A 111817-nucleotide genomic window follows, 5' to 3' on the forward strand; every position below is an offset into this window, starting at 1 on the left:
TGGTGCCGCTCGGGCTGGTGGCCACGCTGCCGCTCGGCGCGGTGATCGGCTCGCTGATCGAGAACCCGCGCAACATGGGCCTGGTGGTCCTGCCGATCTTCGGTCTCATCGCCCTGTCGGGCATCTTCTACCCGATCAACGGCCTGCCCGGTTGGCTCCAGGGCGTCGCCCAGGTCTTCCCGCTCTACTGGCTAGGCTTGGGCATGCGCTCGGCGCTGCTCCCGGCCGACCTGGCGGTGGTCGAGCTGGGCGGCTCCTGGCGCCACCTGGAGACGCTCGGCGTGCTCGGCGCCTGGGCGCTGCTCGGGCTCGTGCTGGCCCCGGTGGTGCTGCGCCGGATGGCCCGCCGGGAGTCCGGCTCGCGGGTCGCGGCCCGGCGGGAGCGGGCCATGCAGCGGGTCGGATGAGAGGGCGTCGATGAGCGAGACCGTGCACAACCGGATCGCGGTGCTGCGCGCCGAACGGGGCATCTCCCGGCGGCAACTGGCCGACGCGCTCGGTGTGCACTACCAGACCGTCGGTTACCTGGAGCGCGGCGAGTTCCGGCCCAGCCTGCACCTGGCGCTGCGCATCGCCGCCCACTTCGAGGTGCCGGTCGAGGTGGTCTTCTCCATCGAGCCGTTCCCGCGCATCGGCGACCCCGCGGCGGCCCGCTCGGCCTGAGCCGGCGGGGGCGGGCGGCGTCCGCCACACGCCCGTCCCCCCGGCCACCGGATCGTCGGTCCGGCAGGGCAGGATGTACGCCGAGGAGGTGGCGGCCATGGCGGGGCGGATCCGGGACGAGGACATCGCGCTGGTCCGCGAGCGCGCCGCCATCGCGGACGTCATCTCCGAGGTGGTGACGCTCAAGTCGGCCGGCGGTGGCAACCTCAAGGGGCTCTGCCCGTTCCACGACGAGAAGAGCCCCTCGTTCAACGTCTCACCCGCCCGCAACGTGTTCTACTGCTTCGGCTGCGGGGTCGGCGGCGACGCGATCAAGTTCCTGATGGACGCCGAGCACCTGAGCTTCGTCGAGTCCGTCGAGCGGCTCGCCGCCCGGGCCGGCATCCAGCTGCGCTACGTCGAGGACGACCGGTCCGCCCCGCGCCCCCGCCCGCAGCAGGGGCAGCGGCAGCGGCTGGTGGCCGCGCACGCCGCCGCCGTCGAGTTCTACCGCGCCCAGCTCACCACCGCCGGCGCCCGTCCGGCCCGGGAGTTCCTCGCCGGGCGCGGCTTCGACCGGGCCGCCGCCGAGCGCTACGGCTGCGGCTTCGCCCCCGACGGGTGGGACCTGCTCACCAAGCACCTGCGCCAGCAGGGCTTCAGCCACGACGAGCTGGTCACCGCCGGTCTGTCCCGCCCGGCCCGCTCCGGCTCGCTGATCGACCGGTTCCGCCGCCGGCTGATGTGGCCGATCCGGGACATCACCGGCGACGTGATCGGCTTCGGCGCCCGCAAGCTCTTCGACGACGACGACGGCCCGAAATACCTCAACACCCCCGAGACGCCGATCTACAAGAAGTCGCACGTCCTCTACGGCATCGACCAGGCCAAGCGGGAGATCGCCAAGCAGGGCAAGGTGGTGGTGGTCGAGGGCTACACCGACGTGATGGCCTGCCACCTCGCCGACGTGCCGACCGCGGTGGCCACCTGCGGCACGGCCTTCGGCGGCGACCACATCTCGGTGCTGCGCCGGGTGCTCTTCGACAGCGACGAGCGGGCCGGGGAGATCATCTTCACGTTCGACGGCGACGCCGCCGGGCAGAAGGCCGCGCTGCGCGCCTTCGAGGACGACCAGCGCTTCGTCGGGCGCACGTTCATCGCGGTCAGCCCCGACAACATGGACCCGTGCGAGCTGCGCCTGGCCAAGGGCGACCTGGCCGTACGCGATCTGGTGGCGCGTCGCGAGCCGCTCGTCGACTTCGCGCTGCGGCACGTCATCAACCGGTTCGACCTCGACACCGTCGACGGCCGGGTGGAGGCGATGCGCCGGGCCGCGCCGCTGGTCGCGAAGATCAAGGACCGGGAGAAGCGCCCGGAGTACGTCCGCAAGCTCGCCGGGGACCTCGGCATGGAGATCGAGCCGGTGCAGCGTGCCGTGCTGGCCGCCGCGCACGGGCAGCCCGCCGCCGGCACACCCGCGTCCGCGCCGACGCGGCGGGGGCCGGCCACCCCGAGCGTGGACAGCCCTCGCTCCATGGTGGAGCGGGAGGCGCTGAAGCTGGCGCTGCAGGAGCCGGTGCTGGCCGGTCCGATGTTCGACGCGGTCGAGGCCGGCGACTACCAGCACCCGGTGCACGTGGCGGTGCGCGCCGCCGTCGCCGCCGCCGGCGGGGCGTCCGGCGCCACCGGCGGGGCGGTCTGGATCGAGCAGGTCCGCGACGCCTGCGACGACCTGGCAGGCCAGGCGCTCGTCGGCGAGCTGGCGGTCGAGCCGCTGCGCATCGACGGCGAGCCCGACCCGCGGTACGTGTCGGTCACCATGGCCCGGCTCCAGTGGAGTTCGGTGACCGGCCGGATCCGGGACCTGAAGTCGAAGATCCAGCGGATCAACCCGGTCAGCAACAAGGACGAATACTTCGCCCTGTTCGGGGAGCTGCTCTCGCTCGAACAGCACGCGCGGGCGCTGCGCGAGCAGGCCGCCGGAGGACTGTGATGGGTCTGTTCAACCGCCGCCCGAAGCTCCCGCCGGCCGACCGGCCGCCGCTGACCGCAGACGAGCGGGTGCTGGCCTGGGCCGCCGCCGGCAACGGCGAGGGCGACGGCGTGCTCGTCGCCAGCAACCGCGGGCTCTGGCTGCCCGGCCGCGCGGAGCGCCTCGGCTGGCACGACATCCTCAAGGTGGTCTGGTCCGGCCGGGAGCTCACCGTCACCCCGGCCGAGACGGTCGGCGAACGCGACGGCGGCTACCTGGTCGTCGCCGACCGTCCGGCCGAGACCTACCTGCTGGTCGACCCGGGTGACCTGCCGCACCAGGTGCGGACCAGGGTCACCGGCTCGGTGGCGTACACCGCGCACCACCCGGTGCCCGGCGGCGCCGGCCGGATCGCCGCCCGCCGGGTGCCGGGCGTCGACGGGCTGACCTGGACGGTCCGTTACGACCCGGGGACGCCGGCCGACGACGAGGCGGTGGTCGCCGAGACCGACCGCCTGGTCGCCGCGGCCCGGGCCACCACCACGCCCGCCGACGTCTGAGGGCGTCCGGCGGGTTCCGCGTCTGCGGCGGCCCACCGCGTGGGAGGTCCCGCCGACTGCGGGCTACCAGTACCTACCGCAGGCCGGCTCGAGCTTCGCGACCGTGTCCTCCAAGTCGCCGGTGTCGCCGGCTGCCAGCTGGAGCGCGTCCACCTGGGTGGGCTTGATCGAGCGGATCTTGGTGTACTTCAGCCCCGCGGTTACCGCGAGGGCTCTGACATTGCTTCGGAGCGTGCGGTCGGCCTGCTCGCCGGCCACTCTGTTTGCCGTCGTCTCCAGGGCGACCAGCCGCGTGATCGCCTCCGCCCGGGCGGAGGCGATCGTGCTCTCCGCGGCGCCGCCCGAGGCGACCTCACGCAGGACGATCAGCCCGGCGACGGCTTTCTCCAGCGGGCCTTCGAGGGCGTCGCAGGCGGCCTTGTTGCTCGTGGTGGCGGCGGGCGTGGCCTTCCTGGTGGTGGATGCCGCCGAGGGGACGGCCGAAGGGCGAAGAGACCTTGAGGGCCGAGGTGTCGGCGAGGACCCGGGTACGCGGCTCGGTGCGGCCGTCGGTGTCCTGGACACCACGGGCGCGGGGGGGAGCGGTTCCGTGGCGGTGCTGGCCGCCACGGCGGCGGGCGTGCTCCGAACCTCGGAGGCGCTTCCACATGCCGAGGCGGTGAGCAGCGTCGCAGCGACCACTACGCAGAGCCCGAGCCGTCGTGCCATTGGTGTCACATCCCATGTCGTGATCTTCAAGAGGCCATGACGGTACTTGTCCGGTCCGGTGGTGGCCATCGGCCCAGGCCGGCGAACTCCGATACTGAACATGGTCTCCTCAGCTTCGGCCCTGACACCGTGTGAGGGTCACGCACGTCGGTCCCCGGTGAACACGCTTGACAGGCCGCGGCGGGCTGCGGCACTGTCGCGGTCGGACCACGCGTTCGGCGTGGGCGCTACGCATGAGGGACTGACGCCTGTGATCCGGGTAGGCCGAGCGGCCGCCTGACGACGACGCGACACGCGACCGGTGCAGGTCGCGCGACGCGGTGCGTGGTCGGGTGGTCCCACGCTGCTTCCGTCCACCGCAGCACCACTCCCTCAGCGAGGCCCACAGTGAACATGGATGCCCGCATCCAACAGTCCGTCGTCGCCAACCTGCGCAACCGACCTGCGCCCGTCGAGGTGGGGCCGTTCGTGATCGGGACGGATCCGACGACGTCAAGCCCGCACATCAACTACGCCACGCCGCGTCCCGGTGCCGCCGTCACCGTCGGCGACGTCGCCGCCCTGGTCACCGCCTTCCGCGCGGCCGGCCGCACACCCCGACTGGAGTACGTCACCAGTTGCGCCCCCGGCCTGGAGGCGCTCCTGACCGGTGCCGGTTTCGTGGTGGAGTCCCGGCACACCTACCTGGTCTGTGCGCCCGGCACCCTACGGACACCACAGGCGCTCGACCACATCCGACTGTACGAGCCGGCCACCGATCCCGAGCGCGCCGGGCTGATCGGCGCGCAGCACGAGGCGTTCGGCGGGAACCCGGTGGCATCCGAGGCCGACGTGGCTCGGCTCCGGCGTCAGCAGGGCGCCGGCGGCGTGGCCGTGATGGCGGTTACCGACGACGGCACCTGCGCGGGAGGTGGCGGGGCGGCGCCGCCCGCCGGCGGGGTGAGCGAGGTCGCCGGCATCGCCGTCCGTACGCGGTACCGCCGCCAGGGGCTGGCGGGCGCGATCACGGCGGACGTCACCCGGCGGCTGTTCGACATCGGCGTCGAGGTCGCCTGGCTGGAGGCGTCCGGAGAGGACTCGTGGCGGGTGTACGAGCGCGCCGGCTACCGGCCTGCCGGCCGACGGCTCTACATCGGCTCGGACTGAGGTGACAGGACCCGGGCCGAGGTCCCGATCCCGGCCCGGGTCGTCGCTCGGTCAGCCGTCGTCGCGGTAGAACCTCGCCGCGCCCGGGTGCAGCGGGATCGGGTCGGTCAACGCCGCGCTGGACCGGGTGAAGTTCGCCGCCTCCGGGTGCACCTGGACCAGCTCGCCCTGCCAGGTGAAGAGCACCCGGGTGAGGTCGTACGCGAGTTGGTCCGGCATGTCCGCGGCCACCAGGATCACGTTCGCCACCGTGATGGTCGGCGTCGGCTCGGGCGTGCCGTAGACCTCCTTCGGCAGTGTGGCGGTGGTGTAGACCGAGCCGTAGCGGGCCCCCAACGGCTCGATCAGTTCGGTCAGCGGCAGCAGCCGGAACGCGCCGGGGGCGGCGGAGAGCAGGTCCTTGACGCCGGGGGTGGGCAGCCCGCCGGAGAAGAACATGGCGTCCAGCGCGTTGGCCCGCATCTGCTTCACGGTCTCCGGCAGCGACAGGTTGACCCGCCGGATGTCCCGGTCCGGGTTGATGCCGCCGGCGGTGAGCAGGCGGCCGGCGATGATGTCGGTGCCGGACCTCGGCGAGCCGGTGGAGATCCGCTTGCCGCGCAGGTCCGCGAAACTGCGGATCTTGCCGTCGGCCCGGACGATCACGTGGGTGTAGTTGCTGTAGACGCGGGCCAGCGCCCGCACCGGCTGCGGTTGCTTGTCGAACGCGCCCCGTCCGTTGACCGCGTCCGCGGCGGTGTCCGCCAGGCTGAACGCGATCTCCATGTCGCCACCGGCCACCCGGGTGATGTTCTCCACCGAGGCCCCGGTCGGCTCCGCCCGTGCCTCGTAGCCGGGCAGGTGGCGGCTGATCAGGTCGGCGTACCCGCCGCCGAGCTGGTAGTAGACGCCGGTGGTGTTGCCGGTGGCCAGGAAGATCCGCCCGCCGTGCCACGCCGGCGTCTCGGCGTCGCCGCCGCAGCCGGCCAGCAACGCGACCGCCGACAGGGCGGCCACCAGCCGCCACGGGCGGCCGGTCACCGGCGGGCCGCCGGTTCCAGCGCCTCCGCCACCCGCTGCACCAGCGTCGCCGTCTCGTAGCCGATCTGGCCCAGGTCGCAGCCGGGCGCGGCGAGCACGCCGAGCAGCGCCCGCTCACCGACGGCCATCACCAGCATCACGCCGCCGTCCATGTCCACGATCTGCTGGCGTACCCGCCCGGCGGACATCAGCCGGGCCGCCCCGACGGTCAGGCTCGCCAGGCCGCTGATCACCGCGGCGAGCTGGTCGACCTGGTCGGCGGAGAGGTCGGGGGAGGCGGCGAGCCGCAGGCCGTCCTCGGAGACCGCGAGCGCGTGCGAGACGTCCGGCACCTGCTCGGCGAAGTTCGCCAGCAGCCAGTCGAGTCCGGCGGTAACGGGTGTGGTCATGGCGTTCTCCCGGTGGGTGTGGTGTTCGGGGCACGGCGCGTCGCGCTGGCCACCCCCTCGGCGAGGGCGGACAGCCGGGCGCGTACCACCTCGGGGTCGAGCAGGTCCGTCGCGGGCGGTGACGCGGGGGTGTCGGGCATCGGCGCGGGCAGGTGCCCGCCCCGGGTCCGGCGCGGCAGGCCGGCGGCGGTGGTGGACACGGGCGCCGGCGGCGCGCTGGCCGGGCGGATCCGCGCCACGCTGGGCGCCAGCAGGGCGCTGCCCGGGGGGCGTACCGCGGCGACGCCCCGCACGACGCCCGCCGACGGCGCGGCCTCGGCCGTCACCGGCGTGGCGGCGACCAGGCCCCGGGTGGTGGCCGGGCGGGTCGCGGCCGCGCCCGCGGTGAACCAGGGCGCGGCGAGCCCGGTCGGTGACCGGCGTTCGGCGGCGGGCCGGCGGCTCACCGACTCGACCCGGGTCAGCACCGACTCGGGCACCTCCACCTGGGCCACCGTGCCACCGGAGGCGTCGTGCAACTGCACCCGGATCCCGTGCCGGGCGGCCAGGTGCGCCACCACGTGCAGGCCCATGCTGCCGGCGGCGGCGCTGGACAGCGTGGCCGGCACGGCGAGCCGCTCGTTGATCTCGGCCAGCCGGCCGTCGCTGATGCCGATGCCCTGGTCGTGCACGCGCAGGACGAGGCCGTCGACGGTGCGCCGCCCGTCGACCAGCACCCGGGCGTCCGGCGGGGAGTAGACGGTGGCGTTCTCCAGCAGCTCGGCCAGCAGGTGCACCAGGTTGCCGGCGGCCGCGCCGTGCACCGCGGCGGTCGGCACGTCGATCTCCACCCGGAGGTAGTCCTCGATCTCGGAGGCCGCCGCGCGCACCACGTCGTCGAGGAGCAACGCGCCCTCGTGCCCCCGCCCGGGCTCACCCCCGGCCAGGACCAGCAGGTTCTCGCCGTTGCGTCGCAGCCGGGCGGCCAGGTGGTCCAGCGCGAAGAGCCGGGCCAGCGCGTCCGGGTCGGTCTCCTCGCGTTCGAAGTCGTCGAGCAGCCGGAGCTGCCGGGTGATCAGCGTGCGGATCCGGCGGGCCAGCGCCTCGGCCATCCGGGTCACGTCCAGCCGCAGCTCCGCCTGCTGGCCGGCGAGGCGCAGCGCGGCCCGGTTGACGGTGTCGAACGCCTCGGCGACCTGGGCCACCTCGTCCTGACCCCGACGGATCCCGTCGGTCATCCGGGTCGCCGGACCCTCCGCCGGCGCGCCCTCGCCCGCCGCGATCGCGGTGATCCGGTCCGGCAGCTCCCGGTTGGCCATGGTGAGCGCGGCGACCCGCAGCCGACGCAGCCGGCGGCTGGTGCGTACCGCCAGCAGCACGGCGGTGACCAGCGACCCGAGCGCGACGGTGCTGGTCGCGCCGGCGGTCAGCACCGCCCGCCACCGGGCGGTGCCGGCCAGGTCGGCGGCGTCGCGGTCCAGCCCGTCGGAGAGTTCCCGGCCGAGCAGGTTGTACCGCCGGATGGCGCCGCTCTGCGCCACGTACCAGGCGTCGCCGTCGGTCTCCAACGTCTCGGGCGCGCCGTCGGTGTCGAGCACGGTGTCGCGCATGCGCCGGGCGGTCGTCACGTCCGTGCCGTCGACCAGCCGGTACCAGGCCGCGTTCGCCGGGGCCGAGGCGATCCGGAGGAACTCGGCCTGCCGTTGCTCCCGGGCGCCCCGGAGCCGGCCGAGCCGGGCCAGCTCGCCCCGCTCCAGCGCACCGCGCACGAACACCGCGCGGAGCAGGTCGCGCTCCAGTGCGGACAGGTGCTCCTGGGCGGCCACCGACGCCACCTCGCGCGCCTCGTTGGCCAGGCCGGCGTCGCGGAGCTGGCTGGGCAGCGCGTCCGCCACCGCGAGCAGCGACTCGACGAGCGTCCCGTACGCCGGGTCGCCGCGCTCCCCGGCCAGCGCCAGTTCCCGGGCCGGGCCGAGCAGGTCGAGGTGACCGTTCGCGTCGTCGAGCACGGCGGCCAGGTCGGGGGCGGCCCGCCGGGCGTCGCCGCCGGCCGAACGGTAACGGTCGACGGCGGCGTCCACCCGACGTCGCTGCGCGTCCACCAGCGGCCGACCGGCGGCGCCGCCCCGCTGGCGCAGCGCCGCCGTCTCACCGAGTTCCCGTTCCAGCTCGTGCACCAGCCGTACCGTCGCCGTGGCGGTGCCGGCGAGCACGCGGGCCCGGTCGGCGTCGGCGGACGCGTCCAGCGCGGCGCCGGTCTGGGCCGCGCCCAGCACCACCAGACCGGCGGTCGCCACCAGGATCGGGGCGAGCAGCTGGACGCGGACCGACCGGAGACGCCCGGCGCGGTCCGCGGAACGGTGGTGGCGGCGTACGCGGGTGGGGTGGGGCAGCGGCACGGGGGTCTCCCGGTCGATGTCGGTGGGCCGGGCCCGGACCCGGTCCGGGCCCGGCCGGTCGGGTCAGCTCGCGCCGAGGTCGGTGAGCGCCCGTTCCGCGCCCCGGTGCAGCGGCACCGGGTCGGTCTTGCGGGCGTTGCCCAGCTCGATGCCCTTGGCGGCCGGGTTGGCCTGGGCGAGGACGTCCTTGCGGTCGAAGACGGTCCGGGTGATCGCGCAGGCCACGTCCGCGTCGAGGTTGTCCCGCACGAGCAGCACGTTGGGCACGACGATGGTGGGCACGTCGGCCGGCGTCTTGTAGATGTCCTTGCCGATGGTGCCGGCCTGGTAGGCCGGGTTCAGCCCGGACATCGTCGGCAGCAGCGGGCTGATGTCGACGAACCGCACCTTGTCGCCGGCGGTGGTGAACAGGTCGGTGACCCCGCCGGTCGGGATGCCGCCGGACCAGAAGAACCCGTCGATGCTGCCGTCCTTCATGCCGTCGACGGTCTTGGTCAGGTCGAGGCGCTGCGCCTGGACGTCCTTGGCCGGGTCCAGCCCGGCGGCGGTGAGCAGACGGTTGGCGATGACCTCGGTGCCGGACTTGGGCGAGCCGGTGGAGATCTTCTTGCCCTTCATGTCCGCGACCGAGGTGATGCCCGCGTCGGCCCGCACGACCACCTGGGTGTAGTTGTCGTAGATCCGGGACAGCGCCTTGACCGGCTGCGGCGAGCTGAAGCTGCCCTTGCCCTGCACCGCGTTGACCGCGGTGTCGAACAGGGAGAACGCCACGTCGTACTGGCCGGCGACGAGCTGCTCGACGTTCTGCACCGAGGCGCCCGTCTCGGCGGCCGTCCCGGTGAGCTTGCCGTCGGTGGTCTTGCTCAGCTCACCGGCGAGCGCGTTGCCGACCACGTAGTAGACCCCGGTGGCGTTGCCGGTGGCGATGCCGACCCGGGTGTCCTTGGTGACCTTGCAGGTGACGTCGCGGGCGGCGTCGTCCGTCGCCGCGCCGTCCTGTCGGCCCCCGCAGCCGGCGGCGCCGGCGGCGACCAGGGCCAACGCCCCGACACCAGCCGCTATTCGCGTGTCGATCCGTCTCATCCTCTGTCCTCCCCATGGTCCACGGACTTCAAGGCCGACGGGCGGCCGGCGCCACGTCGGACGTACACGCCCGCGACGGTCAGCGCGGCGAGCGCCGCGCCGACCGCCATGGGCAGCGGTTCCAGCCAGAGCAGCACCAGCCCGGCGACCGCGCCGAGCAGCCGTTCCGGCGTCCCGGCCGGGCCGACGCCGGGCAGCCACCCGCCGGCCGCCACGGCCAGCACGGCGACGCCGAGCGCGGAGACCGCGCCGGCCAGCACGATCCGCCCCACCCCGCCGATGCCGAGCAGGCCGAGGCCGGTCGGGGTGATCACGAAGGCGAGCGGGATGAGGTACGCCGGCAGCGCGTACCGCAGGGTCTGCCACATGGTCGGCACCAGCCGGCCGCCGGTGACCGCGGCGGCGGCGACCGCGGCCAGCGCGGTCGGCGGCGACACCTCGGACAGCACCGCGAAGTAGAAGACGAACATGGCGGCGGCGGGGGCGGCGACGCCCAGGTGCAGCAGCGCCGGGCCGATGATCACCCAGCCGATCACGAAGGACGCGGTGACCGGCACGGCGAGGCCGAGCAGGCTGAGCGCGACCGCGGCGAGCACGGCGGTGAGCGCCAGCACCACGGCCGGCTCCGAGCTGACCGACTGCGCGCCGGAGACCAGCAGCGCGGCCGCCTGCGGGCCGAGACCGGTCTTGGTGGTGGTGGCGGTGATGATGCCCGCCGCGGCGCACACCGCGCTCACCGCGAGCACCCCGCGGACGCCGTCGCGCAGCGCCGCGACCAGCCGGGCCGGGGTGAGCCGGTGCCGACGGTCCAGGAAGGACAGCACGGCGGCGAGCGCGGTGGCGATCACCACGGCCCGCATCGCCGAGGCGCCCAGCGCCAGCACCACCACGATCACGAGCAGGGAGAGGAAGTGGTAGCCGAAGCGGGCCAGCAGCCGCCAGGCCGAACCGGTGTCGATGACCACCGGCCGAACGCCGGAGCGCCGGGCGTCGATCTCGACCGAGAGCAGGATGCCCAGGTAGTAGAGGACGGTCGGCACGGTGGCCCAGCCGAGCACCTGGAGGTAGGACACGCCCAGGTACTCGGCGATGATGAAGGCCGCCGCGCCGAGCGTCGGCGGCGACAGGATCGCGCCGACCCCGGCCGCGGCGAGCATGCCGCCGGCCCGCTCGGCGGGGTAGCCGGCGCGGCGCAGGATCGGCCAGGTCACCGCTCCGATGCTGACCGTGGTGGCGGCGCCGGAGCCGGAGACGGTGCCGAGCAGGAAGCCGGAGGCGACGGCGGTCCGCCCCGCCGCGGTGCGGGAGCGGCGGAACGCGGCGGCGGAGAGCTCCACGAAGAACCGACCCGCCCCGGAGAGGTCGAGCACCGCGCCGTAGATGGTGAACAGCACGATGTACGACGCGGCCACGTCGAGCGGGGTGCCGTAGAAGCCGCTGTCGGAGTTGTAGAACGCGTCGACCAGCTGCCCGAAGTCCAGCCCCGCGTGGGCCACCGGCCAGGACTGGGGGAGCAGCCCGCCGTAGTAGCCGTAGCCGAGGAACATCACGCACACCGCGGGCAGGATCCATCCGGTGGTGCGGCGGCACGCCTCCAGCAGCAGGAGCAGCAGCCCGGTGCCGAACGCCACGTCGAGCGGGTCGAGCAGGCCCTGCCGGTCGAGGAACGCGTCGTAACCGCCGCCGGCCGCGCCGAGCGTCACCGGCAGCACCGGGTAGAGGCAGACCAGCAGCGCGGCGAGCGAGAGGGCCCAGTCGACCGCCGTCGGCCCGTGCCGCCCGGTCGCCGTCCGCCGGGGCGGAACCCCCGACGGGTACGCCAGGAAAACCATCGGGAGTACGCCGGCGAGAAAGATGATGAGGTAGTACTTGCTCCCCTGGGGCAGCGGGAAGAACACCTGCCAGAGCGTCAGCAGCGCGACCGCGACGGTGACCGCGGTGAAGAGCCGGCCGACCGGCCCGGAGAGCGTCCGCCCCGGTTTCTCCTCCTCGAACCGCGCGGCAAGTTCGCGGGTGTCCGGGTGGCCCGGATCCCGGGTGTGGTGGTGCGTCTCGCCCGGCCCGTCGTCGGCCCACGCCGGGTCGCCCACCCCGCCGTCGTCGGGCGGGAGCGGCACCGCGTCGGAGTCCACTTCGGACCCCGGCCGCCCGCCGGTGGGCGTACGGGGTGACGGGGGAGTGGAGTCGGAGGGGCGAACGGGTGGCACGAGGGGGCACGATACGCGAATGGCGCACATGATGGGAACATTGCCGATCGTGATTGCATTGAGTGACGGAATGAGCCTTCGCTCACTCACCGCACACCCTTTTAGAAGCGATTTCACAATTGTTCCGCCATAAAGACGAACCGGCCTTCTGGGGTCGCTCCACTATGGTGAGTTAGGCCCGCTTCCAACGATGGAATGAGTCCACCACGGAGCGTAGTGACGGTCACGCAACGTGCGGGCGCGCGGGTTGTCGGACCGGGCGGTTAGGGTCGGCCGGTGACCATCGGGCAACCACTCATCCAGGCGCGGGGGCTGGTGAAGCGGTTCGGCGACTTCACCGCCGTCGACGGCATCGACGTCGAGGTCCGTCGCGGCGAGGCGTTCGGCTTCCTCGGTCCCAACGGCGCGGGCAAGTCCTCCACCATGCGCATGATCGGTTGCATCTCCCCGCCGTCCGGGGGCGAGCTGCGCATCCTCGGGCTCGACCCGGTGCGCGACGGCCCGGCCATCCGGGCCCGGCTCGGGGTCTGCCCACAGCTCGACAGCCTCGACCCTGAGCTGACCGTCCGGGAGAACCTCACCACCTACGCCCGCTACTTCGGCATTCCGCGCCGGGTGGCCCGCGAGCGCGCCGCCGAGCTGCTCGACTTCGTCCAGCTCGCCGAGCGGGCCGAGAGTCGGGTCGACCCGCTGTCCGGCGGCATGAAGCGACGGCTGACGATCGCCCGCGCGCTGGTCAACGACCCGGAGATCGTGCTGCTCGACGAGCCCACCACCGGCCTCGACCCGCAGGCCCGGCACCTGGTCTGGGAGCGGCTGTTCCGGCTCAAGCAGCAGGGCGTGACGCTGGTGCTCACCACGCACTACATGGACGAGGCGGAGCAGCTCTGCGACCGCCTCGTGGTGATGGACGGCGGTCGGATCGTCGCCGAGGGGTCGCCCCGCGCCCTGATCGAGCGACACGCCACCCGCGAGGTGGTCGAGCTGCGCTTCGCGGGCGACTCGCAGGAGGCGTTCGCCGGCAAGCTCGACGGGCTGGGTGAGCGCGTCGAGGTGCTGCCCGACCGCATCCTGCTCTATGTCGCCGACGGCGACGCCGCGGTGGCCGAGGTGTCCGCGCGCGGCCTGGACCCGGCCGGCGTGCTGGTGCGGCGCGGCAGCCTGGAGGACGTCTTCCTCCACCTCACCGGCCGCACCCTGATCGACTGACGCCCGGGCCGCTCGTGCGGCGCGGCCGGCTGTCCCAAGGACCGGCATGCCTTCGTGACCCCGCCGAACCTGACGGAAGGTCGGTACCCGTGGTTGGTGGCCTTCTGCTCGTGGGGCCCGGGGCGGGTCACGAGGGCCGGGCTGTCCGGCTTGCTCGCGGGCCGGAGCCCTGCTCGCGGCGGTGAGGCGGTGGCGCGAGCGGAGGGTGCGCCCGCGCGGTCGCGTACCGGGGGTGTACGACGCCGCCCACGCCGCCGGCGATTCCGCGCCCGGACGGTCCCGCCCCGCCACCGCGGAACCGGACACCCACCCACCGGACAGGATCCGGCGCATCCCCCGAGGGGTGACACCCACCGCGTTCCACCCACCGCCCGTCAACTCCGTCGGTGGAACACCGTGGGTGTGTTCTGGCCTTGGGGGCACCCATGGCGTTCCACTCGTCGGCTGTTGACGCCGTGGGTGGAACACCATGGGTGCGTCCCGACTCGGACCATCTGCGCCGCCCCCCGGCGAGGGCGAGGCGCCACATGCCCGCCCGCCGAGATCTTGGAAGGAAACGGCCCTCAGAGGGGCCTCGCACTTCCAAGATCTCCCACACGGAAGCGGACACCCGCACCGCCGACGGGTCACGCTGGCGCCTGTCGTACCCGCCCGGTAGGAAGGTCGGCGGGGGTGGTGCGGGTGACGACGGCGACGGGCCGGGCCGGGGCGGGCTTGCCACGGGTGCCGGCGGTGGCGGTGTTCGCCCACTACCTGGTCAACTACCGGCGCACGTGGCGGGCGGGTGTCTTCTCGTCCTTCCTGCTGCCGGTGCTCACGGTGGTCGGCTTCGGCTTCGGCGTCGGGGCCTACGTCGACCAGGGCGTCGACGGGGTGCCCTACCTGCCGTGGCTGGTGCCCGGCCTGATCGCCTCGACCGCCTTCCAGGTCGCCGTCGCCGAGTCGACCTGGCCGGTGCACAGCAACTTCAAGTGGGTGCGCACCTACCACGCCCAGGTCGCCGCGCCCCTGCGCACCGGTGACATCGTGGCCGGTCACCTGGGTTTCGTGCTGTTCCGGGTGGTTACCAGCGCGCTGGCGTTCCTGCTGGTGGCCGCCGTGTTCGGGGCGTTGCGGTCGCCCTGGGCGGTGGCCGTGGCGCCGCTCGCCCTGCTGCTCGGCCTGGCGGTGGCCGCGCCGGCCTTCGCGTTCAGCGCGTGGGTGCCGAGCGACAGCTACCTCGCGTTGCTTTTCCGGTTCGCGGTGATCCCGATGACGCTCTTCTCCGGGGTGTTCTTCCCGGTCGAGTCGATGCCGGCCGGGCTGCGGCCGGTCGCCTGGGCCATGCCGCTCTGGCACGGCGTGGACCTGTGCCGGGCCGCCACCCTGGGGGTCGCGCCCCGGTGGTCGGTCGCCGGTCACCTGCTCTACCTCGCCGCCTGGGCCGGCGCCGGCTGGTGGCTGGCGCTGCGGGCGTTCCGCCGTCAACTCGTCGTCTAGGAAGGGGTGTCGTGGTCGGTCTCGTCCTGCCCCGGCTGGCCGGCGTCACGGGGGCGCGCCGCTCCGCCGCGATCGCCGAGCGCAATCTCACCGCGCTGCGCAGCGCCTACTGGCTGGTGCTGGTCTCCGGCTTCCTGGAGCCGGTGCTCTACCTGCTGTCGATCGGCATCGGGGTGGGCGCGCTGGTCGGCGACCTGACGCTGCCCGGCGGCGCGGTGGTGTCCTACGCGGCGTTCGTCGCGCCGGCCATGCTGGCCTCCTCGGCGATGAGCGGCGCGCTGTCCGAGACCACGTTCAACTTCTTCGGCAAGATGAAATACATGAAGCTGTACGACGGGGTCATCGCGACCCCGGTGCAGCCGTTCGAGATCGCGCTCGGCGAGCTGGGCTGGGCGATGGCGCGGGGTGGCCTCTACTCGGCCGCGTTCCTGCTGATCATGGTGACGCTCGACCTGACCACCGCGTCGCGCGCGCTCGTCGCGTTCCCGGCGGCGGTGCTGGTGGGGTTCGCGTTCGGCGCGCTCGGCATGACGGTCGCCACGCTGCTGCGCAGTTGGCAGGATTTCGACCTGATGGGGTCGGCCCAGTTCACCCTCTTCCTCTTCTCCGGCACGTTCGTGCCCGCCGAGGCCTACCCGGCGGCGCTGCGCTGGCTGGTCGAGCTGACCCCGCTCTACCGGTCGGTGCACCTGATCCGCGGCGTGTGCGTGGGGGAGCCCGGCTGGTCCTGGGTGCTCGACGTGGCCTACCTGGTGGCGTTGACCGGCGGCATGCTGGCGCTGGCCTCCCGGCGGATGGGCAGGTTGCTCTACCTGTAGCTGGTTACCGGGCCCGGCCGCGGGGCAAGTCGTGCAGGACGACACGACGACGAGGGAGGTGCGATGGCCGCCGACGAGTCTCCCGCCCGCGAGGGGCGCGAGCGCACCGGGCCGGTGGGGCCGGACGACGGCCCGGACAGCCCGACCGACCTGCCGGGCCCCGGTTGGGTGGCGACGCTCAAGCGGACCGTCCGGGAGTTCCAGGACGACAGCCTGACCGACTGGGCCGCCGCGCTGACCTACTACGGGGTGCTCTCGATCTTCCCGGGCGTGCTGGTGCTGATCTCGGTGCTCGGCCTGCTCGGCGAGCGGGCGACCCAGGGCGTGCAGGACACGGTCAACCAGGTGGTGCCGGAGCCCAACATCCGCACGATCATCGAGAGCGCGATCACGCAGGCCGGCGAGTCCGGCGGGCTGGCGAGCGTCGCGGCGGTGATCGGTCTGGTCGCCGCGTTCTGGTCGGCCTCCGGCTACGTGGCCGCGTTCATGCGCGCCTCGAACAGCATCTACGACGTGCCGGAGGGGCGGCCGATCTGGAAGACGCTGCCGATCCGCCTCGGCGTGACCGCGGTGATCGGCGTGATGCTGCTGGTCAGCGCCGTGATCGTGGTGTTCACCGGCGGCCTGGCCGAGCAGGCGGGCAACGCGATCGGGCTGGGCTCGACCGCGGTCACGGTGTGGAACATCGCCAAGTGGCCGGTGCTGCTGGTGCTGGTCAGCCTGATGTTCGCGATCCTCTACTGGGCGTCGCCGAACGCCCGGCACGGCGGCTTCCGCTGGGTCAGCCCCGGCGGCGTGCTCGCGGTGGTGCTCTGGCTGGTGGTGTCCGGCCTCTTCGCGCTCTACGTGAGCAACTTCGGCTCGTACAACAAAACGTACGGCGCCGTGGCCGGCGTGATCATCTTCCTGATCTGGCTCTGGCTGAGCAACATCGCCATCCTGCTCGGCGCGGAGTTCGACGCCGAGTTGGAGCGCAGCCGCGCCATCGCCGCCGGGCACCCGGCCGACGAGGAGCCCTACGTCGAGCTGCGCGACGACCGCAAGCTGCGGAAGAAGCGCAACGCGCCGACCCCCCGCTGACCACCCTCGCGTCGCCCCGCCCGGAGAACCGGGCGGGGCGACGCGTTTTCATGATCCGGAACACGCTTTTGTTCGTATGGACAAAAGTTTCCATCGGTTGTGCCGAAGCTATGGACACGTGACCCGGAAGGCTCCTACTGTGTCGGACACGACACATCGCCGTTGCGTCGATGTGAACGACTCCGATGCGGAGGTGAGCGCCGGTGCGGACGGTCGATCCCCTGCACGTACGGCTCCTGCGGCTGCTCCGGGACGAGGGCGCGGTCTCCCGCGCCGAGCTCGGCGACCGCCTCCAGATGCCCCGCCCGCGCCTGCTCGCCGAGCTGGAACGCCTGGTCGCCCTCGGCTACGTGGCCGAGGCCGGGCTGGCCGCCTCCCGGGGCGGGCGCCGCTCCACCCTGGTCGAGCTGAGCCCGCGCCTGCGCTTCGCCTCGGTCGACCTGGGCGCCAGCTCGATCGACGTCGAGGTGGTCAACGGGCGGCTGGAGCCGGTGACCGCGTACACCGAACCCGCCGACATCCGCTCCGGGCCCAAGGTGACCCTGCACCGGGTCAACGAGCTGCTGCACAAGGCCCGGGTGGACGGCGCGTACGAGCGGCTGGACGCGATCGGCATCGGCGTGCCCGGCCCGGTGAGCTTCCGCGACGGGGTCCCGGTGTCCCCGCCGATCATGCCCGGTTGGGACCGCTTCCCGGTCCGCGAGCTGCTGACCCGTGAGCACGGCTGCCCGGCGGTGGTCGACAACGACGTCAACATCATGGCCATCGGCGAGCGGCACGGCGGTGTCGCCCACTCGGTCGACGACTTCCTCTTCATCAAGATCGGCACCGGCATCGGCTGTGGCATCTATCTGCACGGCGAGGTCTACCGGGGCACCGACGGGTGCGCCGGCGACATCGGCCACATCCAGGTCGACCCGAACGGGCCGATGTGCTCCTGCGGCAACCTCGGCTGCCTCGAAGCGGTGTTCAGCGGCGCGGCGCTGGCCCGGGAGGCGACCGCCGCGGCCCGCGCCGAGGTCTCGCCGGCGCTGGTCGAGCGGCTCGCCGCCCGGGGCGTGGTGACCGCGCTCGACGTGGCACAGGGCGCGGTCGAGGGAGACGTCACCTGCATCCAGCTCATCCGCGACGGGGGTCGGCGGGTCGGCAGCGTGCTGGCCGGCCTGGTCAGCTTCACCAACCCGTCGATGATCGTGATCGGTGGCGGGCTGGCCCAGCTCGGCCACATCCTGCTCGCCGAGATCCGCAGCGTGGTCTACCGCCGCTCGCTGCCGCTGGCCACCGGCAACCTGCCGGTCGTCCTCTCCGAGCTGGGCCCACGCGCCGGCGTCGCCGGCGCGGCCGTGCTGGCCAGCGACGTCGCGTTCGGGGAAGCCGCATGACCGAACGCACCGAGCGCAGCGAGGGCCGTGAGGGCATGCCCGGTCAGCCCCGCATGACCGAACGCACCGAGCGCAGCGAGGGCCGTGAGGGCATGCCCGGTCAGCCCAGCGTGAGTGAGCGAGAGGAGGTCGAGGTGAGCACGAAGGAGCCGCTGGTCGAGGCGCCCGCCGACGCCGTCGCGGGCGAGGTGGTGCTGCGCCTCACCGACGTGGTCAAGACGTTCCCCGGCGTACGCGCGCTGGACGGCGTGCAGTTGGAGGTGCGGGCCGGCGAGGTGCACTGCCTGCTCGGGCAGAACGGCGCCGGCAAGTCCACCCTGATCAAGGTGCTGGCCGGCGTGCACCGGCCGGACTCCGGCGAGGTGGTGTGGCGGGGCGAGGCGGCGACGTTCGCCAACCCGCAGGCCGCGATGCGCGCCGGCATCGCCACGATCTACCAGGAACTCGACCTGGTCGACGACCTGTCGGTGGCGGAGAACGCGTTCCTCGGCCACGAGCCGCGCCGGTTCGGCTTCGTCCGGCGCGGGCTCATGGCCCGCCGTACCCGGCAGATCCTGGCCCGGCTCGGTCATCCGGAGATCCCGCCCGGCCGGCTGGTGCGGCACCTGCCGGCGGCGGGCAAGCAGATCGTCAGCATGGCCCGGGCCCTCTCCCACGAGGCCCGACTGATCATCATGGACGAGCCGAGCGCGGTGCTGGCCCACGACGAGGTGGGCAACCTGTTCCGGATCATCCGGGAACTCACCGCGCAGGGCATCGCGGTCATCTACATCTCCCACCGGATGGAGGAGATCCGCGAGATCGGCGACCGGGTCACCGTACTCAAGGACGGCCGGACCACGGCGGCGAGCCTGGCGGCCCGCGAGACCCCGACCCGCGACCTGGTCGCGCGGATGACCGGGCGGACCATCGAGTACGTCTTCCCGCAGCGCCCGGACGCCGACGGCGCCGGCGCGGAGCTGCTCCGGGTGGACGGGCTGACCCGGCACGGCGAGTTCGCCGACGTGTCGCTCGGGGTGCGCGCCGGGGAGATCGTCGGGATCGCCGGGCTGGTCGGTTCGGGCCGGTCGGAGCTGTTGGAGACCATCTTCGGGGCCCGTCGGGCGCAGGCGGGGACGGTCCGGGTCGACGGCCGGGCGCTGCGTCCGGGCAGCGTCGGCGCGGCGGTGCGGGCCGGCATGGGGATGGCGCCGGAGGAGCGCAAGAGCCAGGCGCTGCTGCTCGGCGAACCGATCTACCGCAACGTCACGCTGGCCACCTTCGGCCGCTACGCCCGTCTCGGCTTCACCGACGCCGCGCGGGAGCGGGCCGAGGCGGACCGGGTCGCCGCATCGCTGGAGCTGCGGCCCCGGGACGTACGCCGACCGGTGCGCACCCTCTCCGGCGGCAACCAGCAGAAGGTCGTGGTCGGCCGGTGGCTGCTCGGGGAGACCCGGCTGCTGCTGCTCGACGAGCCGACCCGGGGTGTGGACGTCGGCGCCCGGGCCGAGCTCTACCAGGTCATCCGGGACCTGGCCGCCCGGGGCGTCGGGGTGCTGCTGGTCTCCAGCGAGGTGCCCGAGGTGCTCGGCCTGGCCGACCGGGTGCTGGTCATGCGGGAGGGCCGGGTGGTCCGCGAGGCCCCGGCCGGCGAACTCGACGAGAACACCGTGCTCGACCTCGTCATGGCGGGGTCCCTCATGGAAGGCGCACCGGCATGAGTGACGTCACTGATACCGCGCTGCCCGCGCAGTCGCCGCCGGTGGACCGGGCGGAGACCGCCAAGGCCGAGGCCGGGGCCCGGCTCTCCTGGTGGCGTGGCGACGGCGGGGAGGGCGCGAAGCGCAACCTCGGCCTGCTCGCCACGCTGGTGGTGCTGGTCGTCATCGGCATCCTGACCCGACCCGACCTCTATGGCGACCCGAACTGGGTGTGGGGCAACACGCTCACCATCCTCAAGCTCGCCTCGGTGGTCGGCGTGGTCACCGTCGGCATGACCTTCGTGATCGTCGGCGGCGGGATCGACCTGTCGGTCGGCGCGATCGTGGCGCTGGCCGGGGTCTGGTGCACCACGGTGGCGACCCAGAGCTACGGCGCCGGCGGCATGATCTTCAGCGCGCTGACCGTGGGGTTGGCCGTCGGCGTGGTCAACGGGCTGCTCATCTCGTACGGGCGGCTGGTGCCGTTCATCGCCACGCTGGCCATGCTGGTGGCCGCGCGGGGGCTGGCCGCGGAGATCTCCGACAAGCAGACCCAGGTCTCCACCAGCTCGTTCATCAACGGCATCGCGACCACCAAGGTGCTCGGCATCCCGCTGCTGGTCTACATCCTGGTCGCGGTGGTCGCGGCCGGCTGGGTGCTGCTGAACCGGACCACGTTCGGCCGCCGCACGGTGGCGGTCGGCGGCAACCCGGAGGCGGCCCGGCTCGCCGGCATCAACGTCCGCCGGCACACCGTGCTCCTCTACGCGCTCTCCGGCCTCTGCTGCGGCATCGCCGCGGTCATGCTGACCGCGCAGGCCACCTCCGCCCAGGCGGCGATGGCGAACCTCTACGAGCTGGACGCGATCGCCGCCGCGATCATCGGCGGCACGCTGCTCAGCGGCGGGCGGGGCACCATCATCGGCTCCCTGCTCGGGGTGATCATCTTCTCCACGATCACGAACCTCTTCGCCATCAACAACCTCTCCGCCGAGGCCCAGAACATGGTCAAGGGCGGCATCATCGTCGCCGCCGTCCTGGTCCAGCAGGTGCAGTTCCGCAGCCTGACCCAGTTCCTCGCCCGTAACCGGGCCACCACCACCTGATCCCACCGCGCACGCCGGCCGCCGTCGACCCGACGGTGGTCCGACCCACCGCACCCGAAAACACCCCACCACCTCATCCAGGAGGTCGTCATGAGAACACCGCGCCACGATCTGTCCCGCCGCCGGTTGCTCTTCGGTGGAGCCGCGGTCTCCGCCGGGGTGCTGCTCGCCGGCTGCACCAGCAACGAGCAGACCCCGACGGAGGCGCAGACGAAGGCCGCCGCGACCGGTGGCAACACCGAGCCGGGCAAGAAGGTGACCATCGGTTTCTCCGCCCCGGCCGCCGACCACGGCTGGATCGCCGCCATCACCAACAACGCCAAGGCGCAGGCCGGGGCGTACTCGGACGTGGAGCTGAAGTCGGTGGAGGCCGGCGCGGACGCGGCGGCCCAGCGGGCCGCGCTGTCCACGCTGATCTCCCAGAAGCCGGACGTGATCGTGCTGCTGCCGCACGACGGCAAGGAGCTCAACGCGTTCGGCCTGGAGGCGATGAAGGCCGGCATCCCGGTGGTCAACCTGGACCGGGCCTTCCCCGACGCGCGGGCCTACCGCCTCCAGATCAAGGGCGACAACTACGGCATGGGGGTGGCCGCCGCCACCTACATCGCCGAGCAGCTCAAGGCCAAGGGCGTGAGTAACCCGGTGATCGGTGAGATCCCCGGCATCGAGTCGCTGGAGCTGACCCAGGAACGCTCCAAGGGCTTCGCCGACACGCTCGCCTCCTACGGGCTGAAGGTCGCCAACCGGCGGCCGGCCGAGTTCACCGTGGACTCCGGCCAGCAGGCCGCCACCGGTCTGTTCCAGGCCCTGCCGAAGATCGACGCGGTCTGGAACCACGACGACGACCAGGGCATCGGCGTGCTCGCCGCGGTCAACCAGGCCAACCGCAAGGAGTTCTTCATGGTCGGCGGCGCCGGCTCGAAGAAGGCCATGGAGGACATCGCCGCCGACAGCACGGTGCTCAAGGCCACCGTCACCTACAGCCCGTCGATGGCCTCCTCGGCCATCTCCCTGGCCCGCCTGATCGGCCAGGGCAAGGGCATGTCCGACCTGGTCGAACTCCAGGTACCGAAGGAGATCGTGCTCTCCTCCGAGACGATCACCAAGGAGAACGCGGGCGACTACCTGAAGCTCGGGTTCTGACACACGGGGGGAGACCCACCTTGTCCACTCACGACAGGATCCTGCGGGTCGGCATGGTCGGCTACGCGTTCATGGGCGCCGCGCACTCACAGGCGTGGCGCACCGTGAACCGGGTGTTCGACCTGCCGGCGCGGGTGCGGATGTCGCTCGTCTGCGGACGGGACGAACCGAAGGTGGCCGAGGCCGCCGACCGGCTCGGCTGGGACGGCTACACCACTGACTGGCGGCGACTCGTCGAGTCCGACGAGATCGACGTGGTCGACATCTGCACACCGGGGGACAGCCACGGCGAGATCGCGCTGGCCGCGTTGGCCGCGGGCAAGCACGTGCTGTGCGAGAAGCCGCTGGCCAACACCGTCGCCGAGGCCCGGGAGATGACGGCCGCCGCCGAACGGGCCCGGGAGTCCGGGGTACGCGCCATGTGCGGCTTCAACTACCGGCGCGTGCCCGCGGTCGCCCTGATGCGGCAGCTGGTCGCCGACGGTCGGCTCGGCGAGATCCGGCACGTCCGGGCGGTCTACCTCCAGGACTGGATCGTCGACCCGCAGTTCCCGCTGGTCTGGCGGTTGCAGAAGGACAGGGCGGGCTCCGGTGCGCTCGGCGACATCGGCGCGCACATCATCGACCTGACCCAGTACGTGACCGGCCAGCTCATCACCGGGGTCAGCGCGATCACCGAGACGTTCGTCCGCCAGCGGCCCCTGGTCGCCGGGTCGAGCGGCCTGGCCGCGCGGGCCGACGGCAACGGCAGCGCGACGGGCGAGGTCACGGTGGACGACGCGGCGGTCTTCGTGGCCCGGCTCGACGGTGGCGCGCTCGCCACCTACGAGGCCACCCGGTTCGCCACCGGCCGCAAGAACGCCCTGCGGGTCGAGATCAACGGCTCGCGCGGCAGCGTCGTGTTCGACCTGGAACGCCTCAACGAGCTGGAGTTCCTTGACGCCACCCGGCCCGCCGCCGAGCAGGGCTTCAGCCGGATCCTGGTGACCGAGGCGGACCACCCGTACCTGTCGGCGTGGTGGCCGCCGGGCCACATCATCGGCTACGAGCACTCCTTCACCCACCAGATGCGGGACTTCGTCGAGGCGGTCGCCACCGGCGCCGACCCGGCTCCGTCGTTCGCCGACGCGTTGCAGGTCCAGCTCGTGCTCGACGCGGTCACCCGCTCGGCCGAGCGGGCCGCGTGGACGGAGGTGACACCCGCCCTGGCCGAGGTGTGACGCCGGGCCCCCGCTCACCCAGCCGGGAGAGGCGGGGGCCCGACCGGACACCTCCCGCGCGGCGCGGCAGCGCCGCCGACAGCCTTCCGGCGCCGGCCGGCGAGGGCCCGCCGCGGTTGCGCCCCGCGGCGGGGACGAGGCCGGCTCCGGGGAGCGTGCCGCCGGAAGCCCTCCGGGCGGCACGACCAGCACGGCCCTCCGGTGCGGCCGGACCGGGATTCCCCGGCCGCACCGGTGGACCGGCACCGACCTGGGGAGGTAGCGCGATGCGTACAGGTGTCTGGCTGGTCGGAGCACGTGGCTCGGTCGCGACCACCAGCGTGGTCGGGGCGCTCGCCCTGCGGGCCGGGCTGACCGCGCCGACCGGCTGCGTCACCGAACTTCCCGCGCTGCGCGGACCCGCGCTGCCGGGCTTCACCGACCTCGTCTTCGGTGGCCACGACGTGGTCGCCACCCCGCTCACCAAACGCGCCGAGGCGCTCGCCGCCGCCGGGGTGCTGCCCGCCCGGCTGGCCGACGCCGTGGCGCCGGAGCTGGCCGCCGTGGAGGCGGCGCTGCGCCCCGCGCCGACCGACGGTGGCCCGGGCGACCGGATCGCCGCCGTGGTCCGCGACCTCACCGACTTCCGCCGCCGCCACGAGTTGGAGCGGGTGGTGGTGGTCAACGTCGCCGCCACCGAGCCGGCGCCCGCCCCGCACCCGGCCCACCGCGACCCGGCCGCGCTGCGCGCCGCGCTGGCCGGTCCGGTCGACGTGCTGCCGGCCAGCTCCCGCTACGCGTACGCGGCGTTCACCGCCGGCTGCCCGTACGTCGACTTCACCCCGTCCACCGGCGCCCGGCTGCCGGCCCTGGTGGCGCTGGCCGACGAGCGCGGACTGCCGTACGCCGGGCACGACGGCAAGACCGGCGAGACGCTGCTCAAGTCGGTGCTGGCGCCGATGTTCGCGATGCGGCACCTGGCCGTACGTTCCTGGTCCGGGACGAACCTGCTCGGCGGCGGTGACGGCGCCACGCTGGCCGAGCCCGCCGCCAACGCGGCCAAGGTGGGCAGCAAGCAACGGGTCCTCGCCGAGACGCTCGGCTACCTGCCGCAGGGCAGCACCCGGATCGACTACGTTGAGGAACTGGGCGACTTCAAGACGGCCTGGGACCTGGTCACGTTCGCCGGCTTCCTCGGCACCGGGATGCGGATGGAGTTCACCTGGCACGGCTGCGACTCCGCGTTGGCCGCTCCGCTGGTGCTCGACCTGGCCCGGCTCACCGCCGCCGCGCACGCCGCCGGCCGCCGGGGCGCGCTGGCCGAGCTGGCGTTCTTCTTCAAGGACCCGCTCGGCGACACCGGGCACGCGCTCGGTGAGCAGTGGGCGGTGCTGTGCGACTTCGTCGGCGGTCTGCACGCCGGGGTGACCCGGTGACCCGGCTGGCCGACCTGGTCGAGCTGGTCCGGGCGCCGGCCGCGCTCTCGGTGCCCGGGGACGTGGTGGCCGGCGGCGCGGCGGCCGGTGCGCTCGACCGGCGTACGCCCGCGCTGGCCGGCGCGTCGGTGCTGCTCTACTGGGCCGGGATGGCCGCCAACGACTGGGCGGACCGGCGGCTGGACGCGGTCGAGCGCCCGGAGCGGCCGATCCCGTCCGGCCGGGTCCGCCCGGCCGTCGCATTGGGCGTCGCGGCCGGCCTCACCGCCGCCGGCCTCGCCGTCGCCACCGCCGCCGGGGGCCGCCGGGCGGCGGCCGTCGCGTTCCCGCTCGCGGCCACCATCTGGGGGTACGACCTGCGGGCCAAGGACACCGCCGCCGGTCCGGCGGTGATGGCCGCCTGTCGGGGCCTGGACGTGCTGCTCGGCGCGACGGGTGGCCGTGCGGCGCGGGCGTTGCCGGCCGCGCTGACCGTCGCCGCGCACACCTGGACCGTCACCGCGCTGTCCCGCCGCGAGGTGACCGGGATGCCGGACCGGCGGTTGCCGGGCCTCACACTGGCCGGCACCGCGCTCATCGCGGTCGCCGCCCCGGGCCGGCCGCCCGTGTCAAGCGGGGCCCCCTCCTCTACCGGAGGCGTTAAAAGGGGGCCCTTCCTTCAGCTTGGTGCGCTGGTGCCGGCCGTGCTCGCCGCCGGCTACGCGGCCCGGTACGGCCGGGCGCAGGCCCGGGTGCTCGCCGACCCGGCGCCGGCCCGGGTGCGGGCCGCCGTCGGCGCCGGCATCACCGGGCTGCCCGCGTTGCAGGGCGCGCTGACCGCCCGGGCCGGCGCGCGGCTGCTCGGCCTCGCCGTCGCCGGGGCCGCCCCACTCGGTCGCCGCCTGGCCCGACTCGTCTCCCCGACATGACCGCCGCGACTCCGTCCGGGCCGGGCCGGCTGCGCTTCGGGTACGGCACCAACGGCTTCGCCAACCACCGCCTCGGTGACGCGCTCGCGGTCCTGGCCGACCTCGGATACGAGGGCGTCGCGCTCACCCTGGACCACGACCACCTGGACCCGTTCGCCCCCGGGCTGGCCCGCCGGGTGGCCGCCGTGCGCCGCCGGCTGAGCGCGCTGGGGTTGGCCGTGGTGGTCGAGACCGGGGCCCGCTACCTGCTCGACCCCCGGCACAAGCACGCCCCGACGCTGCTGCACGACGACCCCGCCCGCCGGCTGGAGTTCCTGCGCCGGGCGGTCCGGGTCGGCGCGGACCTGGGTGCCGAGGCGGTCTCCTTCTGGGCCGGCGTACGCCCGCCGCGGGTGCCGCCGCCCGTCGCCCGGGACCGCCTGGTCGCCGGCTGCGCCGCCGTCTGCGCCGAGGCGGAGGCGGCCGGCGTGCCGCTGGGCTTCGAACCGGAGCCGGGCATGCTGGTCGAGGACATCGCCGGCTGGTGGTGGCTGCGCGACGCGCTCGGCGCGCCGCCCGGCTTCGGTATCACCCTCGACATCGGACACTGTCGCTGCCTGGAGCCGCGGCCGGTGCCCGAGTGCGTGACGGCGGTCGCCGACCACCTGGTCAACGTGCAGATCGACGACATGCGCCGGGGCGTGCACGAGCACCTGGAGTTCGGTGCCGGGGAGATCGACTTCCCGCCGGTGCTGCGCGCCCTGACCGACGCCGGCTACCGCGGCCTGGTGGCCGTGGAGCTGCCCCGGCACTCGCACGCCGCCCCGACCGTCGCCGCCCGCTCGCTGGACTTCCTGCGCGCCGCCGCCCGGCGCGGCGAGGGGCGGTGACCGACCACCTTCCAGCACCCGGCAGAGGGGAGACGGCATGACACCCGACCGACTGCGCGCCGCGCTGCGGGGCGTACCCGATCCGCAGTGGCTGGACGCGGCGCTGCGCCGCGTCGCGACCGAACCCGCCACGATCCCGCGTTTCTTCGCCGCCGCCGCCCGGCGGTGCGGGCGTGGACCGGTGCCCGACCCGCCCGGCTGGACCGTCGACGAGGCGGCCCGGGCGCTGCTGCTCGCCGCGCTGCCGTCCGGCCACGCCGCCGCGGCCGAGGCGCTCTACCGGCACGGCGACGCCGCCGAGCGGCGCGGGGTGCTGCGCGCGCTGCCGCTGCTGCCGATCGGGGCGGAGTGCGTGCCGCTGCTGCACGACGCGATCCGCACCAACGACACCCGGCTGGTCGCCGCCGCGCTCGGCCCCTACGCCCGGCACCTGGAGCAGCCGGCCTGGCGGCAGGCGGTGCTCAAGTGCGTGTTCGCCGGGGTGCCGCTGGCCGTGGTCGACGACCTGACCGGCCGGGCCGACGCCGAGCTGGCCCAGATGCTGGCCGCGTTCGCCGCCGAGCGGCACGCCGCCGGCCGGACCATGCCCGCCGACGCGACCGGGCTGCTGCACCGACTGACCATCACCACCACGGAGGCGTGACATGCGCATCTTCGACCCGCACATCCACATGACGTCGCGGACCACGGACGACTACGAGCGGATGGCCGCCGCCGGCGTGCGCGCGGTGGTCGAGCCGGCGTTCTGGCTGGGTCAGCCGCGCACCAGCGTGGACAGCTTCGTCGACTACTTCGACTCGCTGATCGGCTGGGAGCCGTTCCGGGCCGGGCAGTTCGGCGTCCGGCACCACGCCACCGTGGCGTTGAACCCGAAGGAGGCCAACGACCCGCGCTGCCGCCCGGTGCTCGACGTGCTGCCGCGCTACCTGGACAAGGACGGCGTGGTCGCGGTCGGCGAGATCGGCTACGACGCGATGACCCCGGCCGAGGACGCCGCGCTGGCCGGGCAGCTCGCGCTGGCCGTCGGGCACGACCTGCCCGCGCTGGTGCACACCCCGCACCGGGACAAGGCACGCGGCGTCGAGCGCACCCTCGCCGTGGTCGCCGAGTCGGGCATCGAGCCCGGGCGGGTGCTGATCGACCACCTCAACGAGGTGACCGTGAAGCTGGTCCGGGACACTGGCTGCTGGCTGGGTTTCTCCATCTACCCGGAGACCAAGATGTCGCCGCCCCGGATGGTCGAGTTGCTGCGCGCGTACGGGACCGAGCGGATGCTGGTCAACTCGGCGGCCGACTGGGGGCGCTCCGACCCGCTGCTCACCCGGGCCACCGGGGAGGCGATGCTGGCCGCCGGGTTCGACGACGACGAGGTCGACCGGGTGCTGTGGCGCAACCCGGTGGAGTTCTACGGCCAGTCCGGGCGGCTCGACCTCGCCGACCTGGACGCCCCGGCGCCCACCTTCGCCGGCAACTCGATCCTGCGCGGGGGCGAGTGATGCGGCTGCGGCACCCGGACGGCACCACCGTCCATCTCGGCTACTGCACGAACGTCCACCCCGCCGAGGACCTGCCGGGCGTCCTCGCCCAGCTCGACACGTACGCGGTGGCGGTGCGCCGGGCGCTCGACGCCGACCTGCTCGGGCTGGGGCTCTGGCTGGCCGCGCCGGTGGCCGCCGCGCTTGCCGCCGACCCGGCGGCCCGCCGCCGGCTGCGCCACGACCTGACCGTACGCGGGCTGGAGGTGGTCACGCTCAACGGCTTCCCGTACGCGGCGTTCCAGGCCCCGGTGGTCAAGGGCGCGGTCTACCACCCGGACTGGACCACGCCCCAGCGGCTGGCGTACACCCTGGACCTGGCCTGGGTGCTGGCCGACCTGCTGCCCGACGACGCGGCCCGGGGCTCCGTCTCGACGCTGCCGCTGGCGTGGCGCACCCCCTGGGACGCCGAGCGGGCGGACACCGCCCGCCGCCGGCTGGACGCGCTCGCCGCCGGGTTGGCCGCCGTGCAGCGGGACACCGGCCGGGTGGTCCGGGTCGGCTTCGAACCGGAACCGGGCTGTCTGGTGGAGTCCACGGGACAGGCACGCGCGGTATTGTCAGCCATGGATACCGACCGGCTCGGGATCTGTCTGGACCTGGCGCACCTCGCGTGCGCCTGGGAGGAGCCGGTCGACGCGTTGGCCCGGCTGCGCGACGCCGGGCTGCCGGTGGTCAAGGTGCAGGTCTCCGCCGCCGTCGAGGCGGCCGACCCGGCCGGTTCCACCGACGCGCTGCGCCGTTTCGTCGAGCCGAGGTTCCTGCACCAGACCCGGGCGGCGGGCTGCGCCGGCGCCGCCGATCCGGCCGACCCGGCGTGGGCCGCCGACGACCTCGACGCGGCGCTCGACGCGCGGCTGCCCGGGTCGTGGCGGGTGCACTACCACGTGCCGCTGCACGCCCCGCCCGAGCCGCCGCTGCGCTCCACCGTGCCGGTGCTGCGGTCCGCCCTGTCCGCGCTCCTCGCCGGTCCGGCCGCCGGCTGTGACCACCTCGACGTGGAGACGTACACCTGGGGGGTGCTGCCGGAGGCGCGGCGGCCGAGCGGCGACGCGGAGCTGGCCGCCGGCATCGCCGCCGAGCTGGCCTTCGCCCGCGACGAACTGGTCGCGCTCGGGCTGTCCACGGCGGCCGGGGTTCCCTCATGAGCCGCCGGCTGGTGGTGCTCGACGTGGTCGGGCTGACGCCCCGGTTGCTGGCCCACATGCCTCGGCTGCGCGCGGTGGCCGAGGCCGGGTTCACCGCCGAGCTGGGCACCGTGCTGCCGGCGGTGACCTGCTCGGCGCAGGCCACGTTCCTCACCGGGGAGCTGCCCGCCGGGCACGGCGTGGTGGGCAACGGCTGGTACTTCCGCGACCTCGGCGAGGTGCTGCTCTGGCGGCAGCACCACGCGCTGGTCGGGGGCGAGAAGGTGTGGCAGGCGGCCCGCCGGGTGGAGCCGGGCTACCGGGTCGCGAACATCTGCTGGTGGTACGCGATGGGCGCGGACGTGGACTGGACGGTCACGCCGCGCCCGGTCTACCACGCCGACGGGCGCAAGGAGCCGGACTGCTGGACCGACCCGCCCGAGCTGCGGGACACGCTGACCGACGCGCTCGGTACGTTTCCGCTGTTCAGCTACTGGGGGCCGGGCGCGGGGCTGCCGTCGTCGGCGTGGATCAGCCGGGCGGCGCAGCGCATCATGGCCGACCACGCCCCGGACCTGACCCTGGTCTACCTGCCGCACCTCGACTACGACCTGCAACGGTTCGGGTCCTCCGACCCGCGGGCCGCCGCCGCGGCGGCCGAGCTGGACGCGGTGCTCGGCCCGCTGCTGGACGCGGCCCGGGAGCGGGACGCGACGATCGTCGCGCTCTCCGAGTACGGCATCACCGACGTCTCCCGCCCGGTGGACGTCAACCGGATGCTGCGGGCCGAGGGCCTGCTGCGGGTGTACGCCCAGGCCGGGATGGAATACCTGGACCCGTGGACGTCGCGGGCCTTCGCGGTGGCCGACCACCAGGTGGCGCACGTCTACGTGCGGGATCCGGCGGACGTGCCGGCGGTGGCGAAGCGCTGCGCCGCGCTGCCGGGCGTCGCCGAGGTGCTGGACGCCGCGGGGCAGGCCGGCCACGGGCTGGACCACCAGCGCTCCGGCGAGCTGGTGCTGGTGGCCGAGCCGGATTCCTGGTTCACGTACTACTACTGGTTGGACGACGCCCGGGCGCCCGACTTCGCCCGGCTGGTCGAGATCCACCGCAAGCCCGGCTACGACCCGGCCGAGCTGTTCTTCGACCCGGCCGCGCCGGCCGCCGCGAAACGGCGGGCGGCGGTGGCGCTGGCCCGCAAGAAGCTCGGCCTGCGCTACCTGATGAGCGTGGTGGGGCTGGACGCCGGGGCGCGGGCGGTGCGCGGCTCGCACGGCCGGCTGCCCGCCGACCCGGCGGACGGTCCGGTGCTGCTCTGCTCCGACCCGGCCGCGACCCGGGCCCGGGTCGCGGCGACCGACGTCAAGGCGTTGCTGCTCCAGCTCGCCGGACTGGCCCGGGAGGCGCCATGACCGTCACCGTCGTACCGACCGACCCGGCCCTGCTGCGGGGTCGCTTCGACGCCGCGCTCGGCGCGTTCCTGGACGCGCGGGGGCCGGGTCGGCCGGACGACGGAACGGGGGCCGTCCACGCCGAGGTACGCCGGTTCGTGCTGGCCGGCGGCAAGCGGCTGCGGCCGTTGTTCTGCTACTGGGGCTGGCGGGGCTTCGGCGGCCCGGACGGCCGGCCGATCGTGGTCGCCGCGGCGGCGCTGGAGCTGTTCCACGCGTTCGCGCTGATCCACGACGACATCCTGGACCGCAGCGACCGCCGCCGGGGCGTGCCGACGGTGCACCGGCACTTCGCCGACCTGCACGCCCGCTCCGGGTGGCGGGGTGACCCGGCGGCGTACGGCCGGCAGGCCGCGCTGCTCTGCGGTGACCTCTGCGCGACCTGGTCGGCCCAGATGTTCCACGGCTGCGGGCTGCCGGCCGAGCGGCTGCGTCGGGGTCACGCCCTGCTGTCCCGGATGCGGACCGAGGTGATCGCGGGGGAGTACCTGGACGTGACCGCGGCGGCCGGGGACGGCTCGGTGGCGAGCGCGCTGGCGGTGGTGCGGCTGAAGACGGCCCGCTACACCGTCACCCGGCCGGTGCAGGTCGGCGCCGCGCTGGCCGGGGCGGGCCCGGGGGAGGTGGCCGCGCTGGCCGGCTTCGGCGATCCGCTCGGCGACGCGTTCCAGCTTCGCGACGACCTGCTCGGCGTCTTCGGTGACCCGGCGGTGACCGGCAAGTCCGACCTGGACGACCTGCGGGAGGGCAAGCCCACCGTGCTGATGGCGCTGGCCCGGGCGACGGCCGACCCGGCCGGCGCGGCCCGGCTGCGGAAGCTGGTCGGCGATCCGGGCCTGGGTCGGGCCGGGGCTGCCGAGGTGCGCGCCGTCGTCGAGGCGTGCGGGGCGCGCGACGCGGTGGAGCGGATGATCCGGGTCCGGGCGGACGAGGCGCTGGCCGCGCTGGACGGGTTGCCGCTGGACGAGCCGGCGCGGCGGGCCCTGACCACGCTCGCGTACCGGGCCGTGGACCGTCGCCAGTGACGCCAACTTTTGACGCGTTCCGACAAAAGTGTTTCCGGAACCAGCAGAAGCTATGGACAGGCCAATCGAAAGCCCTTAATGTCGTGCGCAGCACAGAGCTGTTTCGTCGAGGTGAACGCCCGCACCGCCCCGCCTCGTCGAGGTGACCACCGGCCCCGTCGGAGGTCACGGCCCGCCGTAACCGCACCCGACGGGCCGGCGCAGCATCCCCCCACCCGGCATCCGGCGCGACGCGCGCCCGGTCCTGGCTGCGCGCGTCAGGAAGGGACAGCACAGCATGTCCAGCCACCCCCACCACCCCCCAGCCCGACGACGACTCGCCGCCGGATCGGCGCTGCTGCTCGCGGCGGCCGCCGGCGCGGTCACCCTGGCCGCGGCGCCCGTCCCGGCGTCCGCCCACCCCATCTCGGCGAGCGACTTCCAGCAGGTCGAACTCGCCCGCGGCGTCGCCGAGACCGGCGAGCCGATGTCCCTCGCGGTGCTGCCCGACCGGTCGGTGCTGCACACCGCCCGCAACGGCACGCTGCGCCGCACCGACGCGGCCGGCGCCACCACGGTCATCGGCACCCTGCCCGTGTACACCCACGACGAGGAGGGGTTGCAGGGCGTCGGCGTCGACCCCGGCTTCACCACCAACCGGCACATCTACCTCTACTACGCGCCGCCGCTGTCCACCCCGGCCGGGGACGCGCCGGCCACCGGCACCGACTTCTCCGCCTGGCAGGGCGTCAACCGGCTCTCCCGGTTCACGCTCAACGCCGACTTCACGCTCAACCAGGCCAGCAAGGTCGACGTGCTCGACGTGCCGGCCGACCGGGGGCTGTGCTGCCACGTCGGCGGCGACATCGACTTCGACGCCGCCGGCAACCTCTACCTGTCCACCGGCGACGACACCAACCCGTTCGACTCCGCCGGCTACGCCCCGATCGACGAGCGCACCAACCGCAACCCCGGGTACGACGCGCAGCGCAGCGCCGGCAACACCAACGACCTGCGCGGCAAGATCCTGCGGATCAAGGTGAACGCCAACGGCACCTACTCGATCCCGAGCGGCAACCTGTTCGCGCCCGGCACCGCGAAGACCCGCCCGGAGATCTACGCGATGGGCTTCCGCAACCCGTTCCGGATGAGCGTCGACAAGGCCACCGGCATCGTCTACGTCGGCGACTACGGCCCGGACGCCGGCACCACCTCGGCCCGCGGCCCGTCCGGGCAGGTCGAGTTCGACCGGGTCACCGGGCCGGGCAACTACGGCTGGCCCTACTGCACCGGCACCAACACGGCGACCGAGACGTACGCCGAGTGGGACTTCGCCACCGGGACCGCCGGGGCGAAGTTCACCTGCACCGGTGGCCCGACGAACAACTCGTTCCGCAACACCGGCCTGACCACGCTGCCGGCCGCGAAGCCGGCGTGGATCCGCTACGCCGGTGACGCCGGCAGCCCGCCCGAGTTCGGCGGCGGCTCCGAGTCGCCGATGGGCGGCCCGGTCTACCGGTACGACGCGGCCAACCCGTCCACCACCAAGTTCCCGCAGTCCTTCGACGGGCAGTTCTTCGCCACCGAGTTCGGCCGGGGCTGGATCAAGCCGATCCACCTCAACGCCGACGGCTCACCCGGCACCATCGACGCGTTTCCGTGGACCGGCAAGCAGGTGATGGACTCCGCGTTCGGCCCGGACGGCTCCTACTACGTGCTCGACTACGGCACCGGCTACTTCAACGGCGACGCCAACTCGGCGCTGTACCGCTTCGACTACCTGGGCGGGGCCAACCGCGCCCCGGTGGCCCGGGCCGCCGCCGACCGGACCTCCGGCGCCGCCCCGTTGGCCGTCGCGTTCTCCTCGGCCGGCTCGTCCGACCCGGAGGGCGGCGCGCTGACGTACGCCTGGACGTTCGGTGACGGCGGCACCTCGACCGCGGCCAACCCGTCGCACACCTACACCGCGAACGGGCGCTACACCGCCACGCTGACCGTCCGCGACCCGCAGGGCGCCACCGGCACCGCCAGCGTGACGATCACCGTGGGCAACACCGCGCCGACGGTGGTCATCGAGACACCCGGCAACGGCAAGCTCTTCTCCTTCGGCGACACGGTGCCGTTCCGGATCACCGTCACCGACCCGGAGGACGCCACCATCGACTGCACCAAGGTCAAGATGACCTACGTGCTCGGCCACGACCAGCACGGCCACCAGATCACCTCGGCGACCGGCTGCACCGGCTCGATCGCCATCCCGGTCGACGGCGAGCACGACGACGCGGCGAACATCTTCGCCATCTTCGACGCCGAGTACACCGACTCCGGCGGCCTCACCACCCACACCCAGCACACGCTCCAGCCCCGGCACCGGCAGGCCGAGCACTTCAAGACCGCGTCCGGGATCAACACGTTCGACAAGGGCACCGCCGAGGGCGGCAAGACCGTCGGCGACATCCACAACGGCGACTGGATCGCGTTCCAGCCGTACCAGCTCGCGGACGCCACCGGGTTCACCGCCCGGGTCTCCTCGGCCGGTGTCGGCGGCACGCTCCAGGTGCGCGCCGGCTCGGCCACCGGCACCGTGCTCGGCTCGGCCACCGTCCCGGTCACCGGCGCCTGGGACTCGTTCACCACGGTGACCGGCACCATCACCAACCCGCCGGCCGGCACCACCACGCTCTATCTCACGTTCGCCGGCGGCGCCGGGGCGCTCTACGACCTGGACGCGTTCACGTTCGCCACCTCGGCCGTCCGCACCGGCCCGGTGACGGGGCTGGCTGGCAAGTGCCTCGACGTCCGCAACGCCGCCACCGCCGACGGCACCCAGATCCAGCTCTACACCTGCAACGGCACGGCCGCGCAGTCGTGGACGGTGACGCCGAACTCGACGGTCAGGGCGTACGGCAAGTGCCTGGACGTGTCCGGTGGCGGCAGCGCGGACGGCACGAAGATCCAGTTGTGGACGTGCAACGGCACGGGCGCGCAGAACTGGTCGGCGCAGGCCGACGGGACGGTGCGCAACCCGCAGTCGGGCAAGTGTCTGGACGTGTCCGGCAACAACTCGGCCGACAGCACGCCGGTGCACCTGTGGACCTGCACCGCTGCCGCCAACCAGCGCTGGACCCTACCCTGAGGAATGGAAGGAGAACGCCGATGAGACTCCTCCGCACCGCGCTGGGGGCGGTGACCGCCGTGCTCGCCACCATCGCCTGCACGGCCCCCGCCACCCCGGCGAGCGCCGCCGACGCCCCCTACGACGTGCTGGTCTTCTCCAAGACCGCCGGCTTCCGGCACGACTCCATCGCGGTCGGCACGCAGACCGTCCGCGACCTCGGCGCGGCGAACAACTTCACCGTCACCGCGACCGAGGACGCCACCCAGTTCACCACCGCCAACCTGGCCCGCTTCGAGGCGGTGATCTTCCTCAACACCACCGGGGACGTGCTCAACGCGACCCAGCAGGCCGCGTTCGAGGCGTACATCTCCGGCGGCGGCGGATACGTCGGCGTGCACTCCGCCGCCGACACCGAGTACGACTGGCCGTTCTACGGCAACCTGGTCGGCGCCTGGTTCGCGTCCCACCCGGCGATCCAGCCGGCCACCGTCAGGGTGGAGGACCGGGCGCACGCCGCCACCGCGCACCTGCCGCAGCTGTGGAACCGCACCGACGAGTGGTACGACTACCGCACCAACGCGCGGTCCACCGCGCACGTGCTGGCCAGCCTCGACGAGTCCTCGTACTCCGGTGGCTCGATGGGCGGGGACCACCCGCACGCCTGGTGCAAGCCCTACAGCGGCGGCCGGTCCTTCTACACCGGCGGCGGGCACACCCAGGCGTCCTACGCCGAGTCGGCGTTCCGGGCCCACCTGCTCGGCGGCATCCGCTACGCCGCCGGGCGCACGAAGGCCGACTGCCGGCCGGAGACCGGCTACACCGCGCTCTACAACGGCGGCACCACCGGCTGGTCCCAGGCCGGGCCGGGCAGCTTCACCAACACCGACGCCACGCTCACCTCGGTCGGCGGCATGGGGCTCTACTGGTACAGCGCGAAGCAGTTCACCAACTACTCGCTCAAGCTGGACTGGCGGCTGGCCGGCGACGACAACTCCGGGGTCTTCGTCGGCTTCCCGCCGTCGAGCGACCCGAACTCGGCCGTGAACAACGGCTACGAGGTGCAGATCGACCCCACCGACGCGGCCGACCGGACCACCGGCGCGATCTACGGGTTCAAGTCCGCCGACCTGGCGGCCCGGGACGCGGCGCTCAACCCGGCGGGGGAGTGGAACACCTACGAGATCCTGGTCGAGGGCGAGCGCCTCCAGGTCTTCCTCAACGGCGTCCGGATCAACGACTTCACCAACACCGACCCGGTCCGGTCGCTCGCCGGGCACGTCGGCATCCAGAACCACGGCACCGGTGACGACGTGTCGTTCCGCAACATCCGGATCAAGGAGCTGGGCGGTACCCCGCCGCCCACCGGCAGCACCACCGTGCAGGCCGAGTCGTTCAGCGCGGCCAGCGGCGTCAGCGCGTTCACCAAGGCCGGCGCCAACGGCGGGCAGACCCTCGGGTACGTCGACCCGGGCGACTGGGCCGCGTACCAGGGGGTGGACCTGACCGGGGTGACGTCGCTGCGGGCCCGCGTGGTCTCCGGCGGTCCCGGCGGCACCATCGGAGTGCGCACGGGCTCGCCGACCGGCCCGGTGCTCGGCCAGGTGGCGGTGCCGAACACCGGCGGCTGGAGCACCTTCGCCGACGTCTCCACGACGTTGAGCGGGGTGCCGTCGGGCACGCAGACGGTCTACCTGACGTTCACCGGCAGCGGGTCCGGGCTGTTCGACGTCGACGACTTCACGCTGGTCCGCTCGACCGGCACCGGCGGCGTCGGCCCGGTGAAGGGCCTGGCCGGCAAGTGCCTGGACGTGCGGGGCGCGGCCACCGCGGACGGCACGCAGATCCAGCTCTACACGTGCAACTCCTCGGCGGCGCAGTCGTGGACGGTGACGCCGAACGGGCCGGTGAAGGCGCTCGGCAAGTGCCTGGACGTCTCCGGTGGCGGCAGCGCGGACGGCACGAAGATCCAGTTGTGGTCGTGCAACGGCACGGGCGCGCAGAACTGGTCGGCGCAGGCCGACGGGACGGTGCGTAACCCGCAGTCGGGCAAGTGTCTGGACGTGTCCGGCAACAACTCGGCCGACAGCACGCCGGTGCACCTGTGGACCTGCACCGGCGCCGCGAACCAGCGCTGGACCCTGCCCTGAGGTAGGCCATAGAGTGGGGACGGCGACCGTGAGGTGGCCGGTGGCCCGGCGGGAGGCGCAACCCTCCGGGCACAGACGCCCAGCGCGTCCACCGGTGCCGAGTCGTCGCCGTCCCCCGGTCACCCCTCGCCCCGGTCCGCAACGGAATCCCCCATCACGACAGGGGAGAAGGACAATGGCGCGACCCATCACGCTCTTCACCGGCCAGTGGGCCGATCTTCCGTTCGACGAGGTCTGCCGACTCGCCTCCGAGTGGGGCTACGACGGCCTGGAGATCGCCTGCTGGGGCGACCACTTCGAGGTCGACAGGGCGCTCGCCGACGACTCGTACGTCGAGCGCAAGCGGGCCACGCTGGCCAAGCACAACCTCCAGGTCTTCACCATCTCCAACCACCTGGTCGGGCAGGCCGTCTGCGACCACCCGATCGACGAGCGGCACCAGGACATCCTGCCGGCCCGGATCTGGGGCGACGGCGAGCCGGAGGGCGTGCGCCGCCGGGCCGCCGAGGAGATGAAGGACACCGCGCGGGCGGCGGCGAAGCTCGGCGTACGGACCGTCGTGGGCTTCACCGGCTCGTCGATCTGGCACACCCTGGCCATGTTCCCGCCGGTGCCGCCGGCCATGATCGAGCGCGGCTACCAGGACTTCGCCGACCGGTGGAACCCGATCCTGGACGTCTTCGACGAGGTGGGGGTGCGGTTCGCGCACGAGGTGCACCCCAGCGAGATCGCCTACGACTACTGGACCACCAAGCGCACGCTGGAGGCGATCGGTCACCGGCCGGCGTTCGGGCTCAACTGGGACCCGTCGCACTTCGTCTGGCAGGAGCTGGACCCGGTGAACTTCATCTTCGACTTCGCCGACCGGATCTACCACGTGGACTGCAAGGACGCGAAGGTCCGCACCGGGGACGGCCGGCGCGGCCGGCTCTCCTCCCACCTGCCCTGGGCCGACCTGCGGCGCGGTTGGGACTTCGTCTCCACCGGGCACGGCGACGTGCCGTGGGAGGACTGCTTCCGGGCGTTGAACGCGATCGGCTACGACGGCCCGATCTCGGTCGAGTGGGAGGACGCCGGCATGGACCGCCTGGTCGGCGCGCCGGAGGCGCTCCAGTTCGTCCGCCGCCTCGCCTTCGACGCCCCCTCCGCCGCCTTCGACGCCGCCTTCAGCAGCACCCGCGACTAACCTCCTCCCTCCCTCCCTCCCCTCCGGGCTCTCCGCGATCTTGCAGTTGCGGCCCTCCGAAAACGGGTTCATCCGACATCTCGGGGGCCGTAACTGCAAGATCGGCGGCGGAGAGAGGGGGTCAGCGGGCGGCGAAGGCCTGGTCGCTGACCAGGCGGGCCGCGCCGATCAGGGCGGCCCGGTCGTCCAGGTCGGACAGGACGATCGGCATGCTGCCGGTGGCCAGCGGGGTGGAGCGCCGGTAGACCACGCCCCGGATCTCGGCCAGCAGGACCGGTCCGATGCCGGGCGGCGTCCCTCCGATGATCACGATGGCCGGGTTGACGAAGCTCACCAGCCCGACCAGCACCTGCCCGAGGCGACGGGCGGCATCGCGGACCAGCGTCTGCGCCGCCGCGTCGCCCTCGGTCGCCGCCGCGGCCACGTCGGACACCGTCAGCGTGCCGGCCTCCGCGAGCCGGTCCGCCAGCGCCGTCGAGCGCCCCGCCCGCACGGCCGTCACCGCCTCGCGCACCAGGGCGGCGTCCCCGCAGTACGCCTCGACGCAACCGGTGTTGCCGCACCCGCAGAGCGGCCCGTCCTCGGTGAGCTGGAGGTGCCCGATGTCGCCGGCCCCGCTGGCCGCGCCCCGGTAGAGCGTCCCGCCGAGCACCAGCCCGCAGCCGACGGCGTCGCCGAGCTTGACGTAGAGGAAGTCGTCGAACGGTCGGCCGGTGCCGGCGTGCCGCTCGCCCAGAGCCATCGCGTTGGCGTCGTTGTCGACGTGCACCGGGCAGCCCAGTTCGGCGGCGAGCGTGTCGCGTACCGGGAAGCGGTGCCAGCCCGGCAGGGCCGGTGGGGAGACGGGGGTGCCGTCGCGGACGGCGACCGGCGCGGGCAGCGCGACCCCGACCCCGGTCAGCCGGGCCAGCCCGGCCTCGGCCCGCAGCTTGCCGAGCAGCTCGACCGCCCGGCCGACCACCGCCTCGGGACCGACCCGGACGTCGACCGGCTCGTCGTGCCGGGCCAGCAGGTTCAGCTCGCCGTCGGTGAGCGCGACCCGCAGCCGGCCGTCGCCGACGAGCACCGCGCCGAAGCGCACCTGCGCGCCGACCCGCAGCAGCGACGAGCGGCGGCCACCGCGGGACGCGGCCGGTCCGGCCGTCTCCACCAGGCCCAGCTCGGTCAGCCGGTCGACCTCGGCGGCGAACCGTGCCCGGGGCAGCCCCAGGACGTCGACCAGCTCGACCCGTGACCGCGGGCCGTCGTCGCGCAGCAGGCGCAGCAGGCGCGCCTGGTCCGCCGTCTCCGGTCCGACCATCGGCATGTGATCACCTCCCCACGGAGAATGTGCCACACCCGCGTCACGGCGGCGTGACGCGTGGGGAGGTGGCGTCCGGGCACACGGGAGCGGGCCGGTCACCCGAAGGTGGCCGGCCCGCTGTCCGCGTGCGTCAGAGCGTGTTGCCGGTGCTGGACGGCTTGGTGCTCGTGCCGGTCGTGGTCGACCCGGTGGCGCTGGTCGAGCCCGTGCCGTTGGCGCTGCTCCGGCTGCCGACGGCGGCCGGCGTGCCGGCGAACGGCTTGTCGGCCTCGGAGAGCCCCTGCTTGCCACCGTTGCCGGTGGCGAGCTTCTCGGCGATCTTGGTCTGTCCCAGCTTGTCCTTGCCCTCCGAGTAGAGCCGGGTGGCCTGGGCCTGCGCGACGCCGGCCGCCTCCTGGACGGTCGGGTGGTCGAGCACCTTGCGCCCGCGGACCACCAGCTCCTCGTACTTCTCCCGGCCGGCACGGGCGCCCAGGACGAAGCCCGCAGCCAGCCCGCCAAGGAACATGATCTTTCCGCGCATGGCGGCTCCTTTCGTACCTGACGCTCTGCCGATCCCCGCCGGTACCCGGCGGAAGCGACCCACTCGCGCCTACATCCTCTGTCGGTGCCTTAACTACCCATCCTGCTCCGCGCTCATACCTCCCTGTGCCGAGATGGCGATTTGTCCCGTAAACCGCCCTCGGTCCACCGGTCCGGCCGGGTCCGGTAACCCCCTGGCGCACTACCGGCGGATGTCCTGTACTCTTGTCCCCGTCGCACGGCGCGGAGAGATCCGGGCCGGACGGTGTTCGGTCCCCTGTAGCTCAATTGGCAGAGCAGCCGGCTGTTAACCGGCAGGTTATTGGTTCGAGTCCAATCGGGGGAGCTTCGCTCCACGTCACGCCCGTCGGCCCACGCCGGCGGGCGTTCTCCGTTTCCGGGCCCGGGTAGCCGCCCGATTTCCGCCCGCGCGCGACACGTCGGCCGGCAGGATGGTCGATGTCGACCTAGACTCCCGCTGCGTCGATTGTTGCGTCGATTCAAGGGTGGTGGAGATGGCCGCAGGACGCAGCCGCTGGACCGCGACGCTGGTCGCGGTGGCGGTGGTGCTCGGCTGGCTGGTGGTCGGTGGCATCGCCGGCCCCTACTCCGGGAAGCTCGGCGAGGTCGCCACCAACGACAACGCCTCCTTCCTCCCCGCCGACGCCGAGGCCACCCGGGCGCAGGACCTGGCCGCCGGCTTCGTCGACCGGGAGAGCACCCCCGCGCTGGTGGTCTACGAGCGCACCGGCGGCATCACCCCCGCCGACCAGCAGCGGATCCAGGCCGACGCGGCGCGCTTCGCCCAGGTGCCGGGCGTCATCGGTCCGCTGCCGCCGCCGATCGTCAGCCAGGACAAGCAGGCCGCCCAGGTGATCGTCCCGATCGACAGCGCCGAGGGCGAACAGATCCGCACCGTCGTCGACGAGCTGCGGAACATCGCCGGCCCGGACCGGGACGGGCTCACCGTCGACGTGGCCGGCCCGGCCGGCCTGCTCGGCGACCTGATCGAGGTGTTCAGCGCGATCGACGGGCCGCTGCTGCTCGTCACCCTGGTCGTGGTGCTGATCATCCTGCTGATCGTCTACCGCAGCCCGGTGCTCTGGATCTTTCCGTTGCTGGCCGCGGGGATGTCGTACTCGCTGGCCGCCGTCGTCGTCTACGTCCTGGCGGACAACGACGTGGTCAAACTCAACGGGCAGGCGCAGGGCATCCTCACCGTGCTCGTCTTCGGCGCCGGCACCGACTACGCGCTGCTGCTGATCGCCCGCTACCGCGAGGAACTGCACCGGCACGAGCGCCCCTGGGACGCCATGAAGGCCGCCTGGAAGGGCGCCGCCCCGGCCATCATCGCCTCCGGCGCCACCGTCATCGTCAGCCTGCTCTGCCTGCTGCTGTCCAGCCTGAACTCCAACCGGGCGCTCGGCCCGGTCAGCGCCGTCGGCATCGCCGCGACACTGCTCGTCATGCTCACGTTCCTGCCCGCCCTGCTGGTGCTCGGCGGGCGGTGGGCGTTCTGGCCCCGGCGACCCCGGCACGACGACGCGGACCCCCGCACCGAGCACGGCATCTGGGGACGGATCGCCGGCTTCGTGGCGCGCCGCGCGCGTACCGTCTGGGTCGTCACCGCCGTGGTGCTGGCCGCCCTCGCGATCGGGGTGACCCAGCTCGGCGCCACCACGCTCGGCCAGTCCCAGCTGTTCACCCAGCGCACCGACTCGGTGGCCGGCCAGGAGGTGATCGACAGGCACTTCCCGGCCGGCACCGGCAGCCCGGCCACCGTCTTCACCGCGCAGGCCGCCGCCCAGCGGGTCGCCCAGGTGGCGCAGGGCGTCAGGGGCGTCGCCTCGGTCGCGCCGCTCGGGCAGCGCGGCGAGAACGCCCCGCCCGAGGAGAACGCCCCCCCGAAGGTCGTCGACGGTCGGGTGCAGCTCAACGTCACGCTCGCCGACCCGCCGGACAGCAACGGCGCCGAACAGACCATCCGCGACCTGCGCGAGGCGGTCCACGCGGTGCCCGGCGCGGACGCCGTGGTCGGCGGCTTCACCGCGATCAACGTGGACACCGCCGACGCCTCCGTCCGCGACCGCAACGTGATCATCCCGGTGGTGCTGCTCGTCATCGCGGTCATCCTGGCGCTGCTGCTGCGCGCCCTGGTCGCCCCGGTGCTGCTGATCGCCACCGTGGTGCTGTCGTTCCTGGCCACGCTCGGCCTCTGCGCCCTGCTCTTCCGGTACGTCTTCGACTTCCCCGGCGTGGACCAGTCGTTCCCGCTGTTCGCGTTCGTCTTCCTGGTCGCGCTCGGCATCGACTACAACATCTTCCTGATGAGCCGGGTCCGCGAGGAGTCGGTCCGGCGCGGCACCCGGGCCGGCGTGCTGGCCGGCCTCGCGGTCACCGGCGGCGTCATCACCTCCGCCGGCATCGTGCTCGCCGCCACGTTCTCCGCGCTCGCCGTCCTCCCGCTGGTGGTGCTGGTCGAGCTGGGCGTGGCGGTCGCCGTCGGGGTGCTGCTGGACACCATCGTGGTCCGCTCGCTGCTGGTGCCCGCGCTCGCGTACGACATCGGGCCGAAGGTCTGGTGGCCGAGCCGATTGTCCCGCTCGCACCGCGAGGGCGACCGGGCCGGGGCGGGGGTGGACCGTGCCTGACACCGACGTGGTGATCGTCGGCGGCGGCCTGGCCGGTCTCGCCGCCGCCCGCCGGCTGCACCGCGCCGGCGTGCCCTGGCGGCTGCTGGAGAGCGCCGACCGTCTCGGCGGGCGGGTCGCCACCGACGAGGTCGACGGCTTCCTGCTGGACCGGGGATTCCAGGTGCTCAACACCGCCTACCCCCGGCTCGGCGGCCTCGTCGACCTGGACACGCTCAACCTGGGCTGGTTCACCTCCGGGGTGCTGGTACGCCGCGGCGACCGGCTGGAACGACTGGTCAACCCGCTGCGCGAGCCGACCGGCGCGCCCGGCGCGCTCACCGCCGGCGTCGGCTCGCTGCGCGACCGGCTGCGCCTGGCCGCGCTCGCCGCCGGCTGCGCCGGCCTCCCGGTCGGGCGGCTGCTCACCGCGCCCGAGACCAGCACCGAGGCGGCGCTGCGCCGGGCCGGCCTCTCCGACGCGATCATCGAGGAACTGCTCCGGCCGTTCCTCTCCGGCGTCCTGCTCGACCGCGAGCTGGCCACCTCCAGCCACGTCTTCGCGGTCATCCTGCGGTCCTTCGCCCGCGGCCGGCTCGGGCTGCCCGCGCGCGGGATGGGCGCGCTGCCCCACGCCGTCGCCGCCCCGCTGCCCGCCGAGCTGATCGCGCTGCGTACCCCGGTCACCGCTGTCGCGCCCGGCCGGGTCCGCACCGAGGCCGGTCAGATCACCTGCCGCGCCGTCGTGGTCGCCGCCGACCCGCCGGCGGCGGCCACGCTGCTGCCCACGATCAGTCGGGTACGCATGCACGCGTACACCACCTACTACCACCGCGCCGACACGCCGCCGCTGGACGAGCCGATCCTGCTGCTCGACGGCGACCGGCGGGAGATGATCGCCAACACGGTGGTGCTCAGCAACGCCGCACCCACCTACGCACCGGCCAACCAGCACCTGGTCGCCACGTCGGTGGTCGGCCCGCAGCCCCCGTCCGAGCGGGTGATCCGGACCGAGCTGGAACGCCTCTACGGCCGCTCCACCGCGGACTGGACCCACCTCACCACCGTCGCGGTGCCCGACGCGCTGCCGGCCGCCCCGCCGCCGCAGGGCCGACTGCGCAAACCGGTCGCGCTCGGCGACGGGCTCTACGTGGCCGGCGACCACCGGGACAGCCCGTCCATCCAGGGCGCACTGGCCAGCGGTTGGCGTACCGCCGGGGCGGTGCTGGAGGAGTTGCGGCGCTGAGCCGACGTGTCGCTGCGCGCTGTTATTCTCGCGTTGCCCATCGTGGGCGTCGCGATCGCGGCGTCGTCGGGGCGGTGGTGCCCGGAGATCGATCGGCGGGTTACGATCCGGCGCGGTGACGGGGCGGTAGCTCAGCCGGTTAGAGCAGGGGACTCATAATCCCTCGGTCGCGGGTTCGAACCCCGCCCGCCCCACCAGCCGCTTTCCCTTTTCAGTCATGCTGACGGTGACCCCAACCGATGCCTCCGGCGGAGATCTTCGACAGGGCTGTAGCTGAGGCAGAGGAGCGGTGGCGTGGCGGACGAGGCGTTCCCCAGCGATCTTTCCGGCCACTTCTGGGCAACGCTCGAACGTCGGCCCGAACTCGATCGATGGCGCTTCGAGATCCTCGACTATCAGAACAACGTCCTGCTCAGTGGCCTGGCCTGCAACGAGCGGCAGGCCGCGGCCATCGTCAACGCCTGGGACCAGGTGATCGCATCGTCGCCCGACGAGGAGGACCCCAGCATGGATCGGCCCGATGAGTCGGCATGATCGTGTGCCAATGGTCGAATTCCCCGCCCAGCGGGCTGCCCGACACCAGGGCCGTCCAACGACCCTGTGGGCTTCCGCCGCCCATCTTGACCAGGCGACCAGGCTGTGGCCCCCGAGGTGGGCCAGCAACTCCGCCGGGCGCTCACCCACTGCCGCATCCGACGGCTATGTCCAGCACCGACAGGCGTCCCGCCCGGAACGCCGTCACCTGCTCGGCGTTCAGCGGGTAGTACGACAGGGGTGGATCACTCGTCGTCCAGCGGTCGACGTGCACGAAACACCCGTGCCACTGACCGCGACCCACCGCCGCGACATCGATGGAGTCGGGGTTGCTCGGCGCGGCGCTGAGGACGAGCCCCGGCCCGGACACGCGGGCAAGGATGTCGTGGTCGGGAGGCCCGACGAAGATCGCGACCGCGGCGCGTTCGTCGGCGGGGGCCGAGCCGGGGTCGAGGTAGTGGTGGACCCGCTCGTATCCGCGCACGTCGACCTGGGACAGATACCGTTGAGCGGATGTCTGCGCCGGGCCCGTCAGCCTGAGCACGCTGAAGCAGCAAGCGGCAGCCGCGACGATCGACAGCAACCACAGGCGTCGGCGTCTCGACCACGCCGGAGCGCGCCGGTCAACGGCGTCAACGGATCCCGGCACGACGACACAATAGGCCTCACCGGCGATGTGGGCGGGCCGCTGGAGTTGAGTCGTCGGTGGAGCGGACATGCTTCCGCCACCGGCGGTGGCGCCGTGCGGCGACGACGACAGCCACCGCGACGAGAAGCGCGGTGGCGCCCTTCCAACCCCGCTCGAACGACGACCTGTCGTCGCCGAACGCCGCGTCACCGGCGGTCATGAGCCACAGCCCGACCCACGCCCACTGCCAGCCGTGCGGCCGGGAGAACCTGTCGGGTGGCTCGGATGTGGCGACGAACACCGCTGCTACGGCGCCGCCGACGACGATCAGCGGTATTCCGATGCGCCCGACGACGTCCCACAGCGACACGAGCCGATGATGGCATCCCGTCGGGACAGAACCGGCGTCATGGTCAGCGAGTCGACTGCCGCATGACCCAGGTCGGCACGGGTTCCGCGAAGCGGTGCGCCACCTCCCAGCCGGCGCGCCGGTAGACCTCGACGTTGTCGGGGTTGCTCGTCTCCAGGACCGCCGGCAGGCCGTCGGCGGCGGCCCGGTTCAGCCCCACCCGCATGAGGGCGTGGCCCCACCCGTGGCCGGCGTGGTCCGGGTGCGTGCCCAACACCCCGAGATACCAGAAGGGGGCGGCGGGCAGTGCGGCGTGGACCGCCCGGTCGTACGCGCGGACCCGCCGCAGCACGTCGGCGGGAAGTCGGTCGGCGAGGTCGTCGTCCGGCGCGTTGCCCTCGCCGGCGGGTGGTTCCCAGATGGCGACCGACGCGCCGCGCTCGACCGTCCAGATCGTTCCCTTGGGCAGCCGCTTGTCGAAGAGGTGCCCGAAGAAGGCGCCGGCGTAGGGCGCGTAGGTCGCGTCGTCGGGGAACAGGAACCGCAGGACGGGGTCCTTGGTGAACGCGGCGACCAGCGAGGCGACGACCCGGCCCCGGTCCTCCGCCGTGGCGACGGTGATCTCAGGTGCTGTCACAGTGAACATTGTCCCGGGCCCGACGTGCCACACGGCTCTCGGCCTCCTCCAGCCAGCGCCGGTACCACCGGGCGAAGCCGAGGGGGGTTCCGTCCTCGTCGCGCAGCGGTTGGTAACCGCCGTCCGAGGCGGTGTCGTCCGTCCACATCTGGCCCCGCGCCGGTCCGCTGACGACCAGCGCCTCCCGTAGCGCACAGCCGAGATGACACAGGTAGAGCAGGCCGACCGAGTGCTCCGGCCGAAACACCACGGCGTCGTGCTGTTCCCAGTACGCGTCCTCGGCCGCGTTGAACTCCTCCTCCGAGTCGAAGTCGTCCTCGTCGGGCGGGCCGGGCAGCTCGTCGGCCGGGTTGAACGCCTCGACGTGCGGAAAGGGCCGCGCGAGCGTGCCCAGGTCGGTGAGGTCGGCGCCGTCGCCCTCCCACGACCACCGTCCGTCGTGCCGGCGCAGCGGGAAGAGCCCGTACGCCGGTCCCGCGCCGCCCCGGCCCGCGACGAGCAGGAAGGCCCGGTACTCACCGGGCAGCTCCACCCCGAGCTGTGCCTCCACCTCGGCCAGGTCCCCGGTGCTCAGGGGCGGCTCCAGTTCCCACCGGTGGCCGGCGGATCCGAAGACGGCGGAGGCGGCGGGCGCGGCGGCCAGGCGGGCCAGCCGTTCGCGTACGTCGGACCAGTCGGTGTGCGGCACGCGCCGGACGATACCGCCGGTCCCGGACCGCTGACAGCCCTCGACAATCTCGACGGGGCGGGATAGCGGTGGGGCTCCCAGGCGTCTGTGAGGGGTGGACGAGGAAACGAGGGTGGTGCGGTGGAAGAGGACGAACGGGCGGTGCTGGCCGAGTTCGTGGCGAGTCGCGCGCCGGCGCTGATCCGGGTCGCCTACCTGCTCACCGGCGACCGGAGCAGCGCGGAGGACCTGTTCCAGTCGGCGCTGTCGAAGGTGATCCCGAAGTGGCGGAGCATCCGTCACGCCGACCCGGAGGGCTACCTGCGGGCGGTCATGTACCGGGAGCAGGTGAGCTGGTGGCGGCGGCTGCGTCGGCGGCGTGAGACACCGGTCGACCTCGGTACGCCGGTGGTGGCCGACCCGAGCGGGGGAGCGGACCTGCGGCTGGCGTTGCGGGCGGCGCTCCGGCAACTCACGCCGGCGCAGCGGACCGTCGTGGTCCTGCGCTACTACGAGGACCTGCCGGAGGCGCAGGTCGCCGAGCTGCTGGGCTGTTCGGTCGGGACCGTGCGCAGCCGCACCGGCCGTGCGGTCGCCCGCTTGCGTCAGCTCCTGCCGGCCGGCGAGCTTCTGGAGATGCAGCGATGACCGACCCGTTCGAGCACGTCCTCCGCACCACCCTCACCGAGATCGCCGAGGAGGCACCGACCGTGCAGGACTCTCTGACCAGGGCGGAACGACGCGTACGCCACCGCCGGCGGAACACCGTGGTGGTGGGTACGGCGGGCCTGCTGGCCGCGCTCGTCATCGCGGCGCCGTTCGCCTACGCGGACCGGGGCGACGACGGGCCGCCGTCACGTCCGGCGACGATCGTCCCGAAGCCGAGCCCGAGCGGGCCGGACGAGCCGGTTCCGGGTCCGCCGGGTGAGCCGGTCCCGAGTCCCGGCGGCGCACGGGGAACCGTTCCCCCTCCGTCGGGCGCTCCCGGCACGCCGGTCCCGAGCCCGAGCGGGACCGCTCGGGCGGTTCCGCCTCCGCCGGGCGCACCCAGTCCGAGCCCGAGCGGGACCGCTCGGCCGGTTCCGCCCCCGGCGGGCGCGCCGGCCCCGGGCCGACCGGGCATGCCGGCCCCCGATCCGGGGGCGCCGGGCGCAGCGGTGGCGAGCCCCGTCCCCCGCTGAGCCGCTGCCGGCGCGGATCGGAGCGTCGCCCTGCCGCCGCCGCGGTGCCGGGCCCGCCGCGCAACGGCGGGCCCGGGCCGTCGCAGGGGTGCGGAGCCTTGACGCCGGGCGGCGTCGTCAGGGCAGGATCAGGCGGTGCGGTTTCCTCTCTCCACACCCCCTGCCATGCCCGCCGGCTCCCTCGCCCGCGGTCCCCAGCCGGTTCTCGACGCCGGCGGCGGGCTGCTCCTGCGGCCCTGGGAGCCGTCCGACGCGCCGGTCGTCCTCGCCGCCTACGAGGACCCGGAGATCCAGCGCTGGCACACCCGTCGACCCACGTCCGAGGAGCAGGTCCGGGAGTGGTTCGCCCACTACCACCGGGCGTGGCGGCAGGAGACGGGCGTGAGCTGGGCGGTGACCCGCGACGGTGGTGAGGTGCTGGGCCGCATGGTGGTGGGCGGCTTCGATCTCGACGACGGGTCGGCGGTGTGCGCCTACTGGGTCCTGCCGGCCGCGCGGGGAGCGGGCGTGGCCTCCCGGGCGTTGCGGGCGGTGAGCGGGTGGGCGCTCGGCGACGCCGGCTTCCACCGCCTGCACCTGGACCATTCGACCCGTAACCTCGCGTCGTGCCGGGTGGCGGTCAAGGCCGGGTTCCGGCTGGAGGGCACGAAACGCAGTGACGCCGTCCACGCCGACGGACGACACGACATGCACCTGCACGCCCGGATCCGGGGCGACGACTGAGCATCGGGGCGCACCGTCAGGCTGCCGCCGCGTAACACCGGACGGTCACCCGCTGCCCCGGGCTCCACTGCTGGTCGACCGTGCCCAGGAGGTGCCAGCCGAGCCGCTCGTAGAGAGCCACCGCCGCGGTGTCGGACGCCACCACGTCGAGCACCGGGTGCAGGCCGCGATGCCGTGCCTCGCCGACAGCCCGCGCCATCAGCAACGCGGCGATCCCGTGGCCGCGGGCGGACGGAGCGACGAACAGTCGGTTGACCACGGCGGCCCCGTCGACATCCACACCCGCGCGGGCGCCCCACAGTCCCGGCGCCACGTCTCCCGCCCCGCTCCGGGACAGGCCGACATGGCCGACCACCCGGCCGTCCCGTTCCGCCACCCACGCGGCGAGGAGCGACGGCGGCGTGAGCCACGTGTGCGGGACGTCGGGCCAGTTCACCGGATAGCCGTCGCGCTGATGAACCTCCGCCAGCACGCGCACACAGTCGCCGAGGTCGCGGTCGGTCCGCCGTCGGGCGCTCAGGGGCGTGTCCGCGCCGGACACCTCGTCGCTTGTCACCCGCGGCATGAAAGCACAGCTCGCCGCCCTGCGACCAGCGACCTTCACGACCGTCCCCGGGTCCACGGCGGCGCGTACCGGTCGAGGTAGGCGCGTGCCCGGGGGATCGGGTCCCGCCAGTACCGGTGCGGCATGCGGTGGTGGTGCGCCGCGCAGAAGGCGGCGAGGTCGTCCGCGAGCGGCACCCGTTCCACCGGGCGGCGTTCGAAGTCGCGATTGACCGCGAGCAGGTCCGGCTCCGGGTTCCAGCCGGCGTGGTCGAACGCCCAGCCCGCCCAGGTCGCGTACACGTGGAAGACCTGGCGGTCGTCCGCGAAGCGCAACCCGGTCGTGCCGATCGCCCGGTCGGGGTAGGTGTCCCGGCACACCCAGGCCAGGATGTGGCAGGCCCCGGCCGCGAAGAAGGCCTGGTTCGTGCGGCGCCAGGCGACACGCTGGTCGGAGCGCTCGAGCGGCGTCCGACGGAAGACCCCCGCTGCTGTCACTGCCATCAGCGCACGCTACCGGGACGGGTGGACCGTCAGGGGTCCGGACGGGACTGCCCGGCGGCCACGTCCCGGATCCGGCGCAGCGCCTCCGTCCGGTCCATCCCGGTCGACTGCAACACGTCGCTGACGGCCGAGCGGACCTGCCCCACGATCACCGTGCCGGACAGTCCGGTGCCCGCCATCTCGGCGCGCGTCGCCTCGGCCACCGCGCGCAGCGCGTGCCGGCGGGCGTCCTGCGGGCCCCAGCCGGACACCACCTCCTGCTGCAGGGCGTGCACGGCCGCGCCCAGCGCGTCGACGGCGTCGGGCAGGGTCTCCGGCACCGGCTCCCCGTCCTCGATCAGCACGAGGACCCGACGAGCCAGCACACGGGTGTTCCAGACCGCCTGATCCACCTCCGGGGCGCTCATCTGGTAGTGCCGGACGGACCGCCGCCGCGGCCACCGGGCGGGAGCGAGCTGTGCGGTCTCCTTCGCGCCGCCGAAGGCGTCCCAGAATGTGCCCAGCTCGGCCCCGATCTCCTGCGAGCGGGTCAGGGCCCGTTCGGCCAGCGCGTGGTCACGACGCCGCAACGCGGACGCGGTCAGCCGGAGCTGGTCGGCCAGCTCCCGCAGCGTCGGCGCGGCCACCCGCCGCATCACCCGGAGCGGGTTGATCGGCACCAGCAGCAACGTCACCGCCAACCCGACGGCGCCGCCGATGAGCGCGTCGACGAACCGGGGGAACTCCAGCGTGTGTCGGGAGGAGGAGAGCGCGCCCAGCAGCACCGCCGTGCCGCTGGCGTTGCCGACGATCCCGCCGCGGGTGCTCAGCGCCAGGGCCACCAGGATGGCCGCCGTGACGATCACCCCGGTCTGCCACACGCCGACGCCGATCGCCTCGATCAGCAGGTCCGACACGAAGATCCCGAGTGTCACCCCGGCGAGCAGCTCGACGGTGTTGGGCAGCCGCCGCCCGAACGACGACGTGATCACGGCGACGGCCGCGGCCGGGGCGAAGATCGGGCTCGGCATGCCGGTGAGCCAGCGCGCGGCGGCCCAGGCCAGCGCCGCGGCCAGGCCGGCCTGGACGGCGAGTACGGACTTGATCCGCAACTGTTGGAGACGGTCCCGCCCCGCGGTCCGGCCGCGTTCGTTCACGCGCTCCCACGCCTCGTCGAACCGCTCCGCGTCGAGGCCGGCACGCCGCGGCGGCCCGTGCCGCCGGCCGTTGCCGTCCCGCTCTCCGGTCACCGGCGGCGGCTACCCGGAATCACCGTTCCCAATCACCGTGTCCGAGCGGGTGCCGAGGTCGTGCTCAGCCGGCGGCCCCGAGGTACGCGGCGAGGTTGGCCAGCGACGACGCGATGCCCTCCTCGTGCGCCGCCTGGTCGATGCCGGGCGGCACGCCGGTCGCGGTGACGGTCACCTCGGTCCGGTCGCCGGCGGCGGCGAGGTCCCAGGTCATGGTCATGGTGCCCGCGTACGCGGGGTCGTCGGCGTGAAACTCCGCCGTCTGCACCACCCGCTCGGGCGGCGCCAGGTCGGCGAACCCGACGTCGACGACGTCGGTGGCCTCCGACGTCTTGCCCGGGCTGTCGGCGGCGTCGAGGTAGGTGAGCACCATCCGGAAGCCGCCCCCGGGTCGGGGATCCCACCGCTCGATCCGCCCGCGCATGCCCTCCGGCGGCAACCACGCCTCCAGCGCCTCCCGGTCGAGGAGCGCCCGGTAGACCGTCTCCGCCGGCGCCTCGATCACCCTGCTCGCCCGATCCACCCTGCCCACCCCGCGATCCTAGGCCGCAGCACCCGTCGATCATGGAGTTGTGGTCGTCGACATAGGTGGCACGAGAGGGCGATCCGGCCGCCACAGCTCCAAGTTCGGCGGAAGGCTCGACGGGGGCGAGTGGCCGACCGAGGCGCGGGCCGGGTACGCGCGGATCCGGAAGCGGCTCGCCGAGGTTGGTCTTGTCCGCATCACCCGCCGCGTCAAGATTGAAAACCCCACCTCGCGTGGTTCGAAGGGAGGTCACCATGTCTGCCCCGCGGCTCTTCCTGCCGAAGAGATGGGCCCTCGTCGCGGTCGCTGTGCTGCTCGTGATCAGCGCGTACGCCGTGGTGAGCGCCGTCCGCCGAGCGCAGGAGTTCGAGGTGCCGGTGGACTCCTACCAGGTGGGTGGTGACCCCGGATTCCTCGTTGCACGCGTCGAGGTGCACCCCGATTTCGAGGTCGTGCGCACGAACGCTGACGACCAGGGGGATCGGGTGATTCTGCATGTGGTCGCGCGGCAGCCGACCCTGTGGTGGTCGGGCGGCGACCACGCGGAGACGCGCTGGGTGCGCGTGCGGCTCGGCAATCCCCTCCGTGACCGGCAGGTGGTGGATTCCGTTACCGGCAATCTCGTGCCACGAGGTTGACCCTTCAGCGCGCGTGACGGGGGTGCCGGGGAGGCTGGCGGTCGCCGCGCTGATGCCCGGCATGTTACTTCTCGCGCCCAGCGGTCGCGGACGGGTCGTCGAGACCGCCGGGACGTGGTCCGCGTGATCATCGCGAAGCCCGGGTAGCTGTCGCCTACGGCGTCTCGGGCAGCGCCGAGGTCACGTCCAGCTCGACCAGCTGCCCGGTGAAACCGAGCTGGGCCACCCCGAGCAGCGTGCTGGCGGTCGTGAACGCGGCCGCGAGCGGGGAGGCCAGGAACCGTCGCCACACCTGGGCGAGCACGGCCTGGTCGGCGCTGACGACGTAGATGACGGTACGCACGACGTGCTCCGGGCCGGCGCCGACCGAGTGGAGAGCGGCCAACGCGTTCCACACGACGCTGACACCGGCGCGTACATGCAACAAATGGTTGCGCGTCGCGCCCGCGGCGGCTAGCGTCATCTGCAACCAAAGGTTGCAGGAGGTTGCCATGGAGTACGGAACCATCGAGCGGGAGATCTTCGTCGAGGCGTCGCCCGAGATCGTCTTCGAGGTGGTGAGCAGCCCCGAGCACCTGTCGAGATGGTGGCCCGACGAGGCCCGCTACACCCCGACCCCCGGCGCGCCCGGGGAGATCGTCTTCGGCGACACCGTCGTCCCGTTCACCGTCGTCGACGCGCGCCCGCCCCGGGCGTTCTCGTTCCGCTGGACCCACCCCGCCGGCGAGACGCCGGTGGAGGGCAACTCGCTGCTGGTCACGTTCGAGCTGACCCCGTCGGGCGCCGGCACCCTGCTGCGGATGACCGAGACGGGCTTCCGGGAGATGGGCTGGGAGATCGCCGTGCTGGAGCAGCAGTACCGGGACCACGTCAGCGGCTGGGACCACTTCCTGCCGCAACTGCCGCCCTACGCCGCGACGCTGGCCGTCCGGCCGTGACCAGCACCCTGGTCGAGCCGGTCGACGACGACCTGTGGTCCGCGATCGGGGACCCCACCCGCCGCCGGATGCTCGACCTGCTGCTCGCCGAGGGCGGCGGCACCGCCACGTCGCTGAGCCGGCAGATGCCGGTGACCCGCCAGGCGGTGGCCAAGCACCTCGGCGTCCTGGACCGGGTCGGTCTGGTCCGGGGCGACCCGGCCGGCCGGGAACGGCGCTACCGCGTCGACGACGCCCAGCTCGCCCGCGCGGTGGCCCAACTCGCGTCGGTCGGCTCCGCCTGGGACGCCCGCCTGCGGCGGATCAAGCGGATCGCCGAGGAGATCCAGCGCGCCCGACCCGAATGACGAGACGAGGAGATCGAGATGGTGGACATCCTGCACCGGATCGGGGTGCGGACCCCGGACCCCACGACGGCGTACGAGGCGCTGACGACAGTCGACGGACTGGCCGGCTGGTGGACCGACGACACGACGGGCAGTCCCGAGGTCGGTGGCGTCCTCGAGTTCCGCTTCCCGCCCGGCGGGTTCGACATGGAGGTCGTCGAGCTGCGGCCGTCCGAGCGGGTGGTCTGGCGGGTGGTGGACGGCCCGCCGGAGTGGGTCGGCACCACCGTCGAGTGGGACCTGCGCCAGGACGGCGACTGGACGATCGTGCTCTTCGCCCACCGGGGCTGGCGTGAGCCGGTCGAGTTCATGCACCACTGCGGCACGAAGTGGGGGTCCTACCTGCTGAGCCTGAAGTCGCTGGTGGAGACCGGCGAGGGCGCGCCGTCGCCGCGCGACGTGCGGATCAGCGACTGGCACTGAGCGGATCGGGCCCGGGGCCGGCGAGCAGGGCGCGGTGCTCGGTCCAGAGCCACCGCAGATAGGCGCGCAGCCGCTCCGGGGTGGCGATCCAGCCCTCGTCGGGATAGCGGAGCAACCGGCTGACCTCGCCGGCCACCAGGTCGTACCCGCACGCCCCGGTCTCCGGCACCGGGGCGTGCGGGGCGACCGCCACGGGCAGCGGGACCACCGGCACCCGCAGGCCGGCGTCGTCGGCGGCCCGCAACACGGTGAGGTAGACCCGGACCAGGTGGTACGGGGAGACGACCAGCGCGAGACTGCCGATGCCCAGCTCCCGAACCCGGTCGACGATCCACCGGGCCTGCTGTCCGGTGTCGCCGGCCGGCTCGGCCTGGAGCACGACCCCGTCGACCCGGCGCAGCCCGAGCGCCCGCAGGCGGTCCAGCGTGAGCGGGCGGTAGGTCCGCTCTGCCGGGTTGGTGCTCGCCACCAGCAGGTGGCGCGGCGCCGGGTCGACCTCCCAGGCGCGGATCGCGTCGGTGAGGCGCCAGTCCTCGCCCTGGCCGGTGGGGACCACCAGCGCGTCCACTCGTGTCGCGGCACGGCCGGGCAGGGTGAGGATCATCGTGACCGCCTCCAGCAACGCCAGGAACCGGTCGGCCGGGACGTCCGCGAGCGCCCCCGCCGGCACGATCCGCGGCAGCGCGCCCGGCGGGCGGAACACACTCGTCACACCTGGAGATCCTGCCAGCACCCCACCGGAAACGAGTACGGATGCTCATCCGTCCGCCCACCCCGGCCCGGCAGGATCTCCAGGTGTGACGACGAGACGTGCGGTGCTCGGCGGGCTGATCCTCGCGGCGGCCACGGCCGGCGCCTGGTGGGCCTGGCTGAGCTGGGAGTCCGGCTGGACCGTGGACCCGGAGACCGGCGCGGCCGGCGGACCGTACGCGGTCCGGCAGGTGGCCGCCGCGGTGCTGACCCTGGTGGCGCTCGCCGTGGCCGGCGGCTGGTGGCTGAACACCTGGCTGGTCGCCTCGGTGATGACGGTGGCGTTCACCGTGCCGTGGGCGGCGCACGCCGCCGCGGGCGACGACAGCGGCCTGTGGGCGATCGGGGCGGCGCTGGTGGCGATCGGCACCGCCATCGGGGCGACGGTGGTCGCCGGCGGCGCCGGCTGGCTGCGCCGGCGCACTGCGTGACGACCGGTAGGACGGGCAGGGGCCCCGCCGAACCGGCGGGGCCCCTGGGGTCACTGACGTTCGCTCAGGCGAGCGTCTTCAGGTAGTCGGGGTTGGCCTTCAGCCACTCCTCGACCGCCTTCTTCTCGTCGCCCTTGTGCGTGTTGAACATCAGGTCCTCCAGCGACGCGAGCTGGTCACCGTCCATCTTGAACTTCTTCAGCATCGCGGCGACCTCGGGGAAGTCCTCGCTGAAGCCCTGCCGACCGAACGTGTTGATCTGCTCGGCCTTGCCCAGCGTGCCCTTCGGGTCGGTCAGGTCCTTCAGCTCGTACTTGGCGTAGGCCCAGTGCGGGTGCCAGAGCGTGACCACGATCGGCTTCTTGTCCGCGATGGCGCCGTCGAGCGCGGCCAGCATGGCCGGGGTGGAGGACGTCTTCAGCTTCATCGAGCCGTCCAGGCCGTACTGCGGGAGCACCTGCTCCTGGGTGGCCTTGGTGAGGCCGGCGCCGGGCTCGATGCCGATCATCTCGCCGCCGAACGTGCCGGCCTTGCCGGCCAGGTCGGCCAGCGAGTCGACGCCCTCGACGTACTTCGGCACCGCGATGCTGAGGCTGGCGTCGTCGTGCCACACGCCCAGCTTCTCCAGCTTGTCGCCGTACTTCTCCACGTAGGAGGCGTGGGTGAGCGGCAGCCAGCCGTCCAGGAACAGGTCGATGTCGCCGTTCGCGAGGCCGCCGTAGACCAGCCCGGCCTCCAGGTTCTTGAGCTGGACCCGGTAGCCCTTGTCCTCCAGGATGTGCTGCCACAGGTTCGAGGCGGCGATCGCCTCGTCCCAGGCCATGTAGCCGATGGTGATCTTCTTGCCGGCGCCGGACGCGTCGTCCGACTTCTCGCCGCAGGCGGCCGCGCCGCCCAGGGCCAGGGTGGCGGTCACCGCCAGCGCGAGCACGCGCTTCACTGTCGTGAACACAGAATTTCCCTTCCTTTTCGGGGTGCCGGCGGTTCCGCGTACGCGGAACCAGGGGTGCCGGCGGGGAGGGCGACGGTCAGGCGGCCTCGCGCGCGAGGCGCTGGGCCCGCGCGGAGGGGAACCGGTCGCCCACGGAATCGGTGAGCCGGTCGAGCACGACGGCGAGGACCACGACCGCGATCCCGCCCTCGAAGCCGCTGCCCACCTCGACCTGGGAGAGCGCGAACATGATCACGTCGCCGAGTCCGCCGGCGCCGACCATGCCGGCGATGACCACCATGGACAGGGCCAGCATGATCACCTGGTTCACGCCGGTCATGATCGTCGGCAGCGCCAGCGGGAGCTTCGTCCGCAGCAGCACCATCCACGGCGGCGCGCCGAAGGACTCGGCCGCCTGCACGATCTCCTTGTCGACCTGGCGCAGGCCCAGCTCGGTCAGGCGGACGCCGGGCGGCATGCTGAACACCAGCGTGGCGAGCACGCCCGGCACCGTGCCGATGCCGAAGAAGAAGATCGCCGGGATCAGGTAGACGAACGCCGGCATCGTCTGCATCAGGTCCAGCACCGGCCGGGCCAGCGCGGAGGCCCGCCTGTTCTCGGCCACGAAGACGCCCAGCGGGATCGCCAGCAGCAGGGCGAGCACGCTGGCCACGAGCACCTGCGCGAGCGTGCTCATGGTCTCCTCCCAGTACGGCATCCCGGCCACCAGGCCGAGACCGACCGCGGTGCCGAGGCCGAACTTCCAGCCGCGCAGCCACCAGCCCAGGGCGGCGAGCACCGCGACGACCGCCACGGCGGGTACGCCGTTGAGCAGTTGGTCGAGCGGGCTGACCAGGGCCTCGACCACTGACGCGACAGCGTCGAAGACCGGGCCGAGGGTACGGGTGGCCCAGTCCACGGCGGACTCCGTCCACTCACCGAGCGGGACCCGGGGCAGGGCGGCGTCGAGCGGGGATTCGCGCAGGCTCATGCCGACTTCTCCTTGTCGCCGACCAGTTCCGCCTCGGCCGGCCCGGTCGCGGGCTCGGCCGGTCGCGGGACCGGCGGGTGCGGGGCCGACGCGTGCGGCGCTTCGTCCGGGGTGGCGCTGGCGAGCGCGCTGAGCAGGGTGATCCGGGGGATCACCCCGGTCAGCCGGTCCCTGTCGTCCAGGACGGCCACCGGGTGCTGGCTCTCCGCGCAGTCGGCGAACAGGTCGGCCACGGCGGTCTCCTCGGTGACGGTGCGGACCCGCTCGCCCGAGACGTACCCGTCGAGGTTGGGTCGGTTCTCCCGCAGCGCGCGCAGCACCTCGTCCTCGGTGACCGTGCCGAGGAACCGCTTCCCCGGCCCGGTCACGTAGACCACCGAGGTCTGGCTCTCGCGCAGGGCCCGGGCGGTGACCCGGGGGCCGGCGTTGACGTCGAGGACGTGGTGCGGCTTCTCCATCACGGAGGCGGCGGTCAGGATCCGGGTCCGGTCCACGTCGGCCACGAACTGCGCCACGTAGTCGTTCGCCGGATCGGTGAGGATCTCCTCGGCGGTGCCGATCTGGACGATACGGCCGTCGCGCATCACCGCGATCCGATCACCGAGGCGCATCGCCTCGTTGAGGTCGTGGGTGATGAAGACGATCGTCTTGCCCAGCTCGGCCTGCAACTCCAGGAGCTGGTCCTGGATCTCGCGCCGGATGAGCGGGTCGAGCGCCGAGAACGCCTCGTCCATGAGCAGGATGTCGGTGCCGGCGGCCAGTGCCCGGGCCAGGCCGACCCGCTGGCGCATGCCACCGGAGAGGTCGTGCGGGAGCTTGTCCGCCCACTCGGTCAACCCGACCATGCGCAACGCGTCCATCGCGCGCTCCCGCCGCTGCGCCTTGGGCAGGCCGGCGACCTCCAGCGCGTAACCGGCGTTCTCCAGCACGGTGCGGTGCGGCATGAGCGCGAAGTGCTGGAAGACCATGCTGACCTTGTCCCGGCGCAGCTTGCGCAGCGCGGCCGGCTTGAGCGAGGTCACCTCGACCCCGTCGATCCGGACGCTGCCCGCGGTGGGTCGGAGCAGCCCGTTCAGCATCCGGATGAGGGTCGACTTCCCGGAGCCGGAGAGGCCCATGACGACGAAGATCTCGCCGGGGCGTACCTCGAAGGTCGCGTCGATGACGGCGGCCGTGGCCGGCAGGCCGGCGAGGGCCTCGGCGCGCGGTGCGCCGCCCGCCAGGCGTCCCACCGCTTCGTCGGCTCGGTTTCCGAATATTTTGTAGAGCGACTTCACTGCGAGCGCGGACACGATCCCCTCTCCGACGCCGGCCACCGCGGATCGCGCCGGTGGAGGCAGTCTTCGCGTCTCGTCCGTCATATCAACATCGGTCACGTTGTCTGGGCCGTGAGGGCCGGCCGAGAAACCTACCGACGTCATCGCCGCAAATCCAGTCGGGACTGCGGGGAATGTGGAACTGCACACAAAAAGCGGCGGTCGAATTCGGTCGTCCGGGTCTTCGGGTGAGCCCGTCCGCACGCTCGTGATCCGCATTTTCCCTGATCAGGACGCTTCCCGTTCGAACCGGCCGGGCGGTGTGAGCGTCGGTGAGCGGCACTCGCGAATATGAAGGCGCCGATAGCAAATCGTCGCGTGATCGTCATATTCGGATCCCGGTCGAGCGATCGGCGGGTGGTGCGGGAAAGGGGACGCGCCGGACCGCGTGTCGAATTCCGTCGAAACGATTCACGAGAATGTGGCGAGGTGGGGACCACGTCGCGCCACTCCGTCCGACGGGCGCTGGACGGGCCAGGGCATACTCGCCGGATGTCCGATCAGGTCCGGCCCCGGCGGGCGGTGGTGGTGTCGCCGATGCTGACCGCGCTGCGCGAGGGCACCCGCGACCACCACGTCGTGGTGGAGCGCCGGTTGGCCCTGCCCGACCGGATCCGTGGCCGGGCGGACCTCGGCGTCACGCTCGCCGCGCTGCTCGCCGCCTGGGCGCCGCTGGAACGGGACCTCGCCGCCGCCGACTGGACCGGGTTGCCGGTCGGTGCCCGGCTCGGTGAGGCCGCCGCGCTGCTCCGGGCGGATCTGACCGCGCTCGGCGTGGTGGGTGTGGTCGCGTCCGACCGGACGTCCGGCGTCCGCCTGGACACCACGCCTCGGGCGGTCGGCGGCCGGTACGTGCTGCTCGGCAGTGCCCTGGGCGGCAGCGTGATCGCCCCCGTGGTGGAGCGCCGGCTCGGCCTGGCCGAGGGGGAGGGGACACGCTTCTTCCGGCGCAGCGGCCGTGCCCCGGGTGCCGACTGGCGGGACTTCCGTCAGGCGCTGGCCGGGCGCGGCTGGTCGTCCGCGGAGCGGCACGACGCCGTCGAGGCCGCGCGGCAGACGTTCGAGTTCGTCGGTCGTACCGCGGCCGTCCGGCCCTCGGGCTGACGGCGGCCCGTTCGGCGGCGGTCGTGCCGGTGGTGGCCCGGTCGACCCGGCTCGTCAGCCCGGGCCCAGCTCCCGGGCGACGGTCCGCAGGGCCCGGGTCAGCTCCTTCGCCGAGGGTGCGGCGTCCGGGTCGACCAGCCACTGGGCCGCCACGCCGCCGAGCAGCGCCTGGTGGAACGCGCCGAGCCTGAGCGCGGTCGCCTCGTCCGCGTCCGGGTCGAGGCGGTGGAACACCTCGGCCAGCCCGAGTCGCGCCCGGCGGTTGGCGGCGGCGAACGCCGCGCGCAGGTCGGGGGAGCGGTCCATCCGGGCGATCAGCTCGAACTGCACCGCCCACAGGGGACGCAGTCGGGCGAACGACTCGATGATCCGTTCCCAGGCCAGCTCGAACCGCTGCTCGGGATCGGCGTCCGGCCCGGCGTCCCGGGCCAGCGCGCGGTCCAGTTCCTCGCCCCACTCCGCCATCGCGCCGACGAGCGCCTCGTCGAGCAGCGCCCGCGTGGTGCGGAAGTGGTAGCCGATGGCGGCCAGGCTGGTGCCCGCCGCGGTGGCCACGTCCCGGGCGGTCGTGGCCGCGTAGCCCTTCTCGATCAGGCAGCGCTTCGCCCCGGCGAGCAGGTCCTCCCGATTACCCATGCCGGACAGCGTACCGAGGTGTTGGAATTCTGTCTTGCACAAACGTCTGACACGCTTGTACCGTCGGCGGCATGACCGATGTGCTGATCTCCGGCGGCGGTGTCGCCGGCTGCGCCCTCGCCTGGTGGTTGCGACACCGCGGCTTCCGACCCACAGTCGTGGAACGGGCCGCCGCGCCCCGCGACGGCGGCTACAAGGTGGACGTCCGGGGCGCCGCCCTGACCGTGCTGGACCGGATGGGCCTGACCGGTTCGGTCCGGGCGCACGACACCGGCATGCGCCTGGCCCGATTCCTCGACCGGCGCGGCCGGCAACTCGCCACCATGGACGCGGCCCTCTTCGGCGGCCGCACGGGAGGCGACGTCGAGATCATGCGCGGCGACCTGACCCGGATCCTGCGGGCGGCGACCGGAGACGTGGAACACCGCTTCGACGACTCGGTCACCGCGCTGCGCCCCACCGCCGACGGCATGGACGTGACGTTCGCGCGGGGCGCGCACCGCCGCTTCGACCTGGTGATCGGCGCCGACGGACTGCACTCGACGGTACGACGCCTCGCGTTCGGCCCGGAGTCGGCGTACCTGCGCCCGCTCGGGCACCACATCGCCATCTGCACCGTGCCCTCCGGGTTCGGCGAGGAGCGGGTCGAGCTGCTGCACCCCGCCCCCGGGCGGACCGTCGGCGTCTACCGCACCGCCGGCGCGCCCGACGCCCGGGCGCTCTTCCTCTTCCGCTCGCCGGCCGAGGCCCCCGACCAAGGCGACGCCGCCGGGCAGCGGGCGTTGCTGGGGCGGGCGTTCGCCGGCTCCGGATGGCGGGTGCCCGAGCTGCTCGCCGCGCTGCCGGACGCGCCGGACCTCTACCTCGACGCGATGAGCCAGGTCCGGATGGAGCGCTGGTCGTCCGGCCGCGTCGGCCTGGTCGGCGACGCCGCCTACGCCGCCTCGCCGGCCTCCGGTCAGGGCACCAGCCTGGGGCTGGTCGGCGCGTACGTGCTGGCCGCCGCGCTGGCCGAGGCGGGCGGGCAGCCGGCGGCCGGGTTCGCCGCGTACGAGCAGCGGATGCGGCCGTTCGTCGCGGCGAACCAGGCCCTGGCCGAGCGCAACCTGAAGGGGATGGTGCTCGGCTCGGCCACGCAGATCCGGTTCCAGACGTCGATGCTGCGCCTTCTGCCGCGCCTGCCGGGACGGGAGCGGATGGTCAGCCGGGTGGCCGAGCCGATCCGGCGGGCCTCGGACGCGATCACGTTGCCGGACCCGCCGGCCCGCGCGGCCTGAGGTTCAGGGGCGGTCCAGGCGCTCGGCGTACGCGTCGCGCAGCTCCGCCCAGCCGAAGTCCTTCGCCTCCGCGCCACGGATCGGGCCGACCGGATCGCCGTCGAGCAGATGACCGGCGACGTCGAGGCAGAGATGCCAGCCGGCGGCCACCATCGGGGCGAGGTCGGGCCGGTCGATCCGCTGCCGGACGGTGAGCGTGGTGCCGGCGCCGGCCGGGGTCAGTTCCCAGCGGAGCAGGGCGTCGCCCCAGGTGTACTCCAGCAGGCGTGGCCGGTCGGCGCGCAGCACCCGGGCCGGGGCCGGGTGGGCCCGGTCGCCGTCGACGGTGCGCAGCGTGGTCTCGCCGGGGCCGCCGAGGTCGTGGTCGGACCGGAACGGCGCCCACTGCGCCAGCTGTTCCGGGTCGGTGAGGGCGGCCCACACCTTCTCCGGCGGATGCCGGAGGTCCCGGACGAGCACCAGGTCCCACCGGTCGCCCCCGGGGACCAGCTCGACGTCGGCGAGCGGGCCGGGGCGGAAGTTGTCGCGCTGCATGGTCACTCCTGACTGTCGAGGTGGCGCTCCAGGGCGTCGAGGTGCGTGTCCCACATCCGCCGGTAGGGCCCGAGCCAGTCGTCCACCGCCCGCAGCGGCCCGGTGTCGACCCGGTAGATCCGCCGCTGCGCGGCGGTGCGGCAGGTGACCAGGCCGGCCTCGCGCAGCACCCGCAGGTGCTTGGAGACGGCCGGCTGGCTCATCCCCAGCGCGTCCACCAGATCGCCGACGCTGCTCTCCGCCCGGCGCAGCCGGTCGAGGATGCGGCGGCGGGAGGGTTCGGCCAGTACGGCGAAGGCGTCCACGGACACGCTGGCAATATGCCTCACTGGTTATATGACTGTCAAGGAATGCAGGCGGGCGCTGCCGCGTCGTCGTCGGGTCCATATGCTCGGGGCATGGAACTGCGGATCTTCACCGAACCCCAGCAGGGGGCCAGCTACGACCAGTTGCTCGCCGTGGCGCGCCGCGCGGAGGAGACGGGGTTCGCGGCGTTCTTCCGCTCCGACCACTACCTGAAGATGGGCTCGGTGAGCGGGGACCCCGGTCCGACCGACGCCTGGACCACCCTCGCCGGCCTGGCCCGGGACACCACCCGGATCCGGCTCGGCACGCTGATGAGCGCCGCCACCTTCCGCCTGCCCGGCCCGCTGGCCATCACCGTGGCGCAGGTCGACCAGATGAGCGGCGGCCGGGTCGAGCTGGGCATCGGCACCGGCTGGTACGCCGAGGAGCACAGCGCGTACGGCATCCCGTTCCCGGCGCTGGGGGAGCGGTTCGACCGGCTGGAGGAGCAGCTCGCCGTCATCACCGGGCTCTGGTCCACCCCGCCCGGGTCGACGTTCGACTTCCCCGGCACCTACTACCCGGTCAGCGACTCGCCGGCGCTGCCCAAGCCGGTGCAGCGGCCCCGCCCGCCGATCCTGCTCGGCGGCATGGGCCCGAAGCGCACGCCCCGCCTGGCGGCCCGGTACGCCGACGAGTTCAACCTGCCGTTCGCCTCCGTCGACGACACGAAGACGCAGTTCCAGCGGGTACGCGACGCCTGCACCGCGATCGACCGGGACCCGTCCACCATGACCTGGTCCAACGCGGTGGTGCTGTGTTGCGGGCGCGACGACGCCGAGGTGGCCCGGCGCGCCGAGGCGATCGGCCGGGATCCCGACGAGCTGCGCGCGAACGGCGCCGCCGGCACACCCGCCGAGGTGGTCGACACGCTCGGCCGGTATGCCGAGACCGGCAGCGACCGCGTCTACCTCCAGGTACTCGACCTGGCCGACCTGGACCACCTGGAGCTGGTCGCCGCCGAGGTGATGCCGCAGCTCTGAGCGCCGGCTCGCCCCGGCCTGGCTCGGCTCGGCCTGGCCTGGCTCGGCCTGGCCTGGCTCGGCCTGGCCTGGCTCTGGCTCGGCTCGGCCTGGCTCGGTCCGGTCCGGGCTTGGTGCGGTCCGGTCCGGCTCGGTCCGGTCCCGGTCCGGTCCCGGTCCGGCTCGGTCCGGTCCGGTCCGGTCCGGCCCAGCTCGGCTCGGACTCGGCCTCGAGCTTCCTCAGCCGGCCCAGCACGGTCGGGAGGAGACTCGCGCCAAGCGCGATATGACTCAGAGTCATAATTATGACTCTGAGTCATAAAGGGTTCGAGGCGACACTGCTTCTGACGGAGCGTTGCGGAGGGTGACCGTGCGCTCGGAACAGCGGCTTGTGTCGGGCGAACGATTCGCCGAGCCGCCGTGGCCAGGTGAGAGTCGAGCTGGCTGACAGCCGGCGTTGAAACCGGGGCGGCGCGGGACGGCCCTGCGACCGGGGCGGGGTGCCTAATGGGACCGACGGACGCCGGCCCGCCGGACGCGCCTGAGGGCGGGGCGGAACCGGGATGCCGGACGACCCGCGCCGGAACCGATGGCCGGGACCGGGCCCGGGCCGGAACCGAGGGCCGGGACCGAGGGCGGACCGGACCAGACCGGGCAGGGCAGGACCGGGCCGAGGCAGGACCGGGCCGAGGCAGGACCGGGCCGAGGCAGGACCGGGCCGAGGCAGGGCCGGGGCAGGGACCGGGCAGGGCCGGAGCAGGGACCGGGCAGGGCCGGGGCACGCCGGGACGGCCCGGCGTCGCATCTTGGGCGGGCCGGGGTTGGGCGGGCCGGGTCAGCCGGCCGTCGCCCGCCGCACCGTGTCGAGCCGGCCGTCCCGGTCGCTGTCCAGGTACGTGACGTCCGGGACGCCGTCGCCGTCCAGGTCGACCTGCACCACGTCGGCCACGCCGTCGCCGTCGAGGTCGGTCACCACCTCGACGGATCCGTCCAGGTGCCGGGTCACGATCGACCGGCCCTGCCCGGAGCGCGGCGGCGGGCCCGGCCGGGGCACCGGGTCCGGCTCGGGCTCCGGCGTCGGCGCCGGGACCGGCGCGGTCGCGTCGGGCGCCGCGCCGGTGAGGTCGGGGTCCACCCCGGTCGGATCGATCTCCTCCTCCGACGGGTACACGTCGCCGCGGAGGCTCGGGTCGCGGTAGCTGCTCATCCGCCCAGGATTCCCGCTCGGCCCCCGGAGCAACCCTGTCCGCGCCGGATGGCGCATGATGCAGCCCATGACCGACACCAACTGGGCCGGGAACGTCCGCTGGTCGGCGCGGGACCGGCACCGGCCGACCTCGGTGGACGAGGTGCGCCGGCTGGTCGCCGGGGCGGACCGGGCCCGGGCCGTCGGCACCGGCCACTCGTTCAACCGGCTCGGCGACACCGCCGGCACGCAGATCACGCTCGCCGGCCTGCCGCCGAGCGTCGCGCTCGACCCCGACCGGCGCACCGTCACGGTCGCCGCCGGCGTGCGCTACGGCGACCTGGCCACCGCGCTCCACAACCAGGGGTACGCGCTGCGCAACCTCGCCTCGCTCCCGCACATCTCGGTGGCCGGCTCGGTCGCCACCGCCACCCACGGATCCGGCCCGGCGAACGGCAACCTGGCCACCGCCGTGGCGGCGCTGGAGCTGGTCACCGCCGACGGTGACCTGCTCACCGTCGACCGTACCGAACCGAGGTTCGCCGGGCTGGTGGTCAACCTCGGTGCGCTGGGCGTGGTCACCCGGCTCACCCTCGACGTGGTGCCGACGTTCGCGGTGCGGCAGTTCGTGCGGCTCGGCCTGCCCCGCGCGGCGCTGGACGAGGCGCTCGACGCCGCGTACAGCGTCAGTGTCTTCACCGGGTGGCGGTCGGACCGCTTCGACCAGGTGTGGATCAAGCAGGACGCCGATCAGGCGCCGCCGCCGGCCGACTGGCTGGACACGGTGGCCGCGGACACGCCCCGGCACCCGGTGCCCGGCATGTCGCCGGAGCACTGCACCGCCCAGCTCGGCGAGGCCGGGCCGTGGCACGAGCGCCTGCCGCACTTCCGGCTCGGCTTCACCCCGAGCAGCGGCGACGAGTTGCAGTCCGAGTGGCACGTGGCCCGCGCCGACGCGGCGGCGGCGCTCGCCGCGCTCGATCCGGTCGCCGAGCGGATCGCCGCGGTGCTCCAGGTCTGCGAGCTGCGGACGGTGGCCGCCGACGAGCTGTGGCTGAGCCCGAACTTCCGGCGGGACACGCTGGCGGTGCACTTCACCTGGGTCGGTGACCCGGTGGCGGTGGCGCTGGTGCTGGCCGAGGTGGAGCAGCGGCTCGCCCCGTTCGCGCCGCGCCCGCACTGGGGCAAGCTCTTCGAGCGCGATCCGGCGGCCGCGTACCCCCGGCACGGCGACTTCCGGGCCCTGCTGCGCGAGTTCGACCCGGACGGGAAGTTCCGCACCCCGGAGATGGACGTCTACTTCCCCCGCGACTGAGTCTCAGCGCCCGGCGGGCATCTGCTGGCGCAGGCTGCCGCGCTGCACGGCGCGGCTGATGTCGCTGGGCGAGACGATCCCGACCAGCCGGTCGTCGACCACCACCAGCGCCCGGCCGTCGGTGCACTCGTTGAGCCGGGGGAGCAGGTCGTTGAGCTGCTCGTCGGGGCGGGCGAGCACCAGCTCGTCGGCCCGGCAGGACACCTCGGCCAGCGTGGTGGAGGCGCGGCGGTCCGCCGCGATGCCGCGTACCCGGTCGAGCGTGACCAGGCCGACGGGCCGGCCGTCGGCGGCCAGTGGCAACGTCGAGTGCCGGTACGCGAAGAGGTAGTGGTCGACGAAGTCGGCCACGGTCAGGTCGCCGGACGCGGTCTGCGGCTGCGGCGTCATCACGTCGCCGACCCGGATGCCGCGCAGCGCGTCGCCCATCCGGGCGGCGCGCTCCTCCTGGCCGGCGGCGCCGATCAGGAACCAACCGATCAGCGCCAGCCAGAGCCCGCCGAATCCGGCGCCCACCAGGAACCGCCAGAGCCCGAGGCCGATCAGCAGGATGCCCAGCACCCAGCCGGCGCGCGCGGCCACCACCGACGCCCGGGTCCGGTCGCCGGTGGCCTTCCACACCGCCGCGCGCAGCAGCCGCCCGCCGTCGAGCGGCGCGGCCGGCAGCACGTTGAAGACCGCCAGCAGCACGTTGATGCCGGCCAGCCAGGACAGCGCACCGAGCAGCAGCCCGCCCCCGCCGGCCGCCGCGACCGCCACCGCGATCGTGCCGAACACCACGCCGATGATCAGGCTGACCAGGGGTCCGACGCCGGCGATCCGCAGCTCGGCGCCCGGGTCCTTCGCCTCGCCCTTCAACTCGGCGACGCCGCCGAAGAGCCAGAGCGTGATCCCCTCGACCTCGATGCCGTTGCGCTTGGCCACCACCGCGTGCGACACCTCGTGGGCGAGCAGGCCGACGAAGAAGACCACCGCGGCGGCCAGGCCGGCGGCGACGTAGGCGAGCGTCGAATTTCCCGGGTACGAGCGCGGGAACAGACTCGCCGACAGCGACCAGGCGATCAGCACGAAGATGACCAGGACGCTCCAGTTGACGCCGACGGGTACGCCCGCGATCCGGCCGAGCCGGAAACTCGCCCTCATGTCCCTGTCATACCCGGCGCGGGCACCCCCACACCAGGGCCGAACGCCACCGCGCGCCGTGGCCCACCGATCAGTCGGCGGTTCCGGCCGGCGCCACCCAGGTCGTCGGCTGACCGGTGATCGCCGTGATCAGGTCGAAGTCGCCGTCGTAGTGCAGCACCGTCGCACCATGTCGTTCGGCGGTGGCAGCGATCAGCAGATCGGCCATCGAGAGCGCCCGGTGGCTGCCCTTGTGCAGCGCCTTCACCTGCACGTCGATCGCTCGATCCCAGATGTCGTCAGGCATCGGAAGCCAGTCGAATCCGCGCAGCAACCATCGGATCCGTTGCGCCTCCTTGGCCGAGCGGGCACTGTGCAAGACCTCGATCTCGATCGCGCCGCGGACAGCCAGCAGACCCCGATCGGACAACTCGTCGAGCTCGTCGCGGGTCAGCGTCGGGGCGCCTCACTGACCACGGTCGGGGAGAACTCGTTCGCCGCCTCCACCGCCCACTCCAGCGCGAAGTCTGCCTCCTCCTCCCAGCCCGGTTCGCCGCCGACGAAGTGTGACCGGCCGGGGAACTCCCGGTAGCTGGTGATCCCGGTGGAGCTGCGGTAGAGGTTGGCCAGGCTGACGGCCAGCGACGCCGGGATGACGTGGTCCTCGCCGCCGGCGGTGATCAGCAGCGGGGCGCGGTCGGCGCGCGTGCGGTCGATCTCGGTGGCCGAGTGCGGGTCCAGGTTGGCGAACGAGCCCTCGAACAGCACGTGCCCGGCGCCGGGGACGGCGTACCGCTCCCAGGCGGCGTCGGACTGGTCCTGGCTGATCGTGTTGCCGAAGGCGTACCGGAAGTCCTCGGCGGTGAAGGGCACCGCGCGGTGCCGGTTGGCCGGGTTGCGCAGGATGGAGAAGCCGGAGCGCAGCGTGCTCGGCGGGAGCTTGAGCACGCCCTTGACCGGCGCGGGGTGCACGCCGACGACGGCCGCGCCGAGGCGGCGGTCGAGCAGCAGCTGGGCGATCAGGCCGCCGAACGAGTGCCCCATCACGATCGGCGGGCGGGGCAGCTCGCGGATGATCGCCGCGTAGTGCTCGACGATCGTGGCGATGCGCTGCCCGGCGATCGGGGTGGGGTCGGCGCGCAGCTCGGCCGGCTCCCCGTCCATGCCGGGCCAGGCCGGGGTGAGCACCCGAAAGCCGCGCGCCGCGTAGCGCGCGGCCCAGTGCTCCCAGCTGCGTGAGGTCATCCAGAGCCCGTGGATGAGCACGATCGTGTCGACCCGTCCCGTCGGTACACCCATACCGCGGGTTACCCGGCCCGGTGGCCCTCACTCCCGGCCGGCGCCGTCGCGGCCAGCCCGTCGATCAGCAGGTCCAGGCCGAAGCCGAAGCGCTCGTCCCCACCGCCGGCCATCAGCTCGTCCAGGTGGCCCAGGATGCGCGGGTACGTCGGCGCGGGCAGGCCCTGGTAGTACGCCCGGAGCTGTCGGTGCATGTTCGCCCACCACGTGGGCGGGTCCTGCCCGGCGGCGCGGGCCTTCTCCGCGTACAGCGCGCCCTCGTAGGCGTCGCCGGCGATGTAGAGGAAGAGCCGGTCCAGGAACCAGGCCGCCCGCTGGGGCGGCACGCCGCCGGCCAGCAGGATCTCCAGCATCCCCTCGGTGACGCGCAGTGCGTTCGGGCCGGTGGGGATGGTGGCGAGCGAGGCCAGGGCCAGGTTGGTGTGGGTGGCGTACACCCGGTACGCCTGCCACGCGACCTCGCGGATCTGCTCGGCCCACCGCGCCGGGTCCGGCGCCGGGACCACGATGTCGGCGCTGGCCCGGTCGACCAGCAGTTCGAGCAGCTCCTCCTTGCCGGAGACGTGGGCGTAGAGCGACGCCGGCCCGGTGCCCAGCTCCTGGGCGACCCGCCGCATGCTCAGCGCGCCCAGCCCCTCGCGGTTGATCAGGGCGAGCGCGGTGTCCACCACCGCCTGCTGGCTGAGCGGCCGGCGGGGAGCCGGGCGGGTGCGGGCGCGGGTACGCCACGGCGGGGCGGGCTGGTCGCTCACGGACACCTCCGGCGGTCGGGACTCGAACATCGTACTTGCCCCGAACGCCGTTCGTTGCTAGAACGGTGTTCGACAACGAACACCGTTCGACCGATCGGGGGAGCCATGACCACCGAAACCGCGACGCCGGAGCGGGCGGGCGCGCCCGCCACCGGCCACCGCTGGCGCTGGATCGCGCTCGCGGTGATCCTCAGCGCCGAGGTGATGGACCTGCTCGACGTGCTGGTCACCAACCTCGCCGGCCCGGCGATCCGGGCCGACCTCGGCGGCTCGCCCGCCGTCATCCAGTGGCTCGGCGCCGGCTACACCCTGGCCATGGCCGTCGGCCTGGTCACCGGCGGCCGGCTCGGCGACCTCTACGGCCGGCGCCGGATGTTCCTGGTCGGGGTGCTCGGCTTCACCGCCGCCTCGGCCCTGTGCGCGCTGGCCGCCGGCCCCGGCACGCTGATCACCGCCCGAGTGGTGCAGGGCCTCTTCGGCGCCCTGCTCCTCCCGCAGGGGCTCGGCCTGATCAAGGAGATGTTCTCGGCGGACGAGCTGGCCGCCGCCTTCGGCGCCTTCGGCCCGGTGATGGGGCTCTCCGCGGTCGGCGGTCCGATCCTGGCCGGGTGGTTGGTCGACGCCGACCTGGCCGGCACCGGCTGGCGGGCCATCTTCCTGATCAACGTGCCGCTCGGCCTGCTCGCCGCGCTCGGCGCGCTCTGTTTCCTGCCCGAGTCCCGGGCCACCCGGGCCACCCGCCTCGACCTGCCCGGCGTCCTGCTCGTCTCGCTCGGCGCGGTGCTGCTGGTCCATCCACTGGTGCAGGGACGGGAGCTGGGCTGGCCCTGGTGGACGCTGGCCATGCCGGTCGGCGCGGTCCTGGTCCTCGCGCTCTTCGCCCGCTACGAGCTGGCCCGACAGCGCGCCGGCCGCGACCCGCTGGTCGTGCCGACGCTGTTCCGCCGCCGCGCGTTCACCGGTGGGCTGGTCGCGGGCCTGGCGTTCTTCACCGCGCTGACCGGCTTCTCGCTGGTGTTCAGCCTCTATCTCCAGCTCGGCCTGGGCTGGTCACCGCTGCGCACCGGCCTGGCCTCGGTCCCGCAGGCGCTCGGCATGGTGCTCGCGTTCGTGCTGGCCGGCGCCGGCCTGGCGAGGCGGCTCGGCCGGCGACTGATCCACCTCGGCCTGGGGGTGGTGGTGGCCGGCGTCGCCGGGATGCTGCTCACCCTGCGTCTGGTCGGCGACGACGTCACCCCGTGGCGGCTGACGCCCGCGCTGCTCGCGGTCGGCTTCGGGATGGGGCTGGTGATGGCGCCCTTCTTCGACATCGTGCTCTCCGGGGTGGGCGAGGAGGAAACCGGTTCGGCCTCCGGCACGCTCACCGCCGTCCAGCAGCTCGGCGGCGCACTCGGTGTGGCCCTGCTCGGCACCGTCTTCTTCGACGCCGCGACGGCGGGGGTCGGCCACGCCGTGCGGGTCACCCTCGTCGCGGAGCTGGGCCTGCTGCTGGTCACGATCGCCGGCGCGTTCCTGCTGCCCCGCCGCGCCCGCGAGGGCGTCGCCCACTGACCCGGCGCGCCCGGGTGGCGGCCCCGCCGCCCGGGCCGCCCTGACAAATGTCACGGGCGGAAGGTGACGGCTGCTCCCGGGTCCGGTGCGTCGCGGGCCGGAGCATCGTGGACATGACCGACACCGCACCGGCCGTCGACCTGGCCGGACTCACCAAGACCTTCGGCCCGGTGACCGCCGTCGACGGGCTCAGCCTGCGGATCACCCCCGGTGAGGTGGTGGCCTTCCTCGGCCCCAACGGCGCCGGCAAGACCACCACTGTCGACATGCTGCTCGGGCTGGCCCGCCCGGACGCGGGCACCGTCCGGCTCTTCGGCGGCACCCCGGCCGACGCCGTCCGGCTCGGCCGGGTCGCCGCCGTGATGCAGACCGGCGGCCTGCTCAAGGACCTCACCGTCGCCGAGACGGTACGCATGACCGCGCACTTCTACGGCCACACCCGGCCGGTCACCGAGGTGCTGGAGCGGGCCGGCATCGCCGAGATCGCCGACCGGCCGGTGGGCAGGTGCTCGGGCGGCCAGCAGCAGCGGCTGCGGTTCGCGCTGGCGCTGCTGCCGGACCCGGACCTGATGGTGCTGGACGAGCCGACCACCGGAATGGACGTCGAGGGGCGGCGCGACTTCTGGCAGGCGATCCGGGCCGACGCCCGCTCCGGCCGTACCGTGCTGTTCGCCACCCACTACCTGGACGAGGCGGACGCGTACGCGGACCGGATCGTGCTGGTCCGCCAGGGGCGGGTGGTGGCCGACGGCACCACCGCGGAGATCAAGAACCTGGCCGCCGGCCGGGTGGTGCGGGCCACCCTGCCCGGCGCCGACCAGGCCGCGCTCGCCGCGCTGCCCGGCGTGCGCTCGGTCGAGGTACGCGGCGACGCGATCCTGGTGCACAGCGAGGACTCCGACGTGGTCGCCCGGCACCTGCTGACCCGGACCGACGCCCGGGACCTGGAGATCACCTCCCGCAACCTCGAGGACGCGTTCCTCGCCCTCACCGCCGCCGCCTGACACCGACCCTCCCGGGAGCATCGCCATGACCGCCACCTCCTCGCCCACCACCACCACCCAGCCCCGCCGGGCCGACCGCCGGCCCCCCGCGCTCGGCGGCTTCTGCGCCCCGGTGCTCGCCATCGAGATCCGCCGGGTGCTGCGCAACCGCCGCACGCTGATGTTCATCCTGGTCATGCCGGCGGTCTTCTTCCTCCTGTTCGGACTGCCCTCGCGCGGCGAGAAGCTGGACAACGGCCTGCCGGTCACCGGCTGGATCATGATCAGCCTGGCCGTGTACGCGGCCATGGTCGCCACCACCAGCGCCGGCGCCGCCGTGGCCACCGAGCGCGCGCTGGGCTGGAGCCGGCAGCTGCGGTTGACCCCGTTGCGTCCCGCCGCGTACGTGGCGACCAAGGTGGCCACCGCGATGGTGCTCGGGCTGCTCGGCGTGCTGGTGGAGTTCGCCGTCGGTGCCGCCTCCGGGGTCCGGCTGCCGGCGCACGTCTGGCTGGAGTCCGGCGTGACCGCCTGGATCGGCTCGCTGGTCTTCGCCGCGTTCGGACTCTTCGTCGGCTACCTCGCCCCGGCCGAGAACGTCATGCAGTTCATGGGCCCGGCCCTGGCCATCCTGGCCATGCTGGGCGGCCTGTTCGTTCCCCTCGATCTGCTGCCCGACGTGATGCGGCAGATCGCCACGTTCACCCCGGTGTACGGGGTCGGTCAGCTCGCCCGCGCGCCGCTGACCGGCACCGGGGTGGACTGGGCGACGGTCGCCAACGTGGCCGCCTGGACCGCGTTCTTCGGCCTCGGCGCGGCACGGCTGTTCCGCCGGGACACCACCCGGGTCTGAGCGGGGTCTAGCGTGGTCGGCGTGACGTCGCCGCCCGACCGGGTCCGGCCGGTGAACCGCCACTGGCGGTTCACCGGCTGGCTGCTCGCGGCGGTCTGGCTCTTCTTCCTCAACATCCCGTTCGTCACCGCCCTGCACCAGCCGGAGCTGTGGCGGCGGGTGCTCGGGCTCGCCTCGGTCATCGCCTTCGGCGTCGCGTACGTGCTGATCTTCGAGTGGGCTCGGGCCCGCCGGCAACGGCACCTCCCGATCCCGGTCGGTCGGGCCCGGGCGCTGCTCGCGTTGCTGCTCGCGATCGGCCTGGTCGGCATTCCGGGCACCGGCGGCGACTGGCTGACCACGCTGGTCTTCGTGGCCGCCGCCGCGGTGTTCCTGCTGCCGCCGGTGGAGTCGCTGGTCGTGGTGGCGCTGGCCGCCGCGACCCCGCCGGTGACCTCGCGCCTCGTGCCCGGCTGGGAGGCGGAGAGCACCGTCGTCTTCGCGGTGCTGCTCGCCTCGTTCGCCATGTTCGGGGTGAGTCGGCTGGCCCAGCGCAACGCCGAACTCCAGGCCGCGCAGCAGGAGATCCGCCGGCTCGCGGTGGCCGAGGAACGCGCGCGGACGGCCCGCGACCTGCACGACATCCTCGGGCACTCGCTGACCGTGGTGGCGGTCAAGGCCGAACTGGCCGGCCGGCTGCTGGAGCTGGACCCGGCCCGGGCGGCGACCGAGATCGCCGACGTGGAACGGCTGGCCCGGGAGGCGCTGGCCGACGTGCGGGGCACCGTCGGGGCGTACCGCGGGGTGGACCTGGCGTCCGAACTGGCCGGAGCCCGGTCGGCGCTGGCCGCCGCGGGCATCGTCGCGGAGCTGCCGGAGACGGTGCCGGAGCTGCCGACGGACCGGGACGAGCTGTTCGGCTGGACGGTCCGCGAGGGGGTGACGAACGCGGTGCGGCACAGCGGCGCGCGGCGCTGTGTGATCCGGGTGGACCCGGCGGCGGTGGAGGTCCGCGACGACGGTCGGGGACCGGCCGGCGAGTCGGCGGGCGCCGGGCACGGGCTGGTCGGGCTGCGGGAGCGGGCGGCCCGGTTGGACGCGACCGTGACGGTGGCCCGAGCGCCCGGCGGGCGCGGTTTCCTGCTCCGGGTCACGGTGCCGGACACGAACGGGAGGGACCGCGGGTGACCGAGCCGATCCGACTGCTGCTCGCCGACGACCAGGCGCTGGTGCGCGGCGCGCTGGCCGCGCTGCTGTCGCTGGAACCGGACCTGACCGTGGTGGCCGAGGTGAGCCGGGGCGACGAGGTGGTGCCGGAGGCGCTGCGTACCCGCCCCGACGTGGCGTTGCTCGACGTGGAGATGCCCGGCCTGGACGGGGTGGCCGCCGCGGCCGCGCTGCGCGGCGCGCTGCCCGCCTGCCGGGTGCTGGTGGTGACCACGTTCGGTCGGCCCGGCTACCTGCGCCGGGCGATGGAGGCGGGCGCGAACGGCTTCGTGGTCAAGGACACCCCGGCCCGGCAGCTCGCCGACGCGGTGCGCCGGGTGCACGCCGGCCTGCGGGTGGTCGACCCGACGCTGGCCGCCGAGACACTGGCCACCGGGTCGAGTCCGCTCACCGAGCGGGAGACCGAGGTGCTGCGCACGGCCCGGGGCGGTGGCACGGTGGCCGAGCTGGCCGCGACGCTGCACCTGTCCGAGGGGACGGTCCGCAACCACCTCTCGTCCGCCATCGGCAAGACCGGCGCCCGCAACCGCGCCGACGCCGTCCGGGTCGCCGAGGCCAACGGCTGGCTGCTCGGGTAGAAGGAAGGGCCCCCTCTTAACGCCTCCGGTAGAGCAAGGGCCCCTTCTTAACAGGGAGTGTTAAGAAGGGGCCCTTCCTTGCAGGGCCGGGCGGTCAGGGGAGGCGGTCGACGACCACGAGGCCGGTGCCGGGTTCCAGTTCGGCGAGGAGCTGGCGCTGGGCGCTGCGGGTGAGCCGGATGCAGCCGTTGGTGACGTTCTCGCCGAGCGTGTCGTCGTTGTACCAGCTGTGCAGTCCGATGTGGGCGCCGCGCAGTCCGGTCGGCACCGCGTCCGGGTCGTCGGGGATCGCGCCGAGGGCGAAGATGTCGACGCCGCCGTAGACGTCCTGCGGGGGTGGGGTGCGACCCAGCACGAACGTGCGACCGAGCGGGGTGAGCTGGCCGGACATGCCGAGACTGACCGGCCAGGAGCGCACCGCGCGCCCGTCCCGGTTCCAGGTGAGCCGGTGCGTGCGGCGCTCCACCACGATCTGGTCACGTAGCGCCACGGTGGTCCAGCCGCCGGACGGCAGCCAGCCGACGGTGCGGTTGGCCGAGGGGAGCAGCACCGCGGTCCAGCCGGCCCGGCGTTCGACGATCGGCACGGTCAGCCGGACCCCGCTGATGGTCGGGGCGAGGAAGGCCAGCGGTCGTCCGCCGGGCGCGTCGTAGGCGGCCACGTTCCGGTCCGGGCGCAGCCCTTCGCCCAGCGGGGTGGTGTCGGCCGGAGCCGGATCGGCCGGGAAGCCGCGGGGCGCCGGGTCGTAGGTGACCACCGGGAGGTCGGCCGGTGCGGGCGCGGCGGGCGGGACGGACTCCATCGGCGACGGGCGCGGCGAGGCCGTCGGGGACGTCGGGGGCGCGGCGACGGTCGGCGCGGGCGGCGGAGCGGTGGCGGTGAGCGCGCGGCCCACCAGCAGCGCGACGACCAGCAGCAGCGGTACGCCGAGCGCGGCGAGCAGCCAGCCGGGAGGCCGGCGTGCGGTAAACCGGTCGAACAGCACGAAACTGACTGTAACCGAACGGAAGCCCCCGTACCGCGAAGTGCGGCACGGGGGCTTCCGGGTGAGGTCAGCTCAGTTTCGCGCCGACGTGGATGGCGATCGCGTCGTGCGCGTTGACGGTGGCCGCGAACCAGCCCGCCGAGTCCACGGTGATCACCGGTCCGCTGCACGAGCCGTTGCTGAACGTGCCGTGGATGACGTCGCAGTAGCGCCCGGCCGGCAGGCCGGTGTAGTACGACCGGCCGCTGATCGCGGAGTCCTCGTCGTTGACGGTCAGGTAGCCCTTGCCGGCCCGGCTGAACGCGATGTGCTGGTAGCCGTTGTCGTACCAGTTGGTGACTCCGGCACCCTCGGTGGCGTTGCGGAAGCCGACCATGTTGGCGATGACCGGCCAGCGGTGCTCACACTCCCAGCCCGAGTAGCAGGTGGTGTTGGTGACCTTGTTGCTGCCGTCCGACGGGGGACCCTGGTCCCGACCGGAGTACGTGAAGCTCGACATCACCGCCGGGGTGCCGTACGGCCAGGCCAGCATGAACGCGTTGGCCAGGGCGTACTCGCCACGGTCGCGGTAGGTGAGCACGCCGCCCTCGCGCTGGGTGTCGTGGTTGTCGGTGAAGACCACCGCCTTCGCGCTCGACAGGTAGCCCCAGGACTCGCCGAAGTTGCGCAGGTACGCCAGCCGCTCGTTGTTGAACATCCGGGCCAGGTCCTTGCCGTACCGGAACTCGTGCACGTCGCCGTTGCCGGTGTACTCGGTCGGCTGGACCGGCTCACCCGCGCCGTAGATGACCTCCTGCACCAGGTACGCCGACCGGGACAGCTTGGCCTTGATCGCCGCGATGTCGGCGGCCGGCATGTGCTTGCTGCCGTCCAGCCGGAACCCGTCGACGCCGAGCGAGAGCAGGTCGTTGAGGTACGTGGCCAGCCGGGTGCGGACGTAGTCCGACTCGGTCTTGAGGTCGGCGAGGTTGACCAGTTCGCAGTTCTGCACCTCGTACCGGTCGTTGTAGTTGGCGATGTCGTTGTTGCCGTTGCGGCCGCAGTAGTGGAAGTCCTGCGACGAGTAGACGCCCGGGTAGTTGTAGTGGCCGTACGACGTGCCGGCCCAGCCGGTGCCGCCGTTCTCCTGCCCGGACATGTGGTTGACCACGGCGTCGACGATCACCTTGACGCCGGCGTTGTGGCAGGTGTTCACCATGGACTGGAACTGGGCCCGGGTGCCCTTGCGGGACTCGATCCGGTAGCTGACCGGCTGGTAGGACACCCACCACGGGCTGCTGTTGACGTGTTCCTGCGGCGGGGACACCTGGACGTAGCCGTAGCCCTTGGGGCCGAGCGTGCTGGTGCACTCGTTGGCCACCGAGGTCCAGTTCCACTCGAAGAGCTGGACGATGACCTTCTTGCTTCCGGGGGTTGCGGCGGCGGCCGGGGGAGCCGCCACTGTGGTCGGGACGAGCAGGCTCGCGGCCAGGCCCAGGACGAGGGCCGCGGCGCGGCATCGGCGTCGATGCATCAGGACTCCTGCGGGGTGCGGGGGTGCGGGGGAGTGGAGCCTGGGGAGGGCGTCAGTGCCGGCTTCTTGCAACCGGCGCTGAAATTTTCCGCAAGGTTACGAGTGTGTTGCAAGGACTGTCAATGCATGGGCATCCGTCGTTGCGTTGGGTGCTACACGCGCGCCCGGTCGGGACGGTTCGAGGAATCGGCCGAGAAATTCCCCACCGGAGGTGATCCGTCCGGGGCGTCGCTCCGTACCTGAGGTGGGAGCAGGGTCGGCCGGTGGGGGCGCCGCCGCGAGACGATCGAGGAGCAGATGGCCCGGGCACAGCAGAACGAGAAGGCGACGACCGTCCGGACCACCACCACCAGCCGTGGTGTCCGGACCATGTCGAAGTCCGCGATGGTGGCGCTGACCGCCTCCGCGCTCGGCCTCGCGTGGGCGGGTGTCGAGCTCGCCGGCGCCGGCGGCCTCATGTACTCGTACGGATTCTTCTTCACCGAGTTCTTCGCCGGGGTGGTCGCCCTGGTCTCACTGAGCCTCACCGTGATGCTGGGGCTGCTCGCCACCGACCGGCTGGTGCTGCTCATCCGGCACCGGGTGCTGCTCCAGTCGGCGCACCGCGCCACCGGCGTGCTCGGCGTGGCCGGGCTGCTCTTCCACGTCATCACCAAGATCGCGATCGGGCGGGCCGGGCCCACCGACGCGGTGGTGCCGTTCGTCGGCGGCAGCGGCCTCTACGTCGGGCTCGGCACCGTCGCCGCGCTGCTGATGGTCAGCGTGCTCTGGACCGGCCTGATCCGGGTCCGGTTCGCCGGCGTCGGTCCGAAGTGGCTCTGGCGGGCGCTGCACTCGACGGCCTACGTGTCCTGGCCGTTCGCGCTGCTGCACGGGCTCAACGCGGGCCGGACGGCGGCCGGTTGGGTGGTGCTCAGCTACCTCGCCTGCGTGCTGCTCGTGGTGATGGCGCTGCTGGTGCGCGTCTCCGTCCACCTCGGCAAGCGCAGCCGCGAGCAGCACCAGGCCGCCGCGCTGAACAAGGCGATGGCGGGCAAGGGCGAGGACCGCACCGGCGTGTTCGCCGCGCTCGGCCGCAAGAAGGCCGCCGACAAGGAGGAGAGCGGCGCCGGCCGGGGCCGCTGGGCCGAGGCGACCGCCACCTGGACCGCGCCGGCCGGCACCGCCCGCCGGCGGGACCCCGAGCGGTTCGCCGTACCGGTGGTGCCGGAACCTGGATCGCTGCGCGAGCCGGTCCGCGCGGCCGCCGCCCGGCGGCGCGGCGGGGAGACGGACGCGCCGGAACGCCGGACCCGGACGCAGGAGGTCCCGGCCGCGCGGCGCACCTCCCGGCGCGGGGACGACGAGCGCGAGCCGGTACGCCGGAGCCGGGACGCCGAGCGGGTGCCCGCCGTCCGGCGGAACACCGAGGAGTTGGAGCCGGTCGGCCGGCGGGACGGGGAGCGGTCCCGTCGCCGCCGCCGGGACGACGAGGAGCGGGTGAGCCGCCGGTCCCGGGCCGACGAGGACATGGTCGCGCAGTACTCGGCCCCGCCGGAGAGCGGCGGCCGGCACTCCGCCCCGCCGGACACCGGCGGCCGCCACTCGGCCCCGCCGGACAGCGGCCGGTACGCCACCCCCGCCGAGGTGGCCCGCTACTCGGCCCCGCCGCGTCCGACGGACGAGGCGGAGGAGCCGTGGGACAGCCCGCGCCGCTGGGAGAGCCGCCCGGTCTCCGGCGAGCCGATCTCGGCCGGACCGATCTCCGGCACCCCGGTCACCGCGGAGCCGCGCAGCGGTTCCGGCCGGCGCTACCGGGACGAGGAGGACGTGCCGGAGGAGCCGGACTACTGGCGTCCGCCGGCCCGCTACGCCGCCGACGACGAGTTCGTCGACGACACCCCCACGCTCGTCGACCTGGCCTCCCGCCGGGCCCTGCGGGCCACCAAGGAGAGCCGTTCCGGCCGGCGCAAGCGGGCCGACGCGGACGCGGTCGACGGCGCGTACTGGGCCGGGCTGCGGGGTGAGGCCCGATGATGCGGACGACCGTGCCCCCGGTCGCCTGCGTCGGTGAACCCCGCCTGACCGCCGGCTTCGCCGAGTTCGGCCGGCTCGACCTGCTCGCCCACGAGGAGGTGCACGGCCCGATCGGTCCGATGGAGCCGGCGGCGCTGCTGCGGCTCGCCGAGGCGATCGACCTCAAGGGCAAGGGCGGTGCGGGCTTCCCGTTCGCCCGCAAGCTGCGCGCGGTGCTGGAGTCCTGCGAGCGGCAGGACCTGGCCGCCGTGGTGGTGGTCAACGCCAGCGAGGGCGAGCCGGCCAGTTGGAAGGACAAGGTGCTGCTCACCCGGGCGCCGCACCTCGTCCTGGACGGCGCCGCGCTGGCCGCGTTCGCGCTGGACGCCGACGAGATCGTGATCGGGGTGGCCGACGACGACGTGGGCCGGCCCTCACTGACCGAGGCGTTGCAGGAACGGCGGATGCCGGTGCCGACCACCATCGTCACCGTGCCGCACCGGTTCATCTCCGGTGAGGGCGGCGCGCTGGTCAACGGCATCAACGGCCTGCCGCACATCCCGCCCGGCACCAAGAAGCGCTCCAGCGACTCCGGCGTCGGCGGGCTGCCCACCCTGCTCTCCAACGCCGAGACGTACGCCCAACTCGCGGTCGCCGCCCGGATCGGCCCGTACGAGTACGCCGCGCTCGGCACCGACGACGAGCCGGGCACCGTGCTGCTCACCGTCACCGGGTCGGCGAAGCGGCCGGCCGTGGTGGAGTGCGCCGCCGGCACCCCGCTGCGCGAGATCCTCGACCTGTGCGAGGTGCCGCCCGGGCCGGGCATCCTGATGGGCGGCTACCACGGCAAGTGGATCACCGCCGAGGCGGCGGAGCGGGCCGAGGTCTCCCGCAAGGGACTGGCCGCGGTCGGCGGCACGCTCGGCGCCGGCATCATCGTGCCGCTCGGCACCGACACCTGCCCGCTCGGCGAGGCCGCCCAGGTGGTCCGCTACCTGGCCGGTGAGTCCGCCGGGCAGTGCGGCCCGTGCAAGATGGGACTGCCCGACCTGGCCCGCTCCGTCGACCTCGCCGTCTCCGGCAGCGCCCCGATCGAGCTGGTCCGGGCCGCCGCCGGCGACGTGAAGGGGCGCGGCGCGTGCAGCCACCCGGACGGCACCGCCCGGTTCGCGCTGTCCGCCATGGAGGTGTTCGCCGACGACCTGCGGCTGCACGCCACCGGGGAGGGCTGCGGCAAACGGGTCAAGGGCACGATGGGCCTGCCCGGCGCGCCCGACGGCAACCCGCAGAAGCTCACCCTGGACTGGTCCCGCTGCGACGGGCACGGACTCTGCGCGCACGTCGTGCCGGACTTCATCCGGCTCGACGGCAACGGCTTCCCCGCCTTCCCCGCCACCCCGGTGCCGACCTGGCTGCGCGAGGGCGCGCTCAAGGCGGTCAAGGTCTGTCCCGAACTCGCGCTCCGGCTGGTCAAGGCGGAGTGACGACCACGTCAGGAGCGTCGATGGCATCACCCACCGTTCGTCGTCTCGGGGCCGCCGCCGTGCTGGCCGCCACGCTCACCGCCACGGCGGCCTGCGCGGTCGGTCCCGAGCGGACCACGTCGGTCGGTACGGTGGCCGCCCCGTCCGCCGCCGCGCCGACCACCGCCGCGAGCGCGTCGGCCGGCCCGTCGTCGCCCGCCCCGTCGCCGACCGCGCCGGCCCGGGTGCCGAAGACACTGGCGTTCGACGCGAAGACCCTCGACGGTACGGCGTTCTCCGCCGCCGCCCTGGCCGGGCGGCCGGTGGTGCTCTGGTTCTGGGCCCCCTGGTGCGCCACCTGCGCCAGCCAGGCGTGGACCGTCGCCGAGATCGCCCCGACCTACCGGGACACGGTGCCGATCGTCGGCGTCGCCGGGCTCGGCCAGCAGAAGGCGATGAAGGAGTTCGTCACCGAGTTCGACCTGGCCGGCACCCCGCAGCTCGACGACCGCGCCGGCGCGGTGTGGCGCCGCTTCAAGGTGGTCGAGCAGAGCACGTTCGTCATCCTCGACCGGGACGGCAAGGTGGTCCACCAGGGCTTCCTCGACGGCGAGTCGCTCACCCGGCAGGTCGAGACGCTGGCCCGGGGATGACCGGCGCGCTGCTGCTCGCGCTGACCGCCGGCATGCTCGGCGCGGTCAACCCGTGCGGCTTCGCGATGCTGCCCGCGTACCTGTCGTTGCTGGTGGCCGGCCCCGGCGACGGCCGCGGCGCGGTCGGCCGCGCGCTCACCGCGACGGCCGGGCTGACCCTCGGGTACGTGCTGGTCTTCGGCGCGTTCGGGCTGGCCGTGGCGCCGGCGGCGGACTGGCTGCGGCCCCGGTTGCCCTGGCTGACCGTGACCCTCGGCGTGCTCCTGGCGCTGGCCGGCTGCTGGCTGCTCGCCGGCCGGCGGTTGCCCGCGCCCCGCCCGTTCACCACCGCGCCCCGGCTCACCCGCACCTGGCCGTCCATGGCGCTGTTCGGCGCGGCGTACGCGCTCACGTCGCTGACCTGCGCGATCGCGCCGTTCCTGGCGATCGTGGTGACCAGCCTGCGGGCCGGGTCGCCGCTGCGCGGGCTGGCGCTGTTCGGCGCGTACGCCCTCGGGATGGCCCTGGTGGTCGGTGTGGCCGCGCTGGCCGTGGCGTTGCTGCGCGGGCGGGTGGTGGCCGGACTGCGCGGCGCCGGCGCGTGGGTGCCGCGCCTGAGCGGCCTGGTGCTGCTGGTCGCCGGCGGCTACGTCGCCTGGTACGGCTGGTACGAGGTGCGCTTCGCCCTGGGCCGCCGCGACGCCTTCACCGACCCGGTGATCCGCACCGCCGCCCGGGCGCAGCAGGCACTGGTGGGCGCCGTCGACACTCTGGGCCCCGCCGTCCTCACGGCCCTCCTGACCCTGCTGCTCCTCCTCACCACCCTCACCCCCCGCCCCCGCGATCTTGCAGTTGGTGCCCGGGCGGAAGGGGTGAAGCGGACTTCTCACGGGCCGGAAGTGCAAGATCGCGGGGGAGAGGTGGGGGCGGGGGAGCGGGGGCGGGTCAGCGCGGGGTGAGGCGGTCGGTGCCGAGCTTGTCGCGCAGCACCTCGGGGACCACGACCGAGCCGTCGGGCTGCTGGCACTGCTCCAGGATGGCCGGGAACAGCCGGCTGGTGGCCAGCGCCGAGCCGTTGAGCGTGTGCACGAACCGGGTCTGCTTCGCGCCCGGCTCGCGGTAGCGGATGGCCGCCCGGCGGGCCTGGTAGTCGCCGGCCCAGGAGACCGACGACACCTCCTTGTACTTGCCGGTGCTCGGCATCCACACCTCGACGTCGAGCGTCTTCTTCATCGAGGCGCTCGCGTCACCGGCGGCGAGCAGGCTGGTCTGGAAGTGCAGACCGAGCCTGTCGACCAGGCCCTCGACGTGCCCGACCATCGCCTCCAGCGCCTCGCCCGCCTGCTCCGGCAGCGTGAACTGGAAGATCTCCACCTTGTTGAACTGGTGGCCGCGCACCGTGCCGCGCTCGTCCGAGTGCGAGCCGGCCGCCTCGCGGCGGTAGCACGGGGTGTAGGCGAACGCCTTGACCGGCAGCCGGCCCGTCTCCAGGATCTCGTCCTGGTAGGCGCCGAGGATCGCCGTCTCCGACGTGGGCAGCAGGAACTGCCCGCGCGGGGCGGACTGCCGGTCCAGGTGGTAGACGTCGTCGTAGAACTTCGGGAACTGCCCGGCGGCGAAGCCGGCGGTGTCCAGCAGCAGGTGCGGCGGGAGCAGGAACTCGTAGCCGGCCTGGATGTTCTGCTCGATCAGCCAGTTGACCAGCGCCCACTCCAGCCGGGCGCCCATGCCGGTGTACATCCAGAAGCCCGAGCCGCCGAGCTTCACGCCCCGCTCGTGGTCGACCAGGCCGAGCGCGCGGCTCAGCTCCACGTGGTCGCGCACCTTCTCGACGGCCGGCGGCTCACCGAACGTCCGCACCACCCGGTTGGCCTCCTTGCCCCCGGCGACCACGTCGTCGGCGGGCAGGTTGGGCAGCTCGCTCATCGCCGAGCGGAGCCGGGACTGCACCTCGTCGAGCTGGGACTCCAGCTCCGCGAGCTGCTTGCGCTCGGCCTCCGGGGCGCCCGGCTGCGGCGTGGCGCCGGACCGCTTCGCCTCCGCGTACGCGCGCGCCTCGGCCTTGCGGCGCTGCCGCTCGGCGTCGATCTCCGTGATCAGCGCGCGTCGTTCCTGGTCGAGCCGCTGGATGTCGTCCAGCGCCCGGGTGACCTCGGCGGGATCCAGACGCTTCGCCAGCGCGGTCGCCACCGCCTCGCGATCCTTCCGGATCAACTCCATGTCGAGCATGCTGCTCGTACGCCTCCGTCCAGGCAGTCAGGTGGGACCCCCAGATGCTACCGTCGCGGCCCTGCCGGCCCGGGCCCGCCCGGTCTACAGGCGCACGGGCATGAGGACGGAGAACGCGTGCGCGTCGTCGGCCCGGCGCACCGCCAGCGGGGTGATCGGCCCGTCCAGCTCCAGCACGAGCTGCCCGCCGCCGGCGTCCAGCGCGTCGAGCAGGTACTCCCGGTTCACCCCGACCCGCAACCCGTCCGCGGCCGGCGCGGCCTCCGGGTCGACCAGGCGCAGCTCGCCCCGGCCGTCCAGGCCCAGGGCCACCACCTCGTGCGCGACCCCGTCGTGCGCCCGGTGACAGACCGGGACGTCGGCCGCGGTGAGCGCCGCGCGCAGCGCCGCGCCGTCCACCCGGATCCGGTACGCGGGCGCGTCGCCGACCCGCGCGCGCAGCAGCCGGCGGACGTCCGGGAAGTCGTACGGCAGCGGGACGGCGGTCACCGGCCGGTCCCCGACCGAGACGGTCACCCGGTCCGCGGCGACCTCGGCCGCCACGGTCGGCCCGGCGTCGGTGTCCAGCGCGGCGCGCAGCTCGTCGACGGCGGCCACCGGCAGCAGCGCGGTCACCGGCGGGCCGTCGACCGTGGCGTCGACCCGGGCCACGGCCATCCGGAAACGGTCGGTGGCGGACAGGTGCACGCCGTCCGGCTCGACCGCCAGCAGCACGCCGGACAGGGCCGGCAGCTCCGGGTCGGCGCCGACGGCGAAGCGTACGGCGTCCACCGCCTCGGACAGGGCGGCGCGGGACAGCACGAGTCGGGTGGTCACGGTGGTCTCCTCCGGGTCGATCAGTCGACGGATCCGGGAGAGTTCGCGTCGCGCGTCGGTGAGGCCGTCCTCCAGCCGCCGCAGGTGCGCGTCGAGCAGGCGGTGCACCTCGGCCGGCCGGTGCCGGTGCCGCAGCGCCTCGGCGATCCCGGCCAGCGGCATGCCGACCCGCCGCAGCCCGGCCACCAGGCGCGCCGGCGCCACCTGGTCGCCGGTGTACCAGCGGTAGCCGGTCACCGGGTCCACCAGGGCCGGCGTCAGCACCCCGGAACGGTCGTAGAACCGCAGGGCGCTGATCGTCAACCCGCTGGCCCGGGCCAGCTCACCGATGCTGCGAAGCTCGCTCTCCACGGCCGTCATCCTGTGACCTCGACCAGGTCGAGGGTCAACGTCCCTCGGGCAGGGTGCGGAACGTGATCCCGGCCCGGACCAGCCGGTCCAGCAACGCGTCACCCATCGCGGCCACCGGGGTGACCTGGCCGGCGGTCTCCGGCAGGTCGTCGAACGCCAGGCAGAGCGCCGACTCGGCGAGCATCTTGGCCGTCTCGTCGTAGCCGGGGTCGCCGCCGGACACCTCGGTCACCACCCGCCGGCCGCCGCCGGCGCCCACGAACCGCACCCGGAACCAGGACTTCGCCCGCTGCTCGGCGCTCGGCCCCTGGCCGGAGGCGAGCCGACCGAGCAGCCAGCGCCGGGTCGGCGGCACCTTGACCAGCCCGAGCACACCGGCCAGGCCGGCGCCGGCCACCAGCACGGTGGGCAGCCGTTTCACCGCCGCGAAGTGCCGGTAGCGGAAGTCCGGGCCGTACTCCGGGCGGGCCGCCGCGGACCGGCGGACGACCTGCGGGTCGATCGTGGGCAGCGGGACCGCCCACTGGTCGAACTCCCGGACCCGGCCCACCCTGCCGGGCACCGCCCGCACCCGCCGCCCCTCCGGTCGCGGCTCCACCGCGCGGCGGGCCCGGGCCGCCCGGCTCGCCTCGCCGGTGCGGGCGAACGCGGTCAGCGCCGAGTGGTACGTGCCGGCGGAGAAGCGGCCACCGGCCCGCACGTAGCCGTCGACCGTGACCGGGCCGTCGGTGGGAAGCTGCTTGACCGTGTACCAGACGCCCAGGTCGTGCGGGATCGAGTCGAAGCCGCAGGCGTGCACCAGGCGCGCGCCGGTGCGCACCGCCTCGGCGTGGTGCCGCACGTACATGAGGTCGACGAACTCCGGCTCGCCGGTGATGTCGAGGTAGTCGGTGCCGGCGCCGGCGCAGGCGGCCACCAGCGGGGCTCCGTGGTGCACGTACGGGCCGACGGTGCTGGCGACCACCCGGGCGCTCTCCGCCACCGCCCGCAGCGACGCCGGGTCGGTCACGTCCGCGGTGAGCAGGGGCAGGTCGGCCAGGCCGGGGTCGATCGCGGCCAGCCGGTCGCGGACGGCGGCGAGCTTGGCCGGGTTGCGCCCGGCGAGCGCCCAGCGCAGCCGGTCCGGCGCGTGCCGGGCCAGGTACTCCGCGGTCAGGCCGCCGGTGAAGCCGGTGGCACCGAACAGGACGAGGTCGTACGGACGGTCTGCGCGCATCCGCCGAGTGTGCCATCCGCGCCCGCCCGGATCACGGGGTGAAGACCACCCGGACGCAGCCGTCGGCCCGGTCCCGGAACAACGCGTACCCGTCGGCGCCCCGCTCCAGCGGCAGCCGGTGGGTGGCCAGGTGCTCGGTCACCAGCTCGTCCCGGGCCATCCGGTTCAGCAGCTCCGGGATGGCCCCCGGCCCGGCGCGCCGGCCGCCGCGCACCACCAGACCCTTCTCCGCCACCGCGCCGACCGGGAACCGGTCGACGAACCCGGCCCCGCCGTCGAGCACCACCACCGTGCCGCCCTTGCGGCAGGCGTGCACCGCCTCACGCAGCGCCACCCCGCCGTCCGGCTCGCCGGTCGGCCACCGCGTCGGCCCGGCCGGCGGACCCGCCGCGTCCACGCACACGTCCGGTCCCCGGCCGCCGCTGCGTTCCCGCAGCTCGGCGAGGACGTCCACGTACCGGTGGTTGAGCGCCTCGACGCCCGGATTCCGGGTCACCATCCGCAGCCGGTCGTCGTGCTCGTCGACCACGACCACCCGGGCCGCGCCGCGCGCCACGGCCGCCCCGGCGGTGAGCTGGCCCACCGCGCCCGCGCCCCAGACGGCGACCACGTCGCCGGGGCCGATGCCGCCCAGCTCCGCCCCGTGCCAGGCGGCCGGGGCGGCGTCCGCGGCGAACACCGCCCGGTCGTCGTCCACGCCCGCGGGTACGGCGAACGCGCCCACGTCGGCGTACGGCACGCGGACGAACTCGGCGTGACCACCGGCGAAACCGCCGAGCCGGGCCGGCCGGCCGTAGCAGCCGGCGGTGGGCGGACCCCACTCCGGCTCGGCCGCCCCGCCGGACGTCCCGTTGTCGCAGCAGGCCAGCAGACCCTGCCGACAGAACCAGCACGCCCCGCAGGCCACCGACGCGCCGACCACCACCCGGTCCGCGACCCGGTGCCGCCGCACGTCCGGCCCGACCTCGACCACGTCGCCGACGAACTCGTGGCCGAGCACCTCGCCGGCGGCCGCCTCCGGTATCCGCCCGGCCAGCAGCGGCAGGTCGCCGCCGCAGGTCACGCTGCGACGTACCCGGACGATCATGTCGTGGGCGTTGCGCAGCTCGGGGTCGGGGACCCGGCGCACCGAGAGCGCGTCCGCGCCCTCCCAGCAGAGCGCCCTCACCCGGCGGCCCCGGGCCGGTCCAGCGGCGAGCGGTCCGCCCGCAGCACCTCCCCGGTCTCCAGGAGCTGCTTGGTCTCCCGCAGCACCTGGCGCAGGAACCGGCCCGGGTCGTCGCCGACCAGGTGCGCGGCGAACCCGGGCAGCGTCGGCTCCCCGCCCAGCGGGCGTACCGCCAGTTCGGTGCCGCGTCCACCCGGGGCCGGACGCGCGTGGACCTCCACCGCGCCGTCGAGCCGACGCAACGGCTCGGGCCACCGCCCGGGTGGCAGCACCTGGTCGGGCCGGCCGGTCACGGTCACCACCTGCCAGCGCCCGGGCCGAGGGTCCGTGCCGGGGCGGCGGGCGCGTCGACGTGCCAGGACGTTCGCGCCGCCGGCCGCCAGCGCGAGCGCGCCGCCGGCCCACCGTCCGGTCCGCGCCACCTGCCCTCCCGAGGTCGTGGGTCGCCGGGCGGCCGGAGCTGGATGGCCGGCCGCCCGCGTACCCCTAGGGTGGGGGTGGTCCGGGTGAGGCGGGTTCGCCCCGAAGGGGTGAACCGGTCCGGTCCGGGTAACCGCCCACCGCGCCGACGGGGGAGGGGGACGCATGCCGGAGGAGGCCGACCAGGTCCGGTTCGCCACCGCGCCGACCGACGCCACGACGGAGGTCTTCGGTACGCCGGAACCGCTCACCACCGGCGCCGCCGCGCCGCTGCTGGCGTCCCGGCTGACCCCACCGGTGCCGCCCGAGCCGGTGGTGCTCCGCCCACGCCTGCTGGACCGGCTGGAGCGGGGCGCGGGCGGGCCGGTCACGCTGGTCCTGGCCCCGGCCGGCTGGGGCAAGACGACAGTGCTGTCCGGTTGGGCGCGCGGGGAGCGGGACGGCCCGGCGCCGGTCTGGGTGACCGTGGCCGAGGGCGACACCACCGGGCGGCTCTGGGCGTACCTGGCCGCCGCGCTGCGCGCGGCCGTCGCCGAGGAGCCGGACGAGGGGCCGCCGCCGGTGCCGGACGGTCCGCCCCGGCCGGAGCAGCTCGAAGCGCTCGCCGCCGCGCTCGCCACGCGGGAGCGGCCGGTGCTGCTGGTCCTGGACGACCTGCACCGGGTGACCGACCCGGCGGCGCTGGCCGGGCTGGAGTTCCTGCTCCGCCACGGCGACGGGCGGCTGCGGCTGGTGGCCGGCGCCCGGCACGAGCCGCCGCTGACCCTGCACCGCTGGCGGCTGGCCGGTGACCTCACCACGATCGGTCCGGACGAGCTGGCGTTCCGCACCGACGAGGTCGCCGATCTGCTGGTCGCGCACGGGGTGCCGGTGCCGGCCGAGGCGGTGCCCCGGCTCACCGAGCGGACCGCCGGCTGGCCGGCGGGGCTGCGTTTCGCCGCGCTGTCGCTGGGCGCCGGGGCCGACCCCGCCCGCGCGGTGGAGCGCTTCGGCGGCGACCAGCCGGACGTCGCCGCCTACCTGCGCGACGAGGTGCTCACGCCGCTGGACCCGGCCGCCCGCGACGTTCTGCTCCGCTGCGCGGTGACGGTCGCGGTCCGCGCCGACCTCGCCGCCGCGCTGACCGGCCGGGCCGACGCCGGGCACCTGCTCGCCGAGGCGGCCCGGGAGGGCGGTTTCGTCCAGCGCGACGGCGGCGAGCCGCCCTGGTACCGGCCGCACCCGCTGCTGGCCGACCTGCTCCGCGCCGAACTGGACCGGCTCCCCGCCGAGGAGGTGCGTGAGCTGCACCGGCGGGCGGCCGGCTGGTGCGCGGCCCACGGCCGACCGGCCGAGGCGCTGCGCCACGCGCTGGCCGCCGCCGAGTGGGACGACGCCACCACGCTGCTGCTGACGCGCTGGCCCGAGCTGGCCCCGGACGAGCCGGCCCCGGCCCCCGTCCCGGCCCCGCCCGAGCCGCCGGCCGAGGCGGTGCGGCGGGATCCCGAGCTGGCGCTGGCCGCGGCGGCCGAGCGGGCGTACGCCGGGGACCCGGCCGCCGCGGACGGGCAGCTGCGGCGGGCGGTCGCGCACGCGGTCGACCTGCCGGAACCACGTCGGGACCGGTTCCGGCGGCTGGCCGCCGCGGTGGAGCTGGGCCTGGCCCGGCTCGCCGGCGACCACGAGGAGGTACGCCGGGCCGCCGACCGCCTGCTCACCACCGTCGGAACCCCGGTCGGCGGGCCCGGGGCCGGCGCGCCCGGGGTCGGGGTGCCCGCCGCCGACCCGCGCGCCGGGAACGGCGAGGAGGACGACGTACGGGCGGTCGCCGATGCCGCGCTGGGGCTGGTGGCGCTGGCCGAGGGGGCGTTGACGACGGCGGGCGCGCGGCTCGGGACGGCGCTCGCGGCGGCGCGGCGGGCCGGCCGGCCCCGGATCGAGCTGCTCTGCGCCAGCCGCTCGGCGCTGCTGGAGGCGGCCCGGGGCGCGCTGCGGGCCGCCGAGGAGCACGCCCGGGAGGCGCTGGCGATGCCGCCCTGCCAGGGCTGGTCGTCCCGGCGGGACTGCGGCCACGCGTACCTGGCGTTGGCGCTGGTCTGGTGGCAGCGGGACCGGCCGGCGGAGGCCGCCGCGCACCTGGCGCTGGCCGGGCCGGCGGGCGCGGAGCCCGGCGCGGCGGCGCTGGCCGCGCTCTGCCGGGCCGGGTTGCTGGCCGACGGCGGGGAGCCGGCGGCGGCGCTGCGTACCCTCGCCGCCGCCCGGGCCGGTGCGCCCGGGCCGGAGCTGGGCGCGTGGCTCACCGCCGCCGAGGCCCAGCTCCGCGCGGCGGTCGGTGACCCGGAGGGCGCCCGCGCGCTGCTGGACGTGGTCGGCGACGGCGGATCACCCGATCCCGCGCTGGCGCTGGCGTCCGCCCGGCTGCGGCTGCGGGCCGGCGACGCCCGCGGGGCCGAGCGGGCGTTGCCCGACTGGACCGCGCCCGAGGCGGCGGACTGGCCGCTGCCGGTGCGGCTGGGCGCCGGGCTGCTGGAGGCGGCGTCGGCCGGCTCGGCCGGCGACGGGCGGCGGGCCGGACGGCTGCTGGAGGAGGTGCTGGCGCTGGCCGAGCCGGAGGGCTGCCGGCGCGTGTTCACCCGCGCCGAACCGGACGTCCGCGACCTGCTCGCCACGCACCTGGACTCCGGGACGGCCTACTGGGGGACGGTGAGCGACCTGGTCCGCGACGTGGACGCGCACCGGCCCGAGGCGACCCCGGACGCCCCGGCGCGGGCCCTGGACGAGCCGCTCACCGAGCGGGAGCTGACCATCCTGCGCTACCTGCAGAGCATCCTGTCCAACGTGGAGATCGCCGCCGAGCTGTCGCTGTCGGTCAACACGGTCAAGACGCACGTCCGCAACATCTACCGCAAGCTCGACGCGACCCGCCGGCGGGAGGCCGTCCGACGGGCGCGCGAGCTGCGGTTGATCTGACCGGTCAGGCGTTCGCGGCGGCGTCCACCACGGCCAGCAGCTCGGCCAGCTCGTAGCCGCCGTCGTGTCGGACGTCGTTGACGAACAGCGTCGGGGTGCCGTTCACCCCGCTGCGGATGCCGCCCACGAAGTCCTGCCGGACCCGGTCCGCGTGGGCCTGCCGACCCACCTCCGCGCCGACCTCCTCGGGCGGCAGCCCGAGCTGCTCGACGCCGAGCGACAGGTGCACCGGGTCGAGCTGGTCCTGGTGCTCGAAGAGCCAGTCGTGCATCTCCCAGAACCGGCCCCGCTCGCCGGCCGCCTCGGCGGCCTCCGCCGCGCTCTCCGCGTACGGGTGGACGTTGGTGATCGGGAAGTGGCGGTACGCCAACCGCACCATGTCGGCCCGCTGGCGCAGCACCTCGGCCAGGTTCGGGTACGCGGCGCCGCAGAACCGGCACTGGAAGTCGCCGTACTCGACGATGGTGACCGGCGCGTCGGCCGGCCCACGGACGTGGTCGCGCTCGGACACCGGGATCCGCAGTCGGGCGGTGGTGACCTGCAACGGCGTCGTCATCGGGTGCTCACCCGCCGATCCGTGCCCAGCTGTTCCAGGGCGTCGAGGATGCCGTCCACGCCCGGGTTGACCTCGGGCGGGGAGAGGTGGCTCCAGGCCACCCGGCCGTCGGGGTCGATCACCACGAGCGCCCGGTCCGACTGCCCGCGCGGCGCGTACGCGCCGTAGCGGCGGGACACCTCGCCCTTGGGTTCGAAGTCGGCCAGCAGCGGGAAGCGGATGCCCCGGCTCTCCGCGAACGCCCGGTGCGAGTCGACGCTGTCCACCGAGATGCCCAGCAGCACCGCGTCGTACCGCTCCAGCTCGGGCAGGGCGGCCTGGTAGAGGGCCATCTGGTCGCCGCAGACCGGGGTCCAGTCGGCGGGGTAGAAGGCCAGCACCACCGGACGGCCAGGGAACTGTCCGGGGCCCACCTCCCGCCCGTCCGGCGACGCCGGCAGGGTGAACGCGGGCGCTACCTGCCCGGGTGTGATCAGCCCGTTCGGATCACTCATGCCTCCCACCCTGGCCCGTGCCCGGGTGAGCCGGGCTCACCCGGGCCGGGTGGTTCGCCGGCTCACCGCCGGACGGACAGGTGGTTGTGCACCTCCCGGATGCCGGGGGCGTTCCAGACCACCCGCTCGATCTCGTCGCGTTCGGGCCCGGAGTGGACCCGGCCCTCCAGCAGGACGGTGTCGCCGTGGACCCGGACGCCGACCTGTTCGGCCTCGGTCGCGCCGTTGCGGGCCAGCGCGTCCACGATCTGCTCGGCCAGGTCCCGCCCGTCCGCGCGGACCGCCGGCCGGACGGTGATCCCGTTGCTCAGCCCGCGTACGCCGGTGAGCCGGGCGACGGACCGTTCGGCGGCGCGCCGCTGGTACTCCCACTCGACCTCGCCGTGCAGGGTGACCCAGCCGTCGGCCACGGTGACGTGCAGCGCCTCGACCGGCACGAAGGCGTCCCACTCCAGGGCGCGGGCGGCGGCGACGGCGATCTGCGGATCCTCCCGGCCGGCGGCGGTGTCGATCCGGACGGCGAGGTCGTTGGCGACGGCGCGGACCCGGGCCACCCGGTGCGCGGCCCGCTCGGCGGCCCACTTCTTGGCGTAGCTGTCGACCCGCCCGGTCAACGTCACCACGCCGTCGGTGACGGTCACCCCGATCTCGTCGGGGCCCACCCGCGGTTCCCAGGTCAGCTCGTCGAGCACGGCGGACTGGATGTCCCGGTCCGTACGCGTGGTCGTCTCGGTGGCCATCCGGCTCTCCTCCCCGTCGGTCGGCGACGCGGGCACGTACTCCCGCACCACCGATCCTGGGCGCGGACCGGGTGACCCGCCCTCACCCGGTCCGGGTGAGGAACGCCCCGCCGGGTGGCGGAGACGCCGGTGGCCGCCCCCGGGGTCGGGGGGGGCGGCCACCGGCCGGCTCGTACGGTCCCGGTCAGCCGTCCAGGCCGGCGGGGGAGTTGGGCCGGTCGACGTCGACGAACTCGATCTCGTCGGCGACCCGGTCCCGGCTGCCGGCGGCGCGGGCGGCGGTGCCGGCGGCCCAGCCGACGGCGGCGCCGGCCAGGGCCGCGGCGATCAGCAGCGTCCAGGGCAGCGCGGGCCGGCGGCCGGCGAGCGCGTCGAAGGCGAGGCTGGCCCGCCGGCGCGCCTCGTCGGCGGCGGTGCCGACCAGGTCGGTGGCGTCGTCGGCCAGGCCGGAGGAGTTGCGACGGGCCGCCCGGGTGGCGTCCCGCACGCTGTCACCGGCGGAGCCGACGGCGGAGAGCAGGTGCTGCCACGCCTGGTCCGCGACCCGCTCGGGCTTGCTGCGGCGGTCCATCAGGCTGGATCCGAACATCGTTCTACCTCCTCGGGTGCCGAAGCCCGGCGGCCACTTCGGACTCCGGTGTTCATCCGGCGCGTCACGGTTCACTCCCCGTGGGCTGTGCCCCGTCGGCGCCCGCGCCAAACCCGTCCCGACGGCGGCCCGGGCCGTCGCCGGGCGAACCGGACGAACCGTGGAGAACGTGTCGGGGACCGGGTGTCCGCGCGAGGTGCGCGGGCCCGCTACCCTGGGTCGGCGGATCGGCCGGTCCGGCCCGGTCGTTCGGCCGGTCGTGGTCCGCGTCGAAGGGGAAATTGGAACCCGGAGGTCCGGATTGGGCTCGCCCAGGTGTGCCCACTCCGCGAATTGCTCATCCCGGGGGGTGGCGACGGGGGCCGTCGGAGGAATACTCTCGGTCGCGGCCCGCGTACTGATGAGGCGCCCGTACGGGCGAGTGGAGGTGCTCGCGTGAGCCTGTCGATCGTGAAGTCGGTGCGTCCGGGTGGTGTCGTCCAGATCGCGCCCCGTGGGGAGATCGACGTCGACACCGCGTACGAGGTGCGGGAAGCGATCGCCGAGGTGCTCGCGAAGGCCCGTCCCGCCCGGATCGAGCTCAACATGCGGCTCGTGACGTTCATCGACTCCGTCGGCATCAGCGCCATGGTCGCCGGCTTCCAGACATGCGAGGTCAGCGGCGTCAAGCTCGTGGTCACCGAGCCGAGCCGGTTCGTGCACCGGCAGCTCTGGGTGACCGGCCTGCTCGGCCTCTTCGGCGCGCCCGAGCCCTGGTTCGCCGACGACGCCCCCGAGGTGCTGCCCGGCGCCTGAGCGCCGCCCTCGATCCCCCTCCGGCCTGGGGACCTTCGACCCGTTGCCAGCCCGGCTCCGGTACGGGACGATCGTCGCGACCCACGACGGCGAGGGGGATCGGTTGCAGAGCAGCGACAGCTTCAGCTACACCGTGCAGGCCCGGTGCACCCGGGCGGACGCGGTGGCCCTGCTCGGCGACCTGAGCCGGCAGGGCGAGCTGCATCCGCTGATCGTGCGGGTCCGGCAGGTGCCGTCGCGGCCCGGAGCGCTGGCCAGCTATGCGATCACCGACCGGCTGGAGCTGGGCCCCCTGCACTTCCCGGTGACCTACCAGGCGGACGTGCTGGTCGCCACCGAGGACGAGGTGGTCACCGTGGCCCGGCAGCAGCCGGCGACGACGGTTCGCAACCACACCCGGCTGCGCGACGAGCCCGACGGCGTGGTGCGGATCGACGTGGAGATCACCCTCACCGCGCCGGCCCCGCTGTTCGGCTACGCGTTCCGCCAGGCCCGCGCCGCCCACCTGGGCCTCGCGGCCCGTCTGGGCGCGACCCTGGAGGGCCGGCCGGCCTGACTCAGCCGGCCCGCCCCGCCGGGACCGACCGGCGGGCGGGCGGGCGCAGCCGCCCCCACGGCTTCCAGGTGGACAGCACGGTGGCCACGAGCAGCAGTGTGGTGGAGACGGCGGGCGGCACCACCAGGTCGATCCGCAGGTGCGCGTCGGCCGCGCCGGCCAGCGCGCCGAGGTGCCGGACCCGGGGCGTCAGCAGGAGCAGCACCAGCCCGAGCATCACGGTGGTGAGCGCGAACTTCACCAGCACCCACCGCCACCGCAGCAGCCCCCACGGGGTGAGCAGCGCGCTGGCCACCCCGATCAGCCAGACCGCGACGCTCAGCGGCGCGAACAGCCAGGTGACCAGCAACGCCGCCGCGGGGTAGACGACCTCCGGGTCGGCGCCGCGCAGCCCGGCCACGCCCAGCGCGAGCAGCCCCAGGTCGGCGCCGAGCCAGCCGAGCGAGGTGACCAGGTGCGCGGTGAGCAGCGCCTTGCGTCCGGCGGGGGAGAGTCGTCTCATGCCACCGATCGTCGGCCGTCGCGCGGCCCACGTCGTGGGCCGCGCGACGACTCCCGGAGTACGTCGGGGAGCGTAGTGCTCAGTAGACCGACAGGTGTACGTGGTTGGTGTGGTCGCTGGACGGGTCGCCGTTGCCGCCGCTGTACGACTTCCAGCCGCTGCTGGGCAGCCAGATCTGCTTGAACCAGATCACGTAGAGCACGGCGAGCGGGTCGGCGTTGCGCACGAAGTACGCGGCCAGGTTGTTGCCGTACGTCCGGTCGCCGCCGCTGGCCACCCCGCCGAAGCCGTCCTTCTGGGCGGCGAAGTCGCAGGCGCGTCCCTTCGGGTGCTCGCCGGAGCCGCTGGGCCGGTGGCAGGAGACGTACCGGGTGAAGCCGGCCGCCTTGGCCTGGTTGAGCGCGTGCAGGGTGCGCGGGGTGATGCAGCCGTCGGCCGGCGTCGGGTCGTTGACGCTGCACGACTCCGCCGGCCAGGAGCCGTCGGAGTTGCGCTTGGCCGGCGTCGCGTTCGCCGTCGAGGTGCCCCGGACGCCGCCGCTGCCGGCGGACGGCCGGTCGTTCGCCACCTCCAGCGCCCGCTCGGCCTGCTGCTTGCGCTTGGCCATCACCGTGACCTGCTTGCGCTGCTCCCGGATCTCGCCGTCGAGCGCGGCGCGGGTCCGGGTCGCCTCGTCCCGGGTGGTGATCAGGTCGCGCAGCGTCCGGTCCTCGTGCGCGGCGACCTGCTCCAGCGCGGCCGCCCGGTCCATGAAGCCCTCCGGGCTGCTGCTGCCGAGCAGGGCCGCGGCGGTGCCCATCCGGCCGGTGCGGTACGCCACCTCGGCGATCTCGCCGACCTTGGCGTCGCGTACGGCCAGCTCGGCGCCGACCGCGTCGAGTCGCTCGGTGAGCTGCTTCTGCCGGGCCACCGACCGGCTCAGCGCGGCCTTGGCCTCCAGCCAGCCCTTGCTGGCCGCGTCGAGCTGGGCGCGCAGTTCCGGGGTGCCGCCCTCGTCGTCACCGCCGGGGGCGGCGGCGCGCAGGCCGGTGGGGGAGGCCGACCACGCCGCCGAGGCGGGGGAGGCCGGCGCGGTCACGACGCCGAGGGCCAGCATCGCGACGAGCAGGGCCGCCATCCGGGCGGCCGTCCGTCGTACAGGTGCCACTGGGGGCATTCACATGTCCTTCCGTCAACCGCCGACCGGGTTAGCTGACGGGTTCGGGACGGAAGATCCCTACCGCTGACGCGGATGCACCCCACGTACGTGGTTCCCCGGCTCGCCCTGCGGGCGATTAGGCGACGGCCGCTCCACCGGCGCCGGGGTGGCGCCCGCGGTGTGGCCGCGACCGAGCCTACCGGCGTTGCCCGGGGCCGGCTCCGTCGCCCGGAGCCGGTGAACCCGGCAAAGCCGGCATTACGCCACAATAGCGGCCTAGATTTAAGTTTGCCCTAATTACCACTCGGTCGGGCCGCACGCTCCGGCCGACGCTCCGGGTTCGATCTGCAACGTGGCGTGATCGATCGAGAAGTCCTCGTGCAGGGCGGCCCGGGCGGCGGCCAGCACGGTGGCGACCTCGGCGCCGGGAGCGGTGGTCAGGTGCGCCGAGGCCACCTCCATGCCCGAGGTCAGCGTCCACACGTGCAGGTCGTGCACCTCCGCCACGCCCGGCACGGCGGCCAGCCGGTCGTGCACCGCGGTCACCTGGAGGTGTTCCGGCGCGGCCTGCACCAGGATGCGCACCGCCGCCCGGCCGAGCCGCCAGGTGCGGGGCAGGATGAACAGACCGATCGCCACGGCCACCAACGGGTCGGCCCACCACCAGTCGGTGACCGCGATGACCAGCGCGGCGCCGATCACCCCGAGCGAGCCGAGCAGGTCGCCGAGCACCTCCAGGTACGCGCCGCGCAGGTTGATGCTCTCCTGCGCCCCGGAGCGCAGCAGCGCGAAGGCGCCGACGTTGGCGAGCAGGCCGAGCACCGCCACCACGAGCATCGGGCCGGCCAGCACCTGCGGCGGGTCACCGAACCGGCGTACCGCCTCGACCAGGACGTAGACCGCGACCGCGCCGAGCAGCACCGCGTTCGCCAGCGCCGCGAGGACCTCCAGCCGGTAGAGGCCGAATGTGCGCTGCGGATCGGTGGTGGCGCGCCGGGTGGCGGTGATCGCGGCCAGCGCCATGCCGATGCCGAGCACGTCGGTGAACATGTGCCCGGCGTCGGAGAGCAGCGCGAGCGAACCGGTCGCGAAGGCGGCCACCGCCTCGACCAGCATGAGGGCGGTGAGCAGCGCGAACGCCGCCCAGAGCCGGCCCCGGTGGCGGTGCGCCGCGTTGGTCACCGCACCGCTGTGGTCATGACCTGCGCCCACGCACACACCCTTCCCTCCCGCACCCTGGCCAGGCCCAATGTATGTTCACATCGCTATGTGTGCAAGTGAGGGTGGATCACCCGGTCGGGTCGAGCGTGGTGAGGCGTTGGGTGGCCCGGGACAACGCGACGTAGAGCGTGCGCACCCCCGAGCCGGGGTCGGCCCGGATCTCGCTCGGCGCGACCAGCACCACGCCGTCGTACTCCATGCCCTTGGCCTGCAGGCTGGTCACCACCTGGAGCCGGCCGGCGCCGAGGCCGTCCAGCCAGCCGGCCACCTCGTCCCGGCGCGGCACCGGCGTGATCACGCCGACGGTGCCCTCCACCTCGCCCAGCAGGATCCGGGCCGCCTCGACCGTGCTCGCCGGCAGCTCGGCGGCGGGCACCGTGCGCTCGACCGGCGACACGCCGGTGGAACGCACCGCGTCGGGCAGCGTCAGGTCCGGATACAGCCGGCGGATCTCCGCCGCCGCCACCGCGAAGATCTCCGCCGAGTTGCGGTAGTTGGTGGTCAGCTCGTAGCGGTGCCGGCGGCGACGCCCCAGCGCCTGGTCGCGGGCCCGGTCCAGCTCCTGCGGGTCGCCGGTCCAGGCGGTCTGCGCCGGGTCGCCGACCACCGTCCAGGACGCCAGCCGGCCCCGGCGCCCGATCATCCGCCACTGCATCGGCGAGACGTCCTGCGACTCGTCCACCACCACGTGGGCGTAGTCGCGGTAGTCCGCCGGACGCTCCCGGGCCGCCGCCCGGGCGGCGCGCTGCCGGTCGGCGTACGTGCTCAGCTCGCGCACGCCGCCGGCCAGCTGGTACGGGTCCCGCTTCGGCTTCGCCCGCCGCACCGGAGTGCCGAGCAACGCGTCCAGCTCGTCCAGCAGCGCGATGTCGGCGACGGTCGACCCGTCGGCGTCCAGCGTCCGGTACGCCTCGGTGAGCAACCGGATCTCGGCCGAGGAGAGGATCCCGCCGGCGTAGCGGCGCAGCCGGTCCGGGCGGGCGAGCCACCCCAGCACGTGACGCGGGTGCAACCGGGGCCACCAGGCCTTGAGGAACTCCCGGAACTCCGGCCGCTCGATGATCTCGTCCTCGAACGCGGGCTGCTCCGGCAACCGGCCCACCCGCAGCGTCCGGGCCTGCGCGTAGAGCGCGGCGAGCACCGCGTCGAACGCCGACCGGCGCACCTCGTTGCGGCGCGCGCCCCGGGTCAGCGTCCGGTCCCGGATGCCGTCCAGCGCCGGCCGCTCCAGCCGCAGCAGCTCACCGCGGTAGAGCAGGCGCAACTCCGCCGGGGAGTCCGGCACCGCGTCCCGCACCGCCCGCTCCAGCACCCGGCGCATCCGCAGCGACCCCTTCACCGCGGCCACCTCCGGCGGATCGGTCCGGGTCGCCGACATCCCCGGGAAGAGCGAGCCCAGCGAGTGCAGCGTGGCCGTCTCCTCGCCGAGCGAGGGCAGCACCGAGGCGATGTACTCGACGAAGACGCCGGACGGCCCGACCACCAGGATGCCGCCGCCGGCGTAGCGGGCCCGGTCGGAGTAGAGCAGGTACGCGGCCCGGTGCAGCGCCACCGCCGTCTTGCCGGTGCCCGGGCCGCCGGAGACGATCGTGACTCCGCTGGCGGGGGAGCGGATCGCCTCGTCCTGCTCCCGCTGGATGGTGGCGACGATGTCCCGCATGCCCCGGCCGGTGGCCCGGGACAGCGTGGCCAGCAGCGCGCCGTCGCCGACCACCGCCATGTCCGCCGGGGCCGCCTCCGGATCGAGCAGGTCGTCCTCGATCCGGGTGACCTTCTCCGCGGCCGACTGGATCGTGCGCCGGCGGACGACGCCGCGCGGCTCGGCGGGCGTGGCCTGGTAGAACGCCGCCGCGGCCGGTGCCCGCCAGTCCACCACCAGCGTCTCCGCGTCCTCGGCGCGCACGCCCAACCGGCCCACGTGCAGCACCTGCCCGGTGCGCAGGTCCAGCCGGCCGAAGACCAGCCCCTCGTGCTCGGCGTCCAGCACGTGCCGCCGCTGGGCGGCGTGGAAGACCATCGCGTCCCGCTCGACCAGGGCGCCGAAGGTGCCCACCCGGGCCAGCCGGTACCCCTCCCGCTCGGCGTCGGCCGCGGACCGGCGCAGTTCGGCCAGCCGGGCGTACACCCGGTCGAGATGCCGCTGCTCGGCGGCGATCTCCCGGTCCAGCGTGGTCTGGTCGGTCAACGCGGTGCTCCTGGGGTCGGACGGCACGACGGGCTGAATGAGGGTACGGGCCGCCGGCAAGGCGGACGTCGGGGCCATGCCGCCGGCCGGGCCCGCGTCCCCGGCGGTTGCCCGTTATCCGGTCGTTCCCACCCGTTTTCCGGGCCGTCGCACCGCGGCCGGGTGTGGTGCCGCGACGGTGGCCGTCAGGGTGTGACGGTGGCGACCGCGGCGGGGTCGCCCCCACCCCCGCCCGGCGCCGCGAGGACCCGGTCCAGCACCCCGGCGACGGCCGCGTTGACAGCGTCCGGTCGTTCCATCATCAACATGTGACCGGCACCGGGGCAGACGGTCAGCTCGGCGGTCGGCAGCGCCGCCGCGATGGACTCGGCGCAGGGCGGCGGGGTGAGCCGGTCCCGGTCGCCGACCAGCGCCGCCGCCGGCAGCCCGCCCAGCGCGGTCAGCGTCTCCAGCCGGTGCTGGGCGCCGATCGAGGCGCGGAACCCGCCGATCGACCGCAGCGTGGCGTGCGCCACCGCCGAGGTGACCAGCCGGATGTCCGCCGGGTCGCAGCGGTCGCCGAAGAGCATCCAGCGGATGCTCGGGCGCAGCGCCCGCAGCAGCGCGTGCGGGGGCCGCCAGCCGCCGCAGCGGGCCAGCACCCCGGCGCCGGTGGTCTCGGCGAGGCGGATCAACCGGGCGATGCGGGGCGAGAGCCCGTAGACGGTGTGCGTGTGCCCCTCGGCGGTGGTCGAGACGAAGACCAGGCCGGCGGTGCGCGCGGCGAACCGGTCGGGGTGGCGGTGGGCGTACTCCATCACGGTCATCCCACCCATCGAGTGCCCGACCAGCACGACCGGCCCGGACGGGACGATCTCGTCGATCACCGCCGCCAGGTCGTCGCCGAGCTGCGCCAGCGTGGCGTCGCGCAACGCCAGGCAGCTCGACCGGCCGTGGCCGCGCGCGTCGTAGGTCACCAGGCGCACCCGGTCGGCGAAGCGCTCCCGCAGCTCGGCGACCTGGTGGTGCCAGCTGCGTCCGTCCAGCGTCCAGCCGTGCAGCAGGACGACGGTGACCTCGGCGTCGACCGGTCCGCTGACCGTGACGTGCAGGCGCACGTCGTCGGAGAGCCGCAGTTCCCGATGCTCCGGCATCGTCCACCTCCCCCGGGCCGACCGGCGCACGCACCGGAGTGACCCGGCGGTAACACCGGCGTTACCCGCCATGACACCACGGCAACCGGGGTGGGGAGAAGATTCGACGTCCGGCCCCGCCCGGTCGGATCGGTGACCAGGCTGGAGACATGCCCGCGACCCCCGCCGCCCGCAGCCCGCGGGCCGCCCTGGCCGAGCTGCTCACCGGCAACCGCCGGTTCGTCAGCGGCCAGCCGCTGCACGGGCACGACGTGACGGCGGCCGCGGCGGTGGCCTCCGGCGACCAGCAGCCGTACGCGGTGCTGCTGGGCTGCATCGACTCCCGGGTGCCGCTGGAGGCGATCTTCGACCAGACGTTCGGGTCGATCTGTGTGATCCGCACCGGCGCGCACGTCCTGGACCGGGCGGTGTGCGGCTCGATCGAGTACGTGGTGGGCCAGCTCGGCGTACGGCTGGTGATGGTGCTCGGCCACGAGCGCTGCGGCGCGGTGGGCTCGGCGGTCGACGCGCTGCGCACCGGGCGGCGGCCCGGCGGGGCGCTGGCGTACGTGGTGGACCGGATCGCGCCGGCGGTGGTCGAGGTCGGTGTGGACGACCCGGCCGCCCATCCGCTGGCGATCCGCCGCCACGTCCGGCGCACGGTGGCCGCGCTGCGCGCCGACGACCTGCTCGCCGGGCCGGTGGCGGCGGGGGAGCTGGCCGTGGTGGGCGCGCTCTACGACCTGGCCACCGGCGAGGTCACCCTGCTGCCGGAGGAGGAGACGCGGAACCGCCCGCCGGGGTGATCCCCGACGGGCGGTCCGGTGGTGCGGGTGAGGACGCTCAGCCCTCGAAGACGCCGGCCTCGACGAGACGCTTCTCGGCGGCGTCCCAACCGTGACCCGGGTGGGCCGCGGCCAGGCCGTTGATCTCGGCGCGGATCTTGGCGGCGTGGCCGGCGGCGGCCAGCACGCGGATCTCCTCGACGAAGGCGTCGGAGTCGGTGCGCAGGTGCACGGTCTTGCCGTTGGTCAGGTTGCGCACGTAGGCGTGCTTGCCGCCGTTGAGCGGGATCAGGTACTTGAACTCGCCCAGCACGCTGAGGGCGCCACCCTGGCCAGCCTGGCCGGCCCGGACTGACGCGCGCGCGGTCTTAGAGGTGTTGCTCGCCACGGAGGTACTCCTTGCAGACGTACGGTGGGGACGGGATCCGTCCGGGGGCTGTGCGAGTGACGCCCGGGGTGAGCGCCGGCCCGCGAAGACGTGCGGCGGCACAGAACCGCCCAGAGAACTGTACACGAACCCGACGCCTGGCTGGTCGTCGCGCCGTCAGGGTGCACAACCGGGTCAGCCGCCCGGGTATTTCCCGCCGCCCGCCCCGGCGAATTTTCCGATTCGCTGGCGCACCACCTGTCACAGCGGTCATCATGTGTGCCAGGGACCACTCGGGTGACGAGGTCGTAGGGGAAGACGCACCTCGGCTCACCGGGAGGTCACCGTGCCAACGCGTGGCGTCGTATACGTCCACTCGACCCCGCTCGCCGTGTGCTCGCACGTCGAGTGGGCGATCGCGCGCGTCCTCGCCGCGCCGGTCAACCTGCACTGGACGGCGCAGCCCGTCGATCCGGGCGCCCGACGCGCCGAGTGCGGCTGGACCGGCAGCCCGGGGACGGGCGCCGAGCTGGCCGCTGCCCTCCGGCAGTGGCCCATGATCCGTTTCGAGGTGACCGAGGAGCCCGGTCCCGGCGTCGACGGCGAGCGCTTCATGTACGTCCCGGGCCGGGGCCTGTTCCGGGCCACCGTGGGCGCGGCCGGCGACATCCAGCTCGGCGAGGATCGGCTGCGCGCCCTGATGGCCGCCGCCCGCGCGCCGGAGGCGCTCGCGCACGCGCTCGACAAGGCGCTCGGCACCGCCTGGGACGCCGAGCTGGAGCCCTACCGGTACGCCGGCGACGGCGCGCCGGTGACGCTGCTCACCCGGGTGGGGTGACGCCGGCCGAGTTGCCCCGATACGGTGGGGCGCGTGTCGATTTCCCCGCGACGCTCCGCCGTCGCGCTCGCCGCACTGACCGCGCTGGTCGTCTCCGGCTGCTCGGACGGGCCGGACCGGCCCCGCCCGGCGCCGTCGACAGCGGCGCCGTCGTCGGCTGCGCCGACCCCGACCGCCGACGACCCGGCCGCCCGGGCCGCCGCCCTGGTCGCCACGCTCTCCGACGAGGACCTGGTCGGGCAGGTGCTGATGCCCTACGCCTACGGCAGCTCGGCGACCGACGTGTCCGCCGGGTCGGCCGCCGGCAACCGGGCCCTGGCCGGCGTCGACACCCCGGCCGAGATGGTCGCGAAGTACCGCCTCGGCGGCGTGATCCTGGTCGGCTTCAGCGCCGACGACCCGACCTCGGGCAACCAGGCCACCACCAACGTCGACAACCCGAAGCAGGTCCGCGCGCTGACCGACGGGCTGCGCGCCGCCGCCGGGAAGCTGCCCGCCGGCGCCGCGCCCTTCCTGGTCGGCACCGACCAGGAGTACGGCGTGGTCACCCGGATCACCGACGGCGTGACCCAGCTGCCCAGCCCGCTCGCCGCCGGCGCGGCCGGCAACCCGGCGCTGACCGAGGCGGCCTGGCGGGCCGCCGGCGCGGAGCTGGCCGCGATGGGGATCAACATGGACTTCGCCCCGGTCGCCGACGTGCTGGCCACCCGCAGCACGGTGATCGGCTCGCGTTCCTTCGGCGCCGACCCGGCGACCGCGTCGCCGCAGGTGGCCGGCGCGGTACGCGGACTGCAGGCCGAGGGCGTCGCGGCAGCCGTCAAGCACTTCCCCGGGCACGGCCTCAGCGCCGCCGACTCGCACACCGAGCTGCCGGTGGTCGGCCAGTCCCGGGCGGTGCTCGACCGGACCGCGTTCCCGCCCTTCCGCGCCGGGATCGACGCCGGCGCGATGGCGGTCATGTCCGCCCACCTGAACGTCAAGGCCGTCGACCCGGGCACCCCGGCCACCTTCTCCCGCAAGCTGCTCACCGACGTGCTCCGCGGCCAGCTCGGCTTCCGGGGCGTGGTGATCACCGACGGGATGAACATGGCGCCGGCGAAGAAGTGGTCGCCGGGCGAGGCCGCGGTCCGGGCGCTCAACGCCGGCAACGACCTGATCCTGATGACCCCGAACGTGGGCCAGGCGTACGACGGGCTGCGCGCCGCGCTGAGGGACGGCTCGCTGCCCCGCACCCGCCTGGTCGAGGCGGTCACCCGGGTGCTGACCATGAAGTTCCGGCTGGCCGGCCACGCCCAGCCGGCGCTCGGGACGCTGGACGACGCCGGCCACCGCAAGGCCGCCGCCGACCTGGCCGCCGCCGCGGTGACCGTGCTGCGCGGCCGGTGCGGCGGCGCGGTGCCCGGGCCGGTCAGCGTCACCTCCTCCGGCGGCCGGGACCGCACCCGGGCCCTGCTGACCGAGGCGCTCACCGCCGCCGGGGTGAAGGTGGTGCCGTCCGGCGGCACCGTGGTGCACCTGGTCGGCTACGGCGACGGGGCGAAGGACCTGCGGGCCGGCGCCGACGTGACGGTGGCGATGGACACCCCGTACGTGCTGTCCGGGGCGAAGTCACCGACGGTGCTGGCCACCTACTCGTCCACCCGGGCCTCGATGACCGCGCTGGCCGCGGTGCTCGCCGGCAAGGCCCGCCCGACCGGCCGGTCCCCGGTCCCGGTCCCCGGCCTCCCGCCCACCACCTGCGGCGCCTGAGGTGTAAGGAGGGGCCCCCTGTTAACGCCTCCGGTAGAGGAGGGGGCCCCGCTTAACACCCTCGGCGGCGGAAACCGGATGCGGCACCGAGCGCCCGGCTGGCAGGGTGAGCGCCCATGGGAGAGCCAGCACACGGTTTCCGCTACGTCGAGCGCGCCGACGGCACGGTGGTGATCACGCACCGCGGGCAGGTCGCCGGCACGCTACGGGGCGGTCGGGCCGCGCAGTTCCTGGCCGAGGTCGAGGACGACCCGCAGCTGGTGATGGCCCGGTGGACCGGCAACTACCGGCGCGGCAACGAGCGGACCGCGCGGCAGCACCCCCGCAACCGCGCCTGATGTAAGGAAGGGCCCCTTCTTAACAGACGTCTGTTAAGAAGGGGCCCTTCCTTACATCAGGCGGCTCAGGGGCGGGTGAAGACCAGCGCCACGTTGTGACCGCCGAAGCCGAACGCGTTGTTCAGCGCGGCCGGGATCTCCAGGTGACGCGCCTTGTGCGCGGCCACGTCCAGGCTCAGGCCCTCGTCCGGGTCGTCCAGGTTGATCGTCGGCGGGATCACGCCGTCCCGGATGGCCAGGATGGTGGCGATCGACTCCAGCGCCCCGGCCGCGCCGAGCAGGTGCCCGGTCATCGACTTGGTGGCGGTGAGCACCGGGTGGTCGCCGAGCGCCTGCCGCAGCGCGCCGATCTCCAGCATGTCGCCCACCGGGGTCGAGGTGGCGTGCGCGTTGACGTGCACGATGTCCGTCCGGGCCACGTCCGCGTCGGCGACCGCCCGGGCGATGGCCCGGATCGCGCCCTCGCCCTCGGCGTGCGGCTGCACGATGTCGTACGCGTCCGAGGTGATCCCGGCGCCGGCCAGGCGCGCGTACACCCGCGCGCCGCGGGCGGCGGCGTGTTCGGCCCGCTCCAGGACCACCACGCCCGCGCCCTCACCGAGCACGAAGCCGTCCCGGCCCTTGTCCCACGGCCGGGAGGCCCGCTCCGGCTCCTCGTTACGGGTCGACATGGCCCGCATCGAGCTGAAGCCGGCGATCGGCAGCGGGTGGATGACCGCCTCGGTGCCGCCGGCCACCACCACGTCGGCCCGGCCGGCGCGGATGATGTCCAGGCCGAGCGCGATCGCCTCCGCGCCGGTCGCGCACGCGCTGGCGACCGAGTGCACTCCGGCCTTGGCGCCCATCTCCAGCCCGACCCAGGCGGCCGGACCGTTGGGCATCAGCATCGGGATGGTGTGCGGGGAGACCCGCCGCGGGCCGGACGCCTCCAGGACGTCGTCCTGGGCGAGCAGGGTGGTGGCGCCGCCGATGCCGGAGCCGACGCTGACCGCCAGCCGCTCCGGGTCGGGCCCGGCGTCGGCCAGCCCGGCGTCGGCCCAGGCCTGCCGCGCGGCGATGATGGCGATCGCCTCCGAGCGGTCCAGCCGGCGCAGCTTCACCCGGTCCAGCACCTCGGCCGGGTCGACCGCCAGCTGGGCGGCGATCCGGACGGGCAGTTGCGCGGCCCACTCCTGGGTGAGCGCACTCACCCCGGAGCGGCCGGCGAGCATGGCGTCCCAGGTCGACGCGACGTCCCCGCCGAGCGGGGTCGTCGCGCCGAGCCCGGTGACGACGACGTCGGGGCGACTCATGATCAGGACTGCGCCTCGATGTAGCTGACCGCGTCCCCGACGGTCTTCAGGTTCTGCACCTCGTTGTCCGGGATCTTGACGCCGAACTTCTCCTCGGCGGCCACCACGACCTCCACCATGGAGAGCGAGTCGACGTCGAGGTCGTCGGTGAAGGACTTCCCCTCGGCCACGTCGTCCGGGTTCACCCCGGCAACCTCTTCGAGGATCTCGGCGAGGCCGGCGGTGATCTCGTCACGGGTCATTGCGGTTGGTTCCTCTCATCGGGGGGTTCTCGGTGCCCGGCGTCGCCGGTCACCGCACCTGGAGCGCGTGTGCGCCCGAGGGGGTCTTCAGGGGCAGCGGACAACCTGACCGGCGTAGGTCAGGCCGCCGCCGAAGCCGAACAGCAGCACCGGGGCGCCCGAGGGCACCTCGCGCCGCTCGACCATCTTCGACAGGGCCAGCGGGATGCTCGCCGCCGAGGTGTTGCCGGACTCGACGATGTCCTTGGCGATGATCGCGTCCGGGATGTTCAGCCGCTTGGCGATGCCGTCGATGATCCGGGCATTCGCCTGGTGCGGCACGAACGCGGCCAGCTCGGACGGGTCCACCCCGGCCCGCTCACAGGCCTGCAGCGCGAGCGGGGCCAGCGCGGTGGTGGCCCAGCGGAACACCGACTGCCCCTCCTGGGCGATGTACGGCCGCCAGCCCTCGATCCGGACCGCGTCGCTCTTCTCCGGTGCGGAACCCCACACCACCGGCCCGATCCCGGCCGGCTCGTCGTCGGCGGTCGCGGTGACCACCGCCGCGCCGGCGCCGTCGCCGAAGATGATGCAGGTCGAGCGGTCGGTCCAGTCGGTGAAGTCGGAGAGCTTCTCCGCGCCGACGACGATCGCGTTGCGCGCCGCGCCGGCCCGGATCGCGTGGTCCACCGTGCCCAGCGCGTACGCGAAGCCGGAGCAGGCGGTGTTGACGTCGTACGCGCCCGGCGCGCTGATCCCCAGCTTGGCCGCGACCCGGCAGGCCACGTTCGGGCTGCGGTCCACGGACGTGCAGGTCGCCACCACGACCAGGTCGATGTCGGCGGCGGTGAGACCGGAGTTGGCCAGCGCCTTGCCGGCCGCGGCGGTGGCCATGTCGGCCACCGTCTCGTCGCCGGCGATCCGCCGGGTGACGATGCCGACCCGATCCCGGATCCACTCGTCGTTGGTGTCGACCATCTGCGCGAGTTCGTCGTTGGTGACCACGCGGGAGGGCTGGTAGTGCCCCATCGCGGCGATCCGGCTGCCGGCCATCTAGTGCGATCCTCCGATGCGGACGAGGGGCTGGCCCGGGGCGACCGGGTCCTCGTGGTGCGCGAGCCACTCGGTGAGCGGCCCGCTGTCGTGCGCGGTCACCTCGACCGGCCCCTGCCGGCCGGTGACGTGGCCGACGACCTGGCCGGCGCGCAGCTCGGCGCCCTCGGCCAGCTCGGCGACCGGCCGGAAGGTTCCGGCGGCGGGGGAGACCACCACCCGGAAGCGGGACGCCGGGGGGCGGGCGACGACGCCGCCGTGGCGGGCGATCAGGGCGCGCGCGGCGGGCAGGTCGTCGGGGGTGTTCAGGGTGACGATCTCCGGCGCGCCCTCGCCCTTGAGCTCCCGCTTCACCAGGCCGGCCAGGGTGCCGGCCGGCGGCAGCTCGACCACGCCGGTGACGCCGAGGTCGGCCAGGGAGCGCATGCACAGGTCCCAGCGGACCGGGGCGGTCACCTGCCGGACCAGGCGGCGCACCGTCTCCCGGCCGTGCCCGACCGGGGCGCCGTCCAGGTTCGACAGGAGGATCCGGGTCGGGTCGGCCACGGTCACACCGGCGGCCACCCCGGCCAGGGCGGCCTCGGCCGGGGCCATGTACGGCGTGTGGAACGCGCCGGCCACCTGGAGCCGGATGATCCGGGCCCGGGCCGGCGGCTCGGCGGCCAGCTTCTCCAGCCCGCCGACCGCGCCGGCGGCGACGATCTGACCGGCGCCGTTGCGGTTGGCCGGGTGCAGCCCGTGCGCCTGGAGCGCGGCGAGCACCTCGTCCGGGTCGCCGCCGAGCACGGCGGCCATCCCGGTCGGTTCGAGCGCGCAGGCGGCGGCCATCTCCCGGCCGCGTACACCGGCGAGGGTCACGGCCGCCTCGGCGGGCAGCACCCCGGCCAGGGCGGCGGCGCCCAGTTCACCCACGCTGTGCCCGGCGACCAGCCCGACGTCGTGCATCGGCAGGTGCTCGGCGGCGAGCAGCGCGGCGGCCACCAGCAGCGGCTGGGTGCGGGCGGTGTCCTTGATCTCGTCCGCGTCCGCCCGGGTGCCCAGGTGGACGAGGTCGACGCCGGCCAGCGCCGACCACCAGCGCAGGCGCGCCTCGACGTCGGCGAGGTCGAGCCAGGGGGTCAGGAAGCCGGGCTTCTGCGAGCCCTGTCCGGGGGAGAGTACGGCGAGCACGTGTACGACTCTGACGGATACTCGCGGGTCGCGCTGTAACGCACGGCACGAAACCGCACTAGAAGCTTTAGAGGAAACCTACAAAGATCGGTGGCGATCATCGCCGCTCTGGGTGGTTTTCCGGCCCCCTGGGCTCCCTGTCTGGCTCGGGACGGGTGCGACTGCCGGTACCACCGGGTCCAGCCTACCCACCGTCAGCGCGACCTGGAGCGCGAAGGCGTCCCGTGGGGCGAGCGGCGAGAAGCCGGTCACCTCGGCGATCCGCTTGAGCCGGTAGCGCACCGTGTTCGGGTGCACGAACAGCGCCCGGGCGGCGCTCTCCAGCGTGCCGCCGGCGGCGAAGAACGCGTCCAGCGTCTCCAGCAGCTCGCCGCCGGAGCGGGCCAGCGTCGCGTACACGTCGTGCCGCAACCGGCGGCGGGCCTCGGCGTCGCCGGCCAGGGCCCGCTCGGGCAGCAGTTCGGCGGCGGCGACCGGGCACGGCGCGGTCGGCCAGGCCGGCGCGGCCCGGAACCCGGCCAGCGCGGCCCGGGCGGACTCGGTCGCCTCGTCCAGGCTGGGCACGGCCGGACCGACCACCACCGGCCCGTCACCGAACGCGGTCCGCAGCTTCTCGGTCGCCGCCAGCGGGTCGGCCGCCCCGCCGAGCACGATGACCAGGCGGTCGCCGTGCACCCCGCCGATCACCTCGACGCCGATGCGCCGGGCCTGCCGGTAGACGGTGTGCAGCACGGCCGCCACCTCACCGCCGGGCGAGCGGCCCACCGCCACCGCCACCGGCGGCGCGTCCGACCAGCCCAGCGCGGCGGCCCGGCTGGCCAGCACGTCCGGCGAGTCGCCCCGCAGCAGCGCGTCGACCAGCAACGCCTGGAGCCGGGCGTCCCAGGAGCCCCGGCTCTCGGCGGCGCGGGCGTAGACCCTGGCGGCGGCGAACGCGATCTCCCGCGAGAAGCGCAGCACCGCCTCCCGCAGCGACTGCTCCTCGCCCGGCACGGCCAGGTCCGACACCTGCTCCTCGACCACCTCGATGGTCACCTTGATCAGCGCCACGGTCTGTTGGAGGGTGATCGAGCGGGCGAGCGCCTGCGGCGCGGCGGCGAAGACCTCGTCCGAGACCTCCTGGGTGCGGTCGGTCGCGCCGCCGCCCTGGCGCAGCCACTGCACCAGTGACCGCACGCCGGCCTGGGCGACCAGCATGACCCAGGAGCGCTGGTCGGCCGGCAGTTCCCGGAACCAGGGCAGCGTCTCGTCCATCCGGGCCACGCTGGCGGTGGCCAGGCCACCCGCCGCCCGCTCGATGCGGCGCAGCGTCGCCGACGTCTCGGTCCCGCCCGATTCGCTCACCGCCCCAGCCTGACACGCCGTGACCAGCGGTTCCACTCCGAGGGCACGGGGCCGCCCCGGCCGGACGATCTCCACCGGTACGCGCTGACGATCTCGTCCGGCCGGGCCAGTACGGTGTCAGGGCGCGTCGGGGCGTTCCGTCCGGCGGGCGACGGCGAGATGGAGGAGACCGGGATGGCGCACGGGGAGGCCGAGCACGGCTGCGCCCAGGGCGAGCCCTGCCGGCCGGGTCACGAGCAGCCGGCGGCGGCCAAGCACCCGCGCCGGGCGGGCCTGACCCACACGGGTGAGCCCGCGGTCGGCCGGGGGCCCGAGCGCGCCGACGACGAGCCGGTGATGCCGCGTCAGCGCGCCGCCGAGCCGTCGCCGCACGCCGGCGATCCGACACCGGTGCCCAGCTGCCGCAGCGACCGGGCCGGCTGGGCCGGGGCCCACCGGCACGGCGCGGTGCGCCCGGGCAACCGCACGACGCGCCGGGAGCGGCCGCCGCGCCGCTGGTGCTGACCACGCGATCCCCGTCCGGCGGTTAGCGTGGGTGGGGTGAAGGCGATCGCGATCGACGCGTACGGGTCGGCCGACCTGCTGACCCCGCGCGAGCTGCCCACCCCGCCGGTCGGGCCGGACACGGTCCTGGTCCGGGTGCGGGCGGCCGGGGTGAACCCGGTCGACTGGAAGGTCCGCGAGGGGCACCTGGCGGGTGCCTTCCCGAGCCACTTCCCGCTGGTGCCGGGGTGGGACGCGGCCGGGGTGGTGGAGGCGGTCGGTCCGGCGGTGGCCGGGTTCGCCGTCGGCGACGAGGTGATCGGCTACGTCCGCCGCGACGACGTGCAGCACGGCACGTACGCCGAACTGGTCCCGGCCCCCGAGCGGTGCCTGGCCGACAAGCCGGTGCGGGCGTCCTGGCCGGAGGCGGCCGGGCTGCCGCTGGCGGGGCTCACCGCGTACCAGGCGTTGCAGTTGGCCCGCACGGGCGCCGGCGACACCGTGCTGGTGCACGGCGCGTCCGGTGGGGTGGGGCACCTCGCGGTGCAGGTGGCCCGGGCGCTCGGCGCGGACCGGGTGATCGGCACGGCGAGCGAGGCCAACCACGACTTCGTCCGGTCGCTGGGCGCGGAGCCGGTCGCCTACGGCGACGGCCTGCGGGACCGGGTCCGGGCGGTCGCGCCGGACGGGGTCGACGTGGTGCTGGACCTGTTCGGCGGCGACGCGCTCGACGTCTCCGCGGAGCTGATCGCCCGGCCGGCCCGGATGATCTCCACCGCCGATCCCGAGCACGTGACCAGGCTCGGCGGCACCTACCTCTTCGTGAAGCCGTCCGCGGCGGACCTGGCGGTGCTGGCCGGGTTGGTCGACGCGGGCCGGCTGACCGTGCACGTGGCCCGTACGCTCCCGCTGGCCGAGGCGGCCGAGGCGCACCGCCTCGTCGAGGCGGGGCACGTCCGGGGCAAGGTCGTGCTGACGGTCTGAGTCGACGCTCAGCGGGTGCGGCGACGCACCAGCAGCGCGATGCCGGCCAGCCCGGCCGTGATGACGACCACCACGCCGACGTTGAGCAGCAGCAGCCGCTGCAGCTCGCCGAGCGCGGTGTCGAGGTCCTGCACCGGGTCGAGCGCGTCCTCCGGCAGCACGCGCTCGCCGCCGCCGATGCCGCCGGAGAGCGTGTCGAACCGGGGCTCCAGCGGCACCCCGACCGAGCGCAGCGTCTCGGACATGTTGAGGCGCCCGAAGAACCAGCCGGCCCGGGGGCGGCTCAGGTCGGGCTGCTTGGCCGGCCGGTAGACCCGGGGCCCGCCCTTCGCCAGCGGGAAGAGGTCGAAGGTGTTCTTCGGGGTGCCGGCGACGAGCACCACCACCGTGTACTTCGGACCGAGGTCCTTGGCGGCGGGACCGCGCAGCTGACCGGTCGTGCCCAGCCACTTGACCTGGTCGACGATCAAGTTCACGTCGGCCGGGCGGGTGTCGGCCCGCAACCGGAGCGGCTGGTCGAGCCGGTCGCCGGTGATGTCCACCCCACCCGGGGCGAGCTTCGGCTTGGGTGCGGCCTGGGCCGCCGCCGGGCCGGCCAGGGCCAGCGAGCACACCAGTGCCACCGCCGCCCCGGTCAGGACGGTCAACACCCGTCTCACCTTCCGGACCATCGCCGCCTCCTCGCCCCGTTCGATGGCTGGCTTTCGCTGCGGGTCACACTGGACCTGTCCACCTCAAAGACTCCGCAGAACGTCGCCTGGTTGCAGCTGGTGGAAGAGTATTTGGAACTATCTGCGAGCTGAGACCGACCAATAGCCGGCCGATGATCAGCGGCCGGATCCTACCCGGATGGAGGGGCTCATGGGGGGCAGGGTTGTCCGTGTGGCGCGTACCTGGCTGGTGGTCCTCGGGGTGGCGGCGGGAGCGTCGCTGCTGCTGCCGGCCGCCCCGGCTTTCGCGCACAACTCCCTGACCGGCAGCGATCCGCAGAACGGGGCCCGGTTGGCCGCCGCGCCGAAGCGGATCGAGTTGCGGTTCCTGGCCACACCGAAGGAGGCCACGACGAAGGTCACCGTCACCGGGCCGGACAACGTGGTCGCCGCGGGCGGCGCGCCGACGTTCGCCGGCAAGCGGGTGAGCGTGCCGTTCAAGCCGGGCGCCGCGGGGCTCTACATCGTGACCTACCAGCTCGCCTCCGACGACGGACACCCGGTCAAGGGGGAGATCCGGTTCACCCTGACCACGGGCACGCCGGCCGAGCCGCCGTCGGCGAGCGCCGCGCCTGGCAGCGCCACGCCGACCACCGCGCCGGCATCCACCGCCGCCGGCTCGCCGTCCGCCGGCTCGCCGTCCGCGGCGAGCCCGTCCCCGGCCGCCGCCGGGGACGACGACGGGGGTACGGGCTGGCTCTGGACCGTCGTCCCGGTGGTGGTGCTGGGGCTGCTCCTGGTCGGAGCGCTCGTGCTGCGCCGTCGCGCCACCCGCCGCTGACCCGGGCGAGCACGCCGAACACGGTGCGTGACGGCCGCGGGAGAAGGACGAACGTGCGAGCGATATACCGCTGAGTCATATTTATGACTCAGCGGTATATCGCTCGCACCTGTATCGGCTCTCGGCCGCGACACGCCTGCGGACGACACGCCGGCCGGCTCCCCCACAGGCCCGCCGGGCCATGCCGCGGGATCGTGCGGCGTCGGGCCGCGCCGCCGGGCCAGCCGGGCAACGCCTGGGACACGCCGTGTCGCGCCGCGCCGCCGGGTCCGCCGGGACACGCCGTGTCAGGCCGCGCCGCCGGGTCCGCCGGGACACGCCGTGTCGGGCCGCGCCGCTGGGTCCACCCCGTCGGGCCGCGCCGCCG

Annotated in this window: 110 protein-coding genes, 2 tRNA genes and 1 riboswitch (1 of these 113 cut by a window edge); of the genes, 60 read left to right on the plus strand and 52 right to left on the minus strand. The window is 74.3% G+C overall.

All coding sequences use genetic code 11. From position 1 onward, the window contains the following. The 4 genes from GA0070622_RS09685 to GA0070622_RS09700 all read left to right on the plus strand — a co-directional run. A protein-coding gene (locus GA0070622_RS09685) for an ABC transporter permease (protein ID WP_091572192.1) crosses the window boundary here: on the plus strand, positions 1–407 show its final stretch. Its footprint begins 445 nt before the window's first position; only the last 407 of its 852 coding nucleotides appear in the window; its start codon lies beyond the left edge, outside the window; its stop codon occupies positions 405–407. A 10-nt stretch (positions 408–417) separates the two neighbouring features. Further along, a complete protein-coding gene (locus tag GA0070622_RS09690) occupies positions 418–663 on the plus strand; it encodes a helix-turn-helix transcriptional regulator (protein WP_091572196.1) in 246 nt (81 codons plus the stop codon). 73 nt (positions 664–736) lie between these two features. After that, positions 737–2635 carry a DNA primase gene (gene dnaG / locus GA0070622_RS09695; RefSeq protein ID WP_091572201.1) on the plus strand — a complete coding sequence of 633 codons (1899 nt, stop codon included), beginning with the start codon at positions 737–739 and terminating at the stop codon, positions 2633–2635. After that, on the plus strand, positions 2635–3174 hold the full coding sequence (locus GA0070622_RS09700; RefSeq protein ID WP_091572205.1) for a hypothetical protein: 540 nt from the start codon (positions 2635–2637) through the stop codon (positions 3172–3174). The genes dnaG and GA0070622_RS09700 overlap by 1 nt, the downstream gene beginning before the upstream one ends. 63 nt (positions 3175–3237) lie before the next feature. Here the strand turns inward: GA0070622_RS09700 and GA0070622_RS09705 are convergent, their stop codons facing one another. Then, positions 3238–3951 carry a hypothetical protein gene (locus tag GA0070622_RS09705; RefSeq protein WP_091572210.1) on the minus strand — a complete coding sequence of 238 codons (714 nt, stop codon included), beginning with the start codon at positions 3949–3951 and terminating at the stop codon, positions 3238–3240. A 324-nt stretch (positions 3952–4275) separates the two neighbouring features. Between GA0070622_RS09705 and GA0070622_RS09710 the strand changes: the two genes are divergently transcribed. After that, on the plus strand, positions 4276–5028 hold the full coding sequence (locus GA0070622_RS09710; RefSeq protein ID WP_091572214.1) for a GNAT family N-acetyltransferase: 753 nt from the start codon (positions 4276–4278) through the stop codon (positions 5026–5028). Positions 5029–5079: 51 nt separating this feature from the next. Here the strand turns inward: GA0070622_RS09710 and GA0070622_RS09715 are convergent, their stop codons facing one another. The 5 genes from GA0070622_RS09715 to GA0070622_RS09735 form a co-directional block, all read right to left on the minus strand. Then, on the minus strand, positions 5080–6048 hold the full coding sequence (locus GA0070622_RS09715; protein WP_091572219.1) for a TAXI family TRAP transporter solute-binding subunit: 969 nt from the start codon (positions 6046–6048) through the stop codon (positions 5080–5082). Then, positions 6045–6437, minus strand: coding sequence for a roadblock/LC7 domain-containing protein (locus GA0070622_RS09720; RefSeq protein ID WP_091572222.1), 393 nt, complete (start codon positions 6435–6437; stop codon positions 6045–6047). The genes GA0070622_RS09715 and GA0070622_RS09720 overlap by 4 nt, the downstream gene beginning before the upstream one ends. Then, a complete protein-coding gene (locus GA0070622_RS09725) occupies positions 6434–8815 on the minus strand; it encodes a sensor histidine kinase (protein ID WP_091572227.1) in 2382 nt (793 codons plus the stop codon). The genes GA0070622_RS09720 and GA0070622_RS09725 overlap by 4 nt, the downstream gene beginning before the upstream one ends. A gap of 63 nt (positions 8816–8878) precedes the next feature. Beyond that, positions 8879–9898 (minus strand): TAXI family TRAP transporter solute-binding subunit, encoded by a 1020-nt coding sequence (locus tag GA0070622_RS09730; protein WP_091572230.1) that lies wholly within the window; start codon positions 9896–9898, stop codon positions 8879–8881. Further along, complete coding sequence (locus GA0070622_RS09735) at positions 9895–12030, minus strand: TRAP transporter permease (protein WP_091572234.1); 2136 nt, start codon at positions 12028–12030, stop codon at positions 9895–9897. Before GA0070622_RS09735 ends, GA0070622_RS09730 begins: the two co-directional genes overlap by 4 nt. Positions 12031–12381: 351 nt before the next feature. On the opposite strand from GA0070622_RS09735, the gene GA0070622_RS09740 reads away from it, so the two are divergent. The 20 genes from GA0070622_RS09740 (at position 12382) to GA0070622_RS09835 (ending at position 37981) form a co-directional block, all read left to right on the plus strand. Next, on the plus strand, positions 12382–13314 hold the full coding sequence (locus GA0070622_RS09740) for an ABC transporter ATP-binding protein (RefSeq protein WP_091572240.1): 933 nt from the start codon (positions 12382–12384) through the stop codon (positions 13312–13314). Between the two features lie 681 nt (positions 13315–13995). Next, a complete protein-coding gene (locus GA0070622_RS09745; protein WP_245666162.1) occupies positions 13996–14793 on the plus strand; it encodes an ABC transporter permease in 798 nt (265 codons plus the stop codon). An 11-nt stretch (positions 14794–14804) separates the two neighbouring features. Continuing rightward, positions 14805–15611 carry an ABC transporter permease gene (locus GA0070622_RS09750; RefSeq protein ID WP_091572244.1) on the plus strand — a complete coding sequence of 269 codons (807 nt, stop codon included), beginning with the start codon at positions 14805–14807 and terminating at the stop codon, positions 15609–15611. Between the two features lie 63 nt (positions 15612–15674). Then, the gene (locus GA0070622_RS09755; RefSeq protein ID WP_091572249.1) at positions 15675–16691 is read left to right on the plus strand and encodes a YihY/virulence factor BrkB family protein; all 1017 of its coding nucleotides are present in this window, start codon (positions 15675–15677) and stop codon (positions 16689–16691) included. A gap of 203 nt (positions 16692–16894) precedes the next feature. Next, positions 16895–18073: an ROK family protein gene (locus GA0070622_RS09760; RefSeq protein WP_091572254.1), complete on the plus strand. Its 1179-nt coding sequence runs from the start codon at positions 16895–16897 to the stop codon at positions 18071–18073. 92 nt (positions 18074–18165) lie between these two features. Beyond that, a complete protein-coding gene (locus GA0070622_RS09765) occupies positions 18166–19773 on the plus strand; it encodes a sugar ABC transporter ATP-binding protein (protein ID WP_091577094.1) in 1608 nt (535 codons plus the stop codon). Continuing rightward, positions 19770–20858 carry an ABC transporter permease gene (locus tag GA0070622_RS09770; RefSeq protein WP_091572259.1) on the plus strand — a complete coding sequence of 363 codons (1089 nt, stop codon included), beginning with the start codon at positions 19770–19772 and terminating at the stop codon, positions 20856–20858. The genes GA0070622_RS09765 and GA0070622_RS09770 overlap by 4 nt, the downstream gene beginning before the upstream one ends. Before the next feature lie 90 nt (positions 20859–20948). Beyond that, entirely contained in the window at positions 20949–22001 is a 1053-nt protein-coding gene (locus GA0070622_RS09775; protein ID WP_091572263.1) for a substrate-binding domain-containing protein, read from the plus strand. Positions 22002–22021: 20 nt separating this feature from the next. Continuing rightward, a complete protein-coding gene (locus GA0070622_RS09780) occupies positions 22022–23221 on the plus strand; it encodes a Gfo/Idh/MocA family protein (protein WP_091572268.1) in 1200 nt (399 codons plus the stop codon). Between the two features lie 266 nt (positions 23222–23487). Next, complete coding sequence (locus GA0070622_RS09785; protein ID WP_091572272.1) at positions 23488–24636, plus strand: inositol-3-phosphate synthase; 1149 nt, start codon at positions 23488–23490, stop codon at positions 24634–24636. Next, positions 24633–25544 (plus strand): SCO3242 family prenyltransferase, encoded by a 912-nt coding sequence (locus tag GA0070622_RS09790; RefSeq protein ID WP_091572276.1) that lies wholly within the window; start codon positions 24633–24635, stop codon positions 25542–25544. The genes GA0070622_RS09785 and GA0070622_RS09790 overlap by 4 nt, the downstream gene beginning before the upstream one ends. Next, on the plus strand, positions 25541–26413 hold the full coding sequence (locus tag GA0070622_RS09795) for a sugar phosphate isomerase/epimerase family protein (RefSeq protein ID WP_091572281.1): 873 nt from the start codon (positions 25541–25543) through the stop codon (positions 26411–26413). The genes GA0070622_RS09790 and GA0070622_RS09795 overlap by 4 nt, the downstream gene beginning before the upstream one ends. Positions 26414–26450: 37 nt before the next feature. Continuing rightward, a complete protein-coding gene (locus GA0070622_RS09800) occupies positions 26451–27056 on the plus strand; it encodes an EboA domain-containing protein (protein ID WP_091572285.1) in 606 nt (201 codons plus the stop codon). Between the two features lies 1 nt (position 27057). Further along, on the plus strand, positions 27058–27909 hold the full coding sequence (locus GA0070622_RS09805) for a TatD family hydrolase (protein ID WP_091572289.1): 852 nt from the start codon (positions 27058–27060) through the stop codon (positions 27907–27909). After that, on the plus strand, positions 27909–29096 hold the full coding sequence (gene eboE, locus GA0070622_RS09810; protein WP_091572293.1) for a metabolite traffic protein EboE: 1188 nt from the start codon (positions 27909–27911) through the stop codon (positions 29094–29096). Before GA0070622_RS09805 ends, eboE begins: the two co-directional genes overlap by 1 nt. Continuing rightward, complete coding sequence (locus tag GA0070622_RS09815; protein ID WP_091572297.1) at positions 29093–30487, plus strand: alkaline phosphatase family protein; 1395 nt, start codon at positions 29093–29095, stop codon at positions 30485–30487. The genes eboE and GA0070622_RS09815 overlap by 4 nt, the downstream gene beginning before the upstream one ends. Beyond that, the gene (locus tag GA0070622_RS09820) at positions 30484–31551 is read left to right on the plus strand and encodes a polyprenyl synthetase family protein (RefSeq protein ID WP_091572302.1); all 1068 of its coding nucleotides are present in this window, start codon (positions 30484–30486) and stop codon (positions 31549–31551) included. The genes GA0070622_RS09815 and GA0070622_RS09820 overlap by 4 nt, the downstream gene beginning before the upstream one ends. Before the next feature lie 277 nt (positions 31552–31828). Next, on the plus strand, positions 31829–34666 hold the full coding sequence (locus tag GA0070622_RS09825) for an RICIN domain-containing protein (RefSeq protein WP_091572305.1): 2838 nt from the start codon (positions 31829–31831) through the stop codon (positions 34664–34666). A 20-nt stretch (positions 34667–34686) separates the two neighbouring features. After that, complete coding sequence (locus tag GA0070622_RS09830; RefSeq protein WP_091572309.1) at positions 34687–36795, plus strand: ThuA domain-containing protein; 2109 nt, start codon at positions 34687–34689, stop codon at positions 36793–36795. A 175-nt stretch (positions 36796–36970) separates the two neighbouring features. Beyond that, positions 36971–37981 (plus strand): sugar phosphate isomerase/epimerase family protein, encoded by a 1011-nt coding sequence (locus tag GA0070622_RS09835; RefSeq protein WP_091572313.1) that lies wholly within the window; start codon positions 36971–36973, stop codon positions 37979–37981. A gap of 121 nt (positions 37982–38102) precedes the next feature. Here the strand turns inward: GA0070622_RS09835 and GA0070622_RS09840 are convergent, their stop codons facing one another. Beyond that, the gene (locus tag GA0070622_RS09840) at positions 38103–39287 is read right to left on the minus strand and encodes an ROK family transcriptional regulator (protein WP_091572317.1); all 1185 of its coding nucleotides are present in this window, start codon (positions 39285–39287) and stop codon (positions 38103–38105) included. 127 nt (positions 39288–39414) lie between these two features. Next, positions 39415–39807, minus strand: coding sequence for a hypothetical protein (locus tag GA0070622_RS09845; RefSeq protein ID WP_091572321.1), 393 nt, complete (start codon positions 39805–39807; stop codon positions 39415–39417). A gap of 272 nt (positions 39808–40079) precedes the next feature. Here GA0070622_RS09845 and GA0070622_RS09850 point away from each other — a divergent pair. The 5 genes from GA0070622_RS09850 (at position 40080) to GA0070622_RS09870 (ending at position 44216) form a co-directional block, all read left to right on the plus strand. After that, positions 40080–40152: transfer RNA gene (locus GA0070622_RS09850), tRNA-Asn, on the plus strand. Between the two features lie 169 nt (positions 40153–40321). Further along, positions 40322–42457 (plus strand): MMPL family transporter, encoded by a 2136-nt coding sequence (locus GA0070622_RS09855; protein WP_091577097.1) that lies wholly within the window; start codon positions 40322–40324, stop codon positions 42455–42457. Continuing rightward, a complete protein-coding gene (locus GA0070622_RS09860; protein WP_091572324.1) occupies positions 42450–43682 on the plus strand; it encodes an FAD-dependent oxidoreductase in 1233 nt (410 codons plus the stop codon). The genes GA0070622_RS09855 and GA0070622_RS09860 overlap by 8 nt, the downstream gene beginning before the upstream one ends. A gap of 120 nt (positions 43683–43802) precedes the next feature. Next, positions 43803–43879 (plus strand) — tRNA-Ile (locus GA0070622_RS09865). Positions 43880–43976: 97 nt separating this feature from the next. After that, positions 43977–44216 carry a hypothetical protein gene (locus tag GA0070622_RS09870; RefSeq protein WP_091572327.1) on the plus strand — a complete coding sequence of 80 codons (240 nt, stop codon included), beginning with the start codon at positions 43977–43979 and terminating at the stop codon, positions 44214–44216. Between the two features lie 142 nt (positions 44217–44358). Here the strand turns inward: GA0070622_RS09870 and GA0070622_RS09875 are convergent, their stop codons facing one another. The 4 genes from GA0070622_RS09875 to GA0070622_RS32485 are packed head-to-tail and all read right to left on the minus strand — an operon-like array spanning position 44359 to position 46518. Next, a complete protein-coding gene (locus GA0070622_RS09875; RefSeq protein WP_141684541.1) occupies positions 44359–44865 on the minus strand; it encodes a hypothetical protein in 507 nt (168 codons plus the stop codon). 16 nt (positions 44866–44881) lie between these two features. Beyond that, on the minus strand, positions 44882–45214 hold the full coding sequence (locus GA0070622_RS09880; protein ID WP_091572334.1) for a hypothetical protein: 333 nt from the start codon (positions 45212–45214) through the stop codon (positions 44882–44884). A gap of 43 nt (positions 45215–45257) precedes the next feature. Continuing rightward, positions 45258–45839: a GNAT family N-acetyltransferase gene (locus GA0070622_RS09885; RefSeq protein ID WP_091572339.1), complete on the minus strand. Its 582-nt coding sequence runs from the start codon at positions 45837–45839 to the stop codon at positions 45258–45260. Next, the gene (locus tag GA0070622_RS32485; RefSeq protein WP_091572343.1) at positions 45817–46518 is read right to left on the minus strand and encodes an SMI1/KNR4 family protein; all 702 of its coding nucleotides are present in this window, start codon (positions 46516–46518) and stop codon (positions 45817–45819) included. The genes GA0070622_RS09885 and GA0070622_RS32485 overlap by 23 nt, the downstream gene beginning before the upstream one ends. Positions 46519–46638: 120 nt before the next feature. On the opposite strand from GA0070622_RS32485, the gene GA0070622_RS09895 reads away from it, so the two are divergent. After that, positions 46639–47145, plus strand: coding sequence for a SigE family RNA polymerase sigma factor (locus GA0070622_RS09895; protein WP_091572349.1), 507 nt, complete (start codon positions 46639–46641; stop codon positions 47143–47145). A 698-nt stretch (positions 47146–47843) separates the two neighbouring features. Then, positions 47844–48401 (plus strand): GNAT family N-acetyltransferase, encoded by a 558-nt coding sequence (locus GA0070622_RS09905; RefSeq protein ID WP_176558926.1) that lies wholly within the window; start codon positions 47844–47846, stop codon positions 48399–48401. Positions 48402–48417: 16 nt separating this feature from the next. Here the strand turns inward: GA0070622_RS09905 and GA0070622_RS09910 are convergent, their stop codons facing one another. The 4 genes from GA0070622_RS09910 to GA0070622_RS09925 form a co-directional block, all read right to left on the minus strand. Further along, positions 48418–48957 (minus strand): GNAT family N-acetyltransferase, encoded by a 540-nt coding sequence (locus GA0070622_RS09910; protein WP_218060570.1) that lies wholly within the window; start codon positions 48955–48957, stop codon positions 48418–48420. A 44-nt stretch (positions 48958–49001) separates the two neighbouring features. Next, positions 49002–49448 (minus strand): hypothetical protein, encoded by a 447-nt coding sequence (locus tag GA0070622_RS09915; protein WP_091572362.1) that lies wholly within the window; start codon positions 49446–49448, stop codon positions 49002–49004. A gap of 29 nt (positions 49449–49477) precedes the next feature. Beyond that, positions 49478–50677: an FUSC family protein gene (locus GA0070622_RS09920; protein WP_091572366.1), complete on the minus strand. Its 1200-nt coding sequence runs from the start codon at positions 50675–50677 to the stop codon at positions 49478–49480. Positions 50678–50741: 64 nt separating this feature from the next. Next, positions 50742–51209, minus strand: a complete 468-nt coding sequence (locus tag GA0070622_RS09925; RefSeq protein WP_091572369.1) for an SRPBCC family protein — start codon at positions 51207–51209, stop codon at positions 50742–50744. A gap of 248 nt (positions 51210–51457) precedes the next feature. On the opposite strand from GA0070622_RS09925, the gene GA0070622_RS09930 reads away from it, so the two are divergent. Then, a complete protein-coding gene (locus GA0070622_RS09930) occupies positions 51458–51841 on the plus strand; it encodes a hypothetical protein (RefSeq protein WP_141684542.1) in 384 nt (127 codons plus the stop codon). Between the two features lie 154 nt (positions 51842–51995). Here the strand turns inward: GA0070622_RS09930 and GA0070622_RS09935 are convergent, their stop codons facing one another. Next, positions 51996–52304 (minus strand): RidA family protein, encoded by a 309-nt coding sequence (locus tag GA0070622_RS09935; RefSeq protein ID WP_218060571.1) that lies wholly within the window; start codon positions 52302–52304, stop codon positions 51996–51998. A 28-nt stretch (positions 52305–52332) separates the two neighbouring features. On the opposite strand from GA0070622_RS09935, the gene GA0070622_RS09940 reads away from it, so the two are divergent. The 3 genes from GA0070622_RS09940 to GA0070622_RS09950 are packed head-to-tail and all read left to right on the plus strand — an operon-like array spanning position 52333 to position 53588. Further along, positions 52333–52779 carry an SRPBCC family protein gene (locus GA0070622_RS09940; protein ID WP_091572377.1) on the plus strand — a complete coding sequence of 149 codons (447 nt, stop codon included), beginning with the start codon at positions 52333–52335 and terminating at the stop codon, positions 52777–52779. Next, entirely contained in the window at positions 52776–53126 is a 351-nt protein-coding gene (locus GA0070622_RS09945; protein ID WP_091572381.1) for an ArsR/SmtB family transcription factor, read from the plus strand. Before GA0070622_RS09940 ends, GA0070622_RS09945 begins: the two co-directional genes overlap by 4 nt. Before the next feature lie 18 nt (positions 53127–53144). Continuing rightward, positions 53145–53588, plus strand: a complete 444-nt coding sequence (locus GA0070622_RS09950; RefSeq protein WP_091572386.1) for an SRPBCC family protein — start codon at positions 53145–53147, stop codon at positions 53586–53588. Here the strand turns inward: GA0070622_RS09950 and GA0070622_RS09955 are convergent. Next, on the minus strand, positions 53572–54300 hold the full coding sequence (locus GA0070622_RS09955) for a hypothetical protein (protein WP_245666163.1): 729 nt from the start codon (positions 54298–54300) through the stop codon (positions 53572–53574). The two genes, GA0070622_RS09950 and GA0070622_RS09955, sit on opposite strands and share 17 nt — an antisense overlap. 85 nt (positions 54301–54385) lie before the next feature. Here GA0070622_RS09955 and GA0070622_RS09960 point away from each other — a divergent pair, with 85 nt between their 5' ends. Continuing rightward, complete coding sequence (locus tag GA0070622_RS09960; protein ID WP_091572390.1) at positions 54386–54769, plus strand: hypothetical protein; 384 nt, start codon at positions 54386–54388, stop codon at positions 54767–54769. A gap of 64 nt (positions 54770–54833) precedes the next feature. On the opposite strand, the gene GA0070622_RS09965 is transcribed toward GA0070622_RS09960, so the two are convergent. The 3 genes from GA0070622_RS09965 to GA0070622_RS09975 form a co-directional block, all read right to left on the minus strand. Beyond that, entirely contained in the window at positions 54834–55721 is an 888-nt protein-coding gene (locus GA0070622_RS09965; RefSeq protein WP_091572393.1) for a glycine betaine ABC transporter substrate-binding protein, read from the minus strand. 76 nt (positions 55722–55797) lie between these two features. Then, a complete protein-coding gene (locus tag GA0070622_RS09970; protein ID WP_091572396.1) occupies positions 55798–56691 on the minus strand; it encodes an ABC transporter permease in 894 nt (297 codons plus the stop codon). Continuing rightward, positions 56688–57923, minus strand: a complete 1236-nt coding sequence (locus tag GA0070622_RS09975; protein ID WP_245666164.1) for a quaternary amine ABC transporter ATP-binding protein — start codon at positions 57921–57923, stop codon at positions 56688–56690. The genes GA0070622_RS09970 and GA0070622_RS09975 overlap by 4 nt, the downstream gene beginning before the upstream one ends. Positions 57924–58499: 576 nt before the next feature. Between GA0070622_RS09975 and GA0070622_RS09980 the strand changes: the two genes are divergently transcribed. Continuing rightward, positions 58500–59111 carry a biliverdin-producing heme oxygenase gene (locus GA0070622_RS09980; RefSeq protein ID WP_176710438.1) on the plus strand — a complete coding sequence of 204 codons (612 nt, stop codon included), beginning with the start codon at positions 58500–58502 and terminating at the stop codon, positions 59109–59111. Positions 59112–59165: 54 nt separating this feature from the next. Here GA0070622_RS09980 and GA0070622_RS09985 read toward each other — a convergent pair whose 3' ends face one another. Continuing rightward, entirely contained in the window at positions 59166–59747 is a 582-nt protein-coding gene (locus GA0070622_RS09985; RefSeq protein ID WP_091572402.1) for a TetR/AcrR family transcriptional regulator, read from the minus strand. Positions 59748–59818: 71 nt separating this feature from the next. On the opposite strand from GA0070622_RS09985, the gene GA0070622_RS09990 reads away from it, so the two are divergent. Continuing rightward, entirely contained in the window at positions 59819–61024 is a 1206-nt protein-coding gene (locus tag GA0070622_RS09990; protein ID WP_091572406.1) for an FAD-dependent monooxygenase, read from the plus strand. Positions 61025–61027: 3 nt separating this feature from the next. Here the strand turns inward: GA0070622_RS09990 and GA0070622_RS09995 are convergent, their stop codons facing one another. Beyond that, positions 61028–61558 carry an SRPBCC family protein gene (locus tag GA0070622_RS09995; RefSeq protein WP_091572410.1) on the minus strand — a complete coding sequence of 177 codons (531 nt, stop codon included), beginning with the start codon at positions 61556–61558 and terminating at the stop codon, positions 61028–61030. A 2-nt stretch (positions 61559–61560) separates the two neighbouring features. Further along, positions 61561–61869, minus strand: a complete 309-nt coding sequence (locus tag GA0070622_RS10000; protein WP_172967944.1) for an ArsR/SmtB family transcription factor — start codon at positions 61867–61869, stop codon at positions 61561–61563. Positions 61870–61956: 87 nt separating this feature from the next. Here GA0070622_RS10000 and GA0070622_RS10005 point away from each other — a divergent pair, with 87 nt between their 5' ends. Then, a complete protein-coding gene (locus GA0070622_RS10005; protein WP_091572414.1) occupies positions 61957–62886 on the plus strand; it encodes an LLM class F420-dependent oxidoreductase in 930 nt (309 codons plus the stop codon). A gap of 814 nt (positions 62887–63700) precedes the next feature. Here the strand turns inward: GA0070622_RS10005 and GA0070622_RS10010 are convergent. Next, positions 63701–64072: a hypothetical protein gene (locus GA0070622_RS10010; RefSeq protein WP_091572419.1), complete on the minus strand. Its 372-nt coding sequence runs from the start codon at positions 64070–64072 to the stop codon at positions 63701–63703. Positions 64073–64139: 67 nt separating this feature from the next. Here GA0070622_RS10010 and GA0070622_RS10015 point away from each other — a divergent pair, with 67 nt between their 5' ends. After that, positions 64140–65366: an FAD-binding protein gene (locus GA0070622_RS10015; protein ID WP_091572423.1), complete on the plus strand. Its 1227-nt coding sequence runs from the start codon at positions 64140–64142 to the stop codon at positions 65364–65366. 3 nt (positions 65367–65369) lie between these two features. Here GA0070622_RS10015 and GA0070622_RS10020 read toward each other — a convergent pair whose 3' ends face one another. The 4 genes from GA0070622_RS10020 to GA0070622_RS10035 all read right to left on the minus strand — a co-directional run bounded on the left by GA0070622_RS10020 (position 65370) and on the right by GA0070622_RS10035 (position 68539). After that, the gene (locus tag GA0070622_RS10020) at positions 65370–66509 is read right to left on the minus strand and encodes a site-2 protease family protein (protein ID WP_091572428.1); all 1140 of its coding nucleotides are present in this window, start codon (positions 66507–66509) and stop codon (positions 65370–65372) included. 70 nt (positions 66510–66579) lie between these two features. Further along, entirely contained in the window at positions 66580–66918 is a 339-nt protein-coding gene (locus tag GA0070622_RS10025; RefSeq protein WP_245666165.1) for a PIN domain nuclease, read from the minus strand. A 20-nt stretch (positions 66919–66938) separates the two neighbouring features. After that, a complete protein-coding gene (locus GA0070622_RS10030; RefSeq protein ID WP_091572437.1) occupies positions 66939–67787 on the minus strand; it encodes an alpha/beta hydrolase in 849 nt (282 codons plus the stop codon). A gap of 8 nt (positions 67788–67795) precedes the next feature. Then, a complete protein-coding gene (locus tag GA0070622_RS10035) occupies positions 67796–68539 on the minus strand; it encodes a TetR/AcrR family transcriptional regulator (RefSeq protein WP_091577105.1) in 744 nt (247 codons plus the stop codon). 105 nt (positions 68540–68644) lie between these two features. On the opposite strand from GA0070622_RS10035, the gene GA0070622_RS10040 reads away from it, so the two are divergent. The 5 genes from GA0070622_RS10040 (at position 68645) to GA0070622_RS10060 (ending at position 73710) form a co-directional block, all read left to right on the plus strand. Further along, positions 68645–70090, plus strand: coding sequence for a DHA2 family efflux MFS transporter permease subunit (locus tag GA0070622_RS10040; RefSeq protein ID WP_091572441.1), 1446 nt, complete (start codon positions 68645–68647; stop codon positions 70088–70090). 113 nt (positions 70091–70203) lie between these two features. Next, positions 70204–71094, plus strand: coding sequence for an ABC transporter ATP-binding protein (locus GA0070622_RS10045; RefSeq protein ID WP_091572443.1), 891 nt, complete (start codon positions 70204–70206; stop codon positions 71092–71094). 25 nt (positions 71095–71119) lie between these two features. Beyond that, positions 71120–71926, plus strand: coding sequence for an ABC transporter permease (locus GA0070622_RS10050; protein ID WP_091572447.1), 807 nt, complete (start codon positions 71120–71122; stop codon positions 71924–71926). Positions 71927–71947: 21 nt separating this feature from the next. Further along, positions 71948–73093: a sensor histidine kinase gene (locus GA0070622_RS10055; protein ID WP_141684543.1), complete on the plus strand. Its 1146-nt coding sequence runs from the start codon at positions 71948–71950 to the stop codon at positions 73091–73093. After that, entirely contained in the window at positions 73090–73710 is a 621-nt protein-coding gene (locus tag GA0070622_RS10060) for a response regulator transcription factor (protein ID WP_091572455.1), read from the plus strand. The genes GA0070622_RS10055 and GA0070622_RS10060 overlap by 4 nt, the downstream gene beginning before the upstream one ends. Positions 73711–73804: 94 nt before the next feature. On the opposite strand, the gene GA0070622_RS10065 is transcribed toward GA0070622_RS10060, so the two are convergent. Next, on the minus strand, positions 73805–74695 hold the full coding sequence (locus tag GA0070622_RS10065; protein WP_091572459.1) for a L,D-transpeptidase: 891 nt from the start codon (positions 74693–74695) through the stop codon (positions 73805–73807). A 67-nt stretch (positions 74696–74762) separates the two neighbouring features. Next, complete coding sequence (locus GA0070622_RS10070) at positions 74763–76208, minus strand: alpha-amylase (RefSeq protein ID WP_091572463.1); 1446 nt, start codon at positions 76206–76208, stop codon at positions 74763–74765. A gap of 297 nt (positions 76209–76505) precedes the next feature. Here GA0070622_RS10070 and GA0070622_RS10075 point away from each other — a divergent pair, with 297 nt between their 5' ends. From GA0070622_RS10075 to GA0070622_RS10090, 4 genes are read left to right on the plus strand one after another with little or no spacing between them, the layout of a single operon-like run. Beyond that, positions 76506–78224 (plus strand): hypothetical protein, encoded by a 1719-nt coding sequence (locus GA0070622_RS10075; protein ID WP_091572466.1) that lies wholly within the window; start codon positions 76506–76508, stop codon positions 78222–78224. Further along, positions 78221–79687: an NADH-quinone oxidoreductase subunit NuoF family protein gene (locus GA0070622_RS10080; protein WP_091572470.1), complete on the plus strand. Its 1467-nt coding sequence runs from the start codon at positions 78221–78223 to the stop codon at positions 79685–79687. The genes GA0070622_RS10075 and GA0070622_RS10080 overlap by 4 nt, the downstream gene beginning before the upstream one ends. Positions 79688–79707: 20 nt before the next feature. Further along, positions 79708–80319: a TlpA family protein disulfide reductase gene (locus tag GA0070622_RS10085; protein WP_091572474.1), complete on the plus strand. Its 612-nt coding sequence runs from the start codon at positions 79708–79710 to the stop codon at positions 80317–80319. Then, a complete protein-coding gene (locus GA0070622_RS10090; protein ID WP_091572478.1) occupies positions 80316–81257 on the plus strand; it encodes a cytochrome c biogenesis CcdA family protein in 942 nt (313 codons plus the stop codon). The genes GA0070622_RS10085 and GA0070622_RS10090 overlap by 4 nt, the downstream gene beginning before the upstream one ends. Here the strand turns inward: GA0070622_RS10090 and serS are convergent. The 5 genes from serS to GA0070622_RS10115 form a co-directional block, all read right to left on the minus strand. Then, complete coding sequence (gene serS / locus GA0070622_RS10095) at positions 81244–82527, minus strand: serine--tRNA ligase (RefSeq protein WP_091572482.1); 1284 nt, start codon at positions 82525–82527, stop codon at positions 81244–81246. The genes GA0070622_RS10090 and serS overlap by 14 nt on opposite strands. Before the next feature lie 84 nt (positions 82528–82611). Then, on the minus strand, positions 82612–83703 hold the full coding sequence (locus GA0070622_RS10100) for a DNA polymerase III subunit beta family protein (protein WP_091572486.1): 1092 nt from the start codon (positions 83701–83703) through the stop codon (positions 82612–82614). 25 nt (positions 83704–83728) lie between these two features. Further along, positions 83729–84910 carry a saccharopine dehydrogenase family protein gene (locus GA0070622_RS10105; protein WP_091572489.1) on the minus strand — a complete coding sequence of 394 codons (1182 nt, stop codon included), beginning with the start codon at positions 84908–84910 and terminating at the stop codon, positions 83729–83731. Between the two features lie 31 nt (positions 84911–84941). After that, entirely contained in the window at positions 84942–86078 is a 1137-nt protein-coding gene (locus tag GA0070622_RS10110; RefSeq protein WP_091572494.1) for an alcohol dehydrogenase catalytic domain-containing protein, read from the minus strand. Beyond that, the gene (locus GA0070622_RS10115) at positions 86075–86500 is read right to left on the minus strand and encodes a hypothetical protein (protein ID WP_091572498.1); all 426 of its coding nucleotides are present in this window, start codon (positions 86498–86500) and stop codon (positions 86075–86077) included. Before GA0070622_RS10115 ends, GA0070622_RS10110 begins: the two co-directional genes overlap by 4 nt. 163 nt (positions 86501–86663) lie before the next feature. On the opposite strand from GA0070622_RS10115, the gene GA0070622_RS10120 reads away from it, so the two are divergent. Further along, complete coding sequence (locus GA0070622_RS10120; RefSeq protein WP_091572502.1) at positions 86664–89447, plus strand: winged helix-turn-helix domain-containing protein; 2784 nt, start codon at positions 86664–86666, stop codon at positions 89445–89447. Between the two features lie 4 nt (positions 89448–89451). On the opposite strand, the gene GA0070622_RS10125 is transcribed toward GA0070622_RS10120, so the two are convergent. The 4 genes from GA0070622_RS10125 to GA0070622_RS10140 all read right to left on the minus strand — a co-directional run bounded on the left by GA0070622_RS10125 (position 89452) and on the right by GA0070622_RS10140 (position 91826). After that, a complete protein-coding gene (locus tag GA0070622_RS10125) occupies positions 89452–90003 on the minus strand; it encodes a DsbA family protein (protein WP_091572506.1) in 552 nt (183 codons plus the stop codon). Next, the gene (locus GA0070622_RS10130) at positions 90000–90497 is read right to left on the minus strand and encodes a redoxin domain-containing protein (RefSeq protein ID WP_091572509.1); all 498 of its coding nucleotides are present in this window, start codon (positions 90495–90497) and stop codon (positions 90000–90002) included. Before GA0070622_RS10130 ends, GA0070622_RS10125 begins: the two co-directional genes overlap by 4 nt. Before the next feature lie 62 nt (positions 90498–90559). Beyond that, positions 90560–91237 carry a BON domain-containing protein gene (locus GA0070622_RS10135; RefSeq protein WP_091577108.1) on the minus strand — a complete coding sequence of 226 codons (678 nt, stop codon included), beginning with the start codon at positions 91235–91237 and terminating at the stop codon, positions 90560–90562. A gap of 184 nt (positions 91238–91421) precedes the next feature. Continuing rightward, the gene (locus GA0070622_RS10140) at positions 91422–91826 is read right to left on the minus strand and encodes a hypothetical protein (RefSeq protein WP_091572514.1); all 405 of its coding nucleotides are present in this window, start codon (positions 91824–91826) and stop codon (positions 91422–91424) included. Between the two features lie 435 nt (positions 91827–92261). On the opposite strand from GA0070622_RS10140, the gene GA0070622_RS10145 reads away from it, so the two are divergent. Beyond that, entirely contained in the window at positions 92262–92621 is a 360-nt protein-coding gene (locus GA0070622_RS10145; protein WP_091572519.1) for an STAS domain-containing protein, read from the plus strand. 43 nt (positions 92622–92664) lie between these two features. After that, positions 92665–93177, plus strand: a complete 513-nt coding sequence (locus GA0070622_RS10150; protein WP_245666168.1) for an SRPBCC family protein — start codon at positions 92665–92667, stop codon at positions 93175–93177. A gap of 1 nt (position 93178) precedes the next feature. Here GA0070622_RS10150 and GA0070622_RS10155 read toward each other — a convergent pair whose 3' ends face one another. The 5 genes from GA0070622_RS10155 to GA0070622_RS10175 form a co-directional block, all read right to left on the minus strand. Beyond that, positions 93179–93679 carry a hypothetical protein gene (locus GA0070622_RS10155; RefSeq protein ID WP_091572523.1) on the minus strand — a complete coding sequence of 167 codons (501 nt, stop codon included), beginning with the start codon at positions 93677–93679 and terminating at the stop codon, positions 93179–93181. 79 nt (positions 93680–93758) lie between these two features. After that, the gene (locus GA0070622_RS10160; protein WP_091572527.1) at positions 93759–94835 is read right to left on the minus strand and encodes a coiled-coil domain-containing protein; all 1077 of its coding nucleotides are present in this window, start codon (positions 94833–94835) and stop codon (positions 93759–93761) included. A 4-nt stretch (positions 94836–94839) separates the two neighbouring features. Further along, positions 94840–94970, minus strand: a riboswitch (cyclic di-AMP (ydaO/yuaA leader). 144 nt (positions 94971–95114) lie between these two features. Further along, positions 95115–96029 carry a cation diffusion facilitator family transporter gene (locus GA0070622_RS10165; protein WP_091572530.1) on the minus strand — a complete coding sequence of 305 codons (915 nt, stop codon included), beginning with the start codon at positions 96027–96029 and terminating at the stop codon, positions 95115–95117. Between the two features lie 76 nt (positions 96030–96105). Next, complete coding sequence (locus GA0070622_RS10170) at positions 96106–98223, minus strand: HelD family protein (RefSeq protein ID WP_091572534.1); 2118 nt, start codon at positions 98221–98223, stop codon at positions 96106–96108. Positions 98224–98408: 185 nt separating this feature from the next. After that, positions 98409–99356 (minus strand): alpha/beta fold hydrolase, encoded by a 948-nt coding sequence (locus tag GA0070622_RS10175; RefSeq protein ID WP_091572538.1) that lies wholly within the window; start codon positions 99354–99356, stop codon positions 98409–98411. 149 nt (positions 99357–99505) lie between these two features. On the opposite strand from GA0070622_RS10175, the gene GA0070622_RS10180 reads away from it, so the two are divergent. After that, complete coding sequence (locus GA0070622_RS10180) at positions 99506–100141, plus strand: carbonic anhydrase (protein ID WP_091572542.1); 636 nt, start codon at positions 99506–99508, stop codon at positions 100139–100141. A gap of 37 nt (positions 100142–100178) precedes the next feature. On the opposite strand, the gene GA0070622_RS10185 is transcribed toward GA0070622_RS10180, so the two are convergent. Beyond that, positions 100179–100508, minus strand: a complete 330-nt coding sequence (locus GA0070622_RS10185) for a hypothetical protein (protein ID WP_091572545.1) — start codon at positions 100506–100508, stop codon at positions 100179–100181. Positions 100509–100833: 325 nt separating this feature from the next. Between GA0070622_RS10185 and GA0070622_RS10190 the strand changes: the two genes are divergently transcribed. The 3 genes from GA0070622_RS10190 (at position 100834) to GA0070622_RS10200 (ending at position 103412) form a co-directional block, all read left to right on the plus strand. Beyond that, positions 100834–101325, plus strand: a complete 492-nt coding sequence (locus GA0070622_RS10190) for a DUF3145 domain-containing protein (RefSeq protein WP_091572550.1) — start codon at positions 100834–100836, stop codon at positions 101323–101325. Between the two features lie 24 nt (positions 101326–101349). Then, on the plus strand, positions 101350–103074 hold the full coding sequence (locus GA0070622_RS10195) for a glycoside hydrolase family 3 protein (RefSeq protein ID WP_176710439.1): 1725 nt from the start codon (positions 101350–101352) through the stop codon (positions 103072–103074). A gap of 116 nt (positions 103075–103190) precedes the next feature. Further along, a complete protein-coding gene (locus GA0070622_RS10200; RefSeq protein WP_091572560.1) occupies positions 103191–103412 on the plus strand; it encodes a hypothetical protein in 222 nt (73 codons plus the stop codon). 65 nt (positions 103413–103477) lie between these two features. Here GA0070622_RS10200 and fabF read toward each other — a convergent pair whose 3' ends face one another. From fabF to GA0070622_RS10225, 5 genes are all read right to left on the minus strand, one after another. Next, positions 103478–104704: a beta-ketoacyl-ACP synthase II gene (fabF, locus tag GA0070622_RS10205; RefSeq protein ID WP_091572563.1), complete on the minus strand. Its 1227-nt coding sequence runs from the start codon at positions 104702–104704 to the stop codon at positions 103478–103480. Positions 104705–104706: 2 nt separating this feature from the next. Further along, positions 104707–104946 (minus strand): acyl carrier protein, encoded by a 240-nt coding sequence (locus GA0070622_RS10210; protein WP_007072348.1) that lies wholly within the window; start codon positions 104944–104946, stop codon positions 104707–104709. A gap of 87 nt (positions 104947–105033) precedes the next feature. Beyond that, a complete protein-coding gene (locus GA0070622_RS10215) occupies positions 105034–105978 on the minus strand; it encodes a beta-ketoacyl-ACP synthase III (RefSeq protein WP_091572567.1) in 945 nt (314 codons plus the stop codon). Next, positions 105979–107148, minus strand: coding sequence for an acyltransferase domain-containing protein (locus tag GA0070622_RS10220; RefSeq protein WP_091572570.1), 1170 nt, complete (start codon positions 107146–107148; stop codon positions 105979–105981). 78 nt (positions 107149–107226) lie between these two features. Further along, positions 107227–108567 (minus strand): PucR family transcriptional regulator, encoded by a 1341-nt coding sequence (locus tag GA0070622_RS10225; RefSeq protein WP_369700209.1) that lies wholly within the window; start codon positions 108565–108567, stop codon positions 107227–107229. Between the two features lie 99 nt (positions 108568–108666). On the opposite strand from GA0070622_RS10225, the gene GA0070622_RS10230 reads away from it, so the two are divergent. Beyond that, positions 108667–108996: a hypothetical protein gene (locus GA0070622_RS10230; protein WP_091577112.1), complete on the plus strand. Its 330-nt coding sequence runs from the start codon at positions 108667–108669 to the stop codon at positions 108994–108996. Between the two features lie 36 nt (positions 108997–109032). Further along, positions 109033–109959: an NADP-dependent oxidoreductase gene (locus GA0070622_RS10235; protein ID WP_091572577.1), complete on the plus strand. Its 927-nt coding sequence runs from the start codon at positions 109033–109035 to the stop codon at positions 109957–109959. Between the two features lie 8 nt (positions 109960–109967). On the opposite strand, the gene GA0070622_RS10240 is transcribed toward GA0070622_RS10235, so the two are convergent. After that, the gene (locus tag GA0070622_RS10240) at positions 109968–110630 is read right to left on the minus strand and encodes a hypothetical protein (RefSeq protein ID WP_091572581.1); all 663 of its coding nucleotides are present in this window, start codon (positions 110628–110630) and stop codon (positions 109968–109970) included. Between the two features lie 211 nt (positions 110631–110841). Between GA0070622_RS10240 and GA0070622_RS10245 the strand changes: the two genes are divergently transcribed. Continuing rightward, positions 110842–111450, plus strand: coding sequence for a copper resistance CopC family protein (locus GA0070622_RS10245; protein WP_245666169.1), 609 nt, complete (start codon positions 110842–110844; stop codon positions 111448–111450). Positions 111451–111817 lie beyond the last annotated feature (367 nt).

It is taken from the genome of Micromonospora sediminicola (assembly GCF_900089585.1).
Taxonomy (GTDB): domain Bacteria; phylum Actinomycetota; class Actinomycetes; order Mycobacteriales; family Micromonosporaceae; genus Micromonospora; species Micromonospora sediminicola.

Coding starts and splice junctions, on each gene's coding strand:
- GA0070622_RS09690 (WP_091572196.1), top strand. CDS start 418: ATGAGCGAGACCGTGCACAACCGGATCGCGGTGCTGCGCGCCGAACGG.
- dnaG (WP_091572201.1), top strand. CDS start 737: ATGTACGCCGAGGAGGTGGCGGCCATGGCGGGGCGGATCCGGGACGAG.
- GA0070622_RS09700 (WP_091572205.1), top strand. CDS start 2,635: ATGGGTCTGTTCAACCGCCGCCCGAAGCTCCCGCCGGCCGACCGGCCG.
- GA0070622_RS09705 (WP_091572210.1), bottom strand. CDS start 3,951: ATGGCCACCACCGGACCGGACAAGTACCGTCATGGCCTCTTGAAGATC.
- GA0070622_RS09710 (WP_091572214.1), top strand. CDS start 4,276: ATGGATGCCCGCATCCAACAGTCCGTCGTCGCCAACCTGCGCAACCGA.
- GA0070622_RS09720 (WP_091572222.1), bottom strand. CDS start 6,437: ATGACCACACCCGTTACCGCCGGACTCGACTGGCTGCTGGCGAACTTC.
- GA0070622_RS09730 (WP_091572230.1), bottom strand. CDS start 9,898: ATGAGACGGATCGACACGCGAATAGCGGCTGGTGTCGGGGCGTTGGCC.
- GA0070622_RS09755 (WP_091572249.1), top strand. CDS start 15,675: ATGGCCGCCGACGAGTCTCCCGCCCGCGAGGGGCGCGAGCGCACCGGG.
- GA0070622_RS09765 (WP_091577094.1), top strand. CDS start 18,166: ATGCCCGGTCAGCCCAGCGTGAGTGAGCGAGAGGAGGTCGAGGTGAGC.
- GA0070622_RS09770 (WP_091572259.1), top strand. CDS start 19,770: ATGAGTGACGTCACTGATACCGCGCTGCCCGCGCAGTCGCCGCCGGTG.
- GA0070622_RS09775 (WP_091572263.1), top strand. CDS start 20,949: ATGAGAACACCGCGCCACGATCTGTCCCGCCGCCGGTTGCTCTTCGGT.
- GA0070622_RS09785 (WP_091572272.1), top strand. CDS start 23,488: ATGCGTACAGGTGTCTGGCTGGTCGGAGCACGTGGCTCGGTCGCGACC.
- GA0070622_RS09795 (WP_091572281.1), top strand. CDS start 25,541: ATGACCGCCGCGACTCCGTCCGGGCCGGGCCGGCTGCGCTTCGGGTAC.
- GA0070622_RS09800 (WP_091572285.1), top strand. CDS start 26,451: ATGACACCCGACCGACTGCGCGCCGCGCTGCGGGGCGTACCCGATCCG.
- GA0070622_RS09805 (WP_091572289.1), top strand. CDS start 27,058: ATGCGCATCTTCGACCCGCACATCCACATGACGTCGCGGACCACGGAC.
- eboE (WP_091572293.1), top strand. CDS start 27,909: ATGCGGCTGCGGCACCCGGACGGCACCACCGTCCATCTCGGCTACTGC.
- GA0070622_RS09815 (WP_091572297.1), top strand. CDS start 29,093: ATGAGCCGCCGGCTGGTGGTGCTCGACGTGGTCGGGCTGACGCCCCGG.
- GA0070622_RS09820 (WP_091572302.1), top strand. CDS start 30,484: ATGACCGTCACCGTCGTACCGACCGACCCGGCCCTGCTGCGGGGTCGC.
- GA0070622_RS09825 (WP_091572305.1), top strand. CDS start 31,829: ATGTCCAGCCACCCCCACCACCCCCCAGCCCGACGACGACTCGCCGCC.
- GA0070622_RS09830 (WP_091572309.1), top strand. CDS start 34,687: ATGAGACTCCTCCGCACCGCGCTGGGGGCGGTGACCGCCGTGCTCGCC.
- GA0070622_RS09835 (WP_091572313.1), top strand. CDS start 36,971: ATGGCGCGACCCATCACGCTCTTCACCGGCCAGTGGGCCGATCTTCCG.
- GA0070622_RS09840 (WP_091572317.1), bottom strand. CDS start 39,287: ATGCCGATGGTCGGACCGGAGACGGCGGACCAGGCGCGCCTGCTGCGC.
- GA0070622_RS09845 (WP_091572321.1), bottom strand. CDS start 39,807: ATGCGCGGAAAGATCATGTTCCTTGGCGGGCTGGCTGCGGGCTTCGTC.
- GA0070622_RS09855 (WP_091577097.1), top strand. CDS start 40,322: ATGGCCGCAGGACGCAGCCGCTGGACCGCGACGCTGGTCGCGGTGGCG.
- GA0070622_RS09885 (WP_091572339.1), bottom strand. CDS start 45,839: ATGTTCACTGTGACAGCACCTGAGATCACCGTCGCCACGGCGGAGGAC.
- GA0070622_RS09905 (WP_176558926.1), top strand. CDS start 47,844: ATGCCCGCCGGCTCCCTCGCCCGCGGTCCCCAGCCGGTTCTCGACGCC.
- GA0070622_RS09915 (WP_091572362.1), bottom strand. CDS start 49,448: ATGGCAGTGACAGCAGCGGGGGTCTTCCGTCGGACGCCGCTCGAGCGC.
- GA0070622_RS09930 (WP_141684542.1), top strand. CDS start 51,458: ATGTCTGCCCCGCGGCTCTTCCTGCCGAAGAGATGGGCCCTCGTCGCG.
- GA0070622_RS09935 (WP_218060571.1), bottom strand. CDS start 52,304: ATGACGCTAGCCGCCGCGGGCGCGACGCGCAACCATTTGTTGCATGTA.
- GA0070622_RS09940 (WP_091572377.1), top strand. CDS start 52,333: ATGGAGTACGGAACCATCGAGCGGGAGATCTTCGTCGAGGCGTCGCCC.
- GA0070622_RS09950 (WP_091572386.1), top strand. CDS start 53,145: ATGGTGGACATCCTGCACCGGATCGGGGTGCGGACCCCGGACCCCACG.
- GA0070622_RS09970 (WP_091572396.1), bottom strand. CDS start 56,691: ATGAGCCTGCGCGAATCCCCGCTCGACGCCGCCCTGCCCCGGGTCCCG.
- GA0070622_RS09980 (WP_176710438.1), top strand. CDS start 58,500: ATGTCCGATCAGGTCCGGCCCCGGCGGGCGGTGGTGGTGTCGCCGATG.
- GA0070622_RS09985 (WP_091572402.1), bottom strand. CDS start 59,747: ATGGGTAATCGGGAGGACCTGCTCGCCGGGGCGAAGCGCTGCCTGATC.
- GA0070622_RS09990 (WP_091572406.1), top strand. CDS start 59,819: ATGACCGATGTGCTGATCTCCGGCGGCGGTGTCGCCGGCTGCGCCCTC.
- GA0070622_RS09995 (WP_091572410.1), bottom strand. CDS start 61,558: ATGCAGCGCGACAACTTCCGCCCCGGCCCGCTCGCCGACGTCGAGCTG.
- GA0070622_RS10005 (WP_091572414.1), top strand. CDS start 61,957: ATGGAACTGCGGATCTTCACCGAACCCCAGCAGGGGGCCAGCTACGAC.
- GA0070622_RS10010 (WP_091572419.1), bottom strand. CDS start 64,072: ATGAGCAGCTACCGCGACCCGAGCCTCCGCGGCGACGTGTACCCGTCG.
- GA0070622_RS10015 (WP_091572423.1), top strand. CDS start 64,140: ATGACCGACACCAACTGGGCCGGGAACGTCCGCTGGTCGGCGCGGGAC.
- GA0070622_RS10020 (WP_091572428.1), bottom strand. CDS start 66,509: ATGAGGGCGAGTTTCCGGCTCGGCCGGATCGCGGGCGTACCCGTCGGC.
- GA0070622_RS10030 (WP_091572437.1), bottom strand. CDS start 67,787: ATGGGTGTACCGACGGGACGGGTCGACACGATCGTGCTCATCCACGGG.
- GA0070622_RS10040 (WP_091572441.1), top strand. CDS start 68,645: ATGACCACCGAAACCGCGACGCCGGAGCGGGCGGGCGCGCCCGCCACC.
- GA0070622_RS10045 (WP_091572443.1), top strand. CDS start 70,204: ATGACCGACACCGCACCGGCCGTCGACCTGGCCGGACTCACCAAGACC.
- GA0070622_RS10050 (WP_091572447.1), top strand. CDS start 71,120: ATGACCGCCACCTCCTCGCCCACCACCACCACCCAGCCCCGCCGGGCC.
- GA0070622_RS10070 (WP_091572463.1), bottom strand. CDS start 76,208: ATGCATCGACGCCGATGCCGCGCCGCGGCCCTCGTCCTGGGCCTGGCC.
- GA0070622_RS10075 (WP_091572466.1), top strand. CDS start 76,506: ATGGCCCGGGCACAGCAGAACGAGAAGGCGACGACCGTCCGGACCACC.
- GA0070622_RS10080 (WP_091572470.1), top strand. CDS start 78,221: ATGATGCGGACGACCGTGCCCCCGGTCGCCTGCGTCGGTGAACCCCGC.
- GA0070622_RS10085 (WP_091572474.1), top strand. CDS start 79,708: ATGGCATCACCCACCGTTCGTCGTCTCGGGGCCGCCGCCGTGCTGGCC.
- GA0070622_RS10090 (WP_091572478.1), top strand. CDS start 80,316: ATGACCGGCGCGCTGCTGCTCGCGCTGACCGCCGGCATGCTCGGCGCG.
- serS (WP_091572482.1), bottom strand. CDS start 82,527: ATGCTCGACATGGAGTTGATCCGGAAGGATCGCGAGGCGGTGGCGACC.
- GA0070622_RS10100 (WP_091572486.1), bottom strand. CDS start 83,703: ATGACGGCCGTGGAGAGCGAGCTTCGCAGCATCGGTGAGCTGGCCCGG.
- GA0070622_RS10105 (WP_091572489.1), bottom strand. CDS start 84,910: ATGCGCGCAGACCGTCCGTACGACCTCGTCCTGTTCGGTGCCACCGGC.
- GA0070622_RS10120 (WP_091572502.1), top strand. CDS start 86,664: ATGCCGGAGGAGGCCGACCAGGTCCGGTTCGCCACCGCGCCGACCGAC.
- GA0070622_RS10125 (WP_091572506.1), bottom strand. CDS start 90,003: ATGACGACGCCGTTGCAGGTCACCACCGCCCGACTGCGGATCCCGGTG.
- GA0070622_RS10130 (WP_091572509.1), bottom strand. CDS start 90,497: ATGAGTGATCCGAACGGGCTGATCACACCCGGGCAGGTAGCGCCCGCG.
- GA0070622_RS10135 (WP_091577108.1), bottom strand. CDS start 91,237: ATGGCCACCGAGACGACCACGCGTACGGACCGGGACATCCAGTCCGCC.
- GA0070622_RS10140 (WP_091572514.1), bottom strand. CDS start 91,826: ATGTTCGGATCCAGCCTGATGGACCGCCGCAGCAAGCCCGAGCGGGTC.
- GA0070622_RS10155 (WP_091572523.1), bottom strand. CDS start 93,679: ATGAGACGACTCTCCCCCGCCGGACGCAAGGCGCTGCTCACCGCGCAC.
- GA0070622_RS10160 (WP_091572527.1), bottom strand. CDS start 94,835: ATGCCCCCAGTGGCACCTGTACGACGGACGGCCGCCCGGATGGCGGCC.
- GA0070622_RS10175 (WP_091572538.1), bottom strand. CDS start 99,356: ATGCCGGAGCATCGGGAACTGCGGCTCTCCGACGACGTGCGCCTGCAC.
- GA0070622_RS10180 (WP_091572542.1), top strand. CDS start 99,506: ATGCCCGCGACCCCCGCCGCCCGCAGCCCGCGGGCCGCCCTGGCCGAG.
- GA0070622_RS10200 (WP_091572560.1), top strand. CDS start 103,191: ATGGGAGAGCCAGCACACGGTTTCCGCTACGTCGAGCGCGCCGACGGC.
- fabF (WP_091572563.1), bottom strand. CDS start 104,704: ATGAGTCGCCCCGACGTCGTCGTCACCGGGCTCGGCGCGACGACCCCG.
- GA0070622_RS10210 (WP_007072348.1), bottom strand. CDS start 104,946: ATGACCCGTGACGAGATCACCGCCGGCCTCGCCGAGATCCTCGAAGAG.
- GA0070622_RS10215 (WP_091572567.1), bottom strand. CDS start 105,978: ATGGCCGGCAGCCGGATCGCCGCGATGGGGCACTACCAGCCCTCCCGC.
- GA0070622_RS10230 (WP_091577112.1), top strand. CDS start 108,667: ATGGCGCACGGGGAGGCCGAGCACGGCTGCGCCCAGGGCGAGCCCTGC.
- GA0070622_RS10240 (WP_091572581.1), bottom strand. CDS start 110,630: ATGGTCCGGAAGGTGAGACGGGTGTTGACCGTCCTGACCGGGGCGGCG.